General features: G+C 73.8%; 79 protein-coding genes and 1 pseudogene (1 of these 80 running past the window's edge). 36 read left to right on the forward strand and 44 right to left on the reverse strand.

Annotation, left to right across the window (positions count from 1 at the left end):
• The 3 genes from ACF07S_RS24650 to ACF07S_RS24660 form a co-directional block, all read right to left on the reverse strand.
• The coding region (locus ACF07S_RS24650) for a type I polyketide synthase (RefSeq protein ID WP_391975132.1) at positions 1–21,113 on the reverse strand (21,113 nt) is incomplete at its 3' end.
• Between the two features lie 379 nt (positions 21,114–21,492).
• The gene (locus ACF07S_RS24655) at positions 21,493–22,530 is read right to left on the reverse strand and encodes a GDP-mannose 4,6-dehydratase (protein WP_391963070.1); all 1,038 of its coding nucleotides are present in this window, start codon (positions 22,528–22,530) and stop codon (positions 21,493–21,495) included.
• Positions 22,531–22,756: 226 nt separating this feature from the next.
• Positions 22,757–23,608, reverse strand: a complete 852-nt coding sequence (locus ACF07S_RS24660) for a GntR family transcriptional regulator (protein WP_391963071.1) — start codon at positions 23,606–23,608, stop codon at positions 22,757–22,759.
• A 406-nt stretch (positions 23,609–24,014) separates the two neighbouring features.
• On the opposite strand from ACF07S_RS24660, the gene ACF07S_RS24665 reads away from it, so the two are divergent.
• The 4 genes from ACF07S_RS24665 (at position 24,015) to ACF07S_RS24680 (ending at position 28,329) form a co-directional block, all read left to right on the forward strand.
• The gene (locus ACF07S_RS24665) at positions 24,015–25,439 is read left to right on the forward strand and encodes a cellulose binding domain-containing protein (RefSeq protein WP_391963072.1); all 1,425 of its coding nucleotides are present in this window, start codon (positions 24,015–24,017) and stop codon (positions 25,437–25,439) included.
• 272 nt (positions 25,440–25,711) lie between these two features.
• Positions 25,712–26,134 carry a DUF6003 family protein gene (locus ACF07S_RS24670; RefSeq protein ID WP_391963073.1) on the forward strand — a complete coding sequence of 141 codons (423 nt, stop codon included), beginning with the start codon at positions 25,712–25,714 and terminating at the stop codon, positions 26,132–26,134.
• 82 nt (positions 26,135–26,216) lie between these two features.
• Positions 26,217–26,969, forward strand: a complete 753-nt coding sequence (locus tag ACF07S_RS24675; protein WP_391975133.1) for an IclR family transcriptional regulator — start codon at positions 26,217–26,219, stop codon at positions 26,967–26,969.
• 100 nt (positions 26,970–27,069) lie between these two features.
• A complete protein-coding gene (locus ACF07S_RS24680; RefSeq protein ID WP_391963075.1) occupies positions 27,070–28,329 on the forward strand; it encodes a PP2C family protein-serine/threonine phosphatase in 1,260 nt (419 codons plus the stop codon).
• A 61-nt stretch (positions 28,330–28,390) separates the two neighbouring features.
• Here the strand turns inward: ACF07S_RS24680 and ACF07S_RS24685 are convergent, their stop codons facing one another.
• Genes ACF07S_RS24685 through ACF07S_RS24695 form a run of 3 tightly spaced genes read right to left on the reverse strand, consistent with a single transcriptional unit; the run spans position 28,391 to position 31,448 of the window.
• Positions 28,391–29,218, reverse strand: a complete 828-nt coding sequence (locus tag ACF07S_RS24685) for a carbohydrate ABC transporter permease (protein ID WP_391963076.1) — start codon at positions 29,216–29,218, stop codon at positions 28,391–28,393.
• Positions 29,219–29,223: 5 nt separating this feature from the next.
• Positions 29,224–30,177, reverse strand: coding sequence for a carbohydrate ABC transporter permease (locus tag ACF07S_RS24690; RefSeq protein ID WP_391975134.1), 954 nt, complete (start codon positions 30,175–30,177; stop codon positions 29,224–29,226).
• On the reverse strand, positions 30,174–31,448 hold the full coding sequence (locus tag ACF07S_RS24695; protein ID WP_391963078.1) for an ABC transporter substrate-binding protein: 1,275 nt from the start codon (positions 31,446–31,448) through the stop codon (positions 30,174–30,176). Before ACF07S_RS24695 ends, ACF07S_RS24690 begins: the two co-directional genes overlap by 4 nt.
• Positions 31,449–31,741: 293 nt before the next feature.
• Here ACF07S_RS24695 and yicI point away from each other — a divergent pair, with 293 nt between their 5' ends.
• On the forward strand, positions 31,742–34,012 hold the full coding sequence (gene yicI, locus ACF07S_RS24700) for an alpha-xylosidase (RefSeq protein WP_391963079.1): 2,271 nt from the start codon (positions 31,742–31,744) through the stop codon (positions 34,010–34,012).
• Between the two features lie 19 nt (positions 34,013–34,031).
• Here yicI and ppk2 read toward each other — a convergent pair whose 3' ends face one another.
• The 6 genes from ppk2 to ACF07S_RS24730 all read right to left on the reverse strand — a co-directional run bounded on the left by ppk2 (position 34,032) and on the right by ACF07S_RS24730 (position 41,675).
• On the reverse strand, positions 34,032–34,961 hold the full coding sequence (gene ppk2 / locus ACF07S_RS24705; protein ID WP_391963479.1) for a polyphosphate kinase 2: 930 nt from the start codon (positions 34,959–34,961) through the stop codon (positions 34,032–34,034).
• A 395-nt stretch (positions 34,962–35,356) separates the two neighbouring features.
• On the reverse strand, positions 35,357–36,661 hold the full coding sequence (locus ACF07S_RS24710; protein ID WP_391975135.1) for a glycoside hydrolase family 5 protein: 1,305 nt from the start codon (positions 36,659–36,661) through the stop codon (positions 35,357–35,359).
• 118 nt (positions 36,662–36,779) lie between these two features.
• Positions 36,780–37,529 carry a sulfite exporter TauE/SafE family protein gene (locus ACF07S_RS24715; protein WP_391963480.1) on the reverse strand — a complete coding sequence of 250 codons (750 nt, stop codon included), beginning with the start codon at positions 37,527–37,529 and terminating at the stop codon, positions 36,780–36,782.
• A gap of 186 nt (positions 37,530–37,715) precedes the next feature.
• Positions 37,716–38,033 carry an SCO5918 family protein gene (locus tag ACF07S_RS24720; RefSeq protein ID WP_391975136.1) on the reverse strand — a complete coding sequence of 106 codons (318 nt, stop codon included), beginning with the start codon at positions 38,031–38,033 and terminating at the stop codon, positions 37,716–37,718.
• 230 nt (positions 38,034–38,263) lie between these two features.
• Positions 38,264–39,919, reverse strand: coding sequence for a DEAD/DEAH box helicase (locus ACF07S_RS24725; RefSeq protein ID WP_391975137.1), 1,656 nt, complete (start codon positions 39,917–39,919; stop codon positions 38,264–38,266).
• Positions 39,920–40,682: 763 nt separating this feature from the next.
• The gene (locus ACF07S_RS24730) at positions 40,683–41,675 is read right to left on the reverse strand and encodes a LacI family DNA-binding transcriptional regulator (RefSeq protein WP_391963481.1); all 993 of its coding nucleotides are present in this window, start codon (positions 41,673–41,675) and stop codon (positions 40,683–40,685) included.
• 359 nt (positions 41,676–42,034) lie between these two features.
• Here ACF07S_RS24730 and ACF07S_RS24735 point away from each other — a divergent pair, with 359 nt between their 5' ends.
• From ACF07S_RS24735 to ACF07S_RS24760, 6 genes and pseudogenes are all read left to right on the forward strand, one after another.
• On the forward strand, positions 42,035–42,961 hold the full coding sequence (locus ACF07S_RS24735) for a carbohydrate ABC transporter permease (RefSeq protein ID WP_391963083.1): 927 nt from the start codon (positions 42,035–42,037) through the stop codon (positions 42,959–42,961).
• Positions 42,962–42,968: 7 nt separating this feature from the next.
• Complete coding sequence (locus ACF07S_RS24740) at positions 42,969–43,916, forward strand: carbohydrate ABC transporter permease (protein WP_391963084.1); 948 nt, start codon at positions 42,969–42,971, stop codon at positions 43,914–43,916.
• Positions 43,917–44,054: 138 nt separating this feature from the next.
• Positions 44,055–45,398, forward strand: a complete 1,344-nt coding sequence (locus ACF07S_RS24745; protein WP_391963085.1) for an ABC transporter substrate-binding protein — start codon at positions 44,055–44,057, stop codon at positions 45,396–45,398.
• A 74-nt stretch (positions 45,399–45,472) separates the two neighbouring features.
• Entirely contained in the window at positions 45,473–47,515 is a 2,043-nt protein-coding gene (locus tag ACF07S_RS24750; protein ID WP_391975138.1) for a beta-galactosidase, read from the forward strand.
• Positions 47,516–47,705: 190 nt separating this feature from the next.
• Positions 47,706–47,882, forward strand: a pseudogene (locus ACF07S_RS24755) (RICIN domain-containing protein); the annotation flags it as partial.
• 361 nt (positions 47,883–48,243) lie between these two features.
• The gene (locus ACF07S_RS24760) at positions 48,244–48,696 is read left to right on the forward strand and encodes a phospholipase (protein WP_391963087.1); all 453 of its coding nucleotides are present in this window, start codon (positions 48,244–48,246) and stop codon (positions 48,694–48,696) included.
• Positions 48,697–48,933: 237 nt separating this feature from the next.
• On the opposite strand, the gene ACF07S_RS24765 is transcribed toward ACF07S_RS24760, so the two are convergent.
• On the reverse strand, positions 48,934–50,115 hold the full coding sequence (locus tag ACF07S_RS24765; protein ID WP_391963088.1) for a spore photoproduct lyase family protein: 1,182 nt from the start codon (positions 50,113–50,115) through the stop codon (positions 48,934–48,936).
• Between the two features lie 242 nt (positions 50,116–50,357).
• Entirely contained in the window at positions 50,358–52,637 is a 2,280-nt protein-coding gene (locus tag ACF07S_RS24770) for a catalase (protein ID WP_391963089.1), read from the reverse strand.
• A gap of 520 nt (positions 52,638–53,157) precedes the next feature.
• On the opposite strand from ACF07S_RS24770, the gene ACF07S_RS24775 reads away from it, so the two are divergent.
• Entirely contained in the window at positions 53,158–55,731 is a 2,574-nt protein-coding gene (locus ACF07S_RS24775; RefSeq protein WP_391975139.1) for a discoidin domain-containing protein, read from the forward strand.
• A gap of 21 nt (positions 55,732–55,752) precedes the next feature.
• Here ACF07S_RS24775 and ACF07S_RS24780 read toward each other — a convergent pair whose 3' ends face one another.
• Positions 55,753–55,977 (reverse strand): hypothetical protein, encoded by a 225-nt coding sequence (locus tag ACF07S_RS24780; protein ID WP_391963091.1) that lies wholly within the window; start codon positions 55,975–55,977, stop codon positions 55,753–55,755.
• A 175-nt stretch (positions 55,978–56,152) separates the two neighbouring features.
• On the opposite strand from ACF07S_RS24780, the gene ACF07S_RS24785 reads away from it, so the two are divergent.
• Positions 56,153–56,626, forward strand: coding sequence for a carboxymuconolactone decarboxylase family protein (locus tag ACF07S_RS24785; RefSeq protein ID WP_391963092.1), 474 nt, complete (start codon positions 56,153–56,155; stop codon positions 56,624–56,626).
• 50 nt (positions 56,627–56,676) lie between these two features.
• Here the strand turns inward: ACF07S_RS24785 and msrA are convergent, their stop codons facing one another.
• Positions 56,677–57,189, reverse strand: a complete 513-nt coding sequence (msrA, locus tag ACF07S_RS24790) for a peptide-methionine (S)-S-oxide reductase MsrA (protein ID WP_391975140.1) — start codon at positions 57,187–57,189, stop codon at positions 56,677–56,679.
• Between the two features lie 404 nt (positions 57,190–57,593).
• On the opposite strand from msrA, the gene ACF07S_RS24795 reads away from it, so the two are divergent.
• Complete coding sequence (locus ACF07S_RS24795; protein WP_391963094.1) at positions 57,594–60,272, forward strand: SpoIIE family protein phosphatase; 2,679 nt, start codon at positions 57,594–57,596, stop codon at positions 60,270–60,272.
• 24 nt (positions 60,273–60,296) lie between these two features.
• Here the strand turns inward: ACF07S_RS24795 and ACF07S_RS24800 are convergent, their stop codons facing one another.
• The 5 genes from ACF07S_RS24800 to ACF07S_RS24820 all read right to left on the reverse strand — a co-directional run bounded on the left by ACF07S_RS24800 (position 60,297) and on the right by ACF07S_RS24820 (position 64,685).
• Positions 60,297–60,743, reverse strand: coding sequence for an ATP-binding protein (locus tag ACF07S_RS24800; protein WP_391963095.1), 447 nt, complete (start codon positions 60,741–60,743; stop codon positions 60,297–60,299).
• 88 nt (positions 60,744–60,831) lie between these two features.
• The gene (locus ACF07S_RS24805) at positions 60,832–62,040 is read right to left on the reverse strand and encodes a glutamate--cysteine ligase (protein WP_391963096.1); all 1,209 of its coding nucleotides are present in this window, start codon (positions 62,038–62,040) and stop codon (positions 60,832–60,834) included.
• Positions 62,041–62,260: 220 nt separating this feature from the next.
• Positions 62,261–62,608 (reverse strand): STAS domain-containing protein, encoded by a 348-nt coding sequence (locus tag ACF07S_RS24810; RefSeq protein WP_391975141.1) that lies wholly within the window; start codon positions 62,606–62,608, stop codon positions 62,261–62,263.
• Positions 62,605–63,882 (reverse strand): PP2C family protein-serine/threonine phosphatase, encoded by a 1,278-nt coding sequence (locus ACF07S_RS24815; RefSeq protein WP_391963098.1) that lies wholly within the window; start codon positions 63,880–63,882, stop codon positions 62,605–62,607. The genes ACF07S_RS24810 and ACF07S_RS24815 overlap by 4 nt, the downstream gene beginning before the upstream one ends.
• Complete coding sequence (locus ACF07S_RS24820; RefSeq protein WP_391963099.1) at positions 63,879–64,685, reverse strand: alpha/beta fold hydrolase; 807 nt, start codon at positions 64,683–64,685, stop codon at positions 63,879–63,881. The genes ACF07S_RS24815 and ACF07S_RS24820 overlap by 4 nt, the downstream gene beginning before the upstream one ends.
• Here ACF07S_RS24820 and ACF07S_RS24825 point away from each other — a divergent pair.
• The 3 genes from ACF07S_RS24825 (at position 64,678) to ACF07S_RS24835 (ending at position 68,872) form a co-directional block, all read left to right on the forward strand.
• Entirely contained in the window at positions 64,678–65,307 is a 630-nt protein-coding gene (locus ACF07S_RS24825) for a TetR/AcrR family transcriptional regulator (protein ID WP_391975142.1), read from the forward strand. The two genes, ACF07S_RS24820 and ACF07S_RS24825, sit on opposite strands and share 8 nt — an antisense overlap.
• Positions 65,308–65,364: 57 nt before the next feature.
• Entirely contained in the window at positions 65,365–67,263 is a 1,899-nt protein-coding gene (gene htpG, locus ACF07S_RS24830) for a molecular chaperone HtpG (protein ID WP_391963101.1), read from the forward strand.
• A gap of 298 nt (positions 67,264–67,561) precedes the next feature.
• Complete coding sequence (locus ACF07S_RS24835) at positions 67,562–68,872, forward strand: cation:proton antiporter (protein ID WP_391963103.1); 1,311 nt, start codon at positions 67,562–67,564, stop codon at positions 68,870–68,872.
• A 27-nt stretch (positions 68,873–68,899) separates the two neighbouring features.
• Here the strand turns inward: ACF07S_RS24835 and ACF07S_RS24840 are convergent, their stop codons facing one another.
• Entirely contained in the window at positions 68,900–70,726 is a 1,827-nt protein-coding gene (locus ACF07S_RS24840) for an RICIN domain-containing protein (RefSeq protein WP_391975207.1), read from the reverse strand.
• Between the two features lie 351 nt (positions 70,727–71,077).
• Here ACF07S_RS24840 and ACF07S_RS24845 point away from each other — a divergent pair, with 351 nt between their 5' ends.
• Together ACF07S_RS24845 and ACF07S_RS24850 are read left to right on the forward strand one after the other, a co-directional pair.
• Positions 71,078–71,734 (forward strand): TetR family transcriptional regulator, encoded by a 657-nt coding sequence (locus ACF07S_RS24845; protein WP_391975143.1) that lies wholly within the window; start codon positions 71,078–71,080, stop codon positions 71,732–71,734.
• A 327-nt stretch (positions 71,735–72,061) separates the two neighbouring features.
• Positions 72,062–73,237 carry a S1 family peptidase gene (locus ACF07S_RS24850; RefSeq protein ID WP_391963105.1) on the forward strand — a complete coding sequence of 392 codons (1,176 nt, stop codon included), beginning with the start codon at positions 72,062–72,064 and terminating at the stop codon, positions 73,235–73,237.
• Positions 73,238–73,615: 378 nt separating this feature from the next.
• On the opposite strand, the gene ACF07S_RS24855 is transcribed toward ACF07S_RS24850, so the two are convergent.
• Positions 73,616–74,182: a snapalysin family zinc-dependent metalloprotease gene (locus ACF07S_RS24855; protein ID WP_391963106.1), complete on the reverse strand. Its 567-nt coding sequence runs from the start codon at positions 74,180–74,182 to the stop codon at positions 73,616–73,618.
• 37 nt (positions 74,183–74,219) lie between these two features.
• Here ACF07S_RS24855 and ACF07S_RS24860 point away from each other — a divergent pair, with 37 nt between their 5' ends.
• From ACF07S_RS24860 to ACF07S_RS24870, 3 genes are all read left to right on the forward strand, one after another.
• Positions 74,220–74,900, forward strand: coding sequence for a hypothetical protein (locus tag ACF07S_RS24860; RefSeq protein WP_391975144.1), 681 nt, complete (start codon positions 74,220–74,222; stop codon positions 74,898–74,900).
• A gap of 45 nt (positions 74,901–74,945) precedes the next feature.
• Complete coding sequence (locus ACF07S_RS24865) at positions 74,946–75,428, forward strand: MSMEG_6728 family protein (RefSeq protein WP_391963107.1); 483 nt, start codon at positions 74,946–74,948, stop codon at positions 75,426–75,428.
• 212 nt (positions 75,429–75,640) lie between these two features.
• On the forward strand, positions 75,641–76,834 hold the full coding sequence (locus tag ACF07S_RS24870) for an NAD(P)/FAD-dependent oxidoreductase (RefSeq protein WP_391963108.1): 1,194 nt from the start codon (positions 75,641–75,643) through the stop codon (positions 76,832–76,834).
• A 235-nt stretch (positions 76,835–77,069) separates the two neighbouring features.
• Here ACF07S_RS24870 and ACF07S_RS24875 read toward each other — a convergent pair whose 3' ends face one another.
• From ACF07S_RS24875 to ACF07S_RS24910, 8 genes are all read right to left on the reverse strand, one after another.
• A complete protein-coding gene (locus ACF07S_RS24875; protein WP_391975145.1) occupies positions 77,070–78,356 on the reverse strand; it encodes an ABC transporter substrate-binding protein in 1,287 nt (428 codons plus the stop codon).
• Positions 78,353–79,495, reverse strand: coding sequence for a branched-chain amino acid ABC transporter permease (locus ACF07S_RS24880; protein WP_391963110.1), 1,143 nt, complete (start codon positions 79,493–79,495; stop codon positions 78,353–78,355). The genes ACF07S_RS24875 and ACF07S_RS24880 overlap by 4 nt, the downstream gene beginning before the upstream one ends.
• Positions 79,488–80,384, reverse strand: a complete 897-nt coding sequence (locus tag ACF07S_RS24885; protein ID WP_391975146.1) for a branched-chain amino acid ABC transporter permease — start codon at positions 80,382–80,384, stop codon at positions 79,488–79,490. The genes ACF07S_RS24880 and ACF07S_RS24885 overlap by 8 nt, the downstream gene beginning before the upstream one ends.
• Positions 80,381–81,181, reverse strand: coding sequence for an ABC transporter ATP-binding protein (locus tag ACF07S_RS24890; RefSeq protein ID WP_391963112.1), 801 nt, complete (start codon positions 81,179–81,181; stop codon positions 80,381–80,383). Before ACF07S_RS24890 ends, ACF07S_RS24885 begins: the two co-directional genes overlap by 4 nt.
• Entirely contained in the window at positions 81,178–81,960 is a 783-nt protein-coding gene (locus tag ACF07S_RS24895) for an ABC transporter ATP-binding protein (RefSeq protein ID WP_391963113.1), read from the reverse strand. Before ACF07S_RS24895 ends, ACF07S_RS24890 begins: the two co-directional genes overlap by 4 nt.
• 253 nt (positions 81,961–82,213) lie before the next feature.
• A complete protein-coding gene (locus ACF07S_RS24900) occupies positions 82,214–83,470 on the reverse strand; it encodes a helix-turn-helix domain-containing protein (protein WP_391975147.1) in 1,257 nt (418 codons plus the stop codon).
• Positions 83,471–83,613: 143 nt separating this feature from the next.
• Positions 83,614–86,436 carry a LuxR C-terminal-related transcriptional regulator gene (locus ACF07S_RS24905; RefSeq protein ID WP_391975148.1) on the reverse strand — a complete coding sequence of 941 codons (2,823 nt, stop codon included), beginning with the start codon at positions 86,434–86,436 and terminating at the stop codon, positions 83,614–83,616.
• A 227-nt stretch (positions 86,437–86,663) separates the two neighbouring features.
• Positions 86,664–87,566 (reverse strand): alpha/beta hydrolase, encoded by a 903-nt coding sequence (locus ACF07S_RS24910; RefSeq protein ID WP_391975149.1) that lies wholly within the window; start codon positions 87,564–87,566, stop codon positions 86,664–86,666.
• A gap of 541 nt (positions 87,567–88,107) precedes the next feature.
• On the opposite strand from ACF07S_RS24910, the gene ACF07S_RS24915 reads away from it, so the two are divergent.
• Positions 88,108–88,296, forward strand: coding sequence for a hypothetical protein (locus ACF07S_RS24915; RefSeq protein WP_391963117.1), 189 nt, complete (start codon positions 88,108–88,110; stop codon positions 88,294–88,296).
• A 309-nt stretch (positions 88,297–88,605) separates the two neighbouring features.
• Here ACF07S_RS24915 and ACF07S_RS24920 read toward each other — a convergent pair whose 3' ends face one another.
• On the reverse strand, positions 88,606–90,291 hold the full coding sequence (locus tag ACF07S_RS24920) for a hypothetical protein (protein WP_391975150.1): 1,686 nt from the start codon (positions 90,289–90,291) through the stop codon (positions 88,606–88,608).
• Between the two features lie 460 nt (positions 90,292–90,751).
• On the opposite strand from ACF07S_RS24920, the gene ACF07S_RS24925 reads away from it, so the two are divergent.
• Complete coding sequence (locus ACF07S_RS24925; protein ID WP_391975151.1) at positions 90,752–91,573, forward strand: SAM-dependent methyltransferase; 822 nt, start codon at positions 90,752–90,754, stop codon at positions 91,571–91,573.
• Between the two features lie 88 nt (positions 91,574–91,661).
• Here ACF07S_RS24925 and ACF07S_RS24930 read toward each other — a convergent pair whose 3' ends face one another.
• Together ACF07S_RS24930 and ACF07S_RS24935 are read right to left on the reverse strand one after the other, a co-directional pair.
• The gene (locus tag ACF07S_RS24930) at positions 91,662–92,582 is read right to left on the reverse strand and encodes a helix-turn-helix domain-containing protein (protein WP_391963120.1); all 921 of its coding nucleotides are present in this window, start codon (positions 92,580–92,582) and stop codon (positions 91,662–91,664) included.
• A 152-nt stretch (positions 92,583–92,734) separates the two neighbouring features.
• Positions 92,735–92,965 carry a DUF397 domain-containing protein gene (locus ACF07S_RS24935; protein WP_391963121.1) on the reverse strand — a complete coding sequence of 77 codons (231 nt, stop codon included), beginning with the start codon at positions 92,963–92,965 and terminating at the stop codon, positions 92,735–92,737.
• 202 nt (positions 92,966–93,167) lie between these two features.
• Here ACF07S_RS24935 and ACF07S_RS24940 point away from each other — a divergent pair, with 202 nt between their 5' ends.
• The 5 genes from ACF07S_RS24940 to ACF07S_RS24960 all read left to right on the forward strand — a co-directional run bounded on the left by ACF07S_RS24940 (position 93,168) and on the right by ACF07S_RS24960 (position 99,333).
• Positions 93,168–93,683 (forward strand): ATP-binding protein, encoded by a 516-nt coding sequence (locus ACF07S_RS24940; protein WP_391963484.1) that lies wholly within the window; start codon positions 93,168–93,170, stop codon positions 93,681–93,683.
• A 29-nt stretch (positions 93,684–93,712) separates the two neighbouring features.
• Positions 93,713–94,258, forward strand: a complete 546-nt coding sequence (locus ACF07S_RS24945; protein ID WP_391963122.1) for a hypothetical protein — start codon at positions 93,713–93,715, stop codon at positions 94,256–94,258.
• A gap of 203 nt (positions 94,259–94,461) precedes the next feature.
• A complete protein-coding gene (locus tag ACF07S_RS24950) occupies positions 94,462–97,206 on the forward strand; it encodes a SpoIIE family protein phosphatase (protein WP_391975152.1) in 2,745 nt (914 codons plus the stop codon).
• 123 nt (positions 97,207–97,329) lie between these two features.
• Positions 97,330–98,694: an FAD-dependent oxidoreductase gene (locus ACF07S_RS24955; protein ID WP_391975153.1), complete on the forward strand. Its 1,365-nt coding sequence runs from the start codon at positions 97,330–97,332 to the stop codon at positions 98,692–98,694.
• Between the two features lie 141 nt (positions 98,695–98,835).
• Positions 98,836–99,333, forward strand: a complete 498-nt coding sequence (locus ACF07S_RS24960; protein WP_391975154.1) for a lamin tail domain-containing protein — start codon at positions 98,836–98,838, stop codon at positions 99,331–99,333.
• Positions 99,334–99,366: 33 nt separating this feature from the next.
• On the opposite strand, the gene ACF07S_RS24965 is transcribed toward ACF07S_RS24960, so the two are convergent.
• The 5 genes from ACF07S_RS24965 to ACF07S_RS24985 all read right to left on the reverse strand — a co-directional run bounded on the left by ACF07S_RS24965 (position 99,367) and on the right by ACF07S_RS24985 (position 104,074).
• Entirely contained in the window at positions 99,367–101,736 is a 2,370-nt protein-coding gene (locus tag ACF07S_RS24965; RefSeq protein WP_391975155.1) for a glycoside hydrolase family 65 protein, read from the reverse strand.
• Between the two features lie 129 nt (positions 101,737–101,865).
• A complete protein-coding gene (locus ACF07S_RS24970) occupies positions 101,866–102,240 on the reverse strand; it encodes a hypothetical protein (RefSeq protein ID WP_391963127.1) in 375 nt (124 codons plus the stop codon).
• An 84-nt stretch (positions 102,241–102,324) separates the two neighbouring features.
• Complete coding sequence (locus ACF07S_RS24975) at positions 102,325–102,843, reverse strand: roadblock/LC7 domain-containing protein (RefSeq protein WP_391975156.1); 519 nt, start codon at positions 102,841–102,843, stop codon at positions 102,325–102,327.
• A 38-nt stretch (positions 102,844–102,881) separates the two neighbouring features.
• A complete protein-coding gene (locus ACF07S_RS24980; protein ID WP_391963129.1) occupies positions 102,882–103,661 on the reverse strand; it encodes a hypothetical protein in 780 nt (259 codons plus the stop codon).
• Positions 103,658–104,074, reverse strand: a complete 417-nt coding sequence (locus ACF07S_RS24985; protein WP_391975157.1) for a hypothetical protein — start codon at positions 104,072–104,074, stop codon at positions 103,658–103,660. Before ACF07S_RS24985 ends, ACF07S_RS24980 begins: the two co-directional genes overlap by 4 nt.
• A 454-nt stretch (positions 104,075–104,528) precedes the next feature.
• Here ACF07S_RS24985 and ACF07S_RS24990 point away from each other — a divergent pair, with 454 nt between their 5' ends.
• The 4 genes from ACF07S_RS24990 (at position 104,529) to tgmB (ending at position 107,671) form a co-directional block, all read left to right on the forward strand.
• Positions 104,529–105,689 (forward strand): hypothetical protein, encoded by a 1,161-nt coding sequence (locus ACF07S_RS24990; RefSeq protein ID WP_391975158.1) that lies wholly within the window; start codon positions 104,529–104,531, stop codon positions 105,687–105,689.
• Between the two features lie 343 nt (positions 105,690–106,032).
• Complete coding sequence (locus ACF07S_RS24995; RefSeq protein ID WP_391963132.1) at positions 106,033–106,359, forward strand: YkvA family protein; 327 nt, start codon at positions 106,033–106,035, stop codon at positions 106,357–106,359.
• 120 nt (positions 106,360–106,479) lie between these two features.
• Complete coding sequence (tgmA, locus tag ACF07S_RS25000; protein WP_030821244.1) at positions 106,480–106,671, forward strand: putative ATP-grasp-modified RiPP; 192 nt, start codon at positions 106,480–106,482, stop codon at positions 106,669–106,671.
• Between the two features lie 16 nt (positions 106,672–106,687).
• Positions 106,688–107,671, forward strand: a complete 984-nt coding sequence (gene tgmB / locus ACF07S_RS25005) for an ATP-grasp ribosomal peptide maturase (RefSeq protein ID WP_391963133.1) — start codon at positions 106,688–106,690, stop codon at positions 107,669–107,671.
• Positions 107,672–107,692: 21 nt separating this feature from the next.
• Here the strand turns inward: tgmB and ACF07S_RS25010 are convergent, their stop codons facing one another.
• Both ACF07S_RS25010 and ACF07S_RS25015 read right to left on the reverse strand, forming a co-directional pair.
• Positions 107,693–107,908 (reverse strand): hypothetical protein, encoded by a 216-nt coding sequence (locus ACF07S_RS25010; RefSeq protein WP_391963134.1) that lies wholly within the window; start codon positions 107,906–107,908, stop codon positions 107,693–107,695.
• Positions 107,909–108,069: 161 nt separating this feature from the next.
• Positions 108,070–108,543 carry a hypothetical protein gene (locus ACF07S_RS25015; RefSeq protein WP_391975159.1) on the reverse strand — a complete coding sequence of 158 codons (474 nt, stop codon included), beginning with the start codon at positions 108,541–108,543 and terminating at the stop codon, positions 108,070–108,072.
• Positions 108,544–108,731: 188 nt separating this feature from the next.
• On the opposite strand from ACF07S_RS25015, the gene ACF07S_RS25020 reads away from it, so the two are divergent.
• A complete protein-coding gene (locus ACF07S_RS25020; RefSeq protein WP_391963136.1) occupies positions 108,732–109,703 on the forward strand; it encodes a GlxA family transcriptional regulator in 972 nt (323 codons plus the stop codon).
• Positions 109,704–109,731: 28 nt separating this feature from the next.
• Here ACF07S_RS25020 and ACF07S_RS25025 read toward each other — a convergent pair whose 3' ends face one another.
• The 3 genes from ACF07S_RS25025 to ACF07S_RS25035 form a co-directional block, all read right to left on the reverse strand.
• Positions 109,732–109,986 (reverse strand): DUF5133 domain-containing protein, encoded by a 255-nt coding sequence (locus tag ACF07S_RS25025; RefSeq protein ID WP_391963137.1) that lies wholly within the window; start codon positions 109,984–109,986, stop codon positions 109,732–109,734.
• A gap of 112 nt (positions 109,987–110,098) precedes the next feature.
• Positions 110,099–111,868, reverse strand: a complete 1,770-nt coding sequence (locus ACF07S_RS25030) for an ABC transporter ATP-binding protein (protein WP_391975160.1) — start codon at positions 111,866–111,868, stop codon at positions 110,099–110,101.
• Between the two features lie 122 nt (positions 111,869–111,990).
• Positions 111,991–112,848 carry an aldo/keto reductase gene (locus tag ACF07S_RS25035; RefSeq protein ID WP_391963139.1) on the reverse strand — a complete coding sequence of 286 codons (858 nt, stop codon included), beginning with the start codon at positions 112,846–112,848 and terminating at the stop codon, positions 111,991–111,993.
• A 511-nt stretch (positions 112,849–113,359) separates the two neighbouring features.
• Here ACF07S_RS25035 and ACF07S_RS25040 point away from each other — a divergent pair.
• Together ACF07S_RS25040 and ACF07S_RS25045 are read left to right on the forward strand one after the other, a co-directional pair.
• Complete coding sequence (locus tag ACF07S_RS25040) at positions 113,360–114,250, forward strand: Gfo/Idh/MocA family protein (protein ID WP_391975161.1); 891 nt, start codon at positions 113,360–113,362, stop codon at positions 114,248–114,250.
• A gap of 354 nt (positions 114,251–114,604) precedes the next feature.
• Positions 114,605–115,343: the 5' portion of a glycoside hydrolase family 64 protein gene (locus ACF07S_RS25045; RefSeq protein WP_391963141.1), read on the forward strand. Its footprint extends 461 nt past the window's final position; 739 of the gene's 1,200 nt are visible here — the first part of the coding sequence; its start codon is at positions 114,605–114,607; its stop codon lies off the right edge, out of view.

Raw genomic sequence — 115,343 nt, forward strand, 5'->3', positions numbered from 1 at the left:
ACATGCGCGGCCGAGATCTCACCCACGGAGTGACCGGCCACGAACTCCGGCCGCACACCCCAGCTCTCCACCAGCCGGAACAGCGCCACCTCGACAGCGAACAACGCCGGCTGCGTGAACCCGGTCGTGCCGAGAAGCCCCGCCTCCGGCGAACCCTCCTCCGCGAACAACACCTCCCGCAACGGACGCTCCAGCTCCACGTCCAACCGCGCCAGTACCGCATCCAGCGCCTCGGCGAACACCGGGAACCGGGCGTACAACTCACGCCCCATCCCCACCCGCTGCGAACCCTGCCCCGAGAACAGCACCGCCAGCGACCGCTCGGCCGCACGACCACGCGCCACCTCGACCGGCGCCCCGCCCTCCGGACTCGTGCCCGCGAGCAGCACCACGCGGTGCTCGAACGCGGTGCGGCCGACGGCCAGGGTGTAGGCGGTGTCGAGGGCCGGGACGTCCGGGTGGGCGGCGGTGAACGACATCAGCCGCTCGGTCTGGTCCGTGAGGGCCTCGGTGGTGCGGGCGGACACGAGCCAGGGCGCCTCGGCGGGCGGCACGGGAGCCGCGTCGCCGTGGGACCCGGTGTCCGCCGGGGCCTGCTCCAGCAGGACGTGGGCGTTGGTGCCGCTGACGCCGAAGGCGGAGACGCCGGCGCGGCGGGGCCGGCCGGTCTCCGGCCAGGCGCGGCGCTCGCGGAGCAGGGAGACCGTGCCGTCGGACCAGTCGACGTGGGTCGACGGGGTGTCGATGTGCAGGGTCCGGGGCAGCTCGCCGTGGCGCAGGGCGAGCACGGTCTTGATGACGCCGGCGACACCGGCGGCGGCCTGGGTGTGGCCCAGGTTGGACTTGACCGTGCCGAGCAGCAGCGGGTGCTCCGGGGCGCGGCCGGTGCCGTAGGCGGCGATGAGGGCGTGCGCCTCGATCGGGTCGCCGAGGGTGGTGCCGGTGCCGTGCGCCTCGACCACGTCCACGTCGGCCGGGGTGAGGCGGGCGTCGGCGAGGGCGGCGCGGATGACGCGCTGCTGGGCGCGGCCGTTGGGGGCGGTCAGGCCGTTGGAGGCGCCGTCCTGGTTGACGGCCGCGCCGCGGACCACGGCGAGCACGGGGTGCCCGTTGCGGCGGGCGTCGGAGAGGCGCTCCAGGACCAGGACGCCCGCGCCCTCGGACCAGGCGGTGCCGTCGGCGGAGTCGGCGAAGGCCTTGCAGCGGCCGTCGCCGGCGAGGCCGCCCTGGGCGGTGAACTCCACGAAGGCGTCGGGGCTGGACATCACCGAGACGCCGCCGGCCAGGACCAGGGAGCACTCGCCGGAGCGCAGCGCCGTGGCGGCCATGTGCAGGGCGACGAGCGCCGAGGAGCAGGCGGTGTCGACGGTGACGGCGGGGCCCTCCAGGCCGAGGGTGTAGGACAGCCGGCCGGACATGACGCTGGCGGTGGTGCCGGTGGCGGCGTGGCCCTGCACGTCGGTGGTGCCGCGGCGCAGCATGGTGGCGTAGTCCTGGCCGTTGGTGCCGACGAAGACGCCGGTGGCACTCCCGCGCAGGCCCGCCGGGTCGATGCCGGCGCGCTCCAGGGCCTCCCAGGAGGTCTCCAGGAGGAGCCGCTGCTGCGGGTCCATGGCGAGGGCCTCGCGCGGGGAGATCCCGAAGAAGGCGGCGTCGAAGAGGCCGGCGCCGTCGAGGAATCCGCCCTCCAGGGTGGCGGAGCCGCCGCGGGCGAGGGTGTCGAGGTCCCAGCCGCGGTCGGCGGGGAAGCCGGTGATGGCGTCACGGCCGTCGTACAGCAGGTCCCACAGGTCGTCGGGTGAGTCGACGCCGCCGGGGAAGCGGCAGCCCATGCCGACGATGACCACGGGGTCGTCGTCGCTCGCGCGGCCGGTGGTGTCCACGGCGGCGCGGCCGTCGGCCGGCTCGGGCAGGGTGCCGAGCAGTTCGGTGAGGAGGTGGGCGGCCAGGTCGCGGGTGGTGGGGTGGTCGTAGACGAGGGTGGCGGGCAGCTTCAGGCCGGTGGTGGCGTTGAGGGTGTTGCGCAGTTCGACGGTGGTCAGCGAGTCGAAGCCGAGGTCGGTGAAGGCCTGGTCGGGTTCGACGGCGGCCGGGTCGGGGTGGCCGAGGACGCCGGCGACCTGGGCGCGCACGAAGTCCAGGACGTACCGCTGCCGGGCTGGTGCGGTGAGCGCGGCGAGTTCCCGGCCGAGCGCCGGACCGGCGGTCGTGGCCGCGGTCGTGGAGTCGGCGGTGGTGGCGCGCAGTTCGGGCAGGTCGCGGACGAGGGGGCGGTTGGCGGCGAAGACCGCCGCGTACCGCTGCCAGTCGATGTCGGCGACGGTGAGCGCGGTGTCGCCGTGCTCGACGGCGGTGTCGAGGGCGGCGAGCGCGTCCTCGGCGCTCATCGGGGTGAAGCCGCCGCGGCGGACGCGGTCCTCCACTCCGGTGCCGTCGCCGGCCATGCCGGTGCCGGCCCAGGGGCCCCAGGCGACGGAGGTGGCGGGCAGGCCGGCGGCGCGGCGGTGTTCGGCGAGGGCGTCCAGGTAGGCGTTGGCGGCCGCGTAGTTGCCCTGGCCGGCGGCGCCGAGGCTGCCGGCGGTGGAGGAGAACAGCACGAAGTCGGTGAGACCGCTGTCGCGGGTCAGTTCGTGCAGGTGGGCGGCGGAGTGCGCCTTGGCCTTCAGGACGGTGTCGAACCGCTGCGGGGTGAGCGTGTGGAGCACGCCGTCGTCGAGCACGCCGGCGGTGTGGATCACCGCGGTGAGGGGGTGCTCGGCGGGTACGGCCGCGAGGACGGCGGCGAGGGCGTCGCGGTCGGCGGTGTCGCAGGCGGCGATCGTCACCTGGGCGCCCAGCTCCCGCAGTTCGGCCGCGAGTTCGCCGGCGCCGGGCGCGTCCGGGCCGCGGCGGCTGACCAGCAGCAGGTGCGGGGTGCCGCGTTCGGCGAGGCGGCGGGCGACGTGGGCGCCGAGGGCGCCGGTGCCGCCGGTGATCAGGGCGGTGCCCTCGGGGGCGAACCGCCGGGGGGCGGGGCCGTCGGGCGCGGGGTGGTGGGCCAGGCGGCGGGCGTAGGTGGCGGAGGCGCGGACGGCGAGGTCGGTCTCCTCGCCGGGTTCGGCCAGGAGGTGGGCCAGGCGGCGTACGGCCTGGGTGTCGAGGTGTTCGGGGAGGTCGACGACGCCGAAGCGGCGCTCGGGGTGTTCCAGGGCGGCGACCCGGACGAGGCCACGCGCGGCGGCCTGCCCGGGGTGGGCGAGGCGGTCGGCGCGGCCGGTGGTGACGGCCCGGCGGGTGAGGATCCACAGCGGGGCGTGGATCCCCGCGTCCCCGAGGGCCTGTACGGCGGTGGCCGTGGGCAGCACTCCGTCGAGGCCGGCGGGGTCGTCGGCGTCGGGGTCGTCCGCGCCGAGGGCGAGCAGGGACAGGACGCCGGTGAAGCCGCCGTCGGGCGCCGGCAGTTCCCGCAGGAGGCCGGCGAGGCCCGTGCGGTCCCGGCCGTCGGTGGTCACGCGTACGGCCTGCAGGCCGAGGGTGTCCGGCAGTCCGGCCACGTCGGTGCCGGGGCCGGTGGCCGGGAGCAGGACGAGCCAGGTACCGGCCGGCCGCGCGGTGGGGGCGCCGTCCAGCGGCTTCCACACGGCGCGGTGGCGGCGGGCGTCGGCGGCGGCCCGCTCGGTGCGGCGGCGCCGCCACGCGGACAGGGCGGGCACGAGCGCGGCGAGGGTGTCGTCGTCGAGGCCGAGGTCGGCGCCGAGGGCGGGCAGGTCGGCGCGCTCGACGGCGGACCAGAACGCGGCGTCCGCGCCGTCGGCCGGACCGGCCGCGGTCGTCGGGGCGGGTCCGTAGGTGGTGTCGGGCCAGTAGCGGCTGTGCTGGAAGGCGTAGGTGGGCAGGTCGACGCGGCGGGCGCCGGTGCCGCGCAGGACGCCGGACCAGTCGACGCGGGCGCCGTGGACGTGGACGCGGGCCAGGGCGGCGGTGAGCGCGGTGGCCTCGTCGCGGTCGCGGCGCAGCGCGGGCACCGTGGTCACCTCGGCGTGCGCCGGCGTGCCGGTGTCCTCGGCGGCGTCGAGGACCTCGCGGGCGGCGGCGGACAGGGTGCCGTCGGGGCCGATCTCCAGGAAGGAGGTGTGGCCCTGCCGGGCGAGGGTGCGCACCGCGTCGGCGAAGCGGACGGTGGCGCGGACCTGCCGCACCCAGTAGTCGGGGGTGCGCAGCGCGTCGGTGTCGGCGGGCTCGCCGGTGACGGTGGACACCAGCGGGACGGACGGCAGGTGGTAGGTGAGGCCGCGGGCGACCCGCGCGAAGTCGTCGAGCATGGCGTCCATGCGCGGCGAGTGGAAGGCGTGGCTGACGCGCAGGACGCGGGTCTTGCGGCCGTCCTCGGCGAGCCGGGCGGCGATCCGGGTGACGGCGTCCCCGTCGCCGGACAGGACGACGGAGCGGGGGCCGTTGACCGCGGCGAGGGAGACCTGGTCCTCCAGGCCGTCCAGCAGCGGCAGCACCTCGTCCTCGGTGGCCTGTACGGCGACCATGGCGCCGCCGGCCGGCAGGGCGGCCATCAGGCGGCCGCGGGCGGCGACGAGGGTGCAGGCGTCGTCCAGGGAGAGGACACCGGCGACGTGGGCGGCGGCGAGTTCGCCGATGGAGTGGCCGGCGACGCTGTCGGGGACGGTGCCCCAGGACTCGACGAGCCGGTAGAGGGCCACCTCGAGGGCGAACAGGGCGGGCTGGGTGTAGGCGGTGTCGTGCAGGAGGGCCGCGTTCGGGGTGCCCTCGTCGGCGAACAGCACGTCCCGCAGCGGGTGTTCGAGTTCCCGGTCGAAGCGGGTGAGGACGTCGTCCAGGGCGTCCGCGAAGACCGGGTGGCGGCCGTACAGTTCGCGGCCCATGGCGGCGCGCTGGCTGCCCTGCCCGGTGAACAGGAAGGCCAGGCGGCCCCGGGAGGGCGCGCCGGTGACGAGGGCGCCGTCGGGGGTGCCGTCGCGCAGGGCGGTCAGGGCGCGCAGGACCCCGTCGCGGTCGCCGGCCAGGACGGCGGCGCGGTGTTCCAGGGTGCCGCGGGTGGTGGCCAGGGAGTGGGCCACGTCGAGCAGCGGGACGTCCGGGTGGTCCTCGGTGTGGTCGAGGAGCCGGCCGGCCTGGGCGCGCAGGGCGGGGGCGGTGCGGGCGGACAGGACCAGTGGCACGCCGGCCGGCAGGGTGGCGGGGTCCACGGCGGGCGCGGTCCGCGCCTCGTCGGCGTCGGGGGTCTCGGGGGCCTGTTCGACGACGGTGTGGACGTTGGTGCCGCTCAGGCCGAAGGAGGAGACGGCGGCGCGGCGGGGCCGGCCGGTCTCGGGCCAGGGCACGGTGCCGGTGGCCAGGTCGATGGCGCCGGAGTTCCAGTCGACGTGGCTGGAGGGGGTGTCCACGTGCAGGGTGGGCGGCACGGTGCCGTGGCGCATCGCCATGACCATCTTCATGACGCCGGCGATGCCGGACGCCATCTGGGTGTGGCCGATGTTGGACTTCACCGAGCCGAGCAGCAGCGGCCGGTCGGCGGGCCGGCCCTGGCCGTAGGTGGCGAGCAGGGCCTGCGCCTCGATGGGGTCGCCGAGCGCGGTGCCGGTGCCGTGGCCCTCGACCACGTCGACGTCGGCCGGGGTGAGGTTCGCGTTGCTGAGGGCCTGGCGGATCACCCGGGCCTGGGAGGGGCCGTTGGGGGCGGTGAGGCCGTTGGAGGCGCCGTCCTGGTTGACGGCGGAGCCGCGGATCACGGCGAGCACGGGGTGCCCGTTGCGGCGGGCGTCGGAGAGCCGTTCGACCAGGACGAGGCCGACGCCCTCGGCGAGGCTCATGCCGTCGGCGCCCTCGGCGTACGCCTTGCAGCGGCCGTCGGGGGCCATGGCGCGCTGGCGGCTGAAGCCGGTGAAGGCGCTGGGGGTGGCCATGACGCTGACGCCGCCGGCGAGGGCGAGGGTGCTCTCGCCGTTGCGCAGCGACTGGCAGGCCAGGTGCAGCGCGACGAGCGAGGAGGAGCAGGCGGTGTCCAGGGTGACGGCCGGGCCCTCCAGGCCGAAGGTGTAGGCGAGGCGGCCGGACATCACGCTGGAGATGGTGCCGGTGATGAGGTGGCCCTCGGCGCCCTCGGTCGAGGCGCCGCCCGCCGTGTAGTCCTGGTAGCTGGCGCCGATGAAGGTGCCGGTGAGGCTGCCGCGGAGGGTGGCGGGGTCGATGCCGGCGCGTTCCAGGACCTCCCAGCCGGTCTCCAGCAGGAGCCGCTGCTGCGGGTCCATGGCGAGGGCCTCGCGCGGGGAGATGCCGAAGAAGCCGGCGTCGAAGTCGGCGACGTCGTGGAGGAAGCCGCCCTGGGTGGAGTAGGTGGTGCCGGGCTTGTCGGGGTCGGGGTCGTAGAGGGCGTCGGCGTCCCAGCCGCGGTCGGCGGGGAAGCCGGTGATGGCGTCGCCGCCGGCCGCGACGAGGTCCCACAGGGCCTCGGGGCTGGTGATGCCGCCGGGGTAGCGGCAGCTCATGGCGACGACGGCGATGGGCTCGTCGTCGACGGCGGCGGTGGTGCGCACCGGTCCGCCGTCCTCGGTGCCGGGGCCGCCGATGAGGCCGCGCAGGTGCGCGACGAGGGTGAGCGGGTCCGGGTAGTCGAACACGAGGGTGCTCGGCAGGGTGAGGCCGGTGACGGCGGCGAGCCGGTTGCGCAGGTCGACGGCGGTGAGCGAGTCGAAGCCGACGTCGCGGAAGGCGCGGCGCTCGGACAGCACCTCGGGGGAGGCGTGGCCGAGGACGGTGGCGGCCTCGGAGCGGACCAGGTCCAGCAGGAGGCGGTCCTGTTCGCCGGCGGGCAGCGCGCGCAGCCAGCCGGCGAACTCGCCGCCGTCGGCGGCGCGGGCCTGGGACTCCTCGGTCAGCCGCCGTACGTCGGGGACGTCCTCGAAGATGTCGGTGGGCCGCGAGGAGGTGAACACCGGGTGGTAGCGGTCCCAGTCGACGTCGGCGACGGCGAGGACGCCCTCGTCGGCGTCGAGGGCCCCCCGGAGTCCTGCGAGGGCCAGCTCGGGGTTCATGAAGACCAGTCCGCTGCGGCGGATCTGGCCGGGGTCGACGCGGCCGAGTTTCATGTCGTCGGCCCAGATGCCCCACGAGATCGCGGTGGCGCGGGCGCCGCGGGCGCGGCGGTGCTCGGCGAGCGCGTTGAGGTGGGCGTTGGCGGCGACGTACGCGGCGTGTCGGCCGCTGCCCCACATGCCGGCGGTGGAGGAGTACAGGACGAACGCGTCGAGCTGGTCGTCGTCGAGGAGTTCGTCGAGGTGGGCGGCGCCGGCGGTCTTGGCGTGCACGACCTTGGCGAAGGCGTCCAGACCGGTCTCGTCGATCGACTGGAGTTCGATGACGGCGGCGGTGTGGAAGACGCTGCGGACGGTGCGGCCCTCGGCGGCGAGCCGGTCCAGGAGCGCGGCGACGGCGTCCCGGTCGGTGACGTCGCAGGCGGCGACGGTGGCGGTGCAGCCGCGTCCGGCGAGATCGGCGACGAGTTCGGCCGCGCCGGGGGCGCTGTCGCCGCGTCGGCTGGTGAGCACCAGGTCGCGGGCACCCTGGTCGGCGAGCCAGCGGGCCAGGTGGGGGCCGAGGGTGCCGGTGCCGCCGGTGACCAGGACGGTGCCGCGCGGGTTCCAGCCGGGACCGCCGGCGGGGGCGGGCGCCGGGGCGACGCGGCGGGCGAGCACGCCGGAGGCGCGGACGGCGAGCTGGTCCTCGCCGGTGCTGCCGGTGAGGACGGCGGCGAGCCGCTGGGCGGCGCGGTGGTCGAGGGTTTCGGGCAGGTCGACGGTGCCGCCCCAGCGCTGCGGGTGTTCCAGCGCGGCGGTCCAGCCGAGGCCGTGCACCATGGCCTGCGTGGGCCGGGTGAGCCGGTCGGCGCGGCCGGTGGAGACGGCGCCGCGGGTCAGCGCCCACAGGGGCGCGTCGACGCCGGCGTCGCCGAGGGCCTGGATCAGGGTGACGGAGAGCGCGAGCCCGGCGGGCAGGACGGGGTGGAGGGTGCCGGTGTCCTCGGCGGCGGCCAGCAGCGACACCACACCGGTGGGTTCGGGCAGGTCGCGCAGGCGGGCGGCGAGGTGGCCGCGGTCGGTGTCGGCGGCGTCGAGGCGCAGCGGCACCGCGTCGGCGCCGTGCGCGGTGAGCGCCTCCCGTACGGCGGCGGTGTGCTCGGGGTCGGTGCCGTCTGCGGTGACCAGCAGCCAGGTGCCGGTGAGGGCGGCGTCGGGTAGGGCGCCGAGCGGCTTCCAGGTGGCGCGGTAGCGCCAGGAGCCGACGGTGGAGCGGTCACGGCGCTGCCGTCGCCAGGTGGACAGGGCGGGCAGGACGGGGGCGAGGGCGTCGCGGTCCAGGTGCAGGCGGGTGGCGAGGGAGTCGACGTCCTCCTGCTCGACCTCGGTCCAGAACTCGGCGTCGGCGGGATCGCCGTCGGCCGCGGCGCGCGGCGGCGCGGCCTCGGTCCACAGGTGCTCGCGCTGGAAGGCGTAGGTGGGCAGGGGTGTCCTGCGGGCGCCGCATCCGGCGTAGACGGCGGCCCAGTCGGCGCGGCCGCCGCGGACCCACTGCTCGGCGAGGGAGGCCAGGAAGCGGCCGGTGCCGTCCTGTTCGCGGCGCAGGGTGCCGGTGACGGCGACCGGGTCGCCGGTGTCCTCGGCGGTGGCCTGCACCGCCATGGTGAGCACGGGGTGCGGGCTGATCTCGACGAACACGGTGTGTCCGGCGCCGATGAGGGCGCGTACGGCGTCCTCGAAGCGGACGGTCTGCCGCAGGTTGCGGTACCAGTAGGCGGCGTCCGTGGCGGCGGTGCCGAGGATCTCTCCGGTGACGGTGGAGTGGAACGGCACCCGCGCCTGACGGGGTGTCACGGGGGCGAGCAGTTCGAGGAGTTCGTCGTGGATGCGCTCGACCTGCGGGGAGTGGGAGGCGTAGTCCACGGCGACGCGGCGGGCGCGTACGTCCCGGGCGGTGAACTCGGCGTGCAGGGCGTCGAGCGCGTCGGGGGTGCCGGCGAGGACCACCGAGCGTGGCCCGTTGACGGCGGCGACGGACACGGCGCCGCCGTGGGCGGCCAGGTACTCCTCGGCCTCGGCGGCGGGCAGCTGGACGGACATCATGCCGCCGGCGCCGGCCAGGACGCGGCCGATGGCCTGGCTGCGCAGGGCGACGACGCGGGCGCCGTCCTCCAGGGACAGGGCGCCGGAGACGACGGCGGCGGCGATCTCGCCCTGGGAGTGGCCGACGACGGCGTCCGGGGTGACGCCGTGGGCGCGCCACAGCTCGGCCAGGGACACCATCACGGCCCAGGTGGCGGGCTGGACGACGTCGACGCGGTCGAAGTCGGGCGCGCCGTCGGCGCCGCGGACGACGTCGGTCAGGGACCAGTCGGTGAACGGGGCGAGCGCGGCGGCGCACTCGTGCAGCCGCTCGGCGAACACGGGTGAGGTGTCGAGGAGTTCGGCGCCCATGCCGGCCCACTGGGAGCCCTGCCCGGGGAAGACGAACACGGTGCGGCCGTCGGTGTCGGCGGTGCCGCTCACCACCTGGGCGGTGGACTCGCCGTCGGCGAACGCGGTGAGCGCGCCGGTGAGTTCACCGGCGGTGGTGCCGAGGGCGACGGCGCGGTGCTCCAGTACGGAGCGGGCGGTGATCAGGGTGTGGCCGACGTCGGCGGGGTGCGGCTCGGCGGCGGTGACGTGCTCGGCGAGGTTGCGGGCCTGGCCGCGCAGCGCGGCCGGGGCGGCGGCGGACAGGATCCAGGGCAGGGTGCCGCCGGCCGGGAGCCTGGGCTCGGCGGTCTCGGCGGCCTCGACGGGTTCCGGGGCGGGCGCCTGTTCCAGGATGGCGTGCGCGTTGGTGCCGCTGATGCCGAAGGAGGAGACGGCGCAGCGCAGCGGGGCGTCGTCCTTGTGCCAGTCGGTGGTCTCGGTGACGAGGCGGACGGCGCCGGACTCCCAGTCGACGTGGCGGGAGGGGCGGTCGGCGTGCAGGGTGCGCGGCAGGGTGCCGTGCCGCATCGCCATGACCATCTTGATGATGCCGGCGACGCCGGCCGCCGACTGGGTGTGGCCGATGTTGGACTTCACCGAGCCGAGCAGCAGCGGCCGCTGCGGGTCGCGGTCCTGGCCGTAGGTGGTGAGCAGGGCCTGCGCCTCGATGGGGTCGCCGAGCGCGGTGCCGGTGCCGTGCGCCTCGACCACGTCGATGTCGTCGGCGGCGAGCCCGGCGGCGTTCAGGGCCTGGCGGATGACGCGGACCTGGGAGGGGCCGTTGGGGGCGGTGAGGCCGTTGGAGGCGCCGTCCTGGTTGATGGCGGAGCCGCGGACGACGGCGAGGATCTCGTGGCCGTTGCGGCGGGCGTCGGAGAGGCGTTCCAGGACGAGGACGCCGATGCCCTCGGCGAGGGTCATGCCGTCGGCGTCGTCGGAGAACGCCTTGCAGCGTCCGTCGCGGGCCAGCGCCCGCTGCCGGCTGAACGCGATGAACGACATCGGGTTGGTCATGACGGTGGCGCCGCCCGCGAGGGCGAGGCTGCTCTCGCCGTTGCGCAGCGACTGGCAGGCCAGGTGCAGCGCGACCAGGGAGGAGGAGCAGGCGGTGTCGACGGTGACCGCCGGGCCCTCCAGGCCGAAGGTGTAGGCGAGGCGGCCGGACAGGACGCTGGGGCTGGAGCCGGTGACGGCGTGCCCGGCGGAGCCGTCGTCCATGGCGACGCCGTAGTCCTGGTAGGTGGAGCCGATGAAGGTGCCGGTGGGCGTGGAGTGCACCGCGGCGGGGTCGATCCCGGCGTGCTCGAACGCCTCCCAGGTGGTCTCCAGGAGCAGCCGCTGCTGCGGGTCCATGGTGACGGCCTCGCGGGGCGAGATGCCGAAGAAGCCGGGGTCGAACTCGCCCGCGTCGTGCAGGAAGCCGCCGAGGGTGGAGTAGGTGGTGCCGGGGTTGTCGGGGTCGGGGTCGTAGAGGGCGTCGGCGTCCCAGCCGCGGTTGGCGGGGAACTCGGAGATGGTGTCGGTGCCGTCGGCGACGAGCCGCCAGAACGCGTCGGCGGAGCGGGCGCCGCCGGGGAAGCGGCAGCTCATGCCGATGATGGCGATGGGCTCGTCGGTGGCGCCCGGGCCGTCGGCGGCGGCCGGCGCGCTGTCGCCGGTGCCGAGGAGTTCGTCCCGGAGGTGGCGGGCGAGGGCGGCCGGGTTGGGGTAGTCGAAGACCAGGGTGGTGGGCAGGGCGAGGCCGGTGAGCGCGGCGAGGCGCTTGCGCAGTTCCACGGCGGTCAGCGAGTCGAAGCCCGCGTCGCGGAAGGCCCGCTTGGCGGGGACGCCGTCGGCGGAGGTGTGGCCGAGGACGACGGCGGCCTCGGAGCGCACCAGGTCCAGGAGCAGCCGCTCCTGCTCGTCGCCGGTCAGTCCGCGCAGCCGGCCGGCCAGTTCGGAGACGGCGGCGGTGGCGTCCGCCGGGGCGGCGAGGGCGCGGACGGTGTCGATCTCGTCGAACAGGCGGCTGGCGCGTACGGCGGTGAAGACCGGGTGGTACTGGTCCCAGTCGACGTCGGCGACGGTGACCGCGGTGTCCCGCTGGACGAGGGCGCGGCGCAGTTCCGTGACGGCGGTGGCGGGGGCCAGCAGGCGCAGTCCGCTGCGTTCGAGGGTGTCGGAGACGGAGTGGTGCGCGTGGGCCATGCCGATCTCGGCCCACGGGCCCCAGGCGACGGCGGTGGCGGCCAGGCCGCGGGCGCGCCGGTGCTCGGCGAGGGCGTCGAGGTAGGCGTTGGCGGCGGCGTAGGCGCTCTGCCCGGCGCTGCCCCACACTCCGGCGACGGACGAGTACAGCAGGAAGAAGTCCAGGTCGTGGCCGTCGAGCAGGGCGTCGAGATGGGCGGCGCCGAGGGTCTTGGCGGCCATCGCGGCGGCGGTGTCGGCCAGCGGGGTGGCGGACAGGGGGGCGGCCTGGCCGACGCCGGCGGCGTGCACCACACCGGTGAGCGGGGCGTCGTCGGGGACGGCGGCGAGGACGGCCGCGAGGGCGTCGCGGTCGGCGCTGTCGCAGGCGGCGAGGGTGACGCGGGCGCCCGACTCCTGGAGTTCGGCGGCGAGTTCGGCGGCGCCCGGCGCGTCGGGGCCGCGCCGGCTGGTGAGGATCAGGTGGGCGGCGCCGGCGCGGGCCAGCAGACGGGCGGTCTCGGCGCCGAGTCCGCCGGTGCCGCCGGTGACGAGGACGGTGCCGGAGACGGTGAGGGCGTCCTCGCGGGGCAGGTCGGCGCCGGGGTGGCGGACGACGCGGCGGGCGAGTACGCCGGAGGCGCGTACGGCGACCTGGTCGTCGCCGTCGCGGGCGGCGAGCACGCCGGCCAGGCGCTGCGCCGCGGGCGCGTCGAGGACGGCCGGCAGGTCGACGAGGCCGCCCGGCTGCTCGGGGCGTTCCAGGGCGGTGACCCGGCCCAGGCCCCAGTGGGCGGCGCGGGCGGGGTGGGTGAGCGGGTCGCCGGTGCCGGTGGAGACGGCGCCGCGGGTGACCGTCCACAGCGGGGCGGTGGTGCCGGTGTCGCCGCAGGCCTGGGCGAGGACGACGCCGAGGGCGAAGCCGGGCGGGAGACCGCCGGTGGCGGTGTCCCCCGGGGTCGTGCCGGTGGGGTGGGGGCCGTCGGCGAGCGGCAGCAGGTTCAGGACGCCGGCGGCGTCGGTGGCCCCGGCGGCGCGCAGGGCGTCGGCGAGCCGCTCGCGGTCGAGGTGGGAGGCGTCGAGCTCCAGGCGCCGGAGCAGGGCGCCGTGGCCGCGCAGCGCGTCGAGTACCTCGTCGGCCTCGTCGCCGGCGGTGGTGACGGCCAGCCAGGTGCCGTCCAGGACGGGGGCGCCGGTGGTGGTGGCGGGCCGCCAGGCGACCTGGTAGCGGGCGGCGTCCAGGACGGCCTTCTCCTGGCGGGCGCGCCGCCAGGACGACAGCGAGGGCAGCAGCGCGTACAGGGAGGCGTGCTCCTCGTCGCGCAGGCCGAGCAGCCCGGCGAGCCCGTCGGCGTCGCCGCGTTCGACGGCGGTCCACAGGGCGGCGTCGGCGGGGTCCGAGGCGGCGCGGCGGGCGCCGGGGGCGGTGGTGTCCGGCCAGTACGTCTCGTGCTGGAAGGCGTAGGTGGGCAGTTCGACGGTGGTGGCGCCGGTGCCGGTGTGCGCGGCCGCCCAGTCGACGCGGACCCCGCGCACGTGCAGGCGGGCGAGGGCGGTGAGGGCGCTGACGTCCTCGGGGCGGTCGGTGCGCAGCAGCGGCACGGCGTCGGTGCCGGCGTCGTCGCCGAGGGTGTCCTCGGCGAGGGCGGCCAGGGAGCCGCCGGGGCCGAGCTCGAGGAAGGTGGCCGCGCCCGCCTCGTGGGCGGCGCGCACGGCGTCGGCGAAGCGGACGGTGCCGCGGACGTGGCGCACCCAGTAGTCGGCGGTGCGCAGGTCGTCGCCGGTGGCGGGGCGGCCGGTGAGGTCGGAGACGACCGGCACGGCCGGCTCGTGGTAGGTCAGGCCGTCGGCGACCCGGCGGTAGGCGTCGAGCATGGCGTCCATGCGCGGCGAGTGGAAGGCGTGGCTGACCCGCAGCCGGCGGGTGGTGCGGCCCTGGCCGGCGAAGTGGGCGGCGACGCGCTCGGCGGCGTCCTCGTCCCCGGCGACCACGACGGAGCCGGGGCTGTTGACGGCGGCCAGGGAGACCTGGTCCGCCAGGCCGTCCAGCAGCGGCAGCACCTCGTCCTCGGTGGCCTGTACGGAGTACATGGCGCCGCCCTCGGGCAGCGCCTGCATGAGCCGGGCGCGCGCGGCGACCAGGGCGCAGGCGTCGTCCAGGGAGAGGACGCCCGCGGCGTGGGCGGCGGTGATGCCGCCGATGGAGTGGCCGAGGAGCACGCCGGGGCGCACGCCCCAGGAGCGGACCAGGTGGTACAGGGCGGTTTCGAGGGCGAACAGGGCGGGCTGGGTCCAGCCGGTCTCGTAGAGCGCGGCGGCCTCGGGGCTGCCGTCCTCGGCGAACAGGACGTCCTTGAGGGAGCGCGGCGCGGTGTCCGTCTCCGGGTCGGTGAGCAGCGGGTCGAGCTTCGCCACGACCTCGTCCAGCGCGGCGGCGAACTCCGGGTACCGGGCGTACAGTCCGCGGCCGGTGCCGGGGCGCTGGCTGCCCTGCCCGGTGAACAGCAGGGCGGTACGGCCGGCGCCGCCGGTCTCGCCGAGGACCAGTGCCGGGTCGGGCCGGTCGGCGGCGAGGGCGGTCAGGGCCCGCCGTACGTCGTCGGGGGTGCCGACGGCTACGGCGCGCTGTTCGAACGCGGGCCGGGTGGTGGCCAGGGAGAGGGTCACGTCGGCGGGCGCGAGGGCGGGGCGCTCGTCCAGGTGGGCCAGCAGGCGGGCGGCCTGGGCGCGCAGCGCGGGCCGGGTGCGCCCGGACAGGACCCACGGCAGGACGGCGGGGGCGTCGGTGCCGTCGGTGCTCGCGGGGCGGGGCGCGGGCTGCGGTGCGGGCTGCTCCAGGACGACGTGCGCGTTGGTGCCGCTGATGCCGAAGGAGGAGACGGCGGCGCGGCGGGGGCGGTCCGTCTCGGGCCAGGCGGTGTGCTCCTGGAGGAGCGCGACCGCGCCGGACTCCCAGTCGACGTGGCGGGAGGGGCGGTCGGCGTGCAGGGTGCGCGGCAGTTCGCCGTGGCGCATCGCCATGACCATCTTGATCACGCCGGCGACGCCCGCGGCGGCCTGGGTGTGACCCAGGTTGGACTTCACCGAGCCGAGCAGCAGGGGGCGTTCGGGGTCGCGGTCCTGGCCGTAGGTGGCGAGCAGGGCCTGGGCCTCGATGGGGTCGCCGAGGCTGGTGCCGGTGCCGTGCGCCTCGACGGCGTCCACGTCGGCGGGGGTCAGTCCGGCGGCGCCGAGGGCCTGGCGGATGACGCGCTGCTGGGAGGGGCCGTTGGGTGCGGTGAGGCCGTTGGAGGCGCCGTCCTGGTTGACGGCGGAGCCGCGCACCACGGCCAGGACGCGGTGGCCGTTGCGGCGTGCGTCGGAGAGGCGTTCCAGGACGAGGACGCCGACGCCCTCGGACCAGCCGACGCCGTCGGCGTCGTCGGAGAAGGCCTTGCAGCGGCCGTCGGGCGACAGGCCGCGCTGGCGGGAGAACTCGATCAGGGAGGTCGGCGTGGACATCACGGTGACGCCGCCGGCCAGGGCGAGGGAGCACTCGCCGGAGCGCAGGGCCTGCATCGCCCAGTGCATGGCGACCAGGGAGGAGGAGCAGGCGGTGTCGACGGTGACCGCGGGGCCCTCCAGGCCGAGGGCGTAGGAGACCCGGCCGGAGGCGATGCTGGGCGCGGTGCCGCTGCCCTGGTGTCCCTCGAAACGCTCGTCGGCGAGGGTGGCGGAGTAGTCGCTGTACATGACGCCGGCGAAGACGCCGGTGCGGCTGCCGCGCAGGGAGACCGGGTCGATGCCGGCGTGTTCCACGGCGGTCCAGGACGCCTCCAGGAGCAGCCGCTGCTGGGAGTCGGTGGCCAGCGCCTCGCGGGGGCTCATGCCGAAGAAGCCGGGGTCGAAGTCGCCCGCGTCGTGCAGGAATCCGCCGTAGCGGGTGTACGAGGTGCCGGGGTGGTCGGGGTCCGGGTGGTACAGGGAGTCCAGGTCCCAGCCGCGGTTCACGGGCAGCCCGCTGACCGCGTCGGTGCCCTCGGTGACCAGGCGCCACAGGTCGTCGGGGGAGCTGACGCCACCGGGGTAGCGGCAGCTCATGCCGACGATGACGATCGGGTCCTCGGCGGTGGCGGCGGCGTTGACCGCCGGGGTGGCGGCGGACGCCTCCGCTTCGGCGCCGCCGGTCAGCTCCTCCAGCAGGTGGGCGGCGAGCGCGGACACCGTGGGGTAGTCGAAGACGACGGTGGCCGAGGTGCGCAGACCGGTGACGGCGGCGAGCCGGTTGCGCAGCTCGACGGCGGTCAGGGAGTCGAAACCGAGGTCCTGGAAGGCGCGTTCGGGGTCGATGTCCGCGGCGGAGGCGTGGCCGAGGACGGCGGCCACCTGGGCGCGCACCAGGTCGGTGACGGTCTCGGTGCGGGCCTCGGCGTCGAGCCGGGACAGCCGCTGGGTGAGGCCGAGGGCGGCCTCGGAACCGGTGCGCACGGTGCGGCGGCGGGCCCGGATCAGGCCCCGCAGCAGCGGCGGCACCTCTCCCTGGCCGCGCAGCGCGGCCAGGTCGAGCCGGACGGGCAGGACGGCCGCGCGGGGCAGGCAGAGGGCGGTGTCGAAGAGGGCGAGGCCGTCCTCGGGGGTGAGCGGGGGCGTGCCGGAGCGGGACAGGCGGCGCAGGTCGTGCTCGGTCAGTTCGCCGGTCATGCCGGTGCCGGGCGCCCAGGGGCCCCAGCCGAGGGAGAGTCCGGGCAGCCCGGAGGCGCGGCGGGTCGCGGCGAGCGCGTCGAGGAAGGCGTTGGCGGCGGCGTAGCCGGCCTGGGCGGGGGCTCCGGCGGTGCCGGCGAAGGAGGAGAAGACGACGAACGCGGCGAGGTCGAGGTCGCGCGTGGCCCGGTGCAGGTGCCAGACGGCGTCGGCCTTGGGCCGCAGGACGGCGGTGAGGCGGTCGGCGGTGAAGGACTCCACGAGCCCGTCGTCGAGGACGCCCGCGGTGTGCACCACGGCGGTGACGGGGTGGTCCTCGGGGATCGCGGCGAACAGCGCGGCGACGGCGTCGGGGTCGGCGGCGTCGCAGGCCCGGAGGGTGACCTCGGCGCCGGACTCGCGCAGGGCGTCGGCCAGTCCGGCGGCGCCGGGGGCGTCGGCTCCGCGCCTGCTGGTGAGGAGCAGGTGCCGTACGCCGCGTTCGGCGACGAGGTGGCGGGCGAGGACGGCGCCCAGGCCGCCGGTGCCGCCGGTGATCACGACGGTGCCGTCGGGGTTCCAGGCAGGGGTGTCCCGCTCGGCGGGCGGACGGACGCGGGCGAGACGGGCGCCGAGGACCGCGCCGTCGCGGACGGCGGTCCCCGGTTCGTCGGCGGTGAGGGCGGCCGCGAGGGCGGCGGGGTCGGCCGTGGACGCCGGGTCGAGGTCCAGGAGGCCGAAGCGGCCGGGGTGTTCGGTCTGCGCGGAGCGGACCAGGCCCCAGACGGCCGCCGCGGCGGGGTCGGTGACGCCGCCGCCGTCGGTGGCGACGGCGCCCCGGGTGACGAAGACCAGCCGGGAGCCGGACCGGGCCGGGTCGTCGAGCCAGTCCTTCAGGTGGCCGAGGGCGCGGGAGGTGACCTCGTGCACCGAGGTGAGCACCTGGTCCTCGCCCGCGCCGGCGACGGGGGCGAGCACCAGGTCCGGCGTCCCCTCGCCGCCGTCGGTGACCGTCACGCCGGCGGCGGTCAGGGCGGCGGTGAGGCCGAAGGGGTCGGTGCCGAGCAGACCGGCGGCCGCGGGCGGGGCGGTGCCGTCGGCGGAGGCGGTGATCCGGGTCCAGTCCAGGGCGAACAGCGCGTCCCGCTCCAGGGCGGAGGCCGCGGTGGCGCGCGCGTCCGGGGCGGTGCGCAGCACCAGGGAGGCCACGGAGGCGACGGGTGCGCCGGTGGCGTCGGTGACGGCGATCGACACGGCGTCGTCGCCGGCCGGGACGAGCCGCACGCGGGCCTCGGTGGCGCCGCTCGCGTGCAGGGTGACGTCCTGCCAGGAGAACGGCAGGCCGCCGCGTCCGTCCTCGCCGAGCGGGGCGAAGGCGGTGGCGTGCAGGGCCGCGTCGAGCAGTGCGGGGTGGAGGCCGAAGGAGGGCGCGTCACCGGCGGGTCCGGCGTCGAGGGCGACCTCGGCGAAGGTCTCCTCGCCGCGCCGCCACACCGCCCGCAGGCCGCGGAAGGCCGGGCCGTAGCCGAAGCCGGCGTCGGCGAGTGAGTCGTAGAAGCCGTCCAGGTCGACCGGCTCGGCGTCGGCCGGGGGCCACACGGCCGCGTCGAAGCCGTCCTCGTGGCGGGCGCCGGGGGCGAGGGTGCCGGTGGCGTGCCGGGTCCAGGGCTGGTCGTCGTCGCCGTCGGGGCGGGCGTAGAGGCTGAGGGTGCGGCGGCCGGTGTCGTCGGGGCCGGCGATCCACACCTGGACCTGGACGCCGCCGTCCTCGGGCAGGGCGAGCGGGGCGGCGAGGGTGAGGTCCTCGACGCGGTCGCAGCCGACCTCGTCGCCGGCCCGCACCGCCAGCTCCAGGAAGGCGGTGCCGGGCAGCAGGACGGTGCCGCGCACCGCGTGGTCGGCGAGCCAGGGGTGGGTGCGCACCGAGAGCCGGCCGGTGAGCAGCAGCCCGTCGGAGTTGGCGAGGGTGACGGCGGCGGCCAGCAGCGGGTGGTGGGCGGCGCCGAGGCCCGCGGCCCGTACGTCGCCGGCCGTGCCGGTGACGCCCTTGGGCCAGTACCGGCGGTGCTGGAAGGCGTAGGTCGGCAGGTCGGCGCGGTGGGCGCCGGTGCCCTCGAACCAGCGCTCCCAGCGCAGCGGAACGCCGTGCAGGTACAGGCCGGCGGCGGTCTCGGTGAGCGCGGTGGGCTCGGGGCGGTCCTTGCGCAGGGCGGGCAGGACGGCGGTGTCCTCGTGTCCGGCGGCGTCCAGGCAGGCGCGGGTGAGCGCGGACAGGGTGCCGTCGGGGCCGAGTTCGAGGAAGACGCCGGTGCCGTGGCCGGCCAGCCAGGACACGCCGTCGGCGAAGCGGACGGGGTGGCGGACGTGGTCGGCCCAGTAGTCGGCGGAGGTGAGCTGCTCGACGGTGGCGGGGGCGCCGGTGAGGTTGGAGACCACGGGGAGCGCGGGTGCCTGCGGGGACAGTCCGGCGACGACGTCGCGGAACTCCGCGAGCATCGGCTCCATCAGCGGCGAGTGGAAGGCGTGCGAGACGCGCAGCCGGCGGGTGCGGCGGCCGAGGGCGGCGAAGTGGGCGGCGACGGCGTCGACGTCGGCGGCGGTGCCCGCGACGACCACCGCCGAGGGGCCGTTGAGGGCGGCGATCGACACCCGGTCGGCGCGCTCGGCGACCAGCGGGGCCACCTCGTCCTCGGTGGCCTCGACGGAGACCATGGCGCCGCCTTCGGGCAGCGCCTCCATCAGCCGGCCGCGGGCGAGGACCAGGGTGCAGGCGTCCGCCAGGGAGAAGACGCCCGCCACGTGCGCGGCGGCGATCTCGCCGACGGAGTGGCCGGTGACGTGGTCGGGGGTGAGGCCCCAGGACTCGACCAGCCGGTACAGGGCGACTTCGAGGGCGAAGAGGGCGGGCTGCGCGTACCCGGTGCGGTCGAGCAGGGCGGCCTCGGCGGTGCCCTCCCCGGCCAGCAGGAGGGGGCGCAGCGGGCGGTCGAGTCCGGCGTCGAGGTGGCCGAGGATCTCGTCGAGGGCGCGGGCGAAGACGGGGAAGCGGGCGTACAGGTCACGGCCCATGCCAAGGCGCTGGGAGCCCTGGCCGGAGAAGAGCACGGCGAGCTTGGGGCGGCCGCGCGTCTGGCGGACGGTGAGGCCGGGCGCGTCCTCGCCGGCGGCGAGCGCCGTGAGGGCGGCGAGGGCGGTGTCGCGGTCGGCGGCGGTGAGCGCGGCGCGGTGCTCGAAGGCGGAGCGGGTGGTCGCCAGGGCGTGGGCGGCGTCGAGGGCGGTGAGCGCGGGCCGGTCGCGGAGGTGGGCCAGCAGCCGGTCGGCCTGCTCGCGCAGGGCGTCGGTGGTGCGGCCGGACAGCAGCCACGGCAGCACGCCGGGCTCGACGGCGGGGGCCGCGGGGGCCTCCTGAGCGCCGTCCGCGGCGGGCTCCTCGGCGGGGGCCTCCTCGATGATGGTGTGCGCGTTGGTGCCGGACAGGCCGAACGAGGAGACACCGGCGCGGCGCGGGGCGTTCTCGCGGCGCGGCCACGGCACGGGTTCGGTGAGGAGGCGGACGGCTCCCTCGGTCCAGTCGACGTGGGTGGACGGCCGGTCCACGTGCAGGGTGCGCGGGAGCAGGTCGTGGCGCATCGCCATGACCATCTTGATGATGCCGGCGACACCGGCGGCGGCCTGGGTGTGGCTGATGTTGGACTTCACCGAGCCGAGCAGCAGCGGCCGCTGCGGGTCGCGGCCCTGGCCGTAGGTGGCGAGCAGGGCCTGCGCCTCGACGGGGTCGCCGAGGACGGTGCCGGTGCCGTGCGCCTCGACCGCGTCGACCTCGGCGGCGGAGAGGCGGGCGTTGACCAGGGCGGCCTCGATGACGCGCTGCTGCGAGGGGCCGTTGGGGGCGGTCAGGCCGTTGGAGGCGCCGTCCTGGTTGACGGCGGAGCCACGCACCACGGCGAGCACGTGGTGGCCGTTGCGGCGGGCCTCGGACAGCCGCTCCAGGACGAGGACGCCGACGCCCTCGGACCAGCCGGTGCCGTTGGCGGCGTCGGCGAAGGACTTGCAGCGGCCGTCGCCCGCGAGGCCGCCCTGGCGGGCGAACTCGACGAACGTGGTGGGGCTGGCCATCACGGTGACACCGGCCGCCAACGCCAGCGAGCACTCCCCCGCGCGCAGCGACTGCGCGGCCAGGTGCAGGGCGACCAGCGAGGACGAGCAGGCGGTGTCGACGGTGACGGCGGGGCCGACGGCGCCGTAGAAGTAGGAGAGCCGGCCGGACAGGATGCTGGTGGCGTTGCCGGTCAGCTGGAAGCCCTGGACGTCGTCGTCGGGACCGACGCGGTAGTCCTGCGGCATGGCGCCGACGAACATGCCGGTGCGGCTGCCGCGGACGCCGGACGGGTCGATCCCGGCGCGCTCGAAGGCCTCCCAGGAGGTTTCCAGGAGCAGGCGCTGCTGCGGGTCCATGGAGAGCGCCTCGCGCGGCGAGATGCCGAAGAAGTCCGCGTCGAAGGCGGGCGCGTCGTGCAGGAAACCGCCGGCGAAGTCGGCGGGCCCGTCGCCGATCGCGGCCTCCCAGCCGCGGTCGTCGGGCATGGGGGTGATGCCGTCCTCACCGGCGACCAGCATCCGCCACAGGTCCTCCGGGCTGCTCACGCCGCCCGGGTAGCGGCAGCTCATGCCGACGATCGCGATGGGCTCGGTGGCCGCCGCCTCCAGCTCGCTCACCCGCTGCCGCGAACGCTTCAGATCGGCGCTCGCTCGCTTGAGGTAGTCCCGGAGCTTCTGTTCCTTGTCCATTTCAACGCAACCCATCTGGAAGAAGACCGGCGGACGGCCGGCCGTCCGGTGGGGACACCGGGTGTCCGGTGCGGCCGTTCGGCGGGACGACCGGGGTGTCCGGAGGAAGGGGGAGGGCGGGGTCGGGGGCCGGCCGGGCGTGCCCGGCGCGGGACGTCACGCGCCGGGCAGCGGGGGCCATGCGTGGTGCCGGGGCCCGCCTGTCCGCGGCGGATCCCCGGCACGACGCCGGGCGGGGACCGCCGCGGCAACTCCTCCGGAGCACGCGCGCAGCGCGCGTGCCGTGCACACAGTTCCGCAGACCATGGGCCCAGTCTCGGGCGGTACGGCTGCGGAAATCCCTAGTGTGTGACGCCGGAGCGCGGGGCGGCCGGACGGCCTACCAGCTGCCGGCGGCGGCCACCAGCCGGCTGTAGTCGCGGTCGCGCGAGGCCTGGCGCAAGTCGGACTCGACCATCATGCGCATCAGCTGCTCGAAGTCGACCTCGGGCTCCCAGCCCAGTTCCTTGCGGGCGTTGGTCGAGTCGGCGCACAGCGTCTCGACCTCGGCGGGCCGCACCAGTCCGGGGTCGACCACGACGTGGTCGCGCCAGTCCAGGCCCACGTGCTCGAAGGCGATGCGGGCCGCGTCGCGCACCGTGTGCATCGATCCGGTGCCCACGACGTAGTCGCCGGGCTCCTCCTGCTGGAGCATCAGGTGCATGGCGCGCACGTAGTCGCCGGCGAAGCCCCAGTCCCGCTCGGCGTCCAGGTTGCCGAGGCTGACCTTGTCCATCAGACCCAGCTTGATCTGGGCGACGGCCAGGGTGATCTTCCGGGTCACGAACTCGGAGCCGCGGCGCGGGGACTCGTGGTTGAAGAGGATCCCGGAGACGCCGTACATGCCGAACGACTCGCGGTAGTTGCGGGTGATGTAGTGGCCGAAGGTCTTGGCCACGCCGTACGGGCTGCGCGGGTGGAAGCGGGTGGTCTCGCTCTGCGGGCTCTCGGCGACCTGGCCGAACATCTCCGAGGAGGACGCCTGGTAGAAGCGGATCTGGCCCCGGGAGCCGCCACCGGAGGACTTGCTGAGTCCGCTGACCATGCGGATGGCCTCGAGCATGCGCAGCACGCCGGTGCCGTTGACCTCGGTGACCAGTTCGGGCTGCTGCCAGGACATGGGGACGAAGGAGATGGCCCCCAGGTTGTAGACCTCGTCGGGCTGGACCAGGTCGACCGCCGAGACCAGGCTGCCCTGGTCCATCAGGTCGCCGTCCACGAAGGACAGGTCGGGGATCATCTCGGCGATCCGGTCCTTTCGCGGGTTGGCCTGCCCACGGCAGAGCCCCCACACCCGGTACCCCTGGCTCAGCAGGTGTTCCGCCAGGTACGAGCCGTCCTGTCCGGTGATTCCGGTGATCAGTGCGCGCTTGGACATCTTCTCTCTTTCCACCGCCACGGAGAGGACCGGTCGGCGGGAGTCCGCACCGCGCCCGCGGACCGGAAGCGGCGGCACTGGATGCGCGACGCGCACTCACCGGTGGACCGACCGGGCAGTCGGTCCCGTCGGATCCCGGGACGCACAGCATGCGCTGACTCACGAGCCGTCCTCGTGACCGCCATGCAAGCACCGAAAGGGCTAAGGAATTTCCGAGTCTTCCGGTTCACGGGCCGGTCTGTACGACCCCGTGGGTGGAGAACGTGACCGGATCGCCGGGGGTGAGGTCCCCGGGCGGGATGCCGGGATGGTGCCCTTCGCGCGGTACCGGGGCGGCGGTGCCGCGCGGCGGGCCGAGGGACAGCCGGGAGACGATGCGGTAGCGGTCGCCCCGGTAGAGGGAGTGGACGTACTCGACCGGGCGGTCGCCGGTGTCGGTCGTCAGGCGCTCGAAGAGCAGGGCGGGTGACAGCTCGGGCACCCCGAGGAGGTCCGCCTCCGCACGGGTCACCACGGTGGGCTCGATCGACTGGACCGCCTCGCCGACCTGCACGCCGTGGCGGTCGCGGAAGTGCTCGTACAGGTCGCCCCGTTCCAGTTCCTCACGGGTCAGGTCCGGCACCAGGTCCGCCGGGACGTGCAGGTGCTCGACGGCCATGGGGGAACCGTCGACCAGGCGCAGGCGCGCCGCGTAACGGACCGGCGCCGAGGGTGACATGCGCAGCCTGCGTCCCACCCGGGCGCCGGCCGGCAGGGTGCGCAGCTCCAGGACCCGGCTGGTCCAGGCGCCTGCGGCGCGGGGCAGGCTGAAGGAGTTGCGGTCCGAGACCAGTTCCTGGGTGATCTTCTCGGCGGCCACGAACATGCCCCGGCCGTGCTCGCGCACCAGCAGTCCGGCGGCGACGAGTTCGTCCACGGCCGCACGCAACGTCGGGCGGGAAACGCCCAGTTCGGCGCAGAGGGCGCGCTCCGAGGGGATGGCGTCGCCGGGGCGGCGGGTCTCGATGAGCTCGAGGATCGCGTCGCGGACCCGTTCGCGCTTGAGCACGGCACCCGGGGCGGAGGGATCGATCTCCATGCGGAACTCTCGTTCGTCGGCGGGGCGGGCCACTGGTACGCCCTCGACCATAACTGGTCAGCCGCCCCAAGGAGTCCGGTCGTGCGTCCCGGCTCCCCGCCCGGGGGGCTCGAGCGGGCGGCGGGCCGTGCGGCGGGCGTGCCGGGAGGGTTGACGCCCAGATTGGTCTATGCCACCTTCGTCGACATCGACTGGTAAAGCTCGGCGGGCAACTGGTCAGTCCGGAAGGGGGCGTCGTCCGCCGGTCTTCCCTCCGCGAGCACCGCAAGTGCCGCAAGTACCGCGAGCACCCCGCGCGACGGGCCGCACCGGGCCGCCCCGCCCGGCGGCACGACGTGCCGCGGCACCCGCCCGTCGCCGCACCGACGAACCACCGTGCGCCACCCCCACAGCGAAAGGACCACGGATGAGCACTCGTCCCGCCGGCCGCCGCACCCGCGCGGCCCTGGCACTGACCGCCCTCCTGGGCGGCACCGCCCTGGTCGCCCTTCCCTCCACCGCCGCCTCCGCCGCCGACGGCGACCTCGCCGTCCAGTACCGCACCGGCGCCGGCGGAGCCACCGCCGACCAGAGCGAGCCCTGGCTCAAGGTCCGCAACACGGGCTCCACCAGCGTCCAGTTGAGCCAGGTCAAGCTCCGCTACTACTTCAAGGCCGACGCGCCGAACGCCACCTACCGGTTCGCCTGTTCCTGGGCGGTGAAGGGCTGCTCGGTCATCACCGGGACGTTCGGCACCCTCGCCAGCCCCACCGCGACGGCCGACCGCTACCTGGAGATCGGGTTCACCCCGTCCGCCGGGTCGCTGGCGCCCGGGGCCGACACCGGCGACATGCAGCTCCGCTTCCACCAGGCCACCTGGCAGACGCTGAGGCAGAGCGACGACTACTCCTTCGACGCCGCACGGACGTCGTACGCCGACTGGAACAAGGTCACCGCCCAGCTGTCCGGCGCCACGGTGTGGGGCACGGCCCCCGAGGGCAACGACCCCACCGATCCGACCGACCCCACCGACCCGCCGGCCGGCGGCCAGACCCTGTTCGACGACTTCACCTACACCTCGCACACCGACCCGGCGATCTCCGCGCACGGCTGGAACGTGCGCTCCAACTCCGGCGGCCCGGGTGTGCCCGGCGCGACCTGGGACCCCTCCAAGGTCACCTTCAGCGCCTCGGGCGGCAACACGGTGATGAACCTGGAGACCTCCACCGCCGGCACCGGCGCCTCCACCCGGCACACCGAGATCCTCACCCGGAGCATGAAGTTCAGGAACGGCACCTACGCCGCCCGGGTCCGGTTCTCCGACGCGCCGAAGTACGGCCCCGACGGCGACCGGATCGTCCAGACCTTCTTCACCATCAACGACCTCAAGGCCCCGATGGCCGACGACTACGCCGAGTACGACTTCGAGTACCTGCCCAACGGCGGCTGGGGCGAGCCGGCCAACATCCTCTACACGACCTCCTGGGAGACGTACAACCCCGACCCCTGGCAGGCCGTCAACCAGCACAGCGAGAGCCGGACGAGCTTCGCGGGCTGGCACGACCTGGTCGTCACCATCGACGGCAGCGCCATCACCTACTACGTGGACGGCCGGCACTTCGGCACCCACGACGCCGCGTACCTGCCCGAGCGCCCGATGTCGATCAACTTCAACCAGTGGCTGATCGACCTCGACGGGCAGACGTCGACGACGCCGCGCGCCTACGACCAGCAGGTGGACTACGTCCTGCACGTCAAGGACCAGGTCCTGACCCCGGCCCAGGTGACGGCGAAGATCAACGCCTATCGCGGTGCCGGCACGTCCTTCGTCGACGAGGTCCCCGCTCCCTGAGCCCTCGCGCGGCGGCGTGATCCGCGCCCGTCCCGCCAACCCGCCGGCCGGGTCCGCTCCGTGCGGACCCGGCCGCATTCCGGTGGGGCGCCCGTCCGTTCCCCCGCGTTCACGCGACCTTCCCGGGGCTTCCGCCGACGAGCCACGGGAGCCGGACCGGGGTCGCGGGACGGTGGTCACCCCATCGTGGGCAGTGCGCGGTGAGAGTGCCTTCACGGGGTAGAGGAGCTGCGACCAGTGACCGCTTTCCCGTGAGGAAGGGACATCCGAACATGACCGACGACGCCTACCTGGTCCTGCTCGACGACGCGGACGGACCGCTCGGCGTCCCCCTGGCCGCCGTGGGGGAACTCGCCTGCCTGGACACCCCGGCGGTGCGGGCCTGGCTCGACGCGCAGGGGGTCACCGTCACCTCCCCCCGGTTGCGCCTCCTCCCGCCCGAGGAGACGGGGGCCATTCCGGAGGGCACCGAACGCCTTCCCGTTCCGCTCGGCGCCGAGGAGCTGAGCCGCCTGCGCGGTGAACTCGCGCCCCCGGACCAGGCGCGGGTGGAGGAGGAACTGCTGGCCTACCGGTCCTGCACGAACGGGCGGGACGGACTGCTGACGCGGGCGCTGGCCGCCGGGGTGCCGGCCCACCGGATCGCGGAACTGACCGGTGAGGACCTCACGACGGTGAAGGCGGCGGCCCACTGAGCGACGCGGCGCCCGGCCGCGGCGGGAAGCGGTGAGCGACGCCGGTCTTGCCTGCGGCGGGCGTCCGGCGCAGGCTTGTCCCATGGGTGCGGGCCCGACGCTCATCAACTCCGTGCAGCGTGCCCTCCGGCTGCTGGAGGCGGCGAGCGCCCATCAGAACGGCGCGCCGGCGAAACAGCTGGCGCGTGAGACGGGACTGCCCCTGGCCACGGCCTACCATCTGCTGCGCACGCTGGTGCACGACGGCTACCTGCGCAAACTGGACGACGGTGGGTTCGTCCTCGGCGACAGACTGCGGACGCTGCACACGGTCGGAACCGGACAGGCGCTGCTGAGCCGGGTCCGGCCGGCCCTGGCCGCCCTGCGGGACGAACTCTCGACCGCCGCCTACCTCACCTTCTACGAGGACGGCGAGATCCGCATCGCCGAGATTGTCGACGGCCCCCGCACACCGCGGGCCGACCTCTGGGTGGGCTTCGAGGACGCCGGGCACGCCACCGCTCTGGGCAAGACCGTGCTGCGGGAGCTGGACGGCGAGGCGCGCAGGGAGTACCTCTCCCGGCACTCCCTCAACGACCTCACCCCCCGGACGATCACCACCGCCCCGGAACTGATCCGCCGGATCGACTCCGCTCCCCTGGCCCCGGCCGTCACGGACCTCGAGGAGTACGCCCTCGGCACCGTCTGTGTCGCCGTGCCCGTCTACAGCGGACACGTCCTGGGCTCGCTCGGTGTGTCCATGCCGGCGGACCGGCTGTCCCGGCTCCGCGAGGTCCGCGAGCGGCTCCTCCCCGCGGCGGGGCGAGTGACCAGGAACCTGTCTCTCACCATTTGAAATACCCACCCTTGTGACGCTGCATACGATCATCTTTCCTGTTTAAGTCAGACATTTTGGTCGGCACACGCCGCGTACAGGTGAGGACAGCGGACAACACATGAGTCACGCCCGACAGCCAGGACGCGACCATCGGCCGGTACGGAAGTGCCTGCGAAGGGCGGGACACGCGGCATCGCCCCGGGTGCGGAGGCTCGCGCACCTGGCCGCCGGTACGCCCGCACTGCCCGTGCTGATCGTCTGCGTCATCGTGCTCGTCGACCTGGTGGACGGCCGGGGGCGGATCTGGCTGCCGCTGCTCGCCACCGGGCCCGCGCTGGCGGCGGCCACCAGCGGTGTGTGCAGCGTGGTCGGTGTCGGTCTCCTCGCCGCGCTCCTGGGCGCGACGATCGGTGTCCGGCACGGCGTACCGGCCTCCGCCCTGGCCGTCGTGCTCGCCGCGCTGGTGACCGTCACCCTGGCCGGCGCCCTGGCCAGCGCGCTGCGCGCGCGCCGCGAGCGGGTGCTCGCGGCCGTCCGCTCCGTCGCGGAGACCGCGCAGCACGCCCTGCTCAAGCCGGTCCCGGAGGCCGTCGGGCCGTTCCAGGCGGCGGTCCACTACAGCGCCGCCGCGGCGGAGGCCAGGATCGGCGGGGACCTCTACGCCCTGATCCCCACCCCGCACGGCGTCCGGCTGATCGTCGGCGATGTCCGCGGCAAGGGCCTGCCCGCCGTGGGGACCGCCGCTCTCGTGCTCGGTGTCTTCCGGGAGGCGGCGCACGACGAGCCCGATCTCCTGGACGTGGTCCGCCGGATCGAACGGAGTCTGGCCCGCAATCTGGGGTACGACGACTTCGTCACCGCCGTGGTCGCCGGATACCCGGAGCCCGGACGCCTGGAGATGGTCAACTGCGGCCACGCACCTCCCCTGCTGGTCCGGGACGGCGAGGTGGCCGCGGTGGAGACCGACCGCCCGGCGCCCCCGCTCGGGCTGCGGGCCCTGTCGGACGAGACCCCGAGCCTGCAGGTGCTCTCGTTCGCCGAGGGGGACCAGTTGCTGCTCTACACCGACGGCGTCACCGAGGCCCGCGACGAGGGCCGCGAGTTCTACCCGCTCGCCGAGGGCCTGGCCCGGCACCTGTGCGACGAGCCGGCCCGCACGCTCGCCGCCGTGCACGAGGAGCTGCTGGCCCATGTGGGCGGCCGGCTGCACGACGACGCGGCCCTGCTCCTGCTCCGCAAGCCCGTCGCCGGCCGGGCGGACCGCGGCGCGCGCCCCGACGGCCCCGCGCCCACCGGCATCCCCGTGGTCCGGCCGCTGGTGGACCTGGCGGGACCGGACGCGGGCGACGCCGCCGGCGACCGGGAGGGCGCCGTCTGAGACCGGTGTCCGGGTGGCGGCCGGCCGGGATCGGCCCGGTCCGCCTCCGGGCGCGCGGTGGTCACTTGACGGAGCCCCCGGTGATACCGGCGGCGATGTACTTCTGGGCGAGGACGAGCAGGACCGCCGCCGGGACGGCGGAGAGGACGGACGCGGCCATCACGGCGCCCCAGTCGCCGACGTGGGCGCCGATGTACTGGTAGATGCCCAGCGTGATCGGCTTGACGTCGTCGGTGGTGTTCAGGGTGAGCGCGAACATGAAGTCGCTCCACGAGAACAGGAACGCGAACAGCCCGGACGTGATCAGGGAGTTGCGGCTCATCGGGAGCACCACCCGCAGGAAGGTCCGTACCGGCCCGGCGCCGTCGATCTCGGCGGCCTCGATGACCTCGCCGGGGATGGACACCATGAAGGAGCGCATCAGCACGATGGAGAACGGGATGCCGAGCGAGGCGTCCGCGAGCATCAGGCCGAAGTAGGAGTTCACCAGGCCCAGATCGACGTACGAGGTGTACAGGGCGTTGGCGATGACGATGCCCGGCACCATCTGCGTGATCAGGGTGCCGAACACGATCGTGCGCGAGCCGCGCAGCCCGAACCGGGCCAGTCCGTACGCCGCCGGGGCGGAGATCGCCAGGCAGACGGCGACGGCGCCGAACGAGACCACCAGGGAGGTCAGCAGGTGGCCGCCCTGGTCGCCGAGGGCCCTGGAGAACCCGGACAGGTCCAGGCCGCCGGGTACCGGGTCGACCTCGAGCAGGCCCGACTCGGGCTGGAGCGCGGTGTTGAGCATCCAGTACAGCGGGAAGAGCATCACGGCGAGGACGAGCACACCGGTGACGGTGGAGCCCCAGCGGCGGCGTGACGCGGTGGGTGCGTGGGCGGCCATGCGGGTCACTTCCCCTCGGTGCGGTTGGCCCGCAGGTAGAACACCGCGAACACCGCGGAGATGAGGATGAGTACGTTGCCGACGACCGCGCCGGCGCCGAAGTCCAGTTCCACGAAGGAGTTCTGGTAGGTGAGCGTGCCCAGGGTCTGGGTGGCGTCGGCGGGGCCGCCGTCGGTGAGGGCGAGGATCAGGTCGAGGATCTTGACCGTCGACATGAAGCCGAGCACCAGGACGACCGTGACCACCGGCCTGAGCAGCGGCAGGGTGACGGAGCGGAAGGTCCGCCAGGCCGAGGCACCGTCCAGGGAGGCCGCCTCGTACAGCTCCCTCGGGATCTCCTGGAGGCCGCCGTACAGGATGACCATGTTGAACGGGATGCCGATCCAGATGTTGACCAGGACCACCGAGAGCAGGGCCATGTCCGGACTGGTGAGCCAGGGCGTCTGACCGCCCAGGCCGAGGGTGTCCAGGAAGGTGTTCAGCACGCCGGTGTCCTGGTCGAGGATGCGGCGCCACACGATGCCGGACACCACCATGGGCACCAGCCAGGGCAGCAGGATCAGCGACCGCAGGACTCCGTTCAGGGGGAACCTGCGGTTGAAGAAGACGGCGAGGGCGAGGCCGATGCAGAACTGGCCGAGCAGGGAGCCGGCGGTGAAGACGAGGGTGTGCCACAGGGCCTTGCCGAAGAGGACGTCCTGGAAGACGGACGACCAGTTGTCGGTGCCGTTGAAGGGGGCCTCGCCGGTGAAGAACGTCTTCGGCGTGTAGTGCTGGAAGCTCATCACGACGTTGCGGACGAGCGGGTAGCCGAAGAACAGCAGCATGAAGACGACGGCGGGGGCGACGAAGCCCCACCGGGCGATCCCGCGGCGCAGGCGCGCCCGGCCCGGGCCGGGCGCGGCGGCCGTCCCGGACGTCTTCGCGGACGTCGCGGCGGTGACGGTGGACGTGGTCATGGGCGCGTACCTCGGTTCCCGCTCGTTGCCCGCTGCTGGGCGCGCTTCAGGGCGGCCTCGCTGGACTCGCCGGTCAGGGCGGACTGGAAGGCGCTCTGCAGGGCGAGGGACACGCCCGACCAGCCGGCGCCGAGCTTGGCGGTGCGGGACCGGGCGGCGGCGACCTGGCCGGCCAGCGCGTCCAGTTCGGGCACGCGCTCGCGCCATTCGGCGGCGGCCTTCTCGTTGGCCGGGACCATCCAGCTGTTCAGGGCGTAGGTGAGCTGTTCCCTCTCCCCCGCCAGACAGGCGACGATCCGGCCGGCCGTCCTCTCGCGTTCGCCGTCACCGGTACGGGGCACGGTGAGCACCGCACCGCCGAGCGGCCCCACCGAGTCGGCCCCGGGCCTGGGGACGGGGATCCGGGCGATCTCCCAGTGCAGCGACTTCTTGGTGTTGAGGGTCTCGACCTGCCACGGGCCGTTGATCATCATGGCGGCGTTGCCCGCCATGAACTGGTCGTTCACATCGGCCTGGGTCCAGTTGACCGTCGACTTGGACAGCGAACCGTCCTGGAGCAGCGCCTTCCAGTAGTCGAGCGCCTCGACGACCCGCGGCCCGGCGAGATCGCTCTCGTCTCCGCCGTTGGACCACATGAACGGCGTGAACTGGAAGACGCCGTCCTCGGCGCCGCCCGCGCTGAGCGCCAGGCCGTACCGCTCGCCCCGGGTGAGCCGCTTGGCGGTCCTGCGCAACTCCTCCCAGGTGGTGGGCACGGGGACACCCGCCTCGTCCAGGACGTCCTTGTTGTAGAAGAGCGCGAGGGTGTTCACGGAGCGGGCCGCTCCGTAGTACGTGCCCCGGTAGGAACCGAAGTCGACGATGCCCTCGGGGACGTCGTCGGTGCCCAGACCCAGGGTGCGCAGGTCGACGAGGCCGCCGGCCTCCGCGAAGGTCGGCATCTCGGAGGCGTCGAACTGCACGACGTCCGGCAGCGACTTCGAGGAGGCCATGCGCAGCGCCTTCGTCATCACCTGCGCGGCCGGAACGCTCTGCTGCTCGATGCTCACGCCCAGCCGCTCGCCGCAGCGGGCCATCGCCTCGGCGTCCCAGCGGTGGTAGGTCTCGTCGGTCGAGGAGTTCATCACGGTGTACACGCCGCTGTCGCGCTGCTGTGCGCAGCCGGTCAGTGCCGCTCCGAGGACGAGGACGGAGACGGTGGCGAAGGATGTGACGGCTCCGCGCGAGCGTCCACGCGCGCGGTGTGCGGCAACCGGGGGATGTGCTGTCACGGTGGGGGCCCTTGTGTGGGACCGGCACGGCATGCGCCGAGCCGGTGGCTCTTCCAGGGAGGAGGTGAAGCGCTTCGACTACGTGCGGCTCAAGTCGAGGTGTTGCCAAGCGCTACACCGGGTGTAATTTGTTTTGCCTGATTACTAATACGTCAGCGCGAGCCGGTCGCGCTAGACCCCGAGCGGCGCGATCTGCTCGCGCCAAGGCGTGACAGGTCCTGTAACGCCTGTCATAGTTCCTGGTCAGAGGCTTCCTCCCGCGCCTCTTCCGCCCTCCCCCGACGAGGAAGATCATGAAATTCACCGACGGTTTCTGGCGCATCCGCGACGGCGTCCGGCTCGCGTACGCCACCGAAGTACGTGATGTACGTCCGGAATCGAAGCGCTTCACCGGGTATGCCGCCGTGAACAAAGTGACCCACAGGGGCGACACCCTCAACGCGCCGCTGCTCACGTTCGAGTGCTTCTCCCCCGCCGAGGGCGTCATCGGCGTCCGGGTCACCCACCACGCGGGCAGGCGCCGCCCGGGCCCGGACTTCGTCCTCACCGGCGAGGCGGGCGGCGCGGGGACGGTGCGCCGGGACGGCACGGTCACGGAACTGACCAGCGGTCCGCTGACCTTGCGGCTCGACGGGGAGGGTCCCTTCGCCCTCACCTTCCACGACGCGGACGGACGCGAGCTGACCCGGGCCGGCGCCAGGAGCACCGCCTTCGCGACCACCGACGGGGGAGCGCACCATGTGCTGAGCCGGCTGGCGCTGGGCGTCGGCGAGCAGATCTACGGCCTGGGCGAGCGCTTCACCCCGTTCGTCAAGAACGGCCAGACCGTCGACGTCTGGCAGGCCGACGGCGGCACGAGCAGCGAACAGGCCTACAAGAACGTCCCGTTCTATCTCTCCTCACGCGGCTACGGCGTCTTCGTCAACCACCCCGGTGCCGTCTCCTTCGAGGTCGGCTCGGAGTCCGTCGGGCAGGTGCAGTTCAGCGTCGAGGACCAGTCGCTCGAGTACTACGTCGTGGCCGGCCCCACCCCGAAGGAGGTCCTCACCCGCTACACGGCGCTCACCGGGCGCCCGGCCCTCCCGCCCGTCTGGTCCTTCGGGCTGTGGCTGAGCACCTCCTTCACCACCTCCTACGACGAGGAGACGGTGACGTCGTTCGTCGACGGCATGGCCGAGCGCGGCATCCCGTTGTCGGTCTTCCACTTCGACTGCTTCTGGATGCGCGAGTACCAGTGGTGCGACTTCCGGTGGGATCCGGACGTCTTCCCCGACCCGGACGGCATGCTGGCCCGGCTGAAGGACAAGGGCCTGCGGATCAGCGTCTGGATCAACCCCTACATCGCCCAGAAGTCGCCGCTCTTCGACGAGGCCGCCGCCCTGGGACACCTGGTGCGCCGCCCCGGCGGCGACGTGTGGCAGTGGGACCTGTGGCAGGCCGGAATGGGTCTGGTCGACTTCACCAGCCCCGACGCCAGGACCTGGTTCCAGTCCAAGCTCAAGCCCCTCCTGGACCAGGGGGTGGACTGCTTCAAGACGGACTTCGGCGAGCGCATCCCCACCGACGTGGTGTGGCACGACGGCTCCGACCCGGAGCGGATGCACAACTACTACACCCAGCTCTACAACCGGACGGTGTTCGAACTCCTGGAGAAGGAGCGCGGACAGGGCGAGGCCGTCCTCTTCGCCCGGTCCGCCACCGCGGGCGGACAGCAGTACCCCGTGCACTGGGGCGGCGACTGCTGGTCCTCGTTCGAGGCGATGGCCGAGTCGCTCAGGGGCGGACTGTCCCTGTCCCTGAGCGGGTTCGGCTTCTGGAGCCACGACATCGGCGGCTTCGAGGGCACGCCCGACCCCTCGGTGTTCAAGCGCTGGCTCGCCTTCGGACTGCTGTCCTCCCACAGCCGGCTGCACGGCTCCTCGTCCTACCGGGTGCCGTGGGAGTTCGGCGACGAGGCGGTCGACGTGGCCCGGCGGTTCACCCTGCTCAAGCACCGCCTGATGCCGTATCTGTACGGCGCCGCCGCCGAGGCCCACCGCACCGGCGTCCCGGTGATGCGGCCCATGGTGCTGGAGTTCCCGCACGACCCGGCGTGCCGCCCGCTCGACCGCCAGTACATGCTGGGCCCCGATCTCCTCGTCGCGCCGGTGTTCGGCGAGGACGGCGAGGTGGAGGTCTATCTGCCGGAGGGTACCTGGACCCATCTGCTCAGCGGCGAACGGGTCACCGGCCCCCGCTGGCGCACCGAGCGGCACGGCTACGACAGCCTTCCGCTGTACGTCCGTGAGGGCGCCGTGCTGCCGCTGGCGGGCGACGACTCCCGTCCGGACGGCGACTGGCTGGACGCCCCGGTCCTGCTGGCGCACCCGTCGGCCGCGCCCGGCTACGCGGCGGAGGTCACCGTGCCGGACGCCGCCGGGCTGCCGGCCGCGACGTTCCGGCTCCGGCGGGACGGCGGCGTCCTGCGGGTCACGGCGTCCGGGACCGACCGCCCGTTCACGGTGCGCGTCGCCGGCGGGGCCGAGGCGCGGGGCGCGGGCGAGGTGACGGTGCCCCTGGGGTGACCGCGTGGCGGTGCTCGTGTCAGTCGTCCGGGTGGCTGCCCGGGCCGTGTCCGGGGCCCGCCAGGGGGGTCGGTGAGAGGGCGGCGGGCTCCTCACCGGCCTCCAGCAGGGTGTCCGCCGAGCCGACGATCAACGGGTCCGGCTTGCCCAGCGCCCCGTGGTCCTTGGCGGGATAGTCGCAGCGGTCGAGGAGGGAGCGCATGGCCTCCAGCCGGCCCCGGCGCTTGTCGTTGTTCTTCACGACCGTCCACGGCGCGTGCGGGGTGTCCGTGGCCCGGAACATCTCGACCTTGGCCGTGGTGTAGTCGTCCCAGAGGTCGAGCGAGGCGAGGTCCATCGGCGACAGCTTCCAGCGCCGTACCGGATCGACCTGGCGGATGGCGAACCGGGTCCGCTGCTCGGCCCGGGAGACGGAGAACCAGAACTTCACCAGCATGATGCCGTCGTCGGTGAGCAGCCGCTCGAACATCGGCGTCTGCTCGAGGAACTGCTGGTACTCGCCGTCCGTGCAGAAGCCCATGACCCGCTCGACGCCGGCGCGGTTGTACCAGGAGCGGTCGAAGAAGACGATCTCGCCCCGGGCCGGCAGGTGGGCCACGTAGCGCTGGAAGTACCACTGCCCCGCCTCGCGCTCGGTCGGCTTCCCCAGGGCCACCACGCGGGCGCCGCGGGGATTGAGGCGTTCTATGAACCGCTGTATCGTGCCGCCCTTCCCGGCCGCGTCCCGTCCCTCGCAGACCACCACGATCCGCTGACCGGTGTCCTTCACCCAGCGTTGCATCTTCAGCAGTTCTATCTGCAGGATGCGCTTGGTCCTGTCGTACTCCGCCCTGCGGATCCGGTGGTCGTAGGGGTGGTTCTCCCGCCAGGTCTCGATCGGGGTGCCGTCGGCGTCGAGGAGCACGGGCCGCTCCGGGCGCCGGTCGTCCACCTCCAGTCCGTGGAGCAGATCGTCGCCGGTCGTGCCGGAGCGTGCCTCCTCGGCCTCCGTCCGGCCGTCCGGCTCTTCCTCGTACTCGGCCGTCACGTCGTCTCCCACCTCTCGGAGTGCGCTACAAGAAGCGTATGCCCATCGGATCCCTTGTGATGATCCGGTCACTCGGGATCGGGAAGCAGCAGGCCGAAGCGGGGGCGTGCGTGTGCGACCGATCCGGCGGCGACGGCCGATCGAGCCGGAGGAGAGCGCGCACGTGGTCGTTCGTCTCCGCTCCGGCCGGGCGTCCGCCACCACCGGTGGGGCCCCGTGCGTCGACGGCGGCTGCGTCGACGCGATCCTGCCGTGACAGCGGGAACGGCCCCGCACCGTCCGGCGCGGACGCCGGACGGGGCGGGCCGGGTGGCGGCTCAGACGGCCGGGAAGCCGTCCGGGCTCCTGATGCGGTCGCGGACCCAGACACCGGCGGGCTTCAGCGAGGACGTGCCGGTCCAGGGGCCGTCGCCGGCGCAGGTGCCGGTGGTGAAGACGGCGCCGGAACGGTGGTCGTCGGAGAAGTTCCAGTTGGTCCAGCTGATCTTCCTGCTCGCCATCAGGTCGAGGTAGCGCTGTGCCATGGCGAAGTCGTCCTCCCCCTCACCGGCGTAGTTCTGGGTGCCGAACTCGGTGACGAACACGGGGATCCGGTCCGCCGCGCGGGAGAGGGCCGCCAGGTACTCGTCCCGGTGGGAGGCGGCGTAGAAGTGGAAGGTGTACATGATGTTGGAGGCGTCGACCGGGTTGTTCACGACCTCCGACTCGTCGGCGCCCTCGGAGACGCCGAGCGAGGACCAGGCGCGGGTGCCGACGAGGACGGGGGCGTCGGGGTCGACGGCCCGGATGACCGGGATGATCCGCTCCGCGTAGCTCTTGATCCGCGACCAGCTCACCCCGCTGGGCTCGTTGGCGATCTCGTAGAGGATGTTGTCGCGGCCCTTGTTGCGGTTCGCGATGTCGGTGAAGAACGTCCGGGCGCTGTCGAGGTTCAGGTGCGGGTCGCCGGGGTCGAGCATGTGCCAGTCGACGATCACGTACATGCCGCGGTCGCTCGCCTGGCGGATCAGCGAGTCGGCCAGGCCGGTGAAGTGCGCGGGGTCGGTCTCGTAACCGCCCTCCTGCACGTACGTGGAGACGCGCAGGACGTCGGCGCCCCAGTCCTCGGCCAGCGCGTCGAGTGAGCCGCCGGTCAGGCACTGGGGGTACCACTGGGTGCCGTGCGTGCTCATGCCGCGCAGCTGGACCGGGGTGCCGTGCTCGTTGCAGAGCCGGGTGCCACAGACCTCGAGCTGTCCGTTGACGGCCACGGGAGTGCCGGCCGCGGGCAGGTCCGCGGCCGGGCCGGCCGGTGCCCGCCGGTCCCGGGTGGTGGACCGGTGGCCGTCGGCCGTGGTTCCGGCGGGCGGGTCGAACCCGGTCGTCCGGCCGTCCGCCGCGGTGTCGCCGCCGTGGGTGGGCGTCATGTCGTCACCGTGTCCGCCGTCCCGCGCGGACGTGCGCGTGATCTGTGCCGGGAGCCGGGGGTCCGCCGCGTGCGCCGTCCGCGCGGTGGCGGCGGGGGCGCGGGTGGGGACCGGCGCCGCGGTTGCCGGGGACGCGGTGGTCAGGGTGAGGAGGAGGGCACTGGCGAGGGCCGCGGCGGCCGCGGCGGGGCGTAGCGGGAGGCGTGCCGGTGGCATGGGGGCTCCGTCCGGACTGGATGGTTAGGAAAGTTTCCTAACCAGATGGAACTAGAGCCGGCCCCGGTTTGCAAGGTGCACGACAAGTGCGGCCGTGGGACGGGGCGAAAGCGCCCGGTCAGCGGAGCAGCAGCTGGGCGAGGGCGACGGTGCCGATCGTGACGATGAGGGCGCGGAGCACCGCGGGGCTGAATCTGCGGCCCGTCCGCGCGCCGAACCGGCCGCCCAGGGCGGAACCGACCGCGATGAGGGCGACGGCCGTCCAGTCGAAGTCGGCGACGAAGAGGAAGAAGGCCGCGGCGACCGTGTTGACGACGGCGACGAGCACGTTCTTGACGGCGTTGAGGCGTTGCAGTGGCTCGTCGAGCAGCAGCCCCATCAGCGAGACGTAGATGATGCCCTGCGCGGCGGAGAAGTAGCCGCCGTAGACGCTGGCCAGGGTCAGACCGACGAACAGCGGCCGTCCGCCGTCACGCCGGGGGGCGTGCCCCTCCGGCCGGCGGCCGCGTACCGCCCTGGTGATCAGGGGCTGGAACGCGACGAGGACGAGGGCCAGTCCGACCAGGGTGGGCACGATGGTCTCGAACGCCTCGGCGGGCAGGGCCAGCAGGGCGGTGGCGCCCGCGAGCCCGCCCAGCGCCGCGCCGACGCCGAACCTGCGGATGCGCCGTCCCTGGCCGGCGAGTTCTCTGCGGTAGCCGATGGCTCCGCTGATCGAGCCGGGAATCAGACCGAGGGCGTTGGAGACCGTGGCCGTGACGGGGGACATCCCGGTGGCGAGCAGTACCGGGAAGGTGACCAGCGTCCCCGAGCCGACGACGGCGTTCATGGCACCGGCGCCGACGCCCGCGGCGAAGACGCCGGCCATCTCCACCGGCGTCACGCCGCGGTCCCGGTCACGTCGTCGCCGGCCGCTGACGGCCGGGGCCCGGAGGAACGTTCATGGGACGAACCCGGCCCGGGGACCCTTCGGCGGTCGCCGAAGGGTCCCCGGGCGCGCGCCGCTCGGCGTTCCCCCGGTGGTCCGGCGGGCCGGCCGGCCCGCCCGTCCGTCTCAGTCCTGCCGCGCGGCCTGGCCGCCCAGCAGTTCCGAGGCCGTCTCGAGCGGGGAGAGGTCGCGCACGGGCGGCGCGGCCTCGGGGTGGTCGTGGCAGGTGAACCCGAGACGGGCCATCGCCCGCACGACCTCGCCGCTGGTGAAGTCGCGGCGGTCCTGGCGGGTGATGATCTGCCCCACCTGCTTGACGGGGTAGCGGCGACGTCCGATGGTCACGGACTCACCCGTGACCGGTTCGGGCGTGATGCCCTTCATCGACTCCAGGACTCCGGCCTTGGTCAGGTCGAACGGGTATCGGGCGATGACACAGCGCATGTTGCCTCACAGGAGGAGAAAGGAAGACGGGCCGACCCGGGTGGGTGAGTGGTCTGCGGCGGACTGGATGCGGTTCGGAGCGAAAGCGACGGGCGGCCGGGGCCGCCGGCTGCACGGCCGTGTCGCCATGCCACCATGTCGCTTTCTTGTCATGACGTCGGGGAACGGCGCGCCTGGTGCTGTGGCCGGAAAGGTCTGCCGCGAGCCGGTGGACCTTTCCGGCCGCAGCACTAGGCCGCGCGGTCCGTGGCCGACTCCGTCCGCGTCCTGCGGCGCGGAGCCTCGCCGGCGCGCCGTCCCTGGCTGGTCCGGCCCTGGCTGGTCCGGCCCTGGCTGGTCCGGCCCTGGGCCGTGCGCTCCGCGCCGGTGCGGCCGCCTTGGGCGGTGCGGCCCCCTTGGGCGGTGCGGGCCGGGGCCTCGCGCTTCTGCCCGGTGCCGGTCTGCCCGGTGCCGCCTTCCGCGGTACGGCCCCGTACGCCGCGGCCCCGGCGGCCGCGTGACGACGAGGACGCGGCGCGGCGCGGGCGTTCCACGACCGGAGCGGCGATGACGACCGGTACGCCGGAGGGGGCCTGAGCGCCGGTGATGCGGCTCAGTTCCTCGTCGCCCGACCGCACCTGGGTGATCCGCGGGGTGATACCCGCCTGCGTCATCAGCCGGCTCATCTCGCGCCGCTGGTCGCGCGTCACCAGGGTGATGACGCTGCCGGACTCGCCGGCGCGGGCCGTGCGTCCGCCGCGGTGCAGATAGTCCTTGGGGTCGCTGGGCGGATCGACGTTGACGACCAGGTCGAGGTTGTCGACGTGGATGCCACGCGCCGCCACGTTCGTCGCCACCAGCACCGTCACCTGCCCGTCCTTGAACTGGGCGAGGGTCCGGGTGCGCTGGGGCTGGGACTTGCCGCCGTGCAGGGCCGCGGCGCGGACGCCGCTGCTCAGCAGGTGCTTGGTCAGCTTGTCCACCGCGTGCTTGGTGTCCAGGAACATGATCACCCGGCCGTCCCGAGCCGCGATCTCGGTCGTCGTCCGGCGCTTGTCCGTGTCGTCGACGTGGAGCACGTGGTGTTCCATCGTCGTGACCGCACCCGCGGACGGGTCCACGGAGTGGACCACCGGGTCGGTCAGGTAGCGCCGCACCAGCTGGTCGACGTTGCGGTCGAGCGTGGCCGAGAAGAGCATGCGCTGGCCGTCGGCCCGCACCTGGTCAAGCAGCCTGGTGACCTGGGGCATGAAGCCCATGTCGGTCATCTGGTCGGCCTCGTCGAGGACGGTGATCGCGACCTCGTCCAGCCGGCAGTCCCCGCGGTCGATGAGGTCCTTGAGCCGCCCGGGGGTGGCGACGACGACCTCGGCACCCGCCCGCAGGGACCCGGCCTGCTTGCCGATCGACATCCCGCCGACGACGGTGGCCAGCCGGAGCTTCAGGGAGCGGGCGTACGGCGTGAGGGCGTCGGTGACCTGCTGGGCCAGCTCACGGGTGGGAACGAGGACGAGGGCGAGCGGCTGCCGGGGCTCGGCGCGCCTGCCCGCCGTGCGGGCCAGCAGCGCGAGGCCGAAGGCGAGGGTCTTGCCGGACCCGGTGCGGCCGCGGCCGAGGACGTCACGGCCGGCCAGGGAGTTCGGCAGGGTGGCCGCCTGGATGGGGAACGGCACCGTCACCCCCTCGTGGCCGAGGGCGGCGAGCATCTCCTCGGGCAGGGCGAGTTCGGCGAAGTCCCGTACGGCCGGGAGGGCGGGCGTGACCGTCGTCGGAAGGGCGAATTCGCCCTGTACCGAGGACGCTCGGCCCGCGGGGCCTCTGGAGCGACGGGAGGCACCGGAACGGCCGGATGCCGCGGCTCCGGTGCGGGTGCGGGTGGAACGATCACTGGTACGGGCGCGATTCAAGCGGAACCTTCCTTGATGTGGCACCTGCCAAGGAACGCCCACAGCACGATGACCGGCAGCGAACCGGGGCCTGCATCGCCATGATGCGGGCCCCGGTTGCGAGTGAACGTCATGAGGGAGAGGAGCGTTCCTGTCGCCCCTCGAGCCTTTCGGCTACCACAACTGCTAGTGACATCAGACTACACGGCCCGCGCAACCCCCTGGATCCGCCCGCGAACGAGTCCCGCGGGACGGCCGGGGGAGCCGGAACGCACCGGCGTGGACGCCGCTGCCCTCGGGGACCGGTGCCGGGTCCGTACCGCACCGCCGCGGGGCGGTCGGCGGACCGGGGCCGACGAGGTACGGTCCGCCGACGGAGCGCGCGGCCTCGGCGCGGGTGCGGAGGGCCGGGCGGACGCCCGCGCGGGCACGGCCGGCCGTGCCCCGTTCCGCCGGCCCGGAGCGGGGGCCGGACGCGGCGCGCGACTCCGGCTCCGGCTCCGGCTCCGGCTCCGTGGGGATGCCCGTGCCGACGCCGGGGAACCGGCCGGCGCCCTGCCCGGCGAGCCGGCCGGCGGCCCGCCGCGCGAACCGGTGGTTGCGCCGGGCCGCCGCCGGGGAACCAGGCGTGGACGCGGACCGGGTGCGCCCTGCCGGTGTCGGTCCGCGGCCGGCCGGGGGTGCGCCGGCCGGCATGGCGGACTTCGTCCCGGAGTTGTCCGGCGGTGCCCGACGGTCATCCGGTCTCGCGCCGACCGATGCGCACAGGGCCGGAGTTCACCCGTCAGACGGAGCCCGGCGGCGGTGCCGTGCTGTCGCGCCGCACCAGTCGCGCCGGGACCAGGGTGGTGCCCCGCTCCGGGCCGGCCTGGCGCATCTTGCGCAGCACCGCCCGGACGCAGAGGCGTCCCACCTCGGCGAAGTCCTGGTGGACGGTGGTCAGCGGGGGCAGGAAGGAGGACGCCTCGGGGATGTCGTCGAAGCCGATCACGCTGACGTCCTCCGGTACCCGCCGGCCACGTTCGTGCAGGGCGCGCAGCAGGCCCAGCGCCATCTGGTCGTTGGCGGCGAAGACGGCGGTGCAGTCGTCGTGGGCTGCCAGTTCGAGGCCTGCCCGGTAACCCGAATCCGCCGACCAGTCGCCCCGGACGAGGGGCGGCGGCACCCGTCCGGCCTCGGTGAGGGCGGCGCGCCAGGCGTCCGTGCGGCGCTGGGCGGCGAAGGAGCCCTCGGGGCCGCCCAGGTGCCACACGGTGCGGTGGCCGAGGTCGAGCAGGTGCCGCACGGCGGCGCGGGTGCCGCCGGCCTGGTCGGTGTCGACGACCGTGTAGTGCTCGCCGGCGTCGGAGTCGACCACCACGACCTGGACGTGCGGGGGCAGTTGGACGGTCGCCGCGTCCAGGAGGTGGACCTCCATGATGACGATGACGGCGTCGACGGCGAGTTCCTCCAGCCGGGAGAACGCGCCGCGCACCTCGTCCTGGGTGGGCACGGCGACCGGCAGCAGGGTGACCGCGTACCCCTCGCTCGCGGCGGAGGTGGCGATCGCCTCCAGGGTCCGCACGTTGCCGGTGGTGGACAGGGTGAAGGTGATGACGCCGATGGTGCGGAACTCGCCGCGTTTGAGGGCGCGGGCCGCGCTGTTGGGCCGGTAGCCGAGTTCCTTCATCGCGGCCAGCACCTGGCGGCGGGTCTCCTCGGTCACCCCGGCATAGCCGTTGGACACACGGGAGACGGTCTGCGAGGAGACCCCCGCGAGCCGCGCCACGTCCGCCATGGAGGCGGTGGCGCGGGCACGGGCGCGCCGCCCGGCCGGAGCGCCGTCCGTCACCGCCCGGTCGGTCCCGGCCAGCTCGGTGGCGGGGCCGGCCGGCGGCGCCGGCGCCCCCTCGACCGTGTCCACTCGACGTCAGCCGCCTTCCTGTGGTTACTCGTGTCACGGCTCCCCGGGAGGACCCTTGACCGTCGTCGTCGGGGCGGTGTAGACATTCCGCCATCGGATGTTTACGTAAACATAACAGCTCCGCCCCTCTTTGTGATGGCTGATGTTTGCGTAAACATCTCGTGCGGGGCATGGCACCCGGCTCCGGGCCGGGGCAGCCGCCGGTTCCGGAATGGTGACGAGCGAGGAACGACATGACGACGCTGCAACCGCCGGCGGCCGCCGAGCCGCGGCCGGCCCCGCCCCCGCCGGGACGGGACCGCCGCTCCTGGACCGGGTGGGGGTTCATCGGTCCCTTCGTGGCCGTGTTCGCCCTGGTGTTCCTGGCACCGATCGCGTACTCGGTGTATCTGAGCCTCTTCCGTGACCAGCTCATCGGCGGGACCGCCTTCGTCGGCTTCGACAACTACCGGCAGGCGCTGGGGGACGACCGGTTCTGGGCCGCCCTCGGCCGGGTCTCGCTCTTCCTGTGCGTCCAGGTGCCGATCATGCTCGGCATCGCCCTGCTGGTGGCCCTGGCGCTGGACAGCGGCCGGCTGTACGGCAAGAACTTCTTCCGTGTCTCGGTCTTCCTGCCGTACGCGGTGCCGGCCGTCGTCGCCACGCTCATGTGGAGCTACATGTACGGCACCCGCTTCGGCCTCGTCGGCGACGTCAACGACGCCTTCGGCGTCTCGCTGCCCGACCCGCTCTCCCCCGGCCTGGTGCTGGCCTCGATCGGCAACATCGTCACCTGGGAGTTCGTCGGCTACAACATGCTGATCTTCTACTCGGCGCTGCGCGTCGTCCCGAACTCCCTCTACGAGGCGGCCGAGATCGACGGCGCCGGCCAGATCCGCGTGATCACCGCCATCAAACTGCCCGCGATCCGGGGCGCGCTCGTCATCGCGACGATCTTCTCCGTCATCGGCAGCTTCCAGCTGTTCAACGAGCCCAGCGTCATGCAGAAGCTGGCGCCGAACGCCCTCACCACCGACTACACCCCGAACTTCTACACGTACTCGCTGTCCTTCTCCGGCCAGCAGCACAACTACTCCGCGACGGTCGCCATCGTCATGGGGCTGATCACCATGGTCATCGCCTATGTCGTCCAGCTGCGCGGCATGCGCAAGGGAATGTGAGGCAGCGATGACCGGTACCGTCACCCCCGCCCCCGGCTCCGCGGCCCCGCCGTCATCCTCGTCCGGTTCCGCCGTCCGGCTGCGCACGCCCCGGCGCCGGCACTCCCCCGGGCGGCCGCGCCGCAGTGTCCTGCTGACCGTGCTCACCGGCCTGGTGCTGCTCTACAGCCTCGTACCGCTGGTGTGGCTGGCCGTCAGCGCCACCAAGACCCAGGAGGGGCTGTCCCGGTCGTTCGGCCTGTGGTTCGACGGCGACTTCGCCCTCTGGGACAACGTCGCCGAGACGTTCACCTACGACGACGGCGTCTTCACCCGCTGGCTGCTCAACACCCTGCTGTACGTGGTGGTGGGCGCGGGCGGTGCCACCTTCCTCGCGGTGCTGGGCGGTTACGCGCTCGCCAAGTTCGACTTCCCCGGACGCCGGGCGGTCTTCGCGGTCGTCATCGGCGCGGTGGCCGTGCCGGGGACCGCGCTGGCGGTGCCGACCTTCCTGATGTTCAGCAACATGGGCCTGACCAACACCCCCTGGGCGGTGATCATCCCCTCGCTGATCTCCCCGTTCGGCCTGTATCTGATGTGGGTGTTCGCCAGTGAGGCCATTCCGACCGAGCTGATGGAAGCGGCCAGGATCGACGGCGCCGGCGAGGTGCGCACCTTCTTCCAGGTCGCCCTGCCGCTGCTGGCACCGGGCATCGTCACCGTCTCGCTGTTCACCATGGTCGCGACCTGGAACAACTACTTCCTGCCGCTGATCATGATCAAGGATCCCGACTGGTATCCGCTCACCCTGGGCCTGAACAGCTGGAACGCCCAGGCCGAGACCGCCGGTGGCCAGCCCGTCTTCCATCTGGTCGTCACCGGCTCACTGATCACCATCGTCCCGCTGATCGCCGCGTTCCTGCTGCTGCAGAAGTACTGGCAGTCCGGACTCGCCGCCGGAAGCGTCAAGGAATAGCGCCACTGCCCGTTGTCCGCCGCCGCGCGGCTCGTCCGCCCCGCCCGGACGGGCGGCGTCCGCGCGGTGGCTGTCCCTGCCCCTCCCCTCCCCTCCCATCGGTCACGGTTTCGGCCACGAAGAAGTGGAAGCACGACCATGCACAAGCACTCCCGCCGCCTGCTGCGCGGCATCGGCCTCGTCTGCGCCCTCGCCCTGGGCGCCACCGCCTGCGGCGGATCCGGCGACGAGGGGTCCGGCCCGAAGACGGTCTCCGGCCCGGACGTCCGGGCCGCACTGGAGAAGGGCGGCACGGTCACCGTCTGGGCGTGGGAACCCACGCTGAAGCAGGTGGCCGCCGACTTCGAGAAGGAACACCCGAACGTCGAGGTGAACCTCGTCAACGCGGGCACCGGCAACGACCAGTACAAGGCGCTGCAGAACGCCATGTCCGCGAAGAAGGGGGTCCCGGACGTCGCCCAGGTCGAGTACTACGCCATGGGCCAGTACGCGCTGACGAAGCAGCTCACCGACCTCAAGGGCTTCGGCGCCGACAAGCTCGCCGGCCGGTACTCCCCCGGCCCCTGGAACGGCGTGAAGGCCGGCGGCGAGGGCATCTACGGCCTGCCCATGGACTCCGGCCCGATGGCGCTGTTCTACAACAAGGCGGTCTTCGACAAGCACGAGATCAAGGTGCCCACCACGTGGGACGAGTACGTGGACGCGGGCCGTGCCCTGAAGAAGGCGGACCCGAAGGCGTACATCACCAACGACGCCGGCGACGCGGGCTTCACGACCAGCCTCCTGTGGCAGGCCGGTTCACGCCCGTACGAGGTCGACGGCACCAAGGTGGGGATCGACTTCTCGGACGAGGGCGCCAAGTCCTACACCACCACCTGGCAGAAGCTCCTCGACGAGAAGCTGGTCGCGCCCGTCACCAGCTGGTCCGACGACTGGTACAGGGGTCTCGGCGACGGCACCATCGCCACCCTGGCCATCGGCGCCTGGATGCCCGCCAACCTCGCCTCCGGCGTGAAGGACGCCGCCGGTGACTGGCGCGTCGCCCCGCTGCCGCAGTGGCAGGCGGGCGGCAGGGCGAGCGCGGAGAACGGCGGCAGCGCCCTCACCCTGCCCGAGCTCGGCGGCAACGAGGCGCTCGCCTACGCCTTCGTCGAGTACGCCAACTCCGGCAAGGGCGTGGACACGCGCGTGGAGGGCGGCGCCTTCCCGGCCACCACCGCGCAGCTGAACTCCCAGGCGTTCCAGAACACCGAGTTCCCGTACTTCGGCGGACAGCAGGCCAACAAGATCTTCGCCGAGTCCGCCGCGAACGTCGCCGACGACTGGTCGTACCTGCCGTACCAGGTGTACGCCAACTCGATCTTCAACGACACCGTCGGCAAGGCCTACGTCTCGGGCACCACGCTGACCGAGGGCCTGAAGACCTGGCAGGACGCCTCCGTCGAGTACGGCAACGAGCAGGGCTTCACCGTCGAGAAGTAGCCGTCGAGAAGCAGCACGCCGGGCGGCGCGCACACCCCGCGCCGCCCGGCGGCCCCCACACCGGAAGGACCGCCATGATCTCCACCCTCCTGTCCCGCGCCGGCGGGGCGGACGGTGATCCCGCCCCCCGTCTCGTCTACGGCGCCGACTACAACCCCGAGCAGTGGCCCCGCTCCGTGTGGGAGGAGGACGTCCGGCTGATGCGCGAGGCCGGCGTGAACCTCGTGTCCGTGGGGATCTTCTCCTGGGCCCGTATCCAGCCGGCCGAGGACACCTGGGAATTCGGCTGGCTCGACGAGGTCCTGGACCTGCTGCACGAGGGCGGCGTCGGAGTCGACCTGGCCACCGCCACCGCCTCCCCGCCGCCGTGGCTCACCACGGCCCACCCGGAGATCCTCCCCGTCACGGCCACCGGCGAGACGCTGTGGCCGGGGGCGCGCCAGCACTGGCGTCCCACCTCGCCGGTCTTCCGCCGGTACGCCCTGCGCCTGGTGCGGGAGCTGGCCACCCGCTACGCCGGCCACCCCGCGCTGGTCGCCTGGCACGTCAACAACGAGCTGGGCTGCCACAACGTCTACGACTACTCCGACGACGCGGCCCGCGCCTTCCGGGACTGGCTGCGCGCCCGCTACACCACGGTGGACGCGCTCAACAGCGCCTGGGGCACGGCCTTCTGGTCCCAGCGGTACACCGACTGGGACCAGATCCTGCCGCCCCGCCTGGCCGCCTCCCATCCCAACCCCACCCAGCAGCTGGACTTCAAGCGGTTCTCCTCGGACGCGCTCAGGGACCATCTGCGCGCCGAGCGGGAGATCCTGCGGGAGATCACGCCGGGCGTCCCGGTCACCACCAACTTCATGGTGATGGGCGGCACGAAGGGCATGAACTACCCCGACTGGGCCGACGAGATCGACTTCGTCTCCAACGACCACTACGTGCACCCCGGCCCGCACGACCGCGACGAGCTGTCCTTCTCCGCCAACCTCACCAGCGGCATCTCCGGCGGGCGCCCCTGGTTCCTGATGGAGCACTCCACCAGCGCCGTCAACTGGCAGCCCGTCAACGTGCCCAAGCGCCCCGGTGACCTGGCCCGCGACTCGCTGCTGCACGTCGCGCACGGAGCGGACGCGGTCTGCTTCTTCCAGTGGCGGCAGTCGGCGGCGGGCGCCGAGAAGTACCACTCCGCGATGGTCCCGCACGCCGGTGCGGACAGCGACCTGTTCCGCGCCGTGGCCGAGCTCGGCGCCACCCTGAAGTCGCTCGCCCCGGTCGCCGGGACCGAGCGGGAGCCCGCGCGGATCGGCATCCTCTACGACTGGGAGTCGTGGTGGGCGAGCGAGCAGGACTCGCACCCCACCTCCCTGCTCGACTACCGGCAGGAGGCGCTCGACTGGTACGCGGCCCTCCTGGCCCTCGGCATCCGCGCCGACCTCGTCACCACCCGGGCCGATCTGCACCGCCACCAGGTGCTGGTCGCGCCCGTGCTGCACCTGGTCCCCGCCGGCCTGGCCAAGACGCTCACCCGGTACGCCGAACAGGGCGGCCACCTCATCACCACGTACTTCTCCGGTGTCGTCGACGAGCACGACCACGTCTGGCTCGGCGGCTACCCGGGCGCCCTGCGGGACCTGCTCGGGATCCGCATCGAGGAGTTCGGCCCGCTGCTCCCCGGCGTCGGCGTCGAACTCGACGACGCCACGACCGGCACGCTGTGGACCGACCGGATCACCGTGACCGCCGCCGACACCGAGGTCGTGGCCCGCTACCGCACCGGCCTCCAGGCCGGCCGGCCCGCGGTCACCCGGCGGCCGGCGGGCTCCGGTTCGGCCGCGTACGTCTCCACCCGGCTCGGCGTCGACGGGCTCACCTCCCTGCTGCCCAGGCTGCTGGCGGCGACCGGGGTGGAGAGCGAACTGCCCGCCGAGATCCGCGGGCTGGTCGAGCCGGCCGTGCGCCGGGGCCCCGGCGGACGGTTCCTGTTCCTGGTGAACCGGACCGACGGGACCGTTCCGGTCCGGGGCCTCGCCGGAGAGGTACTCGTCGGCACCACCGGCGCCGACGGCGCCCTCACCCTCGGGCCCCGCGCGGTCGCCGTACTGCGGCAGCCGGTCGCCTGAGACCCCTTCGGCTCCCCGGGACGGCACGCACCCGTCCCGGGGGCCGTCCCCTCCCGCCGGCGGCCAACCCGGCGGGAGGGTCCACCAGAGCGTGACCACACACCTCGATGTCGGGGGCACACCGATGGCACGCCGCACCCGCAGCAGACGGCTCCTCACCGCCGCCGGCCTCACCGCCCTGGCGACCGGGGCCGCCGAGTGGATCATGTCCACCACGGGCGACGGCACCCGGACCCTGGTCAACGCGGCCACCGGACGCCTCCTGGAGGTCGGCGGCCAGGCCACGCACGAGGGCGCCGCGGTCACCACCTGGCAGCCCAACTCCGGTGCCCATCAGCGCTGGAGGGTCACGGACGTGACGGACTGACCGGATCGCCTGCCCGCCGGTGACCGGTCCGCGTCGGCCGCCGGGTACCGCGCGCACCGGGCCGGGCCCCGCCGCCGCTCACCGGGCCCCGGCCCGATGGTCACGGCGCGGGCCCGGTCGGGCGGGTGGTCCGGGACGCGGCCGGGGTTCCCGAGCCGGAGGTGTCGACGCCGATGACCACCGGCACCCGCGGCGGGGTGCGCCGCGGGCCCGGCAGGACGGCGCCGGGCGCATCGGCGGGCGAGCCGAAAGTTAACGGATCATTGGCGCCGGGGCGGTGTGAAAGGACATCGGCACCTGGCATTGTCTTGTCATGCACCTGCGGCCCGGTGGTCGGACCGCAGCTCCATGGAGGTTTGGGATGACCCGCAGAATCGCCACCGCGCTCGCCGCCCCGGCCCTGGCCCTGGCCACGGTTCTCGCCACCGCCACGGCCGCCGACGCCGCGCCCGCCGACAAGGCCCAGGTCCTCGCCGGCTGGACGCAGACCAGCGCGTCGAGCCACAACCTCTGGGCCGCGGCCCGGGCCAACCAGTCCGCCTGGGCCGCCTACGGATTCAACTGGAGCACCGACTACTGCTCGACCTCCCCCGACAACCCGTTCGGCTTCCCCTTCTCGGCATCGTGTGCCCGGCACGACTTCGGCTACCGCAACTACAAGGCCATGGGCACCTTCGGCGCCAACAAGGCGCGCCTGGACAACGCCTTCCACGAGGACCTCAAGCGCGTCTGCGCCCGTTACAGCGGCGCGACGAAGAACGCCTGCGACAGCACCGCGTGGACGTACTACCAGGCCGTCAAGGCCTTCGGCTGATCCTCCCGCTCACCGTGCCGGCCGCCGCCGCCCGACGGACCGGCGGCGTCCGGCACGGGTCACCCACGACGCCGGCGCCGTCGTGCGCCACGGTCGCGTCCGCGGCCGGCAGCGCGTGACCACGCAGGTCCGGGGCCGTCTCCTCAGCAGGAATCGCTTGGCCGGGCTGCCCCAGCCTGATTTCCGTTACCGGGCGGTGACCTGCGACAACGCCGGAGCGTTGCCGTCGGGCCGCCGTCAGAAGGCGTACCGGACACCGAGCCAGGGCGCGTGCCGGGTGACCAGCTCGCGCAGTTCCGCGAGGGCCCGGCGCTTGACGTCGGCGCGGTAGCGGAGGTTCAGGGCACCGTTCTGGGAGCGCTTGGTCTCCTGCGTCTCGGGCTGCCACAGCACGTCCTCGCCGCGCGGGTGCCAGCGGAGGTTGACCTCGTGCAGGTCCGCGTTGTGCGTGAGCATGATGACCTCGGCCAGCGCCTGCCGCTTGACGCGCTGCGGCAGTACGTCGTCCATGTACCGCAACAGCTGCGCCCAGTCGTCCTGCCAGCCGGGGCGGACGACGACGGGTGAGAGGTTGAAGTGCACCTCGTACCCGGCGTCGAGGAAGTCCGCGGCGGCGGCGATCCGCCGGTCGACGGCGCTGGTGCGCAGGTCCAGCAGGCGCGAGTCGTCGGCCGGCATCAGCGAGAACCGGACGCGGGTGCGGCCGCGCGGGTCGAGTCCCAGCAGGTCGGGGTTGACGTACTTGGTCGCGAAGGACGCCTTGGCGGTGGGCCAGTCACGGAAGGCACGCACCAGGTCGGCCGTGTTGTCGCAGATCAGGGCGTCGACGGAGCAGTCGCCGTTCTCCCCGACGTCGTACACCCACGCCTCGGGGTCGCACTGGTTGGGCTCCCGCTTGGGCCCCTGGGCGGCGATGTGACGTCCGAGGTGGGCGATGATGCGGTCGATGTTGGTGAAGACGGTGATCGGGTTGGCGAAGCCCTTGCGGCGGGGGACGTAGCAGTACACGCAGGACAGGGCGCAGCCGTTGGACGGGCCGGGGGCGATCCAGTCGGCGGAGCGGCCGTTGGGGCGCGTGGTGAGGGTCTTCTTCACGCCGAGCACCAGGGTCTCGCGTTTGATCCGCATCCAGCGGTCGGCGCTGCCCTCGTTGCCGTGCAGCTCGGGGACGCGCCAGTGGGAGTCCACCTCGATCAGCCGGGCCTCGGGGAAGCGGGCGATGATCTGCCGGCCGCGGGGGGACGCGGCGGCGGCGGGCTCGGCGTGGATCTCCCGGATCGCGAGGAGGCGGCGCGCCTGCGCGGAGTCCCGGAAGGCGCCGCCGGACGGGGCCGGCTCGGGCCGGGGACCCCGCGCCATCGCGTCGAGGCCGAAGAGCGGTTCCTGGGAACCGTGGGGCGGGGAGGGGTGGGAGTGCATGTGCGCGCCGGCTTCTCGGACGGGGAGGCGGTACGGGATGCCCGCCGGCCGGCCGTGGCGGAGCCGGCGGGGCACGCCCGTCCCTCCCACTGTACGACGGTGAGGCGATGCCCCGCGGTCCCGCCGTGCGGCGGGGCACTCCCCCCCCCCGCCGTGGAACGGCGCCGCGGGAGCGGCCCCACCGCGCCGCCGACCGGACGCGGCGCGGAGCGGCGCCGGCACTCCGCGTGGGACGCGGGGCGTCAGGACCCGGTGGCGAAGCGCTCCCAGACCCGGTGCGAGGCCAGCAGCTCGCGGACCCGCTCGAGGGCGGCGGGGCCGGAGTCGGCGATCACGATGCCGGGTGCGCCGGCGGGGACGCCGGCCGCTTCGAGGGTGGCCTCGCCGCCCGCCCACGCCCCGATCGCCTTGCCGTGCCGGAACGCCTCGGACAGCAGCAGAGTGATCCGCGGGTCGGTCGCCGTCAGCTGCGCGGCGGAGGGGACGCCCTTGGCGTCGCGTGCGCCGTAGGCGTCGTCGCCGACGGCCGGCGTGCCCGCCAGCAGCACGGCGTCGAACTCGACGGACCGCGCGGTGACGTAGCTGCGCTGCGCCGTCAGCGCGCTCCGGCCGGTGCCGAGCGTGCCTCCGGTCGGCGCCACGACCAGGGGGATCATGCCCCCTTCGAGCACCGCGTCGCGTACCGCGTGGACACCGTCGAGGTCGCCGTCCGGGGCGGCGACGATGCCGATGACGCGGCCGTCCACCGGCCAGGTCCCCCCGATCTGCGAGAGGGCCGGGCTCGGCCGGACGTCGGCGAGCGGCACGGTGGGCTCCGGAGCGGGCAGGCCCAGGCCCGCGGCGACACCGGCGCACAGCTCGGGATCGATGTTGGCCAGGACCTGAAGCGTCCGTTCCCTGATGGCCTGTTCGTAGCACTTGGCCAGTTCGAAGGTGTAGGCGCCGATGATGTGCTCCCGCTCCACGGGGCTCATGCTCAGCCAGAACCGGCGGGGCTGGCTGAAGTGGTCCGCGAACGACTCCGGTGCCTCGCGCACCTTCGACGCCTCCGGGATGCGCACCGGCGCCTCGACGAACGCGCCCGCGTCCGCGCCCGCGGTGAACGGGCAGCCGCCGTCGAGGGAGTTGGGCCGGTACGGCGCCACGCCCCGGTGCACGGCCGTCTGGTGCATGCCGTCGCGCAGCATGTCGTTGACCGGCGCCTGCGGCCGGTTGATGGGCAGTTGCGGGAAGTTGGGGCCGCCCAGGCGCGTGATCTGCGTGTCGAGGTACGAGAACAGCCGCCCCGCGAGCAGCGGGTCGTCGGTGACGTCGATACCGGGCACGAGGTGGCCGACGTGGAAGGCGACCTGCTCGGTCTCGGCGAAGAAGTTGGACGGGTTCCGGTTCAGGGTCAGCAGCCCGACCGGCTGCACCGGGGCGAGTTCCTCGGGGACGATGTTGGTCGGGTCCAGCAGGTCGATGCCCTCGAAGGTCTGCTCCGGGGTGTCGGGGAAGATCTGGATGCCCAGCTCCCACTGCGGGTACGCGCCCGCCTCGATCGCGTCGGCCAGGTCCCGGCGGTGGAAGTCGGGGTCGACGCCGTTGATGAGCTGTGCCTCGTCCCACACCAGGGAGTGCACGCCCAGCTTCGGCTTCCAGTGGAACTTCACCAGCGTCGTGGCGCCCTCGGCGTTCACCAGCCGGAAGGTGTGGACGCCGAAGCCCTCCATCATCCGGTAGGAGCGCGGGATGCCGCGGTCACCCATGAAGAAGAGGGTGTGGTGGGTCGCCTCGGTGTGCAGCGAGACGAAGTCCCAGAAGGTGTCGTGCGCGCTCTGCGCCTGCGGGATCTCCCGGTCGGGATGCGGCTTCGCGGCGTGGACGACGTCCGGGAACTTGATGGCGTCCTGGATGAAGAAGACGGGGATGTTGTTGCCGACCAGGTCGAAGACGCCCTCGCTGGTGTAGAACTTCGTCGCGAACCCGCGGGTGTCGCGGACGGTGTCCGCGGATCCCCGCGAACCGACCACCGTGGAGAAGCGCACGAACACCGGTGTCTCGACGTCCGCGGCGAGGAATCCCGCCTTGGTCACCGGGGCGGCCGTGCCATAGCTCCGGAAGACCCCGTGCGCGCCCGCGCCGCGGGCGTGGACCACGCGCTCCGGGATGCGCTCGTGGTCGAAGTGCATGATCTTCTCGCGCAGGTGGTGGTCCTGGAGCAGCACGGGGCCGCGCGGGCCCGCCTTCAGCGAGTGGTCGGTGTCGTACAGCCGCGTGCCCTGCGCGTTCGTCAGCCGGCTCCCGGACTGGGCCACCCGGGCCTGGTCGGCCCCGGTGGGCCGGCCGGTGGGCGACACGGTGTCCGGGCCGCTCTGGTCCGGCTTCGGCGGCAGCGGCTCGCGGGGCTCGGTCGGCTCGGCCACGCCCGGCGACTCGGAGGCCGGCCTGCCGGGGATCCCGTCCGCCGGCGAGGAGCCGGCTTCCCGCAGGTTGTCGGTGATCTTCTTCGCTGCCCGCTTGACGGGATGGGCCTCGCTCATGGGGTGACACTCCTCCGCTTCGGGCCGGGCCGCGGACGGCGGCCCGGGTGTTCGGTTGCCGACTGCGGGCGGCCCGACAGGGCGTACGGCATGAAAAGGGCATCGGTTCGCGTCGGCATCTCACGGGGCGGCCACCGCCGCAGCGGCGCCCGCCCCGCCGGGGTGGACCGCCGGCCCCGCAGCACCCGCGCCCCGCACACCCCTGTCCGCCCTCCCTCGCCGGATCCGGCCGCCACGCCCGCCTACCCCGGGGCCGGGAGTCAAGGCATGAAGTTTTGGACCGCCGCGACCGGCCGGACGGGAGCCGGTTCACCAATTCCCGTCCAGGGGCTTGCCCGGGCAATGTCTCACCACTTAAATCAAAGCCTGAACTAAGCGGCCGTGCGGTCGTGTTCGTCCTCCGGCATGCCCTCACCCACGAAGAGCCGGGCGCTCGCGCCACCCGCCGCCCGGACGGCACGGCCCGCGCGCACGCGGGCTCGCCCGCATCCCCGACACCGCACCAGCGGAAGGCTGACGCATGAGACATCCGAAGCAATCGAGCCGTCTGAGACGCGGAGCCCTCGGAGCGGCGCTGGTCGCCACGGCGGCGCTCGTCACCCTGCCCGCCGCACAGACCCCGGCCGCGGCCGCCGAGGCCCTGCTGTCCCAGGGCAGGACGGCCACCGCCTCCTCGACCGAGAACGCCGGAACGCCCGCGAGCGGGGCCGTGGACGGCGACACGGGCACCCGGTGGTCGTCGGCCGCGAGCGACGACCAGTGGCTGCAGGTCGACCTCGGCACCGTGGCGTCCGTCTCCCGGGTCGTCCTGAACTGGGAGGCCGCCCACGGCAAGGACTACAGGATCCAGCTCTCGCAGGACGGCAGCGGCTGGGCCGACGCCGGGACCGTGACCGGGAGCGACGGCGGCACCGACACCGTGAACGTGTCGGGACAGGCCCGCTACGTCCGGATGCAGGGCCTGGACCGGGCCACCGCCTGGGGCTACTCCCTGTGGGAGTTCCAGGTCTTCGGCACCGGCGGCGCCGCCCCGCCCGCCGCCTGCTCGGCCGCCGACGCGGCCCGGGGCAAGCCCGCCGCCGCCTCCTCCACGGAGAACGCGGGCACCCCCGCCTCGGCCGCCTTCGACGGTGACGCCGGCACCCGCTGGTCGAGCCAGGCCTCGGACCCGCAGTGGGTGCGGGTCGACCTGGGCCGGGTGCAGGACCTGTGCAAGGTCGACCTGAACTGGGAGGCCGCCTACGCCAAGGACTTCCGGATCGAGGCCTCCGCCGACGGCCTGAACTGGAGCACGCTCACGTCCGTGACCGGCGCCACCGGCGGCCGGGCCTCCTACGAGGTGAGCGGCTCGGGCCGGTACGTCCGCGTCCTCGGCACGGCCCGCGCCACCGGGTACGGCTACTCCCTGTGGGAGGTCGCCGTGCACACCGCCTCGGACGGCACCGGTCCGATCGAGGGCGGCGGCGACCTGGGACCCAACGTCATCGTCGTGGACCCGTCGACGCCGGGTCTGCAGCAGAAGTTCGACCAGGTCTTCGCCCAGCAGGAGGAGAGCCAGTTCGGCAGCGGGCGCTACCAGTTCCTGCTGAAGCCGGGCACGTACGACAACATCAACGCCCAACTCGGCTTCTACACCTCGGTCTCCGGGCTCGGCCTCAACCCCGACGACGTCCAGATCAACGGTGACATCACCGTGGACGCCGGCTGGTTCAACGGCAACGCCACGCAGAACTTCTGGCGTTCGGCGGAGAACCTCGCCATCAACCCGGTCAACGGCACCAACCGGTGGGCGGTCGCCCAGGCCGCCCCGTTCCGCCGGATCCACGTCAAGGGCGGTCTCAACCTCGCCCCGAACGGCTACGGCTGGGCCTCCGGCGGCTACATCGCCGACTCGAAGATCGACGGCACCGTCGGCCCGTACTCCCAGCAGCAGTGGTACACCCGGGACAGCAGCGTCGGCGGCTGGACCAACGGCGTGTGGAACATGACGTTCACCGGCGTCCAGGGCGCTCCGGCGACCAACTTCGACACCGGCCCGTACACCACGTTCGACACCACCCCGATCTCCCGCGAGAAGCCGTTCCTCTACCTGGACGGCAACGAGTACAAGGTGTTCGTGCCCGCCAAGCGCACCGGCTCCCGCGGTGTGTCCTGGCCCGCCAACGCGGGCGGCACGTCCCTTCCGCTCGACCGGTTCTACGTGGTCAAGCCGGGCGCCACGGCGGCGACCATCAACGCCGCGCTCGACCAGGGCCTCAACCTGCTGTTCACGCCGGGTGTCTACCACATCGACCGGACCATCGAGGTCGACCGGGCCAACACCGTGGTGCTCGGTCTCGGGCTGGCGACGATCATCCCGGACGGCGGCGTCGACGCCATGCACGTGGCGGACGTGGACGGCGTCCGGCTCGCCGGCTTCCTGATCGACGCCGGACCGCAGAACTCGGACACGCTGCTGCGGATCGGCCCCGACGGCGCCTCCGCCGACCACTCGGCCAACCCCACCACGATGCAGGACGTCTTCGTCCGCATCGGCGGAGCGGGTCCCGGCCGCGCCACCGACTCGGTCGTGGTCAACAGCGACGACGTGCTGATCGACCACACCTGGATCTGGCGCGCCGACCACGGCGAGGGCGTCGGCTGGGAGACCAACCGCGCCGACTACGGCCTGCGCGTCAACGGCGACGACGTCCTCACCACGGGCCTGTTCGTCGAGCACTTCAACAAGTACGACGTCGTCTGGAACGGAGAGCGCGGCCGTACGATCTTCTTCCAGAACGAGAAGGCCTACGACGCCCCCGACGAGGCCGCCATCACCCATGACGGCATCGTCGGATACGCGGCCTACAAGGTCGCCGACTCGGTGAACGAGCACGAGGCCTGGGCGCTCGGCAGTTACTGCAACTACACCTCCGACGACACCATCGTGCAGCACCACGGATTCCAGGTGCCGGTGAAACCCGGCATCAGGATGCGGCACCTGCAGGTGGTCTCGCTCGGCGGCAAGGGGCAGTACCGCCACGTCATCAATGACACGGGCGCGCCCACGTCGGGCACGGACACCGTCCCGTCCAAGGTCACCCGGTTCCCCTGAGGGTGACGCCCCGCGCCGGACTCAGAACAACTGCCCCTGTTCGGCGGGGGCGGTCCGGCGCGGGGCACGGCGGGAGTCGGTGCGCCGCGCCGGGGTCGCCTCCCCGAACAGCGGCGCCGTGCCGCACTCGTCCGGCTCGGCCGGCACCACGACGGGGCCGGTCCCCACATTGAGGCACAGCGGAGCGTCTCGGTCGAAATCCCCGGGCGTCATGTCCGTCCAGTCGCGCTCCCGACGCTCACTCACCGACGCTCCGCTCCCCGTTCACGCGGCCAGGCTATCGGTCGTCCGGTGCCCGGCGGTCGGCCCGGCGCACGGCACCGGCCGACGAAGAGACGTACGTCACACTCGCATTCCTGTCACACCTCGCGGATCCGGTCCGTCAGTGCGGTGTCACCACACAGTCGGCAAGGAGATCCTCATGAACGCGCGTGTCAACTTCTTCGGCAACCCCCTCGCGGCCAAGGTGCTGAAGCACATCAACTCGGCGGGCAGGGCGGTGACGGACTCCCCGCTGCCGTCCGTCACCCAGGAGCTGGTGAAGATCCGCGCCAGCCAGATCAACGGCTGCGGCGCCTGCACCGACATGCACACCAAGGACGCCGCCGCCGCCGGGGAGACCTCGGTCCGCCTGAACCTGGTGGCCGTCTGGCGGGAGGCCACGGTCTTCACCGAGGCCGAGCGCGCCGCGCTGGAGCTGACGGAGCAGGGCACCCGGATCACCGACGCGGCCGGCGGAGTGAGCGACGGGGCCTGGGCCGCCGCCGCCGAGCACTACGACGAGGACCAGCTCGTCGCCCTGATCTCCCTCATCGCCGTCATCAACGCCTACAACCGCATCAACGTCATCAACCAGCAGCCGGCCGGCGACTACCGGCCGGGGCAGTTCGGCTGACCGGCGCTCCGCCCCCGCTCCGCACGGGGGCGGAGCGGGAGCGGAGCCGCTCAGACCTCCGCGCGCTTCGGCAGACGCCAGTCGGGGCGTACGAAGTGGCAGGTGTAGCCGTCCGGGTAGCGCTGGAGGTAGTCCTGGTGCTCCGGTTCGGCCTCCCAGAAGGGGCCCGCCGGCGCGACCTCGGTCACCACGGGACCCGGCCACAGCCCCGACGCGTCGACGTCGGCGATCGTGTCCTCGGCGACGCGCTTCTGTTCGTCGTCGAGGTAGAAGACGGCGGAGCGGTAGCTCAGCCCGATGTCGTTGCCCTGCCGGTCCCTCGTGGTCGGGTCGTGGATCTGGAAGAAGTACTCCAGGATCGTGCGGTAGTCGGTGACGGCGGGATCGTAGGTGATCTCGATCGACTCGGCATGGGTGCCGTGGTCGCGGTACGTCGCGTTCGGCACGTCACCGCCGCTGTATCCCACCCGCGTGCTCAGCACGCCCGGGAACGTGCGGATCAGCTCCTGCATGCCCCAGAAGCAGCCGCCCGCGAGCAGTGCCCTCTCCTCGGTCCTCGTCATCTCGTCGCCCTTCTCCCTCTCCCACGTGTCCTGCGGCGTCCACCGGTGAGAACCCCGTCGCGGACACCATTGTTCCGGCCGGGCCCGGTCCGGTGAACAGCGGGCCGGAACACGACCCCTCCGGGCCCTCGCACACACGGCCCCGGGTGGCCGGGGAGCTGTCGGCCGGCGAGCGCGTCGAGGAGGCGGTGCGGCTGCACGGGAGCCGGGACGGGGGCCGGGTGCCGTCGCGCGTCGGCCGTCGGCGCGGCCCGTCACTCGATCCGCCCAGTGCGGCCCGGCGGATGCGCCGGTGCGCCCGGTGCCCGTACGACGGGACGCGCGGGGCCGGCCGCGCGCGGGGGCGCCGGGGCGGCCGCCCCGACCGTTCGCGCCCGCCCGAGCGGCGATGCTAGAAAAGTGTCATGGCCGGTTTCCTCGGCCGCCTCCGCCCGGTGGTGACCGCGCGCCCCGTCGCCCACCAGGTGTTCGCCCTGCAAGTGGTGATCGTGCTCCTCCTCGCCCTCGCCGCGGCGGCGGCCCTCGTGCTCCAGGCGCGCGCCGACAGCGAGCGCGAGGCCCGCGACCGGGCCCTCGCCGTGGCGTGGACCTTCTCCCAGGCTCCGGGGGTCCGGAGCGCGCTGACCGCGGAGGATCCCAGCGCGGTGCTGCAACCGCGGGCCGAGGCGGCGCGCAGGGCCGCGGGGGTGGACTTCATCGTCGTGATGACCCCCCGCGGCATCCGCCACACCCACCCCGATCCGGAGCAGATCGGCCGGCGCTACATCGGCACCATCGGTCCCGCGGCGGACGGCGGCACCGTCCGGGAGACCGTCACGGGCACGCTCGGGCCGTCCACACGGGCGGTGGTGCCGGTCACCGGCTCCGACGGGGCCGTGCTCGGGCTGGTCTCCGCCGGCATCACCCTGGAGCGGATCAGCGAGACCGCCGATCACCAGGTGCCCCTCCTGCTCGGTGCCACCGGCGTCGCCCTCGGGCTGTCGGTGCTGGGGACGGGCCTGGTCAGCCGGCGGCTGCGGCAGCAGACGCACGGGCTGGAACCGGCCGAGATGACACGGATGTACGAACACCACGACGCCGTGCTGCACGCGGTGCGTGAGGGCGTGCTGATCGTCGGCGGCGACCGCCGGCTGGTCCTGGCCAACGACGAGGCCCGCCGGCTCCTGGACCTGCCCCCGGACGCGGAGGGACGCACCGCGTCGGCCGCCGGGGTCGACCCCGACCTGGCCCGGCTGTTCGCCGAGGGCCGCGCGGCCACCGACGAGGTGTACATCGCCCGGGGCCGGCTCCTGGCCGTGAGCCAGCGCCCGACCGACCGGGAGGGCGGACCCTCCGGCACGGTCGTGACCCTGCGGGACACCACCGAGCTGCAGGACCTCGCGGGCCGGGCCGATGTGGCCCGGCAGCGGCTGCGGCTGCTGTACGACGCCGGCCTGCGCATCGGCAGCCGCCTCGATGTCGTCCACACCTCGCAGGAGCTGGCGGACTTCGCCGTCCCGCGGTTCGCCGACTACGCCGCCGTCGATCTCGCGGAGCCCGTGCTGCGCGGGGAGGAACCCTCGGAGGGCGACCCGGGGCTGCGCCGGATCGCGTTCCGGGGCGTCCGGGACGACATCCCGTTCCTGCCGCTCGACGAGCTGATCCGCTTCTCCCCCGCCACGCCCCAGGGCGCCGGTTTCCGCTCGGGCAGGTCGGTCCTGGAACCCGACATGACCGGCTTCGGCGGCTGGCACGAACCGGACCCCGAGCGGGCCCGGAAGGTCGTCGAGTCCGGCATCCACTCGTTGATCGCGGTGCCGCTGCGCGCCCGCGGCGTCGTCCTGGGCGTGGTCACGTTCTGGCGCTCACGCCGGCCCGAGCCGTTCGACGGGGACGACGTGGCGCTCGGCGAGGAGCTGGTGGCCCGCGCCGCGGTGAGCATCGACAACGCACGCCGCTACACCCGCGAGCACGCCATGGCGGCCACGCTGCAACGCAGCCTGCTGCCCCGCGCGCTGCCGGAGCAGAACGCGCTCGAGGTCGCCCACCGCTACCGGCCCGCGCAGGCGGGACGCGGCGGGGTCGGCGGCGACTGGTTCGACGTCATCCCGCTTCCCGGCGCCAGGGTGGCGCTGGTGGTGGGCGACGTGGTCGGCCACGGGCTGCACGCCGCCGCCACCATGGGCCGGCTGCGCACGGCGGTGCACAACTTCTCCACCCTCGACCTGCCCCCCGACGAGCTGCTGTGGCACATGGACGAGCTCGTCACCAGGATCGACCTGGACGAGAGCGGGGAGGGCGACATCGCGCCGGTCACCGGGGCGACCTGCCTGTACGTGATCTACGACCCGTCGACCGGACGGTGCACCCTGGCCCGCGCCGGACACCTCCAGCCCGCCGTCGTCCATCCGGACGGGCGGGCCGAGTTCCTCGACGTACCCGCCGGTCCGCCGCTCGGTCTCGGTGGTCTCCCGTTCGAGACCGCGGCGCTGCGGCTGCCGCCCGGCAGCAGCCTGGTGCTGTACACCGACGGGCTGGTGGAGGACCGCCACCGCGACATCGACGAGGGTCTGGAACTGCTGCGGCGGGCGCTGACCGGCTCGGCCGGCGACCCGGAGGAGACCTGCGACGCGGTGCTGCGGGAGCTGCTGCCCGAGCGCCCCCGTGACGACGTCGCGCTGCTGATCGCCCGTACGCGCGCGCTGGACGGCGACCGTGCCGCCGCCTGGGACGTGCCCTCCGACCCGTCCGCCGTCGGCGTGGTGCGCGCGGCCGTCAACCGGACGATGGCCGGCTGGGGCCTGGAGGAGGAGGCCTTCGTCACGGAGCTGATCATCAGCGAGCTGGTCACCAACGCCGTCCGCCACGCGTCGCCTCCGATCCGCGTACGCCTCATCCGGGACCGCTCCCTCATCTGCGAGGTGTCCGACGGCAGCAGCACCTCCCCGCATCTGCGCCGTGCGACGACCACGGACGAGGGCGGGCGCGGGCTCTTCCTCGTCGCCCGGTTCGCCGACCGGTGGGGCACGCGGTACACGGCGAACGGCAAGGTCATCTGGACGGAACAGCCGTTGCCGGCCGAGCGCCGGTCCGACGGCGGGTGAGCCGGCTCCTGCGCCGGCCGGGGCTCAGGCGAGCAGGGAGATGCGGGCCGTGATGCTCTTGCCCGCCGGTTCCCGCCGTACGTGCAGGGCCTGGGTGACGGCCATCACGATCTCCAGTCCGTGCTGGCCGACCCGGCCCGGGTCGGCGTCCCGGGGAACCGGCGGCACGGGGTTGCCGTCCCGGACGATCACCTCGATCACGTCACCGGAGATCCGCAGGTCCAGCCCGACGGGGCCCGGCGCGTACTTGCGGGCGTTGGTGACCAGCTCGCTGACCACGAGCTGGGTGATCTCCATGGCGCGCGTGGACACCGGAACGCCGTCCTCGGCGCACGCCCGGGCCAGGAACGCGGCGGCGAACCGGCGGGCCTGGGCTATCCAGGCGCCGTCCTCCTCCAAGGCGTACGAAGCCCGCGGCCCCGGTGTGCCCTGCACCCTGCCCCCTTGGTCGACAGGAACAACTGGTTCCATCCGGTCCGCCCTCACTCACCGATCACATCGCGCGACTACCCGGATCGCTCCCCCGCACGCCACTGAAGTGTGACAGGTGTCCCGGACATCACGGGGCCCGGCCGACAGCCGGATCGGCCGGCGGCGCCGGGGCCGTGGGAGTGGGCGCCCGGGCGGTGTCCGGCGGGGCGGGGGGACACCGGTCACGCCGGCCGGACGCTCCGGGCGGGAGACGGCCGCCGCGGGTCTCGGCGGCCAGCACGGCGGTGCCGGCGACCAGGCCCTCGCGCCGCGCCGTCCGCCGCAGCCGGTGCGCCGCGCTCCCCTCCCGCAGGGCCTCCTCCAGCAGCCCGCGCACGGTGGCGAGGTCGGCGGACGCCTCGAGGGCCGGGCGCAGCCGGTGCAGCATGGCGCGCAGCACGTCGGGGGCGGGGGCCGGGCGGCGGGTCCGCGGATCGACGAGCGGTCCCTCGAGGCCGGAGCGCGCCGCCCGCCAGGCGGCGGCGCGCAGCCACTCGTGGTGTCCGTCGCACCGGGGGGCCTCCCCCCGCTCCAGACGGTCGAGGGCGTCGCGCACCAGGGCACGGAACAGGCCGGCGACCAGCACCACGGTCTCGACCCGTGGGCAGGCGTCGCAGATGCGCAGTTCCAGTGTGCGCTGATGCGCCGACGGCCGTACGTCGTGGTACAGCATCCCGGCGTCGGTGATGACCCCCGAGCCGATCAGCTCGTCCACGGCGGCGTCGTACTCGGCGGCGCTCCCGTAGCAGCCGACGGGTCCCGCGGTCGGCCAGCGCTGCCACAGCATGGTGCGCCAGCCGGCGTATCCGGTGTCGGTGCCGAGCCAGAACGGTGAACTGGCCGTCAGGGCGAGCAGCGGCGGGAGCCAGGGCGACACCGGGCACATGGCGCGCACCGCGGTGTCCCGGTCCGGTACGTCGACGTGCACCTGGGCGCTGCAGATGAGCTGTTCGTCGACGACCCGGCGGTAGTCGTCGGCCATGCGCCGGTAGCGGGGGTCGTCGGTGACGTCGCCGGAGGTCGTGCCGGCCAGCGGGACGGTGCCGGCGGCCACGGGTGCCAGCCCCAGGGAGGCGGCGGTCGAGGCCAGCCGGCGCCGGGAGCGGGACAGGTCCGCGTGGAGGTCGTCGAGGGTGTCGTGCACCTGGCTGTTGTGCTCCACCACCGTCCGGTGCAGCTCGCGGGTGAAGCCGGATCCGCCGAGCCGTGCGAGCAGCGCGTCGGCGCGGGGCATCGGGAGGCCGGTCTCCACGTCCACCACGTGGAACTCCTCCTCGGTCCCGATGCGTACCGTCACCGCCGGCTCCTCGCCGTAGTCCCGCACCGCCTCCCGCCGGTCCTCGGGTGACCGGCTGTGGATGCGGCATGGTGCCGGGTGCCCCGGCGCGCGGTGGGCACGCCCACGGATCGCGGGCCTCCGGTCCGAGGTGCGGCGGCCAGGCGGTCGATGTCCCGGCGGGGAGCGCTGGAGGAGTCGGTCACCCGGCGATCACAGATATGCCGGAGGAGGCGATCGGTCAGGCGTCCCCGGCGACCCGGACCGGCCCCACGCCTCCGTGAATGTCGAACACCTGATCGAGTCCGGCCATCTGCAGCAGGCGCCTCGTGTTGGCCGGTACGGCCACCAGGGACATCCGCCCCCCGGCCGACACGACGTGGTTGCGCACGGCGATCAGCGCGGTGATGCCGCTCGAGTCGCAGAACGCCAGCTCGCCCAGGTCCACCGTCAGGAACCCGGCGGACGGCAGGGCACATGCCTGCGCCGCCCGGCGCAGCTGCTGCGCGTTGGTGTAGTCGAGGTCCCCGGCGACCTCGATGACGGGGCCGGTGGGGACGTGCGACGTGGTGATCGTCAAAAGCTTCATGCCGATGTGTCGAATCCCGTGTCGGTGCGGGCGGGGAGGCCGATCGCGAGCAGGGCGGTGTCGTCGTCCAGTCCGTCGCCGAAACCCCGCAGCAGCTGCGTCAGGGCGTCGATCACACGGCTCGGACCCGAGGCGGCGAGACCTTGGGCGAAGGACTCCAGCGCCTCGTAACCGTAGAGTTCACGTCGGGGTCCGGTACGGGCCTCGGTGAGACCGTCGGTGTACAGCAGCAGCGTGTCGCCCGGGTGCAGGGTGACGTGGGCCGGGACGAACTGTGCGGCGGCAAAGGCGCCCACGAGCATGCCGCCCCGGGTGGAGAGGTACTCCGCGCGGCCGTCCCCGCGCAGGACCAGCGCGGGGGGATGACCGCCGGAGGCCAGGTCGACGCGCAGGGTGTCACCCGCGCGTTCCAGCACGCCGACCACGGCGGTGCAGTACCGCGGATCGTCACCGGTGTACCGGTCCAGCAGGGCCGCGTTGAGCATGCGCAGGTTGGCGACGGGGTCCGCGTCGTGGAGCGCGGCGGCGCGCAGGGTGTAGCGGGTGAGGGAGGTCAGCGCGGCGGCCTGCGGTCCCTTGCCGCACACGTCGCCGAGGAAGAAGGCGAACCGGTTGTCGTCGAGGGGGAACAGGTCGTAGAAGTCGCCGCCCAGATCCATCGCGGAGGCCGTGTGGTAGTGGCAGGCGGTCTCCACGCCGGGGATGACGGGCAGCATCGCGGGCAGCAGGCTCTGCTGGAGCACGGCCAGTGCCTCGCGCAGCCGCTCGCGGTCGTCCTCGGCCTGCCGGCGGGCCTCGTCGGCCGCGCGGCGGGCGCGCAGCAGTTCCTGCTCGTAGGCGCGCCGGTCGGTGGCGTCGAAGACGGTGGTGCGGATCAGCATCGGCTCGCCGTCGTCGCTCCGCTTGACGGTCGAGGTGACCAGGACCGGCAGCCGGGCCCCCTGCGCGGTCTTCATCTCCAGCGCGATGCCGCCGAGACGCCCCTGCATGCGCAGCAGGGGGGCGAAGTGCGTCTCGTGGTAGAGCTTGCCGCCGACCGTGAGCAGGTCGCTGAAGCGCATCCGGCCCACGACCTCCTCGCCGGAGAGACCGAGCCAGCCCAGCAGGGTCGCGTTGATCTTGGCGATGGTGCCGTCCATCAGGGTCGACAGATAGCCGCAGGGCGCCGATTCGTACAGATCCTCCACTGAGTCCTCCAGCAGCGCGCTGAAGGCGGCGCGGGTGACGGGTACGTCCGTGCCCGACCCGTCGGGCCCACCAGCCGCTCTGTTCATCGGGTGAGGTCCGCCACGAACTCCGAGATCGCCGACGCGGTGGCCTCCGGGGCACTCAGTTGCGGGCAGTGCCCGGTGGCGGCCAGCGTGACCAGCCGGCTGCCGGGTATCGCGGAGTGGACGTACGCGCCGACCTCCGGGGGTGCGATGGCGTCCTGTTCGCACTCCAGGATGAGCGTGGGCACGGTCACTCCCGCGAGGTCCTTGCGGCTGTCGGACAGGAACGTCGTGCGCGCGAAGACCCGGGCGATGTCCGGGTCGGTGGCGCAGAAGCTGTTGGTGAGTTCCTCGCCCAGCTCGGGCCGGTCCGGGTTGCCCATGATCACCGGCGCCATGACCGCCGACCAGCCCAGGTAGTTCGACTCCAGCGATTCCAGGAGTTCGTCGATGTCCTCGGCGCTGAAGCCGCCGCGGTAGCCGTCCTCGTCGATGTAGTTCGGCGACGGGCACACCATGACCAGCGAGCCGATCCGTTCCGGGGCCGCGGCCCCGGCCAGCACGCCGACCATCGCGCTCACGGAGTGACCGACCAGGACGGCGTCCCGCAGATCGAGTTCCTCGCACACCTCCACCACGTCACGGGCGTAGCCGTCGAGGGAGGAGTAGCGCTCCTCGGTCCAGGCCGACAGGTCGGAGCGGCCGGCGCCCACGTAGTCGAAGAGCACCACCCGGAAGTCCTTGGCCAGGGCCGGCTCGACCAGACGCCACATGTTCTGGTCGCAGCCGAATCCGTGGGCCAGGACGACCGTGGGGCCGGAGGTGCGTCCGGTCACACGGATGTTGTTCCTGCGATGGATGCTCATTCCCCCATGCTCGCACGCCGGCCGGGAAACCCAACCGGAGCCCTGCGTTCCGGCCGGACGTCCACTGCCGGCGGGACTCGGGGCCGGTCGTCCGCGGAGGCGTCCGGGTGCGCGCGGATCGCTCCGGCACTCCTTCCCGGGAGGTGAGGGGCAGCTCGTCGGCGAGGCGGTGGGCCGGACGGTCCGCCACGCGGGCGACCGCGTGGCCCGCTTCCCGGCCGCGCTGCCGGAGCCGACGCCGGGTGGACCGTTCGCCGAGACGGTCCGGCAGCGGACCGACGAGTACCGGGCCACCGGCTTCGGCGGGGGCTGTCCCGTCGCCGCCGCCCCGGTGGACCGCGCGGACTCCGCCGAGTCGACGCGTGAGGCCGCGTCCGCCGCCTTCGCCCGGTGGACGGGCGCGGCGGCCCGGGCCCCGTCGGACACCGGGCGTGCCCGCCGGGCGCGCCCAGCCGCTCGCCGCACTCATGATCGGTTCTCTCGGGGGGACGGTCCTCCTCGCCCGCGCCGAACAGGACGTGCGCGCCCTGGAGGGGGTCTCCCGCGGACCTGGCCCCCTCCGGTACGCGGCGGCGACCGGAACCGATTTCCGGGGTCGGGCCGGAGAACGACGCCGTGTTGATTAAGGTAAGGGCGCCCGTATCCGGCACTTCATGGACCAGTGAGGTAATCGCGAACCATGCCGACCGAAACGTTTGAGTTCCAGGTAGAGGCCCGTCAGCTGCTTCAGCTGATGATCCACTCGGTCTACTCGAACAAGGACGTCTTCCTGCGCGAGCTCGTCTCCAACGCCTCCGACGCGCTCGACAAGCTGCGTCTGGCCGCGCTGCGGGACGACGCCCCCGACGCCGACGTCTCCGACCTGCACATCGAGCTCGAGATCGACAAGGACGCCCGTACGCTCACCGTGCGGGACAACGGCATCGGCATGTCGTACGACGAGGTCGGCAAGCTCATCGGCACGATCGCCAACTCGGGCACCGCCCAGTTCCTGCGCGAGCTGCGCCAGGCGCAGGACACGGCCGGGGCGGAGGGGCTGATCGGCCAGTTCGGCGTCGGCTTCTACTCGGGCTTCATGGTCGCGGACGAGGTCACCCTGCTCACCCGGCGCGCGGGCGAGGGGCAGGGCACGCGCTGGATCTCGCGCGGCGAGGGCACGTACACGCTCGAGGCGGTGGACGACGCGCCGCAGGGCACCTCGGTCACACTGCACCTCAAGCCGGCCGACCCCGACAACCAGCTGCACGACTACACCTCGGTGTGGAAGGTCAAGGAGATCGTCAAGCGGTACTCCGACTTCATCACCTGGCCGATCCGGCTCGTCGGTGAGCGGGGTGAGGACGGCGAGGCGGCCGCGCCCGAGACGCTGAACTCGATGAAGGCGCTGTGGGCACGCTCGCGCGAGGAGGTGTCCGAGGAGGAGTACCACGAGCTGTACAAGCACATCGGCCACGACTGGCGCGAACCGCTGGAGACGATCCAGCTGCAGGCCGAGGGCACCTTCGAGTACCAGGCCCTGCTGTTCGTCCCGTCGCACGCCCCGCACGACCTGTTCAACCAGAACTTCAAGCGTGGCCTGCAGCTGTACGTGAAGCGCGTGTTCATCATGGACGACTGCGAGGAGCTGCTGCCGCCCTACCTGCGCTTCGTGAAGGGCGTCGTCGACGCGCAGGACCTCTCGCTGAACGTGTCCCGCGAGATCCTCCAGCAGGACCGGCACATCCGGATGATGCAGCGCCGGCTCACGAAGAAGGTGCTGTCGTCGGTCAAGGGCATGATGGCCGACGACGCCGAGCGCTACGCCACGTTCTGGCGGGAGTTCGGCGCGGTGCTGAAGGAGGGGCTGGTCACCGACCCGGACAACCGTGACGCGCTGCTCGCGGTGACCTCGTTCGCGACCACGCGGGACGAGGACGGCACGGTCACGCTGAAGCAGTACGTGGAGCGGATGGCGGACGGCCAGGACGACATCTACTACATCACCGGCGAGTCCCGGGAGAGCATCGACAGCTCCCCGCACATGGAGGCCTTCCGGGAGCGCGGCATCGAGGTGCTGCTGCTCACCGATCCCGTCGACGAGGTGTGGGCCGACGCCGTGGGCGAGTTCGAGGGCAAGCGGCTGCGGTCGATCGCCAAGGGCGAGATCGACCTCGGCGCGCGCGAGGACGACGAGGACGGGGGCGAGCGGGAGAAGCAGGCCGAGGAGTACGCGGGTCTGCTCGGCTGGATGCGGGAGCGGCTGGAGGAGGACGTCAAGGAGGTGCGTCTGTCGACGCGTCTGACGGTGTCCCCGGCCTGTCTCGTCGCCGACGCCGACGGCCTCACGCCGGCGCTGGAGAACATGTACCGGGCCATGGGCCAGGAAGTGCCGCGCGCCCTGCGCATCCTCGAGCTGAACCCGGACCACGCGCTGGTGAAGGGTCTGAACGAGGCGTACGGGGAGCGTGAGGACCGCTCGGACCTCACCGAGACCGCCGAGCTCCTGTACGCCCTGGCCGTGCTGGCGGAGGGCGGCCGGCCGAAGGACCCGGCGCGCTTCGTGCAGCTGATGGCCGGCCGGCTGGAGCGCACCCTGTGAGGTGAGGGCGCACCGCCGGGCCGGTGGTCGGACGCGCGCCGGCCCGGCGGGGCCCGGCCCCCGCCGCGGCCGCCCGCAGGCGCCGGCCGCGGCGGGTCGGCCCCCAGGGCTCGAGGACCGGGATCACCGTCATGAAGAGGGAGGCGGAGAGCGAGGCGGCCGGCCCCGTCAGGACACCGCCCCCGTCGGGCAGGGGGTGGCCGGCGGACACGGCCGTCGCGGCGGCGTTCACGCCGCGGGGGTACTTTTCGGCCGGATGGAAGGCGTGCCTCCGGTCTGCTCCGGGCACACGTGAGCGGTGACCTCCCCCGACTTCTTCTTCGCCCTCCTCGGAGCCGGTGCCCTCGGCGCGGCCGTGCTGCCCCGGGTGGTGGCCCGCAGACCGCTGTCGTTGCCTCTGGTGTTCCTCGTCTGCGGAGCCGGTCTCCAGCTGCTGCCGCTGCCGTTGCCCGACATCGACCCGGTGTCGGGCCGGGCGTGGGTGGAGCACGTCACCGAGGTCTGTGTGATCGTTTCGCTCATGGGCGCCGGTCTCGCCCTGAACCGGCCCTTCGGCCGCCGGCACTGGCGGGCCACCTGGCGGCAGCTCGGCATCACCATGCCGCTGACCATCGCGGCCGTGGGCGGTCTCGCCTGGGGCCTGCTGGGCTGGCCGCCGGCCGCCGCGCTGCTGCTGGCGGCCGTGCTCGCGCCGACCGATCCGGTGCTCGCCTCGGAGGTACGGGTGGGCGCGCCCACCGACGCGGAGCACGACGAGGACGAGGTGCGCTTCACGCTGACCAGCGAGGCCGGGCTGAACGACGGCCTCGCCTTCCCCTTCGTCCTGGCCGCCGTGGCGCTCGCCGCCGCCGCGGGCGGGCGGATGACCGGCGGGGGGATCGCCCACTGGGTCCTGGTCGACGTCGGGTACAAGTGCGTGGTGGGCGTGACGGCGGGCCTTGCCGTCGGCTCGCTGCTCGGCTGGCTGTTCTTCCGGGCGGGATGGCGGGCGATGCGGCTGTCCGAGCATCACGAGGGTTTCGTCGCCATCGGCGCCACGTTCCTCGCCTACGGGGTGACGGAGCTGGTGCACGGCTACGGCTTCCTGGCGGTCTTCGTCACCGCCTGCCGGATCCGTGCGGCGGAGCGCGCTCACGGCTTCCACGGGGTGCTGCACGACTTCGTGGAGCAGGTGGAGCGGCTGCTGACCGCCGCACTGCTGTTCCTGCTCGGTGTGTTCGTGGCCCAGGGCGGTCTCGCGCCGCTGACCTGGCAGGGCGCGGTCGTCGGACTGCTGCTGCTGCTGGCGGTGCGGCCGCTGGCCGCGTGGGCCGCCCAGTTCCGTACCCCCGCCGGTCCCCGGGAGCGCCTGGTGATCGCCTTCTTCGGGATCCGCGGCATCGGCTCGCTGTTCTATCTGGCCCACGCGCTCGGCCACCCCGGCTTCGGCGTCCCGGCCGGGCAGCTGTGGGCGGTCGTGACCTTCACGGTGCTGGCCTCCGTGACCCTGCACGGGGTGAGTGCCACCCCCGTCATCTCGCGCCTCGACCGGCTGCGGCTGCGCCGGGCCCAGGCGGAGGGCGCGGGACCGGAGCCGGACGAGGACGAGGTGGCGGTCAAACGGCTGTGAGCCGCGCCGGCCGGCGGACGCCGCGGTTCAGCCGGTCAGGGTGAACGTCTGGGCGGCCGAACCGGAGCAGGGCTGCTGGGACAGGCGTGCGCCGTCGGCGGTGGAGCCGTTGTCGACGGTGAGGCACTTGCCGCTGTGCCGGGCGACGAAGCGGTACCGTCCGGCGGTGCCGGTGCTCTCGGGGCGCCACTGCTGGTTGGTGCCGCCCGCGTACGCCCACAGATGGACCCGGGTGCCGTCGGCGGTGGCGCCGGGGCCGCCGTCGACGTCCCAGACCTTGCCGTTGTGGCGGTTGACGGCCTGGTAGTGGCCGTCGCCGGTGGGCCGGAACTGCCAGAACTGGTTGGCGCCGGTGCCGCAGGCCCACTGCTGCAGGGCGGTGCCGTCGGCGGTGCCCCAGTCGGCGGCGTCGAGGCAGGCCCCGCCGCCCGCGTTGGCGACCCGGTACCAGGCGGCGGGGTCGATCGGGCCGGCCGGGGTGTCGGTGCCGTTCCAGGTGAAGGTGGCGACGGCACCGGCGGGCAGGGTGTAGGTGAGGGACTTGCCGTTGTCGGTGAGGGAGAACCGCTGGGCGCTCGCGGCGGTGTTGACGACGTAGGCGGCGCGGGTGCCGTCGGGGTTCTGGAAGGCGACGTTCTGCACGCCTCCGGCGCCCTGGCTGGTGGAGCCGATGCGGGTGGCGCCGGGCTTGACGAACTTGGTGACGTGCCCGAGCACGTAGTACTCGGCGTTGCGGGTGACGTCACCCCCGGCGATCTCCACGACGCCGTTGCAGCGGTTGGTGCAGTGACCCTGGTGGGGGCCGCCGTCCCGGTCGAGGGCGAGGTTCCAGTTGATCACGGTCTCGCCGCCGCCCCGCATGTTCTGCACGACGAGGTTCTCGGCGTGCCAGCGCAGGGTGTCGCCGAAGGTGGCGGCGGCGTCGGCGCTGTCGGTGCCGGAGCACTCGGTGAAGAACACGCGCTTGCCGGCGTTCACGATCTGCTGCTGGGCGCCGACCTGGCCGCCGTAGCAGTGGAAGGCCGCGCCGATGACACGGCTGATGCCCGAGGTGCGGGAGAAGACGTCCAGCGGGTAGTTCGGATGGTCCCAGTTGTGGTCGTAGGCCAGGATGTTGGTCGGCAGCCCGGCCGCGGTCAGCTTGGGGTCGAGGACCTTGAGGAAGTCCGCCTGCTGGGCGGAGGTCATCGACGTCGACGGGTAACCGGTGGCGAACTCCGGCTCGTTCTGCACGGTGAGGTCGGTGAGGGTGATGCCCTCCTGCGCGTACGCCTTGATCGCCTTGACCAGGTAGTCGGCGTACGCCCCGTAGTGCTCGGGCTTGAGGCTGCCGCCGTTGAGGGAGTTCCCGGACTTCATCCACGCGGGCGGCGACCAGGGCGAGCCCATGAACCGGATGGCCGGGTTGACGGCGGTGGCCTGCTTGAGGACGGGAATGATCTCGGCCCGGTCCCGGTCGATGGAGAACCGGCCGGGGGTGTCCTCGTAGGAGTGGTGGTCGTTCGTGGCGTCGAAGTCGGTGCTGCCGAGCGGCTGGCGCAGGTAGTTGAGTCCGATGCCGTCACCGGCGGTGGAGAACAGCGACCGCATCAGCTCGCCGCGCCGGTCCTGCGGCAGGCTCTGGACGAGGCGGGCGGAGGCGCCGGTGACGGAGGCTCCGGCGCCGGTGAACCGCTGGCCCCTGCTGCCCGCGTCGACGCGGATGTCGACGGGCTGCGGACTGCCGGTGAACGGAAGACTGCCCTCCGCGGTGAGCTTCTTGGCGCCGTCGGGGGTGGTGACCCACACCTGGGCGACGGGGTCGGCGGCCCGGGCGGTCCCGGCACCGGTGAGACCCAGCCCGGCGGCGGCCAGCCCGAGGGCGAGCGCGGCGGCCCGGGCTCTGGGCGGACGCGGCCGGGCGGTTCCGCGGAGCGGCCGGGATGAGAGGAACGGCAGGGATGGCACGGTGCGGCTCTCCTTCGTCGGGTGACGCGTGGGGTACGCCGGCCGACCGTCGGGGAAGCACCGGGCGGGGCTTTCGGGTGCGGTGCGCGAGGCTTCGGAGCCGGGGTCCCCGCGGCCGGGTCGGCGGCGTTCCGTCGGAATGACGGCGCCATGAAAGCACACCCACTAAGTGGTTAGTAAGTGGTCTGCATCACATAGAATTCGGAGGGTGGGAGAAGATCGACGACGTCGGGACGACGCGGCCGTAAGCTGTCGCGGATGAGCGACCAGCCGAGGAGGCGGCCCGCCCGCGGGGCCGAGCCCCGCACACCCCGCAGCCCGCAGGCCCGGCGGCGGCAGCGGGACATCCTGCACATCGCCATGGACACCTTCGCGGCCCGCGGCTACAACAACGCCTCGCTCGCGGAGATCGCCGACCGCGCGGGACTCACCCAGGCCGGCGTCCTGCACTACTTCCGCTCCAAGGCCCTGCTGCTGACCAGCGTCCTCGAACTGCGCGACCGGACCGACATCGAGCATCTGGGATCCGAACGCCCGCAGGGGCTCGCCTTCCTGCGCCATCTGGTCGACACCGCCCACCGCAACGCCGAACGCGAGGGCATCGTGCGGCTCTACGCCGTCCTGTCCGCGGAGTCCGTCACCGACGACCATCCCGCGCAGACGTACTTCCGCGACCGGTACACCGGGCTGCGCGCCTTCGTCACCGACGCGCTGATCGAGTCGTGCGGGCTGACGGAGGCCGACCGGGGGCGGGCGCACGACGCGGCGAACGCGATCATCGCCGCCATGGACGGCCTGCAGGTCCAGTGGCTGCTGGCGCCCGGCTCCGTGGACATGGCGGCCTCGACCGACCTGGTCATCACCTCGCTGCTGGCCGCACTGGCCCCGGACCGGTCCGCCCGCCCCGGCGGCTGAGGGCCCGCCCGCGGGCGGCCCGGGCGCACCCCGCCGATGCGCGCGGTCGTCGCGTTCGGTGGAATCCGGGGATCCCGCGGCGCAGGCCCCGGAGCCGGAACCGCCCCGGGAGGCCGCCCGGCAGGTCGAGCGGACGGCGCAGGTCCGGGGTGGCCGGCGGAACGTACCCGTGGTCCGGATGTCCCGGCGGCACACCGCAATTGGGCCCCACATTGGCATAGACCTGACACTGCCGGCTCGCTAAGCTCTGCTCGATCCGCCGAGAGCGCTCTCACACTGCGGTTGTTCCACCCCCACCTTGCTGGAACGACGAAGGGCACAACTTCCATGAGACGCACCAGACTCACGCACGCCGGTGTGGCCGCCCTGCTCATGATCGGCAGCTGGACCGCGGCCGGCACCCTGCCCGCCGCGGCGCAGGACGCCCCCGACTCCCCCACGGCCCGGACCGCCGGCTCGGCGCCCGCCTCCGCCGGCCTGCTGCAGGCGATGCAGCGCGACTTCGGCCTGACCCGTGCCGAGGCCGAGGACCGCCTGGCCGCCGAGCGCAGGGCCACCGACCTCGCGCCCACGGCCCGCAGGACCGCCGGACCCGCGTACGGCGGCGCGTGGTTCGACGCCAAGAGCGAGAAGCTGACCGTGGCCGTCACCCCGGACGCCGACGCGTCGACGGTCCGCGCCCTGCGCGCGTCCGGCGCGGCCGTCCGCACCGTCGAGCACAGCGCCCGGCAGCTGGACGCCGCCAAGTCCCGCATCGACCGCCTCGACGCCCCCTCGGGCGTCAACAGCTGGTCCGTGGACCCGACCGCCAACACGGTCGTCGTGAACGTGGTCGACGAGGAGCGGACCGACAACGATGTCCGCGCGTTCGTGGCCAAGGCCCGCAAGGCCGGTCCGGTCACCGTGCGGACCGTGCAGGCCCCCGCGGAGACCTTCGCCGCCGGAACGGTGGGCGGCGACCCGTACTACACCGGCAACGTCCGCTGCTCCATAGGCTTCTCGGTGCACGGCGGCTTCGTCACCGCCGGACACTGCGGCGGGGTCGGCTCCCAGGTCAGGGGCTGGGACAACTCCTACATCGGCAACTTCCAGGGCTCCTCCTTCCCGGAGAACGACTACGCCTGGGTCAACGTCGGCAGCGGCTGGTGGACGGTGCCGGTGGTGCTGGGCTGGGGCACGGTCTCGGACCAGCTGGTGCGCGGTTCCGCGGAGGCCCCGATCGGCGCCTCGATCTGCCGCTCCGGCTCCACGACCCACTGGCACTGCGGCAATGTGCTGGCCAAGAACGAGACGGTCAACTACAGCCAGGGCGCGGTGCGCCAGATGACCAAGACGAGTGTCTGCGCCGAACCCGGTGACTCCGGCGGCTCGTTCATCAGCGGCGACCAGGCACAGGGCGTCACCTCCGGCGGCTGGGGCAACTGCTCCGGCGGGGGCGAGACGTGGCACCAGCCGATCAACGAGATCCTCAACCGCTACGGGCTGAGGCTGCACACGGCCTGACCGGCCCCACCGACTGCGAGCGGGCCCCGCCGGACGTCCGGCGGGGCCCGCTCCCGCGTGCGTCCGGCGGCTCGCGGGCGGGCCGGCGGCGTCCGGCTGCGCGAGCGTGCGGGCGCGGCGCTGACGCGGACGGACGGCACGAGCCCCGCCCCGGGAAACCGGGGCGGGGCTCGTGGACGGAGCGCCGGGCAGGCCTTGCACCTGCATCTCCCCACAGGAAGTGGGGCGTCTTTCCTTGGACCACCAACGCACGGTCCGGCTGCGGGTGTCCCCGTCGCCGTGACGTGCCTCAACCATAGCGGCATTAGCCCCAGCAGTCACATCGGTCACATGAGCGCTGGGGCGGGAGGCATCCCGTGCGCGTCGGGCGGTGGTCCGTCAGTCCCCGATCAGGACGGCTCGCGGCGCCGGTACCGGCTGCCCGGCGGCCGCCTGGGCGAAGTTGTCCTCGACCTCCGCCTTCTCCGCCGCGTTCGGGTACGGGTTCGTGCACGCCACACCCGCGGTGGAACCGGACATCAGACTGGAGCAGGGCCCGGGCTTGCGGTCGGGCAGGCCCAGGATGTGACCGAGCTCGTGGGACGAGATGCGGACCGTGTTGTATCCCTGGTTCACGGCCTGGCGGCCGATGTAGACGGTGCCGTTGCCCAGGGAGCCGGGCAGGGCGCGCGGCCAGCCGTTGTCCGCCAGGACCCGGATGTTGGCGCGCTGTCCGGACGCGACCGGACGCAGTTCCACGGCGTCGACGCTCTCGTTCCAGATCGCCGCGCCCCGGTCGACCGCGGACCGGAACTCCGCGGAACCGCTCGCGTCATAGGTGAGCACCCGGGCGGCGGCCGGTCGCGCGGTCTCGCCGGACGGCGCGGCCGCGGCCTGGCCGCCCAGCAGGGCGAGGGACATCGTGACAACCGCGGCCAGGCCGCCGGTCACCTTGCGAACGCGCATGGTCGACCTCCTTGTGGGGGAAAGAGCAGTCGTGTGCATGACACACCTGGCGTTCCTGCCCAACCGGCGCGGCCGCCAATCCCTCGTTCCGGCCGACCCGAGCGAGAAGCGGCACCGCCGCGTGCCGTGGAAGGGACCGGCCGGACTTCCCGATCACTCGGGAGCACCCTCGGCGGAAGTCCACACCATGCCACGGGGCACCCCCGGCCGCACCACCGGAGACGCCCCGATGAACCACGTCAGCGATCCCGGGCGCCACGACGGCACCACGCGCTGCCGGCGCACCGGGCGCTCGGGCCTCGGCCTCCCCCTGCCGTCCCTGGGCCACCGGCACGACTCCGGCGACGGCCGGCCCTTCCGGACCCGGCGCGAGCTCGCCCCGCGCGCCTTAGGCCCCGGCATCACCCACCGCGGCCCGGCGAACGACTACGGGCCGCCCTACGGCGCCGCCGAGGCCGACACCGGCCCGGGCCACGCCCTGCGTGACCGGCGGGTCACCTCGCTGGTCATCGGCGCCTCCCGCACCGAGCAGCTGGAGCAGAACGGCGCCGCGCTGGAGAAGCCCGGCTTCGACGGCGAGGAGCCGGCCGGGATCGACACGTACGCCACCGGGGGCGGCGTCGGCCTCCGGCGCGGGGCCCGGCTGGGCACTCCGGGCCGAACCGGAGGGGCCGTGCGGGGTGTGCGCGGCCGCGGAAGGGGAACTGCGGTCCGATGAGCCGCGCGTCCCGCCCGCGGTGGTTCCCACAGTTCGGACGGTCGGATGCAGACCTTTCTGCCGTACCCCGATTTCTGCGAGACGGCGCTGGTGCTGGACCGGCGCCGGCTCGGCAAACAGCGGGTCGAGGCGCTCCAGGTGCTGCGCGGCCTGATCGTGCCGGGCTACGGGTGGCGCCGCCATCCCGCGGTCCGCATGTGGACCGGCTACGAGGAGGCGCTGGTCCGCTACGGCCTGGAGATCTGCCGGGTCTGGCGTGACCGGGGCCATCAGGACAGCTGCGCCGCCACGCTCGTCGCCGACCTCGCCGGGGTCCGGCCCGGCGCGCCGGTGCGCGCTCAGCGGGAGCTGGCCGAGGCAGGTGAGCTGCCGCCCTGGCTCGGGGACGACGCCGTGCACCGCAGCCACCGCTCGGCGCTGGTCCGCAAGGACCCGGCGGTCTACGCGGATCTCTTTCCCGGGGAGCCGGACGACCTGCCGTACTTCTGGCCGTCGTCCGACCGTGACCCGGAGGCGGTCGCCGACTGACTCGCCGGGGTGGCCGGCGGACCGTCCGCCCCTGCGGGACCAGCGGGCCCCGTGGCCTGCCGCCCGCCTCGGTCAGCGGGGGTGCCGCGCTCACCTCCCCCACTCGGAGGGTGATCCTCCCCGCTCGGGAGGGTGATCCGCCTCACACATGTCACAAACGGCCGGTCGCGCGGTGTCTTGAGGGCGAAGGAGACACGAGCGAAGGAGACACCATGACCGGGAACACCGATGTGGTCGTGATCGGCGGCGGTTACGCCGGCGTCATGGCGGCCAACCGCCTCACACGGCGCGACGACGTGACGGTGACGCTGATCAACCCCCGCCCGGCCTTCGTCCACCGGGTCCGCCTGCACCAGCTGGTGGGCGGGTCCGACGGCGCGGTCGTCGCCTACCGGGACGTCCTGGGCGAGCGCGTCCGGCTGGTCGTCGACACGGTGACGGGGATCGACGCGGCCGGGCGGGGCCTGGCCCTGGCGTCGGGCGGCACCGCCCGCTACGACTACCTGATCTACGCGGTGGGCAGCGGCAGCGCCGATCCGAGTGTGCCCGGGGCGGCGGAGTTCGCCTGTCCGATCGCCACCCTGGAGGAGGCGGAACGACTGCGGCCGGTTCTCGACGCCGAGCCCGCGACGGCCCCGGTGACGGTCGTCGGCGCCGGTCCGACCGGCATCGAGACCGCCGCCGAGCTGGCGGAGGGGGGCCGCGCCGTCACCCTGGTCTGCGGCGGGGTGCTCGGCCCCTACCTGCACGCGCGGGGGCGGCGTTCGGTGGCCCGGCGGCTGGAGGGGCTCGGGGTGAACGTGGTCGACGGCCCCGGCACCGAGGTGACCGCGGTGTCCCGCGATGCCGTACGGCTCGCCGACGGCCGCGAGCTGCCGAGCAGGGTGACCGTCTGGACCGCCGGGTTCGGCGTGCCGGACCTGGCCTCGCGCAGCGGGCTGAGCACCGACGCCCTGGGCCGCCTGCGCACGGACGAGACGCTGACCAGCGTGGACGACGTGCGCATCGTGGCGGCCGGGGACGCGGCGGCGCCCTCGGACCTGCCGCTGCGGATGAGCTGCCAGGCGGCGATGCCGCTGGGCGCGCGGGCCGCCGACACGGTGCTCAGCCGGCTCGCCGGCGAGCGGCCCTCGCCCCTCAGCCAGCTGTTCGCCGGACAGTGCATCAGCCTGGGCCGGCGCGCCGGCATCTTCCAGTTCGCCCACCGGAACGACGTCGCGCTGTGGTTCCACATCGACGGCCGTCCCGGCGCGAGGCTCAAGGAGCTCGTGTGCAGGGGCGTCGTCAAGCACCTGGCCGACGAGGCGCGCAAGCCCGGCTCGTACGCGCTGCACCGCGTCCCGGGAGGCGCCAAGCGCGGGCGGCTGCTGCGGACCGGGCCGGGCCCGGCGCAGGCCTCCCGCTGACGGGCGGCCCCGGCGGTCCGGCCTTCCTCATCCACCTGGCGGGCCGGCTCGGCGGCGTCGTCGCGGTCCGTGTCGAGGACGCCCGCGGCACCGGCCCCCTCCTCGCGCGCACCCCGGAGAAGCCGCCCCGTCCCGCGTCGGGAGCCGCGCCCACCCTGCGGTGGGGCGGGGAGGGCGCATGCCGCGGCGGCCCCCTCCCGGGGGACCGCCGCGGCATACCGGCGGCCGCCGACCGCTACTTCGAGGACAGGTAGTCCTCCACTCCCGGAACGGTGTGCGCCTCCTCCACGTTCACCACGCCGCCGACCGCCTTGGCGTCGGGCTTGAGCACATACGTCTCCACGCTCGCGGGCCGGTCGACGTCGGAGAAGTCCTGCGCGGTGCCGAGGCCGGTGTCGGCGTTCTTCTGCGAGCGGTGCGCCGTGACGACGTCCTCCCGGGTGAGACCGCCCGCCTCGCAGGCCTTCTTCAGATCGGCGCCCATGAGCCGGGCGGCGTTGTACCCGGACAGCACCCCGGAGTCGACCGGCGAGTCGGGGTACTTCTTCGTGTACGCCGCCACCATGCGCTCGACACCGGGCAGGTCGGAGCCGACCGCGGGCGCGGCGCTCACCACGTTCAGCATGGTCTCGAGGGCCGGCGCGGCGGGTGTCCTCATCAGCTGGGGCGCGAAGCCGGGGGCGCTGCTGACCACCGGGACGCGCAGGCCCCGGGAGGCCGCGACGCCGACCAGGGAGGCGGTCTGAGCGGGTCCGGCGCTGATCAGAACGGCCTTGACGCCCTCCGCGCGGAGCGCCGAGACCTGGGCGGACAGATCGGTGTCCGTCGCCTTGATCTTCTGGCCGGACACCTTCAGGCCGGCCTTCCCCGCCGCCCAGGTGGAGCCCTCCAGCGCGTTGGCGCCGTAGTCGCCCTCGAAGTAGACGTGGCCGATGGTGTCGCCCTTCTTCAGGCCCTTGGCGCGGGTGAGGAACTCGACCGCGGCGATCATGTCGACGTCGTAGGTGGTGCCGAGCACCTGGATGGCGTCCTTGCCGAGCAGGGAGGCCGCCCAGGCCTGCGGGAAGGTGAGCATCCGGTCGCGCTCGATGTCGTCGAGCAGCGCCGCGACCACGGGCGAGCCGATGACCTGGGGCAGCGCCACGACGTCCGGGGCGATGTCGGCGTAGGCGGTGACCGCCTTCTGCACGTCGTAGCCGTGGTCCTTGACGACGATCTCCACCTCGCGGTCGCAGATGCCGCCCTGGGCGTTGGTCTCCTCGGCCCACATCCGCTGTGCCTGCACGATGCTCTTGCCCAGCGTGGCGTAGGGGCCCGTCAGGTCGGTGAGGGCACCCAGTCTGATGGTCCTCGCGCCGACGCCGGGGCCGGTGCGGATGCCGTCGGCGGCTTCGCCGCCCCCGTTGCCGTCGTCCGCCTTGGAGCTGCATCCGGTGGCCGCGAGCAGCAGGGCGAGGGCTCCGGCGAGGACGGTTCCGGCGGTGCGGTGCCGGTTGCGGTGCCTGTGGTGCGTGGTGTTCACGGGGTGTGCTCCTTGGGTTGTGCGGCTGCGGCCGGTCGCGGGGGCGGGGGGACGACGGTTTCCGTGGCGGGGGTACGGGGGCGGCGGCGTACGCGGTCCCGGGCCCGGCGCGCCAGGCCGTGCAGTCCGTCCGGTGCGTACAGCAGGACCAGGACGATCGCCGCGCCGTACAGGTAGCGGGCCGCCTCGGTGGGGCCCACGGCGCCCTCGGTGGAGCCGGGCGCGGCCACCAGCGGGAGCTGGTCGGCGTAGCGGGTCATCAGCAGCGGGAGCGCGGTGACGAAGACCGCTCCTGCGGTGGCTCCGGCGACGGACCCGAGGCCGCCGATGACGATCATGGCGAGGTAGTCGACGGAGAGGGCGAGCGAGAAGTAGTCCGGGACGACCCGGCGGAAGGCGAGCGCCAGGAGCACTCCGGCCAGTCCGGCGTACATCGACGACACCACGAAGGCCGCCGACCGGTGCCGGGTGACGTCGACGCCCATCACGGCGGCCGCGGTCTCGCTGTCGCGCAGGGCGGCGAGCGCCCGGCCGGGGCGCCCGCGCAGCAGGCCGCGTGCGGTGAACCAGGTGAACGCGAACAGGGCCAGGCCGAGGAACCACAGCCGTTCCTCCGCGCCGAACGGCACGCCGAGGACGGTCAGGTCCGGGTCGTCCGCGCCGAAGGTGAACCCGCCGAGCGTCAGCGGCGGCACGGAGCGGCCGTTGAATCCGCCGGTGACGGAGTCCGCGGTGAGCAGCACGTGGTGGCCGAGGAAGACCAGGGCGAGGGTGGCGATGCCCAGGTAGACGCCCTTGACCCGGCCGGCGACGGGACTGAACAGCCCGCCGGCCGCTCCGGCGAGCAGCACCGCGAGGAGTGCGGCGAGGGCGGGCGGCAGTCCGGGGCCGGGCTCGCCCGCGAAGTAGGCGTAGCCGTAGGCACCGACCGCGAGGAAGAAGGCGTGGCCGAGGGAGAGCTGGCCGGCGGTACCGCTGAGCAGGGCGAGGCCGATGGCGCCGATGGCCGCCGCCATGGAGAACAGGCCGATGCGCAGCCAGAAGGCGTCCAGGTAGAAGGGCGGCAGGCACAGGACGGCGGCGAGCGGCGTGAGCCGGGCACCGCGGTGGGCCAGGACGCCGAGGAGACGGTCAGACACGGGCCGCTCCCCTCGCGCCGAACAGCCCGGTGGGCCGTACGAGGAGCACCAGGAGCATCACGGCGTACGGGGCCACGTCGCCGAACCCCTCGCCGAGCACGTGCAGGTCGGACTGGTAGCCGACGACGAGGGCCTCGGTCAGGCCGATGATCAGGCTGCCCGCGAGGGCTCCGGCCGGGGAGGCCAGTCCGCCGAGGATCGCGGCGGGGAAGGCATTGAGGGCGATCTGGCCGGTGGTGCGTTCCAGGCCCGGCGCCGGGAAGGCGGCGAGGAACACGGCGGCCAGCGCGGCGAGCGCGCCCGCCAGGCACCAGGCGCCCGCGCGCACCCGGCCGAGCTGCACGCCCATGAGCGCGGCGGCTTCCAGGTCCTCGGCCGCCGCCCTGAGGGACAGCCCCCAGGAGGTGAACCGGAACAGCGCGAACACCGCGCCGATGACCACGGCCGACACCACGATCGCGGCGAGCCGGCTGTCGGCGACGGTCACCGGCCCCAGCTCGGTCACCGAGTCGCCCCAGGGGTCGCCGAGCGACAGCAGGTCGCCGCCGATGCGCCGGGCCAGGTCGGTGAGCAGCACGATGTCGATGCCGATGGTGACGATGGTCTGCACGTGGGCGGCATGGGCGTCGTGACCGCCTCGTTGCAGCAGGAAGCGGTCGAGCGCGCCCGCGAGGGCGGCCGTCGTCAGGACCGCCGATGCCAGCGCTCCGGCGAAGCCGAGGTCGTCGTGCAGGACGGCGGTGAGGTAGCCGCCGAGCAGCAGCAGGGAGCCGTGGGCGAAGTTGAGGACGCCGGAGGCCTTGAAGATGACGACGAAGCCGAGCGCGACCAGCGCGTAGACCGCGCCGAGCGCCAGTCCGCCGAGGACGTTGTCGAGAAACCCGGTCATGCCGCGTCCTCCCCTGGTGTGTCGGTGCCGAGGTAGGCGCGCAGCACCTCGGGGTCCCGGCGGACCTCCTCGGGAGTGCCGTGGGCGATGGGCCGCCCGAAGTCGAGCACGGTGACGTCGTCGGCGAGGCGCATGACGAGGCCCATGTCGTGCTCCACCAGGACGATGGACAGGCCGAGTTCGGCGCGCAGTTCACCCACGGCCTCGGCCGTGCGGGCGCGTTCGGCGGCGTTCATGCCGGCCACGGGTTCGTCGAGGAGCAGCACCCGCGGCTCCAGGCAGAGGGCGCGGGCGAGTTCGACGCGCTTACGGTCGCCGTACGGCAGCAGCGCGACGGGGCTGTCGAAGTGGGCTCCGAGGCCTGTCAGTTCGGCGATCTCGCGTGCTCTGGCGAGATGTTCGCGCTGTTCGCGCACGGCGCTCGGCAGCCGCAGCGCGCTGGCCGCGAAACCGGCGCGGGACAGGGCGTGGCGGCCGAGCATCAGGTTGTCGGCGACGGTGCCGTGGGTGGTCACGATGTTCTGGAAGGTGCGGGCCACGCCGAGCCCGGCGATGCGGTGCGGGGCGAGCCGGGTCAGCTCCGTGCCGCCGAGCGTCACGGTGCCGGCGGCCGGGCGGCACAGGCCGGACAGCACGTTGAAACAGGTGGACTTGCCGGCGCCGTTGGGTCCGATGAGCGCGTGCACCGAGCCGGGGGTGACGGTGAAGGAGACGCCGTCGAGGGCGGTGAGGCCGGCGAAGCGCACGGTGACGTCCCGTACGTCGAGCACGGGCGGCGCGGTGGTGCGGTCGTTCACGCGGCCCCCTGGTCCCCGGCCGTCTCGCCCAGGTAGAGGCGGCGTACGGCGTCGGTGCGGGCGAGTTCGTCGGCGGGGCCGGACAGGCGGGTCTCGCCGACCTCCAGGACGTGGGCGTGGCCGGCGAGGGAGAGCGCCATGCCGGCGTTCTGCTCGACCAGGAGTACGGCGGTGCCCTGGGCGTTGATCTCCCTGATCACCTCGGCGATCCGGTACACCATCCGCGGCGCGAGGCCCAGGGAGGGCTCGTCGAGCAGCAGCAGGCGCGGGGCGGCCATCAGGGCGCGGCCGATGGCGAGCATCTGCTGCTCGCCCCCGGAGAGCAGGCCGGCGGCCTGGTGGGTGCGTTCGGCGAGCCGGGGGAAGAGCGTGAGGACCCGGTCCCGGGCCTCCTGGACCTGGGCGCGCCCGCGCCGGCCGAGCCCGAGTCCGCCGGAGCGCAGGTTCTCCTCGACCGAGAGACCGGCGAACACCCGTCGTCCCTCCGGGACCTGCACGACTCCGGCGCGGACCGCCGCGACGGGGTCCTTGCCGTCGAGCACCGTGTCGCCGTAGCGGATGCGGCCGGCCGTGATTGCGCCCCGGTGCAGACGCAACGTACCGGACACGGCCCGCAGCAGGGTCGTCTTGCCGGCACCGTTGGCGCCGAGCAGCGCCACGACGGCGCCGTGCGGCACGGTCAGGGACACGGAGCGGAGGGCGGACAGCGCGCGCCCGTACGTCACGTCGACACGCTCGACGTGCAGCGCGGGGCGGTCGTCCGGTGGTGCTTGGGGCATCACGACTCCTCGGGGCCGTACCGCGCGGCGGCGACGGCTTCGGGGGAAGGGGAGCTCACGACAGCACGGGCGCGGACCGCCGGTACACCCTTCGGCGCCCGCTCGCTGCGGTGTACCAACGGGGGCGGCCGGGGGTTGTGCGGGTGCCCAGGGGGCGTACCGGGGGCGGTCGGCGTCCTGGAAGGGGGGTGGTCCGCCGGCGCCGTCGCCCGGGGAAGGCGGGGGCCGCCGGCGCCCGGGGGCAGTGCGGCCGTCAGCGCCCGAGGAGGGTGCGGGCCGTCAGCGCGAGGCTCACCTCGACCAGGTCGGAGGGGCGGGAGAGGGAACGGCCGGTCAGCTGCTCGTAGCGGCGGAGGCGGTTCAGGACGGTGTTGCGGTGGCAGTAGAGGCGCCGGCTCGCCCGCTGGGCCGAGCCGTCACAGTCCAGCCAGGTGGCCAGGGTGTCCAGCAGGACCTCGGCGTCCGCGGGATCGAGGTGGGCCAGCGGGCCGAGCAGCCGGTCGGCCAGCGCGGCGCCGAGTTCGGGGCTCGAGGCCACCAGCGCCGCCGGCAGGTGCTCGGTCAGCCGGACCGTGCCGCCCTCCTCCGGGCACAGGTTCAGCGCGGTGTCCGCCAGCCGCCGTGCCTCGCCCGCGGCGGCCAGCCCCTCCACCGCGCCGCTCACGCCCACCCGTGCCCCGGGCGGCTGCTCCCGCTCCACGACCGTCTCCTCACCGTCCCCGGCCAGGACGATGCCGTAGTCGGCGTCCACGCCCGTGTGCCAGTGCACGCGCACACCCGGGGCGAGGACCGCTTGGGCACCCGGGCGACCGGGCCGGCCGCCGGCGACCGCGACGACCACGTACCGGCCGTGCTCGGGCAGGTCCAGCGCCTGCGCGGCCTCGGGCAGGTCGGCGATCCGGCTGGTGCCGTCCAGCAGGGCCGCGGCCAGCAGGCGCACCCTGTTCTCCCTCCGCCACGCCAGCTGCCGCTCGGTCTGCCGGTAGGCGTCCGCGACGAGGGTGCAGTGCTCGTCGACGAAGTTCCACACGTCGGACGCCACGTGCACCAGCAGTCGTACGTCCTCCGGTGCCGTCCGGGACGTCTCGTCGACCAGGCCCTGCCACACCAGCGAGCCGCCCAGCCGGAAGGCGTGCAGCAGCGCGTCCAGCGGCAGCCCCTGCTCGGCGCGGGTGGCGCCGATCCTCCAGGAGCAGCGGCGCGCCCCGTCCCGGGCACCCCGCGGGTCGAGCAGGGAGGAGATGCTGTGCCGCAACGAGCGGTGCACCTCCTGCCAGCTCGCGGTGGCGTCGCCCTCCACCGCCGCCCGGTAGGCGGGCTCCTGTTCCTGCAGTACGGCGAGCAGGCGGTCGGTGAGCTGGGGCAGGTCCTCCAGCAGCACGCGGGCGGCCCGGTGCAGTACGCGCAGCGCGTCGGCGTCGATCAACGACCGCACGCGCGGTGTCCGCGGCCGCGGCGCGGGCACGGGTCCGGAGCGCGGCAGAGTACGTGGCCGTACGGCGTGTTGCATCGCGCATCTCCCCCAGGGTCGGCTTCCCGGCGGCGCCCGCGGGGCGGTGCCCCCGGCCGGCGCCCGGCCGGCCGGGGAGCCCGCGGACCGCCCGCCACCTGACTCGTCCTGCCCCGAAGGATGGCATACCGTCCGGTCGGTCCCTAGAGTCGTGCACCGGTCTTTTCCGCCTGCCCGACCAGCCGGACCAGCTCGACCCGGGATCGGACACCGAGGGTGGCGAACACGTTCCGCAGGTGGTAGTCGACGGTGCGGGTGCTGACGGACAGGCTCAGGGCCACCTCCCGGTTGGTGGCGCCCTCGGCGACGCGCCGTGCGATGCGCAGCTGCTGCGGGGTCAGCCGGGACAGCTCGCCGCCCCCGGACTCCGCCGGGGCCGCACCACCCGCCCGCAGTTCGGCGGCGGCCTGTTGCGCCCACAGGTGCGCGCCGCAGCGTTCGAAGCCCATCAGCGCCTCCCCGAGGCGGGCACGCGCCTCGCGCAGGCGGCGCCGGCGCCGCAGCCACTTGCCGTAGAGCAGTTCCGTGCGCGCCCGCTCGAAGTCGCCCGCCGTCTCCTCGTGGCGGTCCAGGGCGCGCAGGTACAGGTCGTCGGCCGCGTCGCCGGTGGCCAGCAGCGCGCGGCAGCGCAGGAGTTGGGCGGGGGCCTGCGGGTCGGCCCCGCAGGCGGCCCACAGGGCGAAGTCCTCGACGACCGTCGGCGCGTGCTCGGGCCGCCCGGCGAGTGCGGTGGCCTCCACGAAGCAGGGGACGGCGAGCATCCACACCGCGAAGTGGCCGCGCCGCGCACCGGGGCGCACCAGCGGGCCGAGCCGGTCGGCGGCCTCGCGGGGGCGCCCGGCGCCCAGGTCGGCGCGGGCCGCCGCCCACTGGGCGAGCATCGCGGCCTGCGCGAGCCCGTGCCGCCGGGTGGTGTGCAGTGCCGCCGCCACGTGCTCGGCGACGACCTCCTTCTCCCCCTCGATGGAGGCGGCGAGGGCCAGTACGGCGTGATGGTGCGCGGCCGTGTTCCGCTGCCCGGTCCGCGAGGCCGTGCGCAGTCCCTCCTCCGCGTGGGTCCGGGCGAGCTGGTGGCGTCCGGCCCGGAGTTCGGCGTAGGCGAGGTATTCCAGTGCCCTCGGCTCGAGGGCGGCGCGCCCGAGGGTCCGGGCCGCGGCGAGCGCCCGCGCCCCGGCGCGGCGGGCGGCGGTCACCTCGCCGAGCATGAGCGCGGCCGCGGCGGAGCGCAGCAGTGGTTCCGGCTCGTTCCCGTGCAGCCCCCGCTCGACCACCCGCCGCAGCGGGGCCGCGGCGAGATCAAAGCGCCCCAGCAGCACGGCCCGCATCCCGTCCCGGTGATCACGCAGCAGGGCGGAGCGGCCGGCCGGAGGCGTGACCGCACCGGTGGCACGCCCACTCCCGGCGCCCCCCTCCACCGCCGCGGCGCCGACGCCGTCACCGGTCGGTGCGAGGGCGACGGCCGTACCGGCCGGGCCCGCGCCGAGGGCCGCGGTGGCCGTCCCGGTGGGGGTCAGGGCCTGGAGGCACGCCGCCGGGTCGCCCGCGGCCCACGCCGCGTCCGCCGCGCCCAGGACCGCCGTGTCGGCGGCCTCGCGGCGGCCGGTGGCCAGCAGGGCGGCGGCGAGCAGGAAGGACTCGCGGGCGTCGTCCACCGGCCCGTCGGCCAGGAGCACGGCACCGCGCAGGAGCTCCGCGCCGCCGCGTACTGCCGCGGGTGCCGTCTCGCTCCGGGCGGCGTCGAGCAGTCGCAGCGCCTCGGGCGGGTGACCGGTGAGGAGGGCCTGCTCCGCGGCGGCGGTGTACCGGTGCGCCCGCTCCGCGTCGTCCGGCGTCAGTTCGGCGGCCCGGGTGAGCGCCCTGCGGCGCAGACCGGGCGGCAGTCCCGCCGCCGGGTCCGTCGCCGCCGCCGCCAGTCCGTCCGCGAGGTCGCGGGCGCGGCCCGTGACGCTCCACGAGCGGTGCAGCAGCGCGGGGACGCCGCCGGGGTCCGCCAGGGACTCGGCCAGGGCGCGGTGCGCGGCACGGCGCCGGTCGGGCGGCGCACCGGCGTACACCGCCCTGGCCAGCAGCGCGCTGCGGAACCTGATGCGGCCCCCGGCCCGCACCAGCACCTCGGGCAACGGCCCTGCGGCACCGGCCTCTTCGGCCCTGCCCGCCGCCCGCAGGACGAGGTCCGCGTCCGCGTCCGGCTCGCCCGTCGCCCGCGCTGCCGCCGCCGCCGTCAGCAGCAGCCCGGCCCGGTCCGGCGGTACGCCGGTCAGGCATCCGCCGGCGACAGCGGTCAGCACCTCCCCGTCGGCCAGCGGCCGGGGCAGTTCCCGGCGTCCGCCGAGCTGGGCGGGCGACAGCCGGTGCAGCAGCGCCAGCAGCAGCGCGGGGTTGCCCTCCGCCTCCGTCACCAGTTCCTCGCGCACACCGGGGTCGACGGCACCGTCCGTCGCGTCGTCGACCAGCCGTGCGGCCTCCGCCGGTGTGAGCGGGCCGAGCCGCAGCAGGGGCAGCGCCGCCCACTCGCGGTCGACGGGCCGGTGTCCGGGAACCGTCAGGAGCAGCCCCGCCCGGATCCCCGCCGCGTGCACCCGCGCGGCGGCGTGCGCCAGCGCGGCGCGCGACGCGGCGTCCCAGAGGTGCGCGTCGTCCACGCAGACCAGCAGCGGGGATCCGCCTGCCGCCGCACGGAGGGCGTCGGCCAACACCTCCCCCGCCGTGCCGTCCCCGAGTGCGCGCGCGCCGCCGCCGAGGGCCCGCAGCACGGTGCGCAGGCCGCTCAGCGGCCGGGCGGAGGAGGCCGCGTCGGCACGCAGGTGCCGTACCGGCCCGGCGCGGAACGAGCGGGCGGCGTGTTCGAGGAACGCCGTGCGGCCGCAACCGGGTTCACCGGTCACGACGCGGATGCCGCCGCCGGTGCTCAGTACGTCCAGCAACTGGGAGACCGCCTGCCGCCGTGAGGTCGTCTGTCCGGTCATCTCCGCTACATTACTCACGCGTAAGGTGGTGCGGAAGGTGGGCGTCCATACGCGGGGAACCACGCAACTGCCGCTTCACCGGCGGCTTTCCCCGCGGCCTCGGGGGGAGCGGATTGTGCCGCGGCCCAACGCAGCGGGCGCTCCGCAGGGCACACGCACAACGCCGGTGGCGGCCCGCGCCGTGCGCGGACCGCCACCGGGTGGCCGTTCGGTGGGACTCGGCGTCTTCAGGAGGTGTGCGGGCAGTTGCCCCGGGACTCCTCGATCGTGAGGCTCGGCCGCGGCAGCGGGCACAGGAACTGCTCGTAGCGGGTGTCGTTGTCGATGAACCGCTTCAGCCAGGAAATGCTGTACTTCGCGATCGTCGTGTTCGACGAGTTGGGCGTGAAGTGGGACGCGCCGTTCAGTTCCAGGTACGCCCGGTCCAGGGAGGACGGCAGACCGGTGTACAGGGGCTCGGCGTGGCTGGAGACCGGTGCGACGGTGTCGCCGTCGGCCCCGAAGATCAGCGTGGGCGTCCTGACCTCGGGCCAGCTCTTGTCGAGGTTCCAGGGCGTCAGCGGGATCGCGGCCTGGAGCGAGGACCGGTCCTTGGCGGCCTCCAGGCTGCCGCCGCCGCCCATGGAGTGGCCCATGACGCCCAGCCGGCTGCTGTCGATGCGGCTGCGGACGGCGCTGCGCTGGGTCAGGTAGTCCAGTGCGGCGAGCAGCTGGTCGCCGCGCGAGTCGGGCTGGTCGACGGTGGTGTTGGTGTCGATGGTGAAGACCACGAAGCCCTGGGAGGCCAGCCGCGGTCCCAGCCAGGCGATGGAGGACTGGGAGGCGGTGAAGCCGGGCGAGATGGCGATCGCGCCGAAGGTGCCGTCGGCGGTACTGGTCGGGTAGTAGATCGTGCCGCCGCCGAAACCGGTGACGGAGAGCGAGGAGACGGAGGTCTCCGACACGGCGTACGGCCCGCGCAGCGCCTCGATGCTGGTGTTGGTCGGTGCCGGGCCGCGCTCGTAGGGGTTGTCCGCCGCGTGGGCGCCGGGGCCGCTCAGGGTGGTGAGACCGACCAGGGCGGCGACCGCCGCGGTCAGTCCGGCGAACCTGCGGGTCCCGCGCCTGCTGGTGTGGGGGAGCTGCTGCACGGCGAGTGGTCCTCTCTGTCGCGGCGGGCCGCCCGGCCGGTGCACGGGACCACGGCGTGGACTGGGCCGTGCCCCGGCCGGGGCGCCGCCGATTGGCTGGCGGTGCCACTGTCGGAGAGGAGGGGGCCGGTGCGGACCGGCAATCTCACCGGTCTCGTGCGCCGCACCGCGCCGGAGGAGGGCGCGGGGGCGGCCGCGCGCACCGCATGCCGCGGAGGGGCGGGGGTAGACGCAGGGGCGCGGTCACCGTCGGAGTCGGCGCCGGCGGTGACCGCTTCGCGCGGGGTGAGCAGGTGCCGTCCGGGTGCGCCGGCTGACCGGTGAGCGGGTTGCGCGGCGTCGTGGACGTGGGCCCGGCCGCCCGGGCCGGGCGGCGGGTGCACCACGATGGGGCGCCCTCGTCGTCCTCCCGGGATCCGCCCGGCGCGGCCGATGCGCGTCCCGGCCCCACGTCACCCGAGTGCCGCACCGGACGAGCCGGGCGGACGCGGGCCGTGCTCGTATGGAAGCGGCCTCCATGCCTACCCGGAGGGAACCGGACATGCATGAGATGTGGTGCGGTGCAGACATGTCGGGGGAGCCGGTGTGGCACGTCCTCACCCCGGACAAGACCTCCACCCTGTGCGGGGTGGAGAAGGAGAAGGAGGAGGATTCGCCCCGGCGGCACACGACCGACCGGCACTGCTTCTCCTGCATGGAGACGTTCCAGGCCGTCGTGGCGTCCCGCTGAGCCCTCCTGCGGACGGGCGCCGCACGCCCCGCGCGACGAGGTGCGCGACTCCTCGCGCGGGGAGGACACGTACTCATGTCCGTCCCGGCTCCCCTCCCGTCGTCCCGTGCTCCGGGAAGTGTCCGGCCGGGCGGTGTCCGTGCGGGGAACCGTCCCCGGACGATCCGTCCGGTCGAGCGCGCCCGGCGCCGTGGGTCCGCGTGCTCCAGGGCCGCGGGGAAGGCGGCGAAACGAAATACCGGCCCGGAGGACGACGGGAGCGGCCGGGCCCTGCCGCTCCCGGTCCGAGCCGGCCGGCGCCGGGTGCGTTCAGTGGCACGGACGGCCGTCACCGGGCACCGCCGCGGGGCGGGTCCCCAGCCGGCAGAAGCAGGACGCCTCGATCGGTACGTCCGCCAGTGCGGCCGCCTGCCTGAGCTGCGGAGCGACGATCGCCGCCTCCCCGGTCCTGCCGGCGCGCAGCAGGCACTCGTGGAGCCCGTGCAACGCCCAGACGTTGTTCGGGTGTTGCAGCGGCCGGGGCAGGGTGGCGTCGAGGCCCAGGTCGGCGCGGTAGACCGCCTCGGCCTCCGCGACCCTGCCCTGCTCCAGCAGCAGCGCCCCGTAGGCGTGCCGGGTGGGCTGCATCCAGCCCCAGGGCTCGTCGTAGGGCAGGTTGTCGTCCAGCTCCACGGAGCGCTCCAGTGCGGCGAAGGCGATGTCGTACTCGCCCTTGCGGTAGGCGAGTTCGCCGTCCAGCATGGCCGCCGCGACGGCGAGGACGTCCCGGCAGGTGTTGTTGAACAGCATGCGGGTTCCGGGGACGCGGCTCACGGCCGTGCGGAAGGCGTCCCGTTCGGCCTCGGCCCCGTCGATGGCGCCGGTGGCGGAGAGGGCGACGCCGCGGGCGTAGTGGAGCATGGCGGTGGTGACGCAGTGGAGCCCGGGATCGGCGGGGAACGGCAGGGCCAGGATGTCGTTCCAGCGGCCGAAGCGGATCAGCACGTGGAAGCGCATGGCCAGGAACCCCTCGAGCCAGTCGGCCATGGGCGGGCTCTGCACCCGGAGCAGTTCCTGCGGGACGGCGGCCTCCAGCCGTGCGGCGGCCTCCAGGGCGGTCCGCGACCGGCCGGCGAACATGGCGCCGTAGATCGTGAAGTGGTGGTTGTGGACGCGGTAGAGCGTGTAGAAGTTCATGGCGCCCGCCCGCTCGAGGTACTTGTCGTCGGCGGCGACGGCGGCGGTGTTGTCCGACACGACCCGGCGGTAGTCGCCGCACAGCACCTCCAGGTGCGACGGCATGTGGTGCAGGTGCCCGGCGTCGGGCACGGCTCCGCGCAGCCGGTCGGCGACGGTCAGGGCCGCTTCGGGCGTGGGGGACATCTCCATCAGGTGGATGTACAGGTGGAGGACTCCGGGGTGCCGGGCGCCGGCGCCGGTGGCGAGCGCGCCGTCCAGTACCGCCCTGGCCTCCAGGGTGCGGGCGCCGTCGGCCGGGCGGCCCGTCCTCAGGTCCCACAGCTGCCAGGGGGTGAGGTTCATCAGGGCGTCGGCGCAGAGCGCGGCCACGTCCGGGTCGTCCGGAGCGTTCCGGTGGACCGCGAGCATCCGGTCCGCGTACGGCTCGTTCCACACCGAGCAGTCCTCCGCGGCCCGCGCCCGGGGGTAGCGGGCGCGCAGGGCCTCGACGAGGGCGCGCTCGACGGGCGTGGCGCGCGCGGCCTTCTCGTGGGCCCGCTCCACCGCGTGGTGGGCGCGTTCGACGGTACGGACGAGTTCATCCCCGTCGAAGGCTTCCCAGGGCTTGTTGTAGTTGGGTCCCAGGGCGTAGGCGATGCCCCAGTGGGCCATGGCGCAGTCCGGGTCGGCCCCGGCCGCCCGCTCGAAGCAGGCGACCGCCTCCTCGTGGTTGAACGCGTAGGTCCACATCAGCCCGCGGTCGAACCAGAGCTGGGCCTCGGCGGCGCGGGTCGTCACGGACCGGCGGTAGGTGCCGAGGTCGTAGTAGTCGTCCATGGGTGCCTCCGGAGGGGGCGGATGGGCCGGCCGCTGGGCCGCCGGCGAGGAACGTCCCACTGGGACGAAATCGACGATAGCGGGGCACAAGCGCGCGGGGGAGTCGGTGCGGACCGCCCCGGCGGTCCGCGTGTCGGGCGCCGGTGAGCCGCCGCGGGGACCGGCGTCCCGGTCACCGTCCCGGTCCGGCGCGCCTGCCGGAGGGCCCCGGACGGCGGGCGGAGACCGGGTCACCCGGAGCGGGTTCCGCCGGCCGCCGCACAACGGCGCCGTCCCGGCCCCGGAACGGGGAACCGTCACCCGGGGCACCCGGCGTGACACCGTGCGTCACCCCGGCGGTCGGCGTGCCGTTCGTTCGACACCCCGTTCGCCTACCGGCTGGCACCGGCCGCACCGCGCTCCCTAGGATGTACTCCCTGTCCAGTCAACCCAGTTGGTGCGGTACTCCGCAGGGGGAACGATGAACGCCGGTAAGCAGTTGTCCACCGAGATCGACGCAACCGTGCCGACGGCCGCGCGTATGTACGACTACTACCTGGGCGGCAAGGACAACTACGCGGCGGACCGCGCCGCGACCGAGGAGCTCGACAAGGTGGTGCCGAGCACGCGCCCCCTGGCCCTGAACAACCGGCGTTTCCTCCAGCGGGTGGTACGGACCCTCACGCAGGAGTACGGGATCCGGCAGTACCTCGACCACGGCTCCGGCCTGCCCACCCAGGACAACGTCCACCAGGTCGCGCAGCGCGTCGACCCGACCACCCACGTGGTGTACGTCGACAACGACCCGATGGTGCTGGTGCACGGCCGGGCCCTGCTGGAGCAGGACGAGCGGACCGTGGTCATCCAGGCCGACATGCGCGACACCGACGGGATATTCGGCCACCCGGAGACCCAGCGCCTGATCGACTTCTCGGAGCCGGTCTGCGTGCTGTTCAACTCGGTGTTCCACTGCATCCCGGACAGCGACACCGACGGTCCGCTCGCCGTGGCCCGCCGGGTGCGCGAACGGCTGGCGCCGGGCAGCTTCCTGGTGATGTGCCAGCTGGTGAGCGAGGACCCGGAGGTCCGCGACTTCGTCACGGGCTTCATGGACCAGGCGACCCGGGGACACTGGGGCCGCGTGCGCCGGGAGAAGGACGTCGAGACGTACTTCGAGGGTCTGGAGATCCTCGAACCGGGCCTGGTGGAGGTGTCCACCTGGCGTCCGGACAACGAGGTGACGCCCCGTCAGCTCACGCGGGAGTGGATCGAGTTCGGTGGAGTGGGCCGGCTGCCGGAGTAGCCCCGGCCCGAGCAGGCCCCCGACGGCGCGACGCCCCCGCCGGACCGCTTCACGGTTCCGTCGGGGGCGTCGGCGCGTCCGGTCACCGCTACGGCCCGGAGTAGCGGTCCTTGATCGTCCGGCGCAGCAGTTCGACGGAGTCGCGGGGCCTGAGCGCCTCGTCGGCGAGGCGGTCCAGCGCGATCCGGTACTCCTCGGTCTCGTCGCGGTCCTCAAGGAAGTGGGCGCTGCGGATGTGCTCCAGGTAGACCACGTCGGGAAGATCGAGCCCGCCGAAGCGCAGATAGGTCACCGGGATGGCGGGAGCCGAGGCGTTGGTGACGTCCAGCGGCACGATCTGCACCGTCACATTGGACCGCTCCGCCATCGTCACCAGATGCTCGAGCTGCTCACGCATCACGGCGGCATCGCCCAGCACGCGCAGCAGCACCGACTCGTCGAGGACGGCCCACAGCCGCGGCGCGTCCTCACGCCGCAGCAGCTCGGCGCGGTGCATCCGCAGCTCGACCCTGCGCTGCACCTCGCCCGCCGGGGCGTTCGGCAGCCCCCGCTCGACCACCGCGCGCGTGTAGGCGGCGGTCTGCAGCAGCCCGGGGACGTACTGGATCTCGAACGTACGGATGGTGGCGGCTGCCTCCTGGAGCCCGACCAGCCGGTCGAACCACTCGGGCATCAGCCGCTTGTCGTACCGCTGCCACCAGCCCGGTTCCCCGGCCCGCCGGAGCAGTTTGACCAGTACCGAGGTCTCGTAGTCGTCGGTGTCGTACAGCTTCAGCAGTGCGCGGACATCGCCTTCGGTCGGCGGGCGGCGGCCCTTTCCGGACTCGATGCGGGAGAGCTTCGCCGCGCTGAAGCCGACGGAGCGAGCCGCCTGGTCCTGGGAGAGCCCGGCATCCTCGCGGAAGCCCGCCAGCTGCACACCGACCAGCATCTTCAGCAGGGTCGGCGCCGGCTCGGACCTGTCCAGGTAGGGTTCCAGACGGGAGATGCGATGCGATGCGGCGGACATCCTGACTCCCAGCAGACCGGCACAAGGGCGACTCAGACTATCGCACCTGACTCTGCCTCACCGCGGTGACACGCGGAAGTCCCCCGGAAACAAGCAGTTGCTCCGCTTCACCGACGACGGCCCGTGCGAGCGGCGCGGGCCTCCCGGCGCGTTCAGACGAGGTGGTCGAACTCGCCGTCCTTCGCGCCGGCCAGGAACGCCGCCAGCTCCGCGGACGTGTAGACGAGGGCGGGCCCGTCGGGGTCACGGGAGTTGCGCACGGCGATCCCTCCGCCGGCCAGCGGGGCCACCTCCACGCAGTTGCCCTCGGCGTTGCTGTGCCGGCTCTTGATCCAGCGGACGTCCAGCTGGCTGGCCCGCACCCCGTTCCGCACTCCTGGCACCGCTGCCTCCCTGCTCTTCCCGTGTCCCACCCGCACGGCGAAAAATCTCGCGCAATTTCTCGTGCAATTGCACACGCGCACCGTCAGCGTGGATAATAGCTGCCGGCGTCAACCCCGTTGTCGGCGCCGTGTCCTGACGTCGCATCGAGGAGATGCCGTGTCATCACCTGCGTTCCCAGTGCTCCGGCCGTCGACCGGGGCCATGGTGCGGGCGGGTGGTCCCGGCACGGCGCCGGCACTGCCGCACGACCCGCTCCCCGCGGCGCCGCACGGCGGACCGCGTCCGGGACCCACGACGGCCGGCGTCGCCTCGGCGGCGCAGCGCCTCATGTGCGGCCCGGAGGGCCTCGCCCGGGCACGGTCCTTCACCCGGGACACCTTGCGCGGCTGGTCGCTCGGCCACCGCTGCGACGACGCCGCCCTGGTGATGACCGAGCTCGCCGCCAACGCCGTGACCCACGCGGCACCGCGGTGCGCGGGTGTGCCGGACATACGGCTCGGGTTCCGCCTGGAGCCGGCGCACCTGCTGCTCACCGTCTCCGACCCCGACGACCACGCGCCTGTCCGGGCACCCGGCGCCGGCTCCGCCGCCGGCCTGGAGGAACACGGCCGGGGGCTGTGCATCGTCGACGCCCTGTCCGAGGCGTGGGGCTGGATGCCCACTCCTCCGGCGGGCAAGACGGTGTGGGCCCGGTTGTCGACCCGCCCGCCCATCTGACACGACTGCCGCGGAAAGGCACCCACGCCATGCGCAGCGCTTCCACGGAACAGCCGAGCAGCGAGCGCCCCGTGCGCCACACGTCCCCCACCGGAGTGGCACGGACCACGCCCCTCACGGCACTGTCCCGCGTGCCGTGGGCCGACATGCGGGACTCCACCGGATCGGCGGCGGCCATTCCCCTCCTGCTGAACGGCATCGCCTGGGGGGACGCCGGCACGGCCCGGGCCGCCCTGGAGGATCTGCGGAAGCGGATCTGTCAGTACGGCTTCGTCACGGAACAGGCGACGGCCGCCACGGTGCCCTTCCTCTGGGAGCTGGCCCAGCTGCCGCACGTCACCTGCCGGGCCCGGATCATCCAGCTGCTCAAGGCCATCGCCGACGCGCGGCAGTGGGAGTGCACCGCCGCCGCGTATCCCAAGCTGCTCAACCACCGCGAGAACCCCGTGGTGTGGGAGCGGAAGGCCCGGCAGGCGGTACGCGCCCGGCGCGGCGACCTGAAGCGGCTGATGGCGGAGCAGGACACCGAGATCGCCCGCGCCACCACGGAACTGGCCCGGGCCCTGGCCGACTGAGGCCGGGGCCCGGGCCCCACCGGGGTGGCCGGTCACGGAACGCGCGCGACCTTCGGGGGACGAGTCGCGCGCTGGGGGGAGGGTCGCGCGCGGTCGAGAGGGGGACGACCGCGCGCGACCCGCTGACCGGTGCGGCAGTGGTCGCCCACCGGTCGTCGGGGCCGCCCCTCGCCTCGTGTGGCGCGGCAGTGTAGACATGGCACATGGTCCGACTCATGGGTCGATCCCGGACCCGGTCGCCCCTGCGGTCCGGCGCCGCCGCGTCCGCACGGCGCCGACGGGAGGGGAGCGACCGCGCGCGGTGGCGTCCGGCGGCGGTACTGCGGCCGGTGCTGAGCGGCCGCAGCGTCGCCGGACAGGTGTTCCTGCTGCACCTGGTGATCGTGCTGCTGCTGGTCGTGGCCGCCGTCGTGGCGCTGGTGCTGCAGGTGCGCAGGGACAGTACGCAGGAGGCCCGCAACCGCTCGCTCGCCGTCGCGGAGACCCTCGCGAACGCGCCGGGCATCGTCGAGGCGCTGGCCTCCCCGGATCCCACGGCCGTGCTCCAGCCGCGCGCCGAGGCGGTCCGCCGGCAGGCACGGCTCGACTTCGTGGTCGTCATGAACACCGACGGCATCCGCTACACGCATCCCAGACCGGACCGCATCGGCAAGCGGTTCGTCGGCACCACCGGGCCCGCGCTGGCCGGGCGGCCCGTGGTGGAGGAGATCGACGGCACCATCGGCCGGCTGGTGCAGGCGGTGGTGCCGGTGGAGGCACCCGACGGCACGGTGGTGGGCCTGGTGTCGGCGGGCATCACGACCGAGCACGTGGGCGGGGCCGCGGAGGGCCAGCTGCCGCTCGTGCTGGGCGCGGCGCTCGCCGCGCTCGCCCTGGCCACCGGCGGCGCGGCCCTGGTCAGCAGACGGCTGCTCCGCCAGACCCACGGCCTGGGCCCGCACGAGATGACCCGCATGTACGAACACCACGACGCGGTGCTGCACGCGGTGCGCGAAGGGGTGATCATCGTCGACGGGGACGGGACCCTCATGCTCGCCAACGACGAGGCACGGCGGCTGTTCAGCCTGCCCGAGGACGCCGAGGGCCGGCATGTGCTGCGCATCGGCCTGGATCCCGGCACCGCCGACCTGCTGTCCTCGGGCCGGATCGCCACGGACGAGGTGCACCGGGTGGGCGACCGGCTGCTGGCGCTCAACCAGCGGCCCACCGACCGCGCGGGCGGTCCGCCCGGCAGCGTCGCCACGGTCCGCGACTCCACCGAGCTGCGCGCCCTGTCCGGCCGGGCCGAGGCCTCCCGCGAGCGGCTCAACATGCTGTACGAGGCGGGGGTGGGCATCGGCACGAGCCTGGACGTCACCCGCACGGCCGAGGAACTCGCCGAACTGGCCGTGCCCCGGTTCGCCGACTTCGTCACGGTGGACCTGTTCGATTCGGTGCTGTCGGGCGGCCACCCGGACGCGGCCGGCGCGCTGCGCCGCACGGCCATGACGGGGATCGCCGGGGACGCTCCGCTCTACCCCAGGGACGAGAGGATCCACTGGGTCGTCTCGTCCCCGCAGTCCGTCAGTCTCACCACCGGCCGGCCGGTCCTCGAGCCCCGGCTGGGCGACGCCCCGGGCTGGCGGGCCCAGGACCTCGAGCGCTCCGGGCAGATCGTGGAGTACGGCATCCACTCCCTGATCACGGTGCCGCTGCGGGCCGGCGCCCTGGTGATGGGCGTGGTCAGCTTCTGGCGGTCCCGGAAACCGGAGCCGTTCGACACCGAGGAGCTGGCGCTGGCGGAGGAGCTGGTCGCGCGGGCCGCGGTCTCCATCGACAACGCCCGCCGCTACACGCGCGAGCACAGCATGGCGGTCACGCTCCAGCGCAGCCTGCTGCCACGCACCCTGCCCGAGCAGAGCGCCCTGGAGATCGCCTACCGCTACCTTCCCGCACAGGCGGGGGTGGGCGGGGACTGGTTCGACGTCCTGCCGCTGTCCGGCGGCCGGGTCGCGCTCGTGGTCGGCGACGTCGTCGGGCACGGTCTGCACGCCGCGGCCACCATGGGGCGGCTGCGCACGGCGGTGCACAACTTCTCCGCGCTCGACCTCCCGCCCGAGGAGCTCCTCGCCCTGCTCGACGAGCTGGTCGCCCGCATCGACCAGGACGAGGCGCAGGACGAACACAGCGCCCCGGTCACCGGGGCGACCTGTCTGTACGCCGTCTACGACCCCGTCTCACGGCACTGCACGGTCGCCCGCGCAGGTCATCCGCCGCCCGCGCTGGTGCGCCCGGACGGCGGCGTGGAGTTCTGGGACGTGCCCGCCGGGCCGCCGCTGGGGCTCGGCGGTCTGCCCTTCGAGTCGGCCGGTCTGGAGCTGCCGGAGGGCAGCCGGCTGGTCCTCTACACCGACGGGCTGGTCGAGGACCGGCGGCACGACATCGACGTCGGCCTGGAACAGCTGCGCGAGGCCCTGTCCCGGGCCGGTGACTCCCCGGAGGACACCTGCAGGGTCGTACTGGAGTCCCGGCGGCCGGTCCGGGCCGGGGACGACATCGCCCTGATCGTGGCGCGCACGCGGGCCCTCGGCGCGGACCGGGTCGCCGAGTGGCAGGTGCCGTCCGACCCGGCCGCCGTCGGGGAGGTGCGGGCCGCGGTCAGCCGGAAACTGGCCGAGTGGGGGCTTCAGGAACTGACGTTCGGCACGGAACTGGTCCTGAGCGAACTGGTCACCAACGCGCTGCGCTACGGCGGCAGCCCCATCCGGGTACGTGTGCTGTACGACCGCAACCTGATCTGCGAGGTCTACGACAGCAGCAGCACCTCGCCCCATCTGCGGCACGCGACCATGACCGATGAGGGCGGGCGGGGCCTGTTCCTGGTCGCCCAGCTCACCGGGCGATGGGGTACCCGCTACCTGCCCGCCGGCAAGGTCATCTGGGCGGAGCAGCCGATCCCGGGGGCATAAGGGGACCCAGGAGATGTCATAACGTAGGCTTATGACCTCATAGACCGGACCCGCGTACCAGGTAAGGCATGCCTTAGTTTAGGCTTCGGGCGACGCTTGTCATCGCTCGAAGGGAACCTGACCATGCCCCGCCCCCTGCGGGTAGCCATCGTCGGATCCGGCCCCGCCGGGATCTACGCCGCCGACGCCCTGCTCAAGTCCGACGTGGCCGCCGAACCGGGCGTGTCCATCGACATCTTCGAGCGCATGCCGGCGCCGTTCGGACTGATCCGGTACGGCGTCGCCCCCGACCACCCGCGGATCAAGGGCATCATCACCGCCCTCCACCAGGTGCTCGACAAACCGCAGATCCGCCTGTTCGGCAACGTGGACTACGGCACCGACCTCCACCTCGACGATCTGCGCACGTTCTACGACGGCGTGATCTTCGCCACCGGCGCGACGGCGGACCGGGCGCTGCCCATCCCGGGCATCGACCTGGACGGCTCCTACGGCGCCGCCGACTTCGTCTCCTGGTACGACGGCCACCCGGACGTGCCGCGCACCTGGCCGCTGGAGGCGGAGAAGGTCGCCGTGCTCGGCGTGGGCAACGTCGCCCTCGACATCGCGCGCGTCCTCGCCAAGACGGCGGACGAGCTGCTGCCGACGGAGATCCCGCCGAACGTGTACGAGGGACTGAAGGCCAACAAGGCCGTGGAGGTCCACGTGTTCGGCCGCCGCGGCCCGGCACAGGCCAAGTTCAGCCCGATGGAGCTGCGGGAGCTGGACCACTCCCCCACCATCGAGGTCGTCGTCGACCCCGAGGACATCGACTACGACGAGGGTTCGATCGCCACCCGGCGCGGCAACAAGCAGGCCGACATGGTCGCCAAGACGCTGGAGAACTGGGCGATCCGCGATGCCGGCGACCGTCCGCACAAGCTGTTCCTGCACTTCTTCGAATCCCCGGTGGAGATCCTCGGCGAGGACGGCAGGGTCGTCGGCCTGCGCACCGAGCGCACCGCGCTGGACGGCACCGGCAACGTCAGGGGGACCGGCGAGTTCAAGGACTGGGACGTCAGCGCCGTCTACCGGGCCGTGGGCTACCTCTCCGACAAACTCCCCAAGCTGCCCTGGGACATCGGCTCCGGCACCGTCCCGGACGAGGGCGGGCGCGTGATCCAGGAGACCGGCGAGCACCTGCCGTCCACGTACGTCACCGGCTGGATCCGGCGCGGTCCGGTGGGCCTGATCGGCCACACCAAGGGCGACGCCAACGAGACGGTGGCGAACCTGCTGGCCGACTACGAGGGCGGGCGGCTGCTCACGCCCGGGTCGCCGGCCCCGGAGGCGGTGGACGCGTTCCTCGCCGAGCGCGGGATCCGCTTCACCACCTGGGACGGCTGGTACCGCCTGGACGCCGCGGAGAAGGCCCTGGGCGAGCCGCAGGGCCGTGAGCGCGTGAAGATCGTCGAGCGCGAGGACATGCTGCGGGAGAGCGGCGCGTGAGCCGCTGACCCCTGCGCGGTCGCACGGGAAGCGCCCGTCCGGTCCCTCGGGACCGGACGGGCGTTCTTCATGTATATGATCCGTCCTTCACTGAAACACCACACGCCTCTCGCTCAAGGGGCGTGCAGGGGGGATGAGTTCATGCGCATACGCACTGCCGCCGTCGCCACCACCGCCGCCGCGGGCGCGCTGGCCGCGCTGACGGTCGTTCCGGCCCAGGCCGCCGAGTACACCTCCGCGCTGAAGGTCCGCGGGATCCAGTACGACGCGCCGGGAAGCGACTCCAACCGGTGCTCCGGGGGCAACACCCACCTGGAATACCTGACGGTCACGAACTACTCGTCGTCGAAGACGGTGAACCTCAAGGGGTACGTCGTCAAGGACGCCGCCGGCAACCGGTTCGCCTTCACCGCCAGCCACTACCTCCAGCCCGGCGACCACGTGAAGCTGCGCGGCGGCAACGGCAGCGACTCCGACAAGTACAACGTGGTCTACCGCGACAACTGCAACTTCATGTGGAACAACGACCGGGACACGGTCCACCTGTACAAGCCCACGGGTGCCCGCGCCGACGTGCACGCGTACACCGCGGGCGGCTCCGACCCCGACCGCAACGGGTACGTCTCGTTCCACCAGTGAGCCGGAGCCGGGGCCCCGCCCGGCGGCGGACCGTCAGTCCGGCAGGACCAGCCGGTCCGTCTCGCCCGGCTGGAGGCGGACGGCCCGGTCCGGCAGGTGCACCTCGATCGGGTTCCGGCCGGACTCGGGCACGGCGATCTCCAGCAGCCCGCGCTCCAGGCGCAGCCGCACGCCCCAGTGGCCGTGGTAGCGCAGGGTGAAGCCGTAGGAGGAGAGTCCCGGCAGGGGCACGGGGTCGAGCCACAGGGCGCCGCCCCGGGTCTCCAGCCCGGTCAGTCCGCGCTGGACCAGGTCGAGGGTGCCGGCCATGGCGCCGAGGTGGATGCCCTCCCCCGTGGTGCCGCCCTGGATGTCGGCGATGTCCGCCTGGAGGGCCTCCTGGCAGAACTTCCAGGCGTCCGCGCGCCGGGCCCGGGCCAGCACCCAGCCGTGCACCAGGCCGCTGAGGGTGGATCCGTGGCTGGTGCGGTGCAGGTAGTGGTCGACCGTGCGCCGCCAGGTCCGTTCGTCCAGGTTCAGGTTCAGTCTGCGGAAGACGCCCTGGAGTTCGGCGGGTGAGAAGAGGTAGCCGAGCATCAGGACGTCGGCCTGCTTGGAGGCCTGGTAGCGGTTGACGGTGTCGCCCTCGGCCTCCAGGATCCGGTCCAGGCGCCGGATGTCGCCGTACCGGCGCCGGTAGCCGCGCCAGTCGAGCTCGGCGAGTTCGCCGTAGCCCTCGAACTGGCTGATGACGCCGTCGTGGAAGGGGACGTGGAGCGTGCGGGAGATGTGGTCCCACGCGTCGAGTTCACCGGCGTCCAAACCGGTCCGCTCGGCGAGTTCGCGCCCGCGCGGCTCGGGCAGGCCGCGCAGCACGTCCAGGGTGCGGGCGAGCACCCAGGCGGCCGTGACGTTGGTGTAGGCGTTGTCGTCGAGGCCCGGTCCGGCGGCGTCCGGGTAGGCGTCGTGGTACTCGTCGGGGCCGACCACGCCCTTGATGCGGTACCGGCCCAGACGCTCGTCGTAGGTGGCCGAGTCCGCCCAGAACCGGGAGATCTGCAGCAGCATCTCGGCCCCCTTGGTGTGCAGGAACTCCTCGTCGCCGCCGGCCTCGCAGTACTGCCACACGTTGTACGCGATCGCCGAGCCGACGTGGTGCTGGAGGTGGGAGTGGTCGGGCAGCCAGCGGCCGGAGCGGGGGTTGAGGTGCAGCTGCTGGGTCTCCTCCCGGCCGTCGCTGCCGCTCTGCCAGGGGTACAGCGCGCCCTTGTGCCCGGCGTCCCGTGCGGCGGTGCGGGCGCGTTCCAGGCGCCGGTGGCGGTAGTGCAGCAGGGCGCGGGAGACCTCCGGGAAGTGCAGGTTGAGGTACGGCAGGACGAACAGCTCGTCCCAGAAGACGTGCCCGCGGTAGGACTCGCCGTGCAGTCCTCGGGCCGGGACCCCCACGTCCAGGTCCGCGGTGTGGGGGGAGAGGGTCTGCAGCACGTGGAAGAGGTGCAGCCGCAGGATGCGGCCCGCCTCACCGGGTACGTCGAGTTCGGCCCGGCGCCACAGCTGGTCCCAGGCCGTCAGGTGCGGCGCCAGCAGCGCGTCGAAGCCGGCCGCCCGGCCCACGCGGTCCACGGCGGCGTGCAGCGGGTCGCTGATCGCGGGGTCGCGGGAGGTGTGCAGGGCGACGATTTTGTCGACGGTGACCGGGCGGCCCGCGGCCAGGTCCAGCCGGGTCGTCTGGCAGACCCGCGGAGGGTCGTGCCGGTCGGTGACGGGCGCGGGTGAGGTCAGCCGGGCGGCGAGGGCGACCCGGACGTCCGAGGTGCGGGTGCGGCAGCGCAGCCACACCGTGTCGGCGGCGGCCGTGCCGGTGAGCACATGGGTCAGGTGACGGCCGTCCAGGTCCCGGTAGCGGGGCACCCCGGCGTTGGTGACACCGCCGTCGAGCGCCGCCTCGGTCTGCAGGGTTCCCGAGAAGCCCTCGGCGGTGAACTCGGTGCGCAGACCCGCGAGATGGGGGTCTGCCATGTGCACGAACCGGTGCTGGCGCACGAGGAGCGCCCGACCCGCGCCGAGGCCGTAGCGCGTTCGGCGTTCCAGCAGCCCGGTGGACAGGTGCAGGGTCTCCCCGTGCTCGAGCACGGTCGCGGTGTCCGGGGAGAGCCAGGGCTCGTCGGGCAGGCGAAAGCGCAGCGGGAGCCAGTTCGGCAGGTTGACCATGTCCTCGTTCTCCACCTGCCGTCCGGCCACCCGGGAGGCGAGCCGGTTGTAGCAGCCGGCCGCGTAGGTGCCCGGGTAATGCACCTCGTCCGCGGGACACTCCGGCAGCGCTCCCCGGGTGGCGAAGTATCCGTTGCCCAGGGTGCACAGCGATTCCCTCAGGCGTGCGTCGGCGGGGTCGTAGCCCTCGTGCTCCCAGGTCCAGCCCGTCACTTCGCCGCTCCTCCCGCCGACGGCTGCCGTGCGGTCGGCCACGGGTACCCCCGGCGGGTGCGGAACACACACGGGGCCGACGCGGGCGCCTGCCGCTCCCCCGGCGGCAGGCGCCGGATCCGGCGGGGCTCAGACCTCCAGGTCGGCCTCGATGCGGCGCAGCCGGTGCCGCGCCATGGCCAGGTTGGCCCGGCCCGCGTCGAGCACCAGGTACAGGAAGAGGCCGTTCCCGCCGCGCCCCCTGAGCAGCCGGATCAGGTGGTACTGGCTGCTCAGGGTGATGAGGATGTCCTCGATCTCCTCGTTCAGGCCCAGGTGCTCCATGGTGCGCAGCTTGGACCGTACGACGTCGGTGTTGCCGGCCGCGGCGACCTCCAGGTCGAAGTCCTTGCCGCCGCCCAGCGTGCCGAGGGCCATGCCGCTGGTGTAGTCGACGAGTGCGGCGGCCGTCGCGCCGTCGATGGAGCCGAGGCACTCCTTGAGCGCGGTCTCGGTGTTGGCCATGGAAGGTGTCCTTTCCGTCGTGTCGGGTGGTTCGGTCCGGCCGCCGGGGCGTGCTCCGGCGGCCGGCCGCGGGGAAGCCCTGGGTCAGCCGCCGGGCCGGGGCCGGTGCGCGGGACGCTGCGGGGTCCGCACCGGGAGCGTGCCGGTGTGCCGGGCCGGGTCCGGGTCGTGGGCGGGCCCGGGAGGGGGGTGGGGGGCGAGCCGGCCGGCGTGCCGTCCGGCGCCCGGGCCGGTGTGGGAGTCCACCAGAGCGGCGATCCGGGCGCCGCTGCGCCGGCCCTCCAGATGCAGCCGGCCCACGTTCACCCGGTCGTCGGCGAGAAGGGTGAGGACGGCGGTGGTGCCGGCCGCGTAGGTGGCGACGTACCCCTGGCTGCCGCGGACCAGGAGTTCGCGGAACTCGCCGCGGGCGGCGGCGTCCGTCATGCGGTACGCGACGCCGAGCGAGGCGGCGGTGAGCGCGGCCAGCCCCTCGGGTTCGGTGTCCGGTACGTCGTGGGCCAGGACGAGTCCGTCGACGGTGGCCGCGAGGGAGCCCGCCAGCCGGGGTACGCGGGCGCGGAGCCGGCGCAGTTCGTCCAGCACGTCGGTCTCGACGGCCATGAGCAGTCTCCTTTCGGCACGCTGCCGGCGCGCGCGGATCACAGTCCCTCCAAGGCGTCCAGGAGCCGTCTCAGCAGTGCTGTGTCGGGCTCGTCCCACGCCGCGCCGCCCGCGCCGGGGACGGAGCGGACGGGCGTGGTGGGCGGGTGCGGCGCGGGGGCGACCAGTCCGTCGGCGGCCAGACGGCGCAGTTCGACGAGGGTGTGGAAGGTGCGGTGGGCGAGGGCCGAGGCGATCTGCGCGGCGGTGCGGGCGCCGTCGACCAGGGCGAGGGTGCGACCGCGGCGGGGCGGCAGTTCGGCGGGATCGGCGCCGGGGGCGCGGGTGAGCGGGGCGGTGTCGACGGCCGGGTCGGGCCATATGCGGTGCAGCAGGGCGCGGCGGCGGCACGACTCGCGCAGCACCGTCGCCACCGGTACGGGGCGGACCGCGCCGAGCCAGTGGGCGACTCCGGGGCGGAAGCGGAGCGTGGCGCCGCCGTGGGCGAGGGCGCAGTACGCCGCGTCGAAGAGCGCGCCCAGGTGGCACAGTTCCAGCGCGCCGGCGGTGAGGCTTCCGCTGTCCACCAGGTGCCGGGCGACCCGGTGGCCGGCCCCGGCCCGCTCGACCGCCTCCCACCAGCCGGCCGGGTCCACGGCACCGCTGCGGGTGAGCAGGTCGCCGAGGCCGGGGCTGTACGGGGACTCCACGTGGACGACGTGGCCCGCCGCGAGGTAGAAGATGCCCGACTCCGTCGACAGCGCCCCGGTGGCGTGGTCGGCCGCGAGGGTGCCGAGCAGGTCCGGAGCGGATCCGTCGGTGCACGCCGAGGTGGTCACCCGAGCACCAGCCGGTCCGCCGTCCCGGCCAGCCGGATGCGGGCCAGGGCCAGGTTGCCGTCGGCGCGGTCGAGCCACAGGTACAGGAACACCGTGCTGTCGAAACCCGTGACGACGAAGCGCAGCAGGTGGTACGCGTCCGCGGTGGTGAGGATGAGGTCCTGGACCGCTCCTTCCCCTCCGGAGGCGGGTCCCGTCCCCGCTGCGGCGGCGCCGTCGGCCGGTGCGAGAGTGCCGCTCTCCATGGCCAGGCGGGCGAGTTCGGCGGTCTCCGCGGCCGCGGCCTCCGCGTCACCGCCCGGCGCCTCGCCCACCACGCCCAGCGCGAGCCCGCTGACCCAGTCGGCCACCAGGGCACCGCGCGCGCCCGGCAGTCGCATGATGTCCAGCAGGCTCTCGTCGATTCCGGGCACGCCGGATCCCCCTTCTCGCACGGCTGTACCGCGAACGTGACATCGACGCTACGGTGTGTGCTCGACCGAGGTGAGGGCTTTGGCTTTTTCCGGTGGAATATGCGGTGCCAGTGGGTGGGCACTGATAGGGTCCGCGCTTCACCGCGCGACAGGGGACCGACCGCCCGGCCCGGCGCGGGCGGGGCCGGCCCCGACGCGGAGGGCGGGCCGGCCCCGCCCGCGGCACCCATGGTGGTGACCGGAGTGGCGCCGCGACCAGGGGTGAACGGCCGTCACCGCGTGCGCGCCGCGCACACCTCGCGCGCGACATGCCGCACGCCCCCACGGTCGCACGGGGCGTACGGGGCGGGTGGGAGCGGGTGGGACCCCCGTCCGGCGGAACCCCCCGCGTCATGTCGCCGGCCGGCGGCGACGATACTGACAGGTGCACGTGCCCCCGCTCACCACTGGACCCATGCCGACCTCCTCCGCAGCCCGCCCCCTCACCCCGCCGACGGTCTGGCTGGCCCGCGGCCGCCACACCGGCCCCGAGACCGACCGGACGCTCCGGCGCAGCCTGCGCCGGCTCAAGGAGAACCACTCCATCGACGACTTCCTGGAGCTGCCCGCGCCGGGGACCGCACCTGACCTGGTGTTCGAATCCCGGATGCGGGTCGCCGACGGGGTCACCGTGCGCGCCCGGCTGAGCCTGGGACCCGACACGGCCCCGGACGCGGGCAGTGGCCGGGACTGGACACTGGTCGCGGAGGCGGAGCAGCCCTGGGACCAGGCCTGGCCGTCGCCGGCCGGCATGTTCTGGCCGCTGGGGCCGGACGCCGACTGGTACCCCGACGCGGCGACCGGGCTGCGGCTGGAGGCGATCAACCCCCTGCCGGAGGACGACAAGGCCGTACGGCGGCTGCTGCGCGACTGCGCGCGTGACGCGTGGCACATCCATGTCGTCGTCCACGAGGCGATGACCACGGACGAGCGCGGCCGGGTGCCGCTGGCGCGCTGGCTGCCGCCGGGGCTGCGGCACCGTGTCGTGGAACACCGGGCCGCGCCGCAGCAGTTGCGGGTGGCGAACTGGGCGTTGCGCGAGTTCGGTGTGGAGGTGCCGCGGGGCGGCGCGGCGGTACTGCCCGGCGGCCCGGCCCCCGAGGACCACGACGCCGGGGCCTTCGCCGTGCGGGCGGTGTTCCTGGACGGCACGGAGCCGGGCGATCTCGTCGACGTGGTCACCCGGTTCGCGGCGCTGCCGCGTGCGCTGCCGGACGGGGCGCGGGACGCCCTGACCGCGCTGCGGGAGGACTGGCACCTGCTGACCCTGGAGGAGGAACTCGCCCGCGAGCGGGCACTGGTGGCCATGTACGCCGAGGCCTTGGAGGCCATGACGAAGTCGCGCGACCTGTACCGCGAGGCCGCCGATCGCGCCCACGAGGCGCTGACCGCGTACCGGGAGTCGGCCGATGCCCCGGGGCAGCCGCCCCCGCCCCGCCCGTCCTCCCCCTCCCCCCTCCAGCACCTGACGCGCACCCTGGAACGGCTGAGGGCCGGCAGCGCCGGGACACGCCGCACGACGGCCGAGGGGAACGAGGAGGCGACACCGCGGCCGCAGTCGGCGCCCGACCACTAGTGCCGCGTCAGCCAGGTGTGGTGTCCCGGGCGGCGGTGGCGGCGCCCGGGGCGGCGAGCCACGGGGGCGCGAGCGCGAGGGGACGAGGAGGAAGTGGTCGTGCTCGGCTCCGCGGGGAGGGCCGATGACCATGACCAGGCACCCCGCCGTCCCCTGCCACTCGGCTGGGCCACCGGGATGACCTGCGAGGACTCAGGGTTTCGCCGGCGTGACGCGGGGCATTCGACGCGGGCGCGCATGGCCGGTCCCGGCGCCGTCATGGCGGCGCCGGGAGCGGGAATCCGCTCGGAGACAGGTGTGCCGGCACGGGAGTGCGGCACGGTCCCGGAAGGAGGGCGGTCCGTTGGAGACGACCACCGTGGTACTGACCGCCGGCGCGGTTCTCGCGGCCGCGCTGCTGGCCTGCGCCGTCGCCGTTCTGGTCCGGCTGGTCCGCACGCGCCGCGAGTTGCGGCGGGCGGGACTGCCCACGGGGCCGCGCTGGGTGTTCTGGGGCGCGGTCCTCTATCTGGTGCTGCCGGTCGATCTGGTGCCCGATCCGGTCTACCTGGACGACATCGGCGTCCTGCTGCTCGCCCTGCGCACCACGCGCGGCTCCCTGGGGGCGGCGAAGCCCGGCACGCCCTCGCGGCGGCCGGGACGGCAACCCGCCGATGATCACGCTCCGTGAGGAAACCAACCACCCGTTCGATTCGTATAAGTCTCTGGACGCCAAAAGAGGTCGGCGGACCAAGCGGCGGCGCACGGTGCGCCGTTGCCTGATCGGCGCAGCACCGACGAGGGAGAGACGATGCAACCGTTCGCGCTCAACTACGCACGTCCGGCGGTGGAGTTGGCCGTTGCCACTCCGTACGCGTACGACTCCGGGCTGCAGTTGAACGTACTCGGCGACGGACGGATCGCGGCCTGCGACCACGCGTTGTTGCGTGAGGCGGGGACGACGACGTCCACTGCGGGCTCCAAGACCCACTTCGACGACTGAACGCGGACCGTAGACCATGACCGTGCTGATCCTCACCTGTGAGGAGGATGTGACCGCCGACATGGTGGTGGTCCATCTGAACGGTTCCGGAGTACCGGTGGTGCGCCTCGATCCCGCCGACCTGACCGACGGCGTCTCGTTGTCCGGCGAGTACGTCCACGGCCGCTTCCGCGGCCATCTGTCCGCCGGCGGACGGCTGGTGAGCATCGGCGGACTGCGGTCCGTGTGGGTGCGCCGGCCGGGCGTCCCCGCCGAGCGCGCGCCGCAGCCGTCGGCGTGGCTGACCGAGGAGGCCTCACAGGCGCTGTACGGCATGCTGCGCGGCAGCGACGCGCGCTGGATGAACCACCCGGACGCGGCCCGGCAGGCCCGCCACAAGCCGTGGCAGCTGCGTCTGGCCCAGCGCTGCGGGCTGCCGGTGCCCGCCACGGTGATCACCACCTTCCCGCGCGCCGCCCGGGAGTTCGCGGAGCGCTTCCCCGATCTGGTGGTCAAGCCGGTCTCGGGGGCGCATCCGCAGGATCCGCCACGGGCCGTGCCGACCAGCAGGGTGGCGCCCGACACCGACTTCTCCGCGGTCGCGTTCGGCCCGACGCTGCTCCAGCGGCGGATCGCCAAGCGGGCCGACGTCCGGCTCACCGCGGTGGGCGGGCACTTGCTGGCGGCACGCAAGGCGACCGCCGCGGAGGCGGATCCGAAGGAGGTGGATGTGCGCTTCGCCGCCCCCGGGCCGCCCTGGGAGCCGGTCGAGGTGCCGGCGCGCACCGCGGAGGCCGTCCGCGCGTACCTGCTCCGAGCCGGACTGGCGTACGGGGCGTTCGACTTCGTCGAGGACACCGACGGGACGTGGTGGTTCCTGGAGTGCAATCAGTCGGGGCAGTTCGGCTTCGTCGAGGTGGAGACGGGACAGCCGATCGCCCGGTCCGTCGCCGAATGGCTGTCCCGCCCCGCCCCCGACGAGCCGGCGGAACTCGACGAGGCGGGCAGCGCGGCACGGTGAGGGGGCCGTCACCGCGCGGGGTCAGTGCGTCCGCGGTCCGGGCAGCATGGCGGTGCGCTGCCAGCCGTTGCCCGGGGACTGGGGCCGGTCGAGGCCGGGGGCGTAGCCGGGGGACTGCAGGGGCCGCATGACCGACTCCAGTTCCCTGCTCACGCGTTCGGCCTCGCGGCGCACCTGCGCGGGCACATCGCCGCACTCCGCGATGAGTCGGTCGTAGATGGGGGAATCCTGGAACACCCGACAACGTGCCTTTCTGCTCGTCGGCCCCGGTGCGGGGACGCGACTGCCGAGTGTAGGCGCCCGTCCGCGGTGAAGTGGGAATTCCCGGGGACGAGTGATGCACAACGGTCACCGCGGATGTGCCGCGCAAAGCGGTGACGGGCGCCGGAACCGGGCGGTCAGGCCCCCGTCGTCGAGCCGGGGCGGACGATCATCAACACCGTGACGGCCGCCCACAGCAGGTTGAACACTCCGGTGAACATCGCGAGTCGTACGGTGCTCCGCCGGTCGACCGGCCGGTGTCCGGTCAGCTGTCCGACGAGTTCGTCCTGGCGCGGCAGCACGAAGGCGAGAAGCACCCCGGCGGCCGCGGCGGTCAGGGCGATCGAGGTGACGAGCCAGCCGTCGCCCAGGACGCCCATCGCGAGGGCGGTGGCCAGGCCGAAGAGGGGAACGACGATCCCGACGCGGGCGTAGACCCGGCAGATGCGGTGGAGGAGTTCGACGGTGGTCACCGCCGCGGCGGCGGGGCCGCCGCCGTCGGCCGGGGCGGCACGGCGTACGGCCGGCGGGAACATGCTGGCCGCGACGGTCACGGGACCGACGGCGATGATGGCGGCCAGGACGTGGAGGGACAGCAGGAACTTGGTCACCGGGACTCTTTCCATGACGTGGTCGGCGGGGCCGGGCTCACGTTAGGGGCCTGACGGGTGACCACCCAGGGGCTGGAACGACAGGATCCGACGGGTTCCCGCCAGTACCTCCCACCACGGCTCCGGCCGCGTCACCCGCCGCCGCCCCGGGTCCGGGGCCCGGCGGGAACCCGCCTATCGTGGCGGTCATGCACACCGTGGCGATTCTGGTCCTCGATCGGGTCGTGCCGTTCGACATGGCGGCGCCCCAGCAGGTCTTCGACTGGACACGGCTGCCCGACGGCCGGCACCCCTACCGGGTGCGGCTGTGCGCCGAGCGGCCGGAGGTGCTCGCGGACGGCGGGTTCACCCTGCGGGTCGACCGGGGGCTGGAGGCGCTGGCGGACGCGGACACGGTGATCGTCCCGGGCCGGGCCGAGGGCGCCGCGCCGCTCTCCCCCGCCGTCGTCGCGGCCCTGCGGCAGGCGGCGGAGGCGGGCACCCGGATCGCGTCCGTGTGCGTGGGGGCCTTCGTCCTGGCGGAGGCCGGGCTGCTGGACGGACTGCGCGCCACCACCCACTGGGTGGCCGCCGAGCAGCTCGCCCGTGCCTATCCGCGCGTCGACGTGCAGCCGGACGTGCTCTACGTCGACAACGGCCGGATCCTCACCTCGGCCGGCGCCGCGGCCGCGCTGGACATGTGCCTGCACATGATCCGCCGGGACCTGGGCTCGGCCGTGGCCGCGAACGCCGCCCGGATGTCGGTCATGCCCCTGGAGCGGGAGGGCGGGCAGGCCCAGTTCATCGTGCACGAGCACCCGCCCGTGCCCCGCGGGTCGGACCTGGAACCGCTGCTGGACTGGATCCAGGACAACCTGGCGCACGAGGTCACGCTCGGGACGATGGCGGCGCGCGCCGGCATGAGCGAGCGCACCTTCAGCCGCCGCTTCCGCGAGCAGACGGGCACCACGCCGTTGCAGTGGCTGCTGCGGACGCGGATCCGGCGCGCCCAGTACCTGCTGGAGAACAGCGACCACACGGTCGAGCGGGTGGCCCGGCAGACCGGTTTCGGATCGCCCACGGCGTTCCGCGAGCGGTTCCGCAAGGTGGTGGGCACCACGCCGTACGCCTACCGCTCCGCCTTCAAGGGGCGGCGCACCGCCGCCGTGGGTGGGGCGTAGCCGCGGGAGCGGGCGGGCGGCCCGGGCGTCAGACGGCCAGGGGCAGGCCGCCGCCGTCCGCCTCCGTGGTCCGGGCGGCCGCCGGCCGCGCCCGGTCGAGGAGCGCGTCCGCCTTCGCTATGGCGTCCTGGATGCCGGACGCTCCCATCGTCACGCGGAGCGCGTGGCTGACGTCCTTCAGTTCGCGCGCCGCCGTCGGCGAGTGCCGCTCCGCCTGAGCGATCTGCAGCGTCGCGTACCGCGTCAGCAGTTGTCTGACCACCTTGGGGTCCGGTGTGAGCACGAAACACCTCTTCCTGGTTTTGGCTCCGTATGCCCGCACCAGGCGGAAGCACTCACCCCATATGCTCGACTGACCGCAATTGACCGAAAACCTTCGCATCCTGACCGGAGGATCAGGCGACCTGGCCACTGTGCAGCGCCGTGTACGCCCCGCCCCGGCGCAGCAGGTCCTCGTGGCTGCCGATCTCCTGGATCCGGCCGTCCGCCATCACCACGATCCGGTCGGCACCGCGCACGGTCGACAGCCGGTGCGCCACGACGAACGTGGTGCGTCCGCGCAGCAGCCGGGCGAGCGCCTCCTGCACCAGAGCCTCCGAGCGGGTGTCCAGCGCCGACGTCGCCTCGTCCAGGACCAGCACCTTGGGGTCCCGGATCAGGGCGCGGGCGATGGCCAGGCGCTGGCGCTGCCCGCCGGACAGCCGCGCGCCCCGCTCCCCGACGAGGGTGTCGAGGCCCTGGGGCAGCCGGTCGACGAACTCCAGCGCGTTGGCGTCGCGCAGCGCGGTCCGTACCGTCTCCTCGTCGGCGTCGTCCATGCCGTAGGCGACGTTCTCCCGGACGGTCCCGTCGAACAGGATCGACTCCTGGGGCACCACCGACAGGAAGCGCCGGTAGGTGCGCAGGTCGAGGCTGTTCATGTCGGTCCCGTCGAGCAGCAGCCGGCCGGCGGTCGGACGGACGAAGCCGATGACGAGGCTGAGCACCGTGGACTTCCCCGCCCCCGAGGCGCCCACGAGCGCGATGGTCTCGCCGGGCGCGACGTCCAGGGTGAAGTCCCGCACGGCGGGGCGCCCGTCGGACTCGTAGGCGTGGCCGACCCCCTCGAAGGCGATGGCGCCGCGCAGCGCGGTGACCTCCGCCTTGCCCTCGTTGTCCTCGAGTTCGGGGGCCTGGAGGACCTCGCCGACCGAGCGGACGGACTCCAGCCCCTTGGTGATGACGGGGGCCAGCCCCGCCAGCGTGGTCGTGGAGTTGGTGAGCGTGGTCAGGAAGGCGCTGAGCATCACGACGTCGCCGGGGGTGACGCCCCAGACCTCGTAGTACGAGATGAGCGCCGCGCCGGCCAGCACCAGCACGCCCACCACGTTGAGGACGACCCAGGCCAGCGAGCCGAACCGGCCGTTGACCAGGTCCAGGCGCATCCCGGAGGTGAGCAGCCGGTTCAGGGTGCCGTCCATCCGGCGCAGCGCCTTGCCCTCCAGCCCGTGGGCGCGGGTGACGGGGATGAGCCGGGTCATCTCGGTGACCCGGGAGGACAGGGCCTCCACCTCGTGACGGAAGTGCTCGTTGTGCGTGCGCAGCCGCGCCCGCAGCCGGGCGACGAGCAGGGTCGCGGCGGGCACCACGACCAGGAAGACGGGGAGGAACTCGGGGGTGCGGACGGCGATGATGACGAACCCGCCGGCGAGTACGGTGAGCGCGCCCAGCCCGAGCTCCGCGGTCTGCTGCACCATCTGCTCCACGGTCTCCACGTCCCGGACCACCTTGACCTGGAGCACACCGGCGCTGACCCGGGAGTGGTAGCCGATGGAGAGCTGCTGCATACGGGTGCACAGGGCGGAGCGCAGCGCGGTGCCCATGCGGCGGACACTGCCGTACAGCAGCCGGACGTACAGCAGGTGCAGGGGGTAGTTGACCACCAGGATGAGCATGATGACGCCGGTGCTGGTCCACAGCCGGGAGATCGGCTGGTGCTGCACGACGGTGTCGATGATGGACGCGGTGATCAGCGGCAGCAGCCAGACGGGGCTGTGCTTGACCGTGAAGACGACGACGGCGCCGGCCAGCCGGCCGCGGTCCGCCCGGAGCAGATAGGCGAGGGTGCGGATCGGGTGCTCGCCCCGGTAGCGGTGGTCGAGCGGTCTTTCCGGCAACGTCGCCATCGGCGGTGGTCCTCCCCGGTCGACTTTTTCGGCAAGCGCTTTCCCCTCTTGCGCGCCCGGAGCGCACCGGGCGCGCGAGGTGTTTCGTCGGCGGCGTCCACCGCCCGGGACGGGCCGGGGCCTCAGCCGGCGTCCAGCTCCGCGACCTCCTCGGCCGTCAGCACGAGGCCGGCGGCGGCCACCGAGTCACGGATCGACTCCGGCCGGCTGGCTCCCGGGATCGGCACGACGACCGGCGACTTGGCGAGCATCCACGCCAGGCACACCTGGTGCGCGCTCACCCCGTGCGCCCGGGCGATCCGTCCGAACGGGGCGTGCGCGGAGGCGAGTCCACCGGCCCGGGAGATGCCGCCGAAGGGGCTCCAGGGCAGGAAGGCGATGCCGAGCTCGTCACACAGGCGCAGCTCGGGCTCGCTGGAGCGGAAGGCCGGGGAGAACTGGTTCTGCACGGAGACCAGCCGCCCGCCGAGGATCTCGTTCGCCTGCCGGATCTGCTCCGGGTCGGCGTTGGAGATGCCGGCCATGCGGATCTTCCCCTCGTCGAGGAGCTCGCGCAGCGCGCCGAGGGACTCCGCGTACGGGACGCGGGGGTCGGGCCGGTGGAACTGGTAGAGCCCGATGGCCTCCACCCCGAGCCGGCGCAGGGACGCCTCGCACGCGCTCCTCAGATGCGCGGGACTGCCGTCCAGGGTCCAGCTGCCGTCGCCGGGGCGCAGATGACCGCCCTTGGTGGCGACCAGGACCTCGCCGCCGCGCTCGTGGGAGGCGAGGGCCTCGGCGATCAGGGTCTCGTTGTGGCCGACCTCGTCGGCGCCCAGGTGATAGGCGTCGGCGGTGTCGATCAGCGTGACGCCGGCGTCCAGTGCGGCATGGAGGGTGGCCAGGGAGCGGGCCGGGTCCGGGCGGCCCTCGATCGACATGGGCATGGCGCCCAGTCCGACGGCACCGACTTCGACATCACCGATACGGCGGGTGTGCATGGGGCGTGACCTCTTTCGGCTGTCGTTCCGCGGCGGGGAAAGCGCGTACCAGCCTGGTACCGGCGCGGCCGTAAATCCAATAGAAGAAAGCGAACGCATTCAGCAGGCGGGGCGCTGAATCCGCGGCCCCCACGAGGGCGCGGCCGCGCGGTCACCGGGACGGGCTCCCCCGGCGGCGGCCCGGTGTCCATGCCGCTGGAGAGGCGGATGCGGGGCGACGTGTCCGGATGCGCACGGACCGCTTCGGCGTTCCCGGACGGCCGGCATCGGCCGGCCCGGGGGCCGGGCCCGTTCCCGGAGGGGCGGTCCACCGTCCGGACCGGGGGCCGGCACCGCCGCGCCGGGCGGGAGTTCCTCACCCGGACCGTCCCGCGGGGCCCGCGGCTCCCTGCGACCGGTTGTTGACACGACATTTCGGCGAGGATCATCGTACTGACCCGGAGCGCGTCGATGGAGCGCACCGGACACCGGCGGGGCGGCGGCGGACGCCGGCGCCTGGAGAGGCGGCGGCATGCGGATCGGACTGCTCGGCACCGGCCCCTGGGCGCGGATGGCACACGCCCCCGCGCTGAGCGGGTACGACGGCATCGAGTTCGCCGGGGTGTGGGGCCGCCGGCCCGACGCCGCCGAGGAACTGGCCCGTCTGCACGGCACCCGGGCCTACGACGACGTGGAGGCCCTGTTCGCCGACGTGGACGCCGTCGCCGTCGCGCTGCCGCCCGCGGTGCAGGCCGGCCTGGCGGCGCGCGCGGCGCGGGCCGGATGCCACCTGCTGCTCGACAAGCCGCTCGCGCCGACGGTCGCCCAGGGGCGGGCGGTGGTCGAGGCGGCCGAGGCGGCCGAAGTCGCCTCGGTGGTCTTCTTCACCACCCGCTTCCAGCCCGGCCCCGAGGCGTGGATCGCCGAACAGGCCCACCGGGGCGGCTGGTTCACCGGGCGGGCGCAGTGGCTCGGGGCGGTGTTCACCGTCGCGGACAACCCCTTCGCCGCGTCGCCGTGGCGGCGGGAGAAGGGCGCCCTGTGGGACGTCGGCCCGCACGCGCTGTCCGTACTGCTCCCGGTGCTCGGTGACGTTCGGCTGGTGACGGCCGCGGCGTACGGTCCCGGGGACACCGTCCATCTCGTCCTCGGCCATGCGAGCGGCGCGTCGAGCAGCCTCACCCTGAGCCTGACCGCTCCCCCGGCCGCGGCCGGCGCCACGGTCGAGCTCCGCGGCGAGGCGGGGGTCACGCTCCTCCCGGCGGTCTCCGAGGGGGCGGTCCCGGCCCTCACCCGCGCGGTGGACGCCCTCCTCACCGCGGCCCGCAGCGGCACTCCCCATCCCTGTGACGCGGCGTTCGCCCTGCGGGTCACGGAGATCCTGGCCACGGCGGAGACGCTGCTGGACGGCGGAACGCGCTGACCGCGCACCGTCCGTCACCCGGGACCGCAGTCCACGAGGCAGACCCCGACTGCGGAATGGAGCGCTCTCAACGCGCTCCGTGTTCCTCCGGCCCGACCGCCTTAAGTGACTCTTAAAGGCCGGTTAAGCCATCGTGGGATCTTCGTCGTTTTTTCAAGTAGGTGCAGGTCAACGCGGGTTGAGGACAAGTCGGACCATTGGCGGGGCCCGCCGTCCTCCCTACCATCGGTACCGCGCGCCGGTCCCGACGGACGACCTGAGAGCGCTCTCACAAGGAGCGTGCCTTCGGCGTTCTCCCCCCACGTCGGCCGGCGCGGTCAGGAAGCCGCCCGAGCACTCCAGGAGATCCCCCACATGACTCCTCGTCATCAGCGCGCCCTCGGCCGCCGCAAGGTCCTCTTCGCCCTCGGCGGAGCCGCCGTGGCCATCCCCGCCGCGGCGGCGCTCGCCCCCCACGCGCTCGCGGAGCAGTCCGGCGAGCAGAAGGCCGCCGCGGCGGGGCCGCTGCCGCTGACGATCGTCAACAACAGCGGCGCGTTCGGCAACGCGAACGTGCACCTCTACATCGTGGGCAACGCGGACGGCCGCCAGGTGCGGGTCACGCCCGAGGGCACCGTCGCCCCGATCGCCCTGTCGGACAACGGCGCCGACGGCTTCACCGACTACGCGATCAGCCTGGCCGGCAGCGGCGAGACCAAGCTGTCCCTGCCGTACATGTCCGGCCGGATCTACGTGTCCCTCGGCGCGAAGCTCAAGTTCAAGGCCGTCGCGGACGGCAACGGCAACGCGGCGCTGCAGTACCCGGCCGGCTGGGTCACCTCCGACCCCAACTACGGTGTCCTGCACGACTGCGCGGAGTTCACCTACAACTCCGCGGGCATGTTCTGCAACACGACGATGGTCGACATGTTCAGCGTGCCGCTGAGCATCCGGCTCACCGGCTCGAAGGACCAGACCACGGGTACGGTGCGCGAGGGCGGCCGCGCGGCCGCTTTCGCCGCCGTCAAGCAGGTGGAGGCGTTCTCCCGGCTCGTCGTGGACGACACCCGGATCATCGCCCCCGGCCACGGGCTGGACGCCGGCCTGTTCGCCA

Source organism: Streptomyces sp. NPDC016640 (assembly GCF_043076215.1).
Lineage (GTDB): Bacteria > Actinomycetota > Actinomycetes > Streptomycetales > Streptomycetaceae > Streptomyces.

Excerpts from the sequence above, each read along its gene's own strand:
- ACF07S_RS24655 (WP_391963070.1), bottom strand. The coding sequence starts at position 22,530 with ATGTCCAAGCGCGCACTGATCACCGGAATCACCGGACAGGACGGCTCG.
- ACF07S_RS24660 (WP_391963071.1), bottom strand. The coding sequence starts at position 23,608 with ATGGAGATCGATCCCTCCGCCCCGGGTGCCGTGCTCAAGCGCGAACGG.
- ACF07S_RS24665 (WP_391963072.1), top strand. The coding sequence starts at position 24,015 with ATGAGCACTCGTCCCGCCGGCCGCCGCACCCGCGCGGCCCTGGCACTG.
- ACF07S_RS24670 (WP_391963073.1), top strand. The coding sequence starts at position 25,712 with ATGACCGACGACGCCTACCTGGTCCTGCTCGACGACGCGGACGGACCG.
- ACF07S_RS24675 (WP_391975133.1), top strand. The coding sequence starts at position 26,217 with ATGGGTGCGGGCCCGACGCTCATCAACTCCGTGCAGCGTGCCCTCCGG.
- ACF07S_RS24680 (WP_391963075.1), top strand. The coding sequence starts at position 27,070 with ATGAGTCACGCCCGACAGCCAGGACGCGACCATCGGCCGGTACGGAAG.
- ACF07S_RS24685 (WP_391963076.1), bottom strand. The coding sequence starts at position 29,218 with ATGGCCGCCCACGCACCCACCGCGTCACGCCGCCGCTGGGGCTCCACC.
- ACF07S_RS24690 (WP_391975134.1), bottom strand. The coding sequence starts at position 30,177 with ATGACCACGTCCACCGTCACCGCCGCGACGTCCGCGAAGACGTCCGGG.
- yicI (WP_391963079.1), top strand. The coding sequence starts at position 31,742 with ATGAAATTCACCGACGGTTTCTGGCGCATCCGCGACGGCGTCCGGCTC.
- ACF07S_RS24710 (WP_391975135.1), bottom strand. The coding sequence starts at position 36,661 with ATGCCACCGGCACGCCTCCCGCTACGCCCCGCCGCGGCCGCCGCGGCC.
- ACF07S_RS24715 (WP_391963480.1), bottom strand. The coding sequence starts at position 37,529 with ATGGCCGGCGTCTTCGCCGCGGGCGTCGGCGCCGGTGCCATGAACGCC.
- ACF07S_RS24720 (WP_391975136.1), bottom strand. The coding sequence starts at position 38,033 with ATGCGCTGTGTCATCGCCCGATACCCGTTCGACCTGACCAAGGCCGGA.
- ACF07S_RS24730 (WP_391963481.1), bottom strand. The coding sequence starts at position 41,675 with ATGGCGGACGTGGCGCGGCTCGCGGGGGTCTCCTCGCAGACCGTCTCC.
- ACF07S_RS24735 (WP_391963083.1), top strand. The coding sequence starts at position 42,035 with ATGACGACGCTGCAACCGCCGGCGGCCGCCGAGCCGCGGCCGGCCCCG.
- ACF07S_RS24740 (WP_391963084.1), top strand. The coding sequence starts at position 42,969 with ATGACCGGTACCGTCACCCCCGCCCCCGGCTCCGCGGCCCCGCCGTCA.
- ACF07S_RS24745 (WP_391963085.1), top strand. The coding sequence starts at position 44,055 with ATGCACAAGCACTCCCGCCGCCTGCTGCGCGGCATCGGCCTCGTCTGC.
- ACF07S_RS24750 (WP_391975138.1), top strand. The coding sequence starts at position 45,473 with ATGATCTCCACCCTCCTGTCCCGCGCCGGCGGGGCGGACGGTGATCCC.
- ACF07S_RS24760 (WP_391963087.1), top strand. The coding sequence starts at position 48,244 with ATGACCCGCAGAATCGCCACCGCGCTCGCCGCCCCGGCCCTGGCCCTG.
- ACF07S_RS24765 (WP_391963088.1), bottom strand. The coding sequence starts at position 50,115 with ATGCACTCCCACCCCTCCCCGCCCCACGGTTCCCAGGAACCGCTCTTC.
- ACF07S_RS24770 (WP_391963089.1), bottom strand. The coding sequence starts at position 52,637 with ATGAGCGAGGCCCATCCCGTCAAGCGGGCAGCGAAGAAGATCACCGAC.
- ACF07S_RS24775 (WP_391975139.1), top strand. The coding sequence starts at position 53,158 with ATGAGACATCCGAAGCAATCGAGCCGTCTGAGACGCGGAGCCCTCGGA.
- ACF07S_RS24785 (WP_391963092.1), top strand. The coding sequence starts at position 56,153 with ATGAACGCGCGTGTCAACTTCTTCGGCAACCCCCTCGCGGCCAAGGTG.
- msrA (WP_391975140.1), bottom strand. The coding sequence starts at position 57,189 with ATGACGAGGACCGAGGAGAGGGCACTGCTCGCGGGCGGCTGCTTCTGG.
- ACF07S_RS24795 (WP_391963094.1), top strand. The coding sequence starts at position 57,594 with ATGGCCGGTTTCCTCGGCCGCCTCCGCCCGGTGGTGACCGCGCGCCCC.
- ACF07S_RS24800 (WP_391963095.1), bottom strand. The coding sequence starts at position 60,743 with ATGGAACCAGTTGTTCCTGTCGACCAAGGGGGCAGGGTGCAGGGCACA.
- ACF07S_RS24810 (WP_391975141.1), bottom strand. The coding sequence starts at position 62,608 with ATGAAGCTTTTGACGATCACCACGTCGCACGTCCCCACCGGCCCCGTC.
- ACF07S_RS24815 (WP_391963098.1), bottom strand. The coding sequence starts at position 63,882 with ATGAACAGAGCGGCTGGTGGGCCCGACGGGTCGGGCACGGACGTACCC.
- ACF07S_RS24825 (WP_391975142.1), top strand. The coding sequence starts at position 64,678 with ATGCTCATTCCCCCATGCTCGCACGCCGGCCGGGAAACCCAACCGGAG.
- ACF07S_RS24820 (WP_391963099.1), bottom strand. The coding sequence starts at position 64,685 with ATGAGCATCCATCGCAGGAACAACATCCGTGTGACCGGACGCACCTCC.
- htpG (WP_391963101.1), top strand. The coding sequence starts at position 65,365 with ATGCCGACCGAAACGTTTGAGTTCCAGGTAGAGGCCCGTCAGCTGCTT.
- ACF07S_RS24845 (WP_391975143.1), top strand. The coding sequence starts at position 71,078 with ATGAGCGACCAGCCGAGGAGGCGGCCCGCCCGCGGGGCCGAGCCCCGC.
- ACF07S_RS24850 (WP_391963105.1), top strand. The coding sequence starts at position 72,062 with ATGAGACGCACCAGACTCACGCACGCCGGTGTGGCCGCCCTGCTCATG.
- ACF07S_RS24855 (WP_391963106.1), bottom strand. The coding sequence starts at position 74,182 with ATGCGCGTTCGCAAGGTGACCGGCGGCCTGGCCGCGGTTGTCACGATG.
- ACF07S_RS24860 (WP_391975144.1), top strand. The coding sequence starts at position 74,220 with ATGACACACCTGGCGTTCCTGCCCAACCGGCGCGGCCGCCAATCCCTC.
- ACF07S_RS24865 (WP_391963107.1), top strand. The coding sequence starts at position 74,946 with ATGCAGACCTTTCTGCCGTACCCCGATTTCTGCGAGACGGCGCTGGTG.
- ACF07S_RS24870 (WP_391963108.1), top strand. The coding sequence starts at position 75,641 with ATGACCGGGAACACCGATGTGGTCGTGATCGGCGGCGGTTACGCCGGC.
- ACF07S_RS24885 (WP_391975146.1), bottom strand. The coding sequence starts at position 80,384 with ATGACCGGGTTTCTCGACAACGTCCTCGGCGGACTGGCGCTCGGCGCG.
- ACF07S_RS24895 (WP_391963113.1), bottom strand. The coding sequence starts at position 81,960 with ATGCCCCAAGCACCACCGGACGACCGCCCCGCGCTGCACGTCGAGCGT.
- ACF07S_RS24900 (WP_391975147.1), bottom strand. The coding sequence starts at position 83,470 with ATGCAACACGCCGTACGGCCACGTACTCTGCCGCGCTCCGGACCCGTG.
- ACF07S_RS24905 (WP_391975148.1), bottom strand. The coding sequence starts at position 86,436 with ATGACCGGACAGACGACCTCACGGCGGCAGGCGGTCTCCCAGTTGCTG.
- ACF07S_RS24915 (WP_391963117.1), top strand. The coding sequence starts at position 88,108 with ATGCATGAGATGTGGTGCGGTGCAGACATGTCGGGGGAGCCGGTGTGG.
- ACF07S_RS24920 (WP_391975150.1), bottom strand. The coding sequence starts at position 90,291 with ATGGACGACTACTACGACCTCGGCACCTACCGCCGGTCCGTGACGACC.
- ACF07S_RS24925 (WP_391975151.1), top strand. The coding sequence starts at position 90,752 with ATGAACGCCGGTAAGCAGTTGTCCACCGAGATCGACGCAACCGTGCCG.
- ACF07S_RS24930 (WP_391963120.1), bottom strand. The coding sequence starts at position 92,582 with ATGTCCGCCGCATCGCATCGCATCTCCCGTCTGGAACCCTACCTGGAC.
- ACF07S_RS24940 (WP_391963484.1), top strand. The coding sequence starts at position 93,168 with ATGGTGCGGGCGGGTGGTCCCGGCACGGCGCCGGCACTGCCGCACGAC.
- ACF07S_RS24945 (WP_391963122.1), top strand. The coding sequence starts at position 93,713 with ATGCGCAGCGCTTCCACGGAACAGCCGAGCAGCGAGCGCCCCGTGCGC.
- ACF07S_RS24950 (WP_391975152.1), top strand. The coding sequence starts at position 94,462 with ATGGTCCGACTCATGGGTCGATCCCGGACCCGGTCGCCCCTGCGGTCC.
- ACF07S_RS24955 (WP_391975153.1), top strand. The coding sequence starts at position 97,330 with ATGCCCCGCCCCCTGCGGGTAGCCATCGTCGGATCCGGCCCCGCCGGG.
- ACF07S_RS24960 (WP_391975154.1), top strand. The coding sequence starts at position 98,836 with ATGCGCATACGCACTGCCGCCGTCGCCACCACCGCCGCCGCGGGCGCG.
- ACF07S_RS24970 (WP_391963127.1), bottom strand. The coding sequence starts at position 102,240 with ATGGCCAACACCGAGACCGCGCTCAAGGAGTGCCTCGGCTCCATCGAC.
- ACF07S_RS24975 (WP_391975156.1), bottom strand. The coding sequence starts at position 102,843 with ATGGCCGTCGAGACCGACGTGCTGGACGAACTGCGCCGGCTCCGCGCC.
- ACF07S_RS24990 (WP_391975158.1), top strand. The coding sequence starts at position 104,529 with ATGCCGACCTCCTCCGCAGCCCGCCCCCTCACCCCGCCGACGGTCTGG.
- tgmA (WP_030821244.1), top strand. The coding sequence starts at position 106,480 with ATGCAACCGTTCGCGCTCAACTACGCACGTCCGGCGGTGGAGTTGGCC.
- tgmB (WP_391963133.1), top strand. The coding sequence starts at position 106,688 with ATGACCGTGCTGATCCTCACCTGTGAGGAGGATGTGACCGCCGACATG.
- ACF07S_RS25020 (WP_391963136.1), top strand. The coding sequence starts at position 108,732 with ATGCACACCGTGGCGATTCTGGTCCTCGATCGGGTCGTGCCGTTCGAC.
- ACF07S_RS25030 (WP_391975160.1), bottom strand. The coding sequence starts at position 111,868 with ATGGCGACGTTGCCGGAAAGACCGCTCGACCACCGCTACCGGGGCGAG.
- ACF07S_RS25035 (WP_391963139.1), bottom strand. The coding sequence starts at position 112,848 with ATGCACACCCGCCGTATCGGTGATGTCGAAGTCGGTGCCGTCGGACTG.
- ACF07S_RS25040 (WP_391975161.1), top strand. The coding sequence starts at position 113,360 with ATGCGGATCGGACTGCTCGGCACCGGCCCCTGGGCGCGGATGGCACAC.